The sequence below is a fragment of the Paraglaciecola mesophila KMM 241 genome, from assembly GCF_000315015.1.
In the GTDB taxonomy this organism is placed as follows: Bacteria; Pseudomonadota; Gammaproteobacteria; order Enterobacterales; family Alteromonadaceae; genus Paraglaciecola; species Paraglaciecola mesophila.
In genome coordinates, this window is record NZ_BAEP01000070.1 from 57672 (window position 1) to 155629 (window position 97958).

Here is a 97958-nt window from a genome sequence, read left to right on the forward strand (position 1 = left end):
TTATCATCGAAGACGAGAATTGTACATTAGGTGACGCTATGCAACGCTTGAAAATCACCCAGGACATTGATGCGAGTTCAGATGAGGTGCTTCATGCTGACGTGATCGTTGTGTGGTCTACCACCTCACCACGCTTAATAACCGGTGCCGATATATTAGGCCGCCTTTTAAAAGGAATCGGGCGACGTTCAACCACTACCGACCATGAACAGGCAGTCAGTGTAGCGCCGGCTATACACGTTTAAATCAGGTTTATGTTGGCCTATATGGAAGCATTTTAATCGTAAGCCAGTCATGTATGCCCATTGCGATTAATCAAAGTGCTGTGACATCGGTTAAAATGCTCACAGTCTGCAGCTAAAATGCACAGCGCAGATCAACAGCACAAAATCCTCATTCAACGCCACCATTATGTTATCTGCTTTTCAACGATACCACGCGGTGTGTCGACTGTATCATTTTAGCCACGTTTTCTGTGTGGTTAAGAATCAAGATACAATCATCAATTATTCTCATTTCCATTATCTATCTATATGAAATAAAAAGGTTTTTTGATTTACTTACAATTGTATTCTATACTCCGCGCATTCGGTTACAGATAGGGCGGCTTTGCACCTTATCGCACTATTCAATAGGTGAAATTATGTTGCGCAGCAAAAAAGTTGTTTCTGCATTAAACGATGTGTTAACTGGCGAGCTAACGTCAATTAACCAGTATTTTCTGCATGCTCGAATGTATAAAAACTGGGGCTTAAGTGCGCTAGATAAAAAATGTTATAAAAAGTCCATTAAGGATATGAAACAAGCGGATGCGATCATCGAGCGCGTATTATTCTTACAAGGCTTACCCAACTTGCAAATGTTAGGCAAGTTATTGATCGGTGAAGATACCGAAGAAATGTTGCAATGCGATGCAACGTTTCAAAAACACCAGATCCCTGTGCTCAAAGACGCCATTAGTTTATGTGAGCAGGAGCAGGATTATGTGTCGCGCGAACTATTAGAAGATATTCTAGAGTACGAAGAAGATCATCTAGATTGGATTGAGACGCAAGAATATCAAATACAACACATGGGTTTGCAAAACTATCTTCAAGCTCAAGTGACTGAAGGGGAAGACTAATGAAAGGTAAAATTAACGTTATTTCAGGCCTTAACGCCCTACTCGCTTACGAATTAGCCGCGATGGATCAGTACTTTGTACATTCTCAAATGTACTTAGACTGGGGCTTAAACAAATTGTATGAACGCATCAATCATGAGTTTGATGATGAAAAAGGCCATGCAACTAAATTGATAGAGCGTATTTTGTTTCTTGAAGGCACGCCGAACATGGTTGATCGCGACGGTTTAGTGATTGGTACAGATGTTCCTTCGATGCTAGAAAGTGACTTGCGTGTCGAATATGCCGTAGGTGACAAACTAAAAGAAGTCATCGCTCTGGCAGAAACAGAACAAGATTATGTCACTCGGGACATGTTGATGGTTTTACTCGATGATACTGAAATGGATCATGCCCATTGGCTAGAGCAACAACTTGGTTTAATTAAGCGTATTGGTCTGTCTAATTACTTACAGTCTCAAATGTAAGCTACAGCAGCAAAATAATTATGTCATCAATGCCTGGTCAGTCACTGTCTAGGCATTTTTTTATTCTGAAATGTTCAACCAATACTCGGTTCATTACCCTAAGTCTAACCCTTCAATCTTGCATAAACCGTCTAAGGAATGGCCTTCGACATTATCAATTGTCCGCTCAATAATGTGTTTCAAAGTTAAAGAACACTCGTTTCTCATCCCCCGTGGCTGAATTGACAAAAAGTAATACTAGTTGCCAGCGCATGTCCCGTTCACTGCATGCCCCTAGAAACAATAGATTTTCTGAGATGGTTTTATTGTCTATGGTCGCTACACGGGTATTCATTAAAGCAGTCTGGCCCATATACATATTCACACCTTGCACGTAACTCTGCTGCAAATCGTATTGGCTTGGGTAGACCAATTCGATACTCAGTTCCTCTTCTACTTCAGCATTCTGTAAAAAACGCCCAGAAAATTGCACGCCATTTAATTCCACTTGGCACTTGTTTGTGTCGATTAACTGACACTGAGCCCCCTTTTGCGCACTCACATTAAAGATTGAATTAACGTATACAATACAAATAATGAGTAAAATTAATGCAAAAGGCCAAAAACGAGTAATAATTATACGATTCACGAGCAACTATTTTAATAACTTGATTTGTATCAAGTTTGCAATATAGAAACACGGCTTACAAGTACGTTTGAGCCTATCTTTTTGGGCTCATTTTGATTATTATACGCGGGTTTTTAGTATGCTAATTTTGTGTATGGGTATTGCTTACCCTAAATAATGTACTTATACACAAAACGAACATGCGCTAGAACACACACGAGACACACATACATCCTTATTGAAGTGGAAGATTCATTAAAATGAGTGAAGCGATTCAAGTACACCCTGACTACAATTATAAAGTTGTTCGTCAGTTTGCAGTTATGACGGTCGTCTGGGGCATTATTGGCATGTCGTTAGGCGTGTTTATTGCGGCCCAGTTATATTGGCCAGCCCTTAATTTCGACACACCTTGGTTGACGTTTTCACGTTTAAGGCCTTTACATACCAACGCCGTTATTTTCGCGTTTGGTGGGTGTGCATTGATGGCAACCTCATTTTATGTGGTTCAGCGTACCTCTCAGGTACGTATATTCAGTGACAAGCTCGCAGCATTCACCTTTTGGGGATGGCAAGCGGTTATTCTTTCGGCGGTAATCACCCTACCTATGGGTTTGACCTCAACTAAAGAATACGCTGAATTAGAATGGCCTATCGATATCCTCATCGCCTTAGTGTGGTCTGCATACATGATTAACTTTTTCGGAACGATGATTATCCGAAAAGTTTCTCATATATATGTAGCCAACTGGTTCTTCGGTGCATTTATCCTTACCGTGCTTGTACTTCACGTAGGTAACAGCATGGCTGTGCCCGTTTCGTTGTTTAAATCTTATTCAATGTATGCTGGTGCAGTAGATGCCATCATGCAGTGGTGGTACGGACACAACGCTGTTGGTTTCTTCTTAACAGCCGGTTTCTTAGGGATGATGTACTACTTCGTACCTAAGCAAGCTGGGCGTCCGGTGTACTCTTATCGTTTATCAGTAGTTCACTTCTGGGCTTTGATTTCACTGTACATTTGGGCAGGTCCTCATCACCTTCATTATACTGCCTTGCCAGATTGGACCCAATCTGTAGGTATGGTGATGTCAATTATCCTGTTCGTTCCTTCATGGGGCGGCATGATAAACGGTATTATGACTCTATCAGGTGCTTGGCATAAACTACGCACCGATCCGATCTTACGCTTCTTAGTGGTTTCATTGTCATTCTACGGGATGTCTACGTTTGAAGGCCCAATGATGGCAATCAAAACCGTGAATGCGCTGTCTCACTACACTGACTGGACCATAGGCCATGTTCACTCAGGTGCATTAGGTTGGGTAGCTATGGTGTCTATCGGCTCTATTTACCACCTTATTCCTGTGCTATTTAATAAACCTAAAATGCACAGCATCTATCTTATCAACGTTCACTTCTGGTTAGCGACAATCGGAGTGGTGTTGTACATAGTTGCTATGTGGATGTCAGGTGTATTGCAAGGCTTAATGTGGCGCGCGGTGAATGCTGATGGCACGCTTACCTATAGTTTCGTTGAAGCGCTTGAAGCGTCTAAACCTTTCTACTTTGTACGCTTCCTAGGCGGTGTGTTTGTTGTCGTTGGTATGCTGATTATGGCTTACAACTGCTACATGACCATCCGTTCTAAGTCTGAAAACGAGACTGCTCGTTCAGACGCCGAAGTTCAACCAGCGTAGGAGTCGCATAGATGAAGAATGCACACGAGATAGTAGAAAAGAACGTTGGTTTATTAACAATCTTAATTTTGGTCGCCATCAGCTTCGGCGCCATGGTTGAAATTACCCCGTTGATGTTTCAACAACAAACAATGAAACCAGTGGATGGCCTTGAGCCATACACTGCCCTAGAAATGGAAGGTCGTGACATTTACATTCGTGAAGGATGTGTTGGTTGTCATAGCCAGATGATCCGTCCATTTCGTGCTGAAACTGAACGCTACGGCCACTACTCAGTTGCCGGTGAGTCAGTTTGGGAACACCCATTCCTATGGGGCTCAAAACGCACAGGACCTGACTTGGCCCGTGTGGGTGGTCGCTACAGTGATGAATGGCACCGTGTTCATTTAAGAAACCCACGTGACGTAGTACCTGAATCGAATATGCCTGGTTTTCCTTGGTTATTTGAAAATCAACTAACTGGCGATTTAACCGCGAAAAAACTAGCCGTATTTCGTGACTTTGGTGTGCCTTACACCGACGAAGACATTGCAGGAGCGAAAGCTGCGGTTGAAGGTAAATATGAGATTGATGCGTTGGTTGCATATCTACAGTCTCTTGGAACTGCGTTGAAGTAATATGGATTACGCAATTACAGGAACCATATTTACCCTAATCGTATTCGTTGTATTTATAGGTATTGTTATTTGGGCCTACAGCAAACGTTCTAAGGCCGGCTTCGACGAAGCCGCCAATTTGATTTTTGCTGATGAGGACAAAAAAGAAAAGCGGGAGTCAGGCACACATGAGTAGCTTTTGGAGCATTTGGATCACAGTTATTACACTGGGAACAATTATTGGATGTTTTTTATTATTGCGTTGGTGTTTAAGCAATAAAACTGGCGTTGCTGAAGGCGAAGATATGCATCATGAATTTGATGGCATCATCGAAATCAACAACCAATTGCCTCGCTGGTGGACAATTATGTTTTACGCCACCATCGTTTGGGGTTTCTTGTACTTCATACTTTACCCTGGGCTAGGTAGCTTTGAAGGTGTGCTAGGTTGGAAGAGTTCTAACCAAGATATACGCTCATTGGCGGAATCTGAGCAAGCTCGCATTGATGCAAAAGAGAATGGCGACATCGTTCAATACGACCGCGAATTAGATTTTGCCGAAGAGCGTTTTGCGCCTATTTTTGATGCGTATGCAAAGCAACCTATCGAAACGTTAGCGAAAGATCCTGAAGCGTTAAAAGTGGGTCAGCGCTTATTTAGCCAAAACTGTTCACAGTGCCACGGTTCTGATGCTCGCGGTCAGCGCGGATTCCCTAACCTAACGGATCACGATTGGTTATATGGCGGCACGCCAGCCAAAATTATTGAAACTTTAACCTTGGGCCGCCAAGCAGCCATGCCAGCACAACTAGCGTCTATGGGTGAAAAAGGCATTGAAGAAGTTGCTGCTTATGCATTAAGCCTAAGCGGTCGTCAGGTCGACCCAGACTTAGCTGAAAAAGGTAAAGTTCGTTTTGCTATTTGTTCAGCCTGTCATGGTCCTGACGGTAAAGGTAATCAAGCACTTGGCGCGCCGAACTTAACCGATAATATTTGGTTATATGGCGGCAGCCACAAAGCGGTAACGGAAACCTTAACCTATGGTCGTAACGGTGTAATGCCATCATTCAAGAAAACCTTGGGCGATGAGAAAATTCACTTGGTTGCAGCATATGTTTACAGTTTATCGCAAGATAAATAGCACCGTTTTCGGTTAGAATAAGCCTCGCCTGTGCGAGGCTTTTTTATATACATTATTTATTTAAGGTTGTTATGTCCCCTACTTCTGAGCCGTCCATTACAGATAAGAAAAAATGGTATAAACAGTTCTGGCCATGGTTTCTTATTACTATTCCAGTGTGCTCCATGATTTTAAGTTTCAATATGCTGCGCTTCGCGTTTGACGGACAAGACGCCATGGTAGTCGATGATTATTATAAGCAAGGCAAAGCAATCAATATTAGCCTTGAGAAAATTCAAGCCGCAAGAGCACTTAACATTCAAACCGAGCTTAACGTCACTGAAAAAGATGTCAGTTTACGTTTCATCAGCGGTGCTCCCCAAACCGGTGCAGCTTTGCGTTTAGCCTTTTATCACGTTACGCAGGCTCCTAAAGATCAAACTATTGATTTGTTTCGCGATGCTCAAGGCATTTATCGTGGTAGTGCTGAAAACGACTTGACCGGTAAATGGCAAGTAGCATTGCTGCCACACGACCAGGTGTGGAAGGTTCAACAAACACTTTCTTTTCCAAGTAACGACAGCATAGCTTTTAATCCCTAATGACTGACAGCGTATCTTGTTACCACTGCGGGCTACCTGCGGTGGATGGCGATAAATATAACGCCTCCATTTTAGGCCAAGAGCGACAAATGTGTTGCCCTGGATGCCAAGCCGTCGCTCAAGCCATCGTAGAGAATGGCTTGGACGATTATTACCGATTTCGTACCGAGCCTGGGGTAAAAGCCAGTGATAATATTCAAGACACGCTCGACCAATTATCCATATTCGACGAACAGAGTATTCAACAAGATTTTGTTGTTCATCAAGGTGATATCAGCGAAATTCAACTTAGCTTGAGTGGGATCAGCTGTGCGGCATGTGGTTGGTTAATTGAAAAGCAGTTATCAAAAGTCAGCGGCATTAAACAAGTCTCTGTTAACGTCACAGCGAACCGTGCATTAATCAGTTGGTATTCTGACGCATTAAGCTTAAGCCAGATCATGGCATCCATAGAACGCATTGGTTATCACCCTAGTCCCTTTCAACAAGAGCAGCATGAAGCCCTATTTCAACAGTCTCATAAAGCCCAATTGAAGCGTATCGGACTTGCGGGACTCATGACAATGCAAGTCATGATGCTTGCAATAGGCGTGTACTTTGATTTATTTGGCGATCTAGAGAGAGAGACAAGCTCATTTTTCAATTGGGTCAGCTTGGTGTTGAGCACGCCAGTGGTGTTTTACTCGGGCGCAGGGTTTTATCAAAGCGCCTTTAAAGCCCTTAGGGCCAAAAGTGTAAACATGGATGTACCCGTATCAATAGCGCTTCTCGCCACCTATTTTTCTGGCGTGTGGGCGACGGTATTCGAACAGGGCCAGGTGTATTTTGAGTCTGTTTGTATGTTTATCTTCCTGTTACTCGTGAGTCGTTTTATTGAGCATCAGGCGCGGCATAAAGCAGCACAAATTTCGGCGAATATGCTGCAATACATACCTCTCACTGCAAATTTGATGGTAGAAAATGAAATGCAGCCAACGCTTGCAAAATCACTACAGCTCGACGATATTATTTTAGTTAAGGCTGGCGAAACCGTGCCTATCGATGGCACTGTGCTAAGCGGGCATGCGCAAGTTGATGAATCACTGCTGACGGGGGAATTCTACCCGGTCAATAAAACTGTTGGCGATGCAGCTTACGGCGGCACCATCAACAAAAGCGGCACCTTGACCTTAAAAGTCACCTCACAATTTAAATATGCGCTGGTCAATCAGATTGCTCGTTTGCAAGAGCAAGCCATGGCCAATAAACCAAGAATTGCCACAATGGCAGACCAATTTTCCCAGTATTTTGTCGTCGCAGTGCTGTTTTTTGCATTTGGCAGTTTTATTTATTGGTGGTTACAAGGTAATCCAAATGCATTTTGGATTGCTATTTCTGTACTTATTGCTACCTGCCCCTGTGCACTTGGCCTAGCAACGCCCTCGGCATTGTCATTTGCGATGGCAAATTTGAACAAACAAGGGGTGCTGCTGAAGCGCTCCGATGTATTGGAACAACTGACGCAGGTTGATCACATTGTATTAGATAAAACCGGCACCTTAACCGAAGGCGAAGTGTCACTAGCGGCCATACATAATATCTCTTCATTCGATGACGAAACACTTCTTACGTACGCTCACAGTGTAGAGCAATATTCTGAGCATCCTATTGCTAAAGCGTTTGAAGCATATCCGGTTTTTTCTGGTGTGGAGGCGTTCTGCTTTACGTTGGGTGAAGGTGTGAGTGCTAAAGTTAATCACAAACACGTAGAAATAAGTGCAGCGCATAGCCGTGACCTGCCTAATGAGCCGGCATTAAAAAGCAGCAGTGTGCTCATGCATATCGACGGTGAGCTAGTATGCGGATTTGCGTTAAGCGACACATTAAGGCCAGATGTTCCAGATATGCTGTTGCGAATGAGCCGCAAGGACATCACGTTATTAAGCGGCGACAATCAAAAAAATGTAAGTCAAATCGCATCAGATATCGGCATTTCTAATTGGCTGGCTCAACAAACACCACAAGATAAACTAGCTTACGTTCAAAAATTACAAGCAAACGAGCATAGCGTGTTGATGATTGGGGACGGTATAAACGATGCTCCAGTATTGGCCCAAGCTGATGTGGCTGTCACCTTAGGTGCCGGAGCTGATTTAGCAAAATCATCGGCAGATATTATTTTGCTTAAAAATGCGTTAGGTAAGCTGCCCGATGTATTCATTGTGGCCCAGCGCTGCAAACAAAAAATCAGACAAAATATGGCATGGGCCTTAGGGTACAATATGCTGGTACTGCCCTTAGCAATGAGCGGAGTTCTAACGCCTTGGATGGCAGTCATTGGTATGTCCCTTAGTTCCATTATTGTTGTGGTTAATTCCGTGCGGTTACTTAAATAAACACCTAAGGCTTCATCATGAGTATCATTTATATCCTAATCCCGCTTGCTATTATCATTGTCGCTCTGGCCATCGGGATTTTTTTCTGGGCAGTCAAAAGTAACCAGTTTGAAGATTTAGAGCGCCATGGCTACAGCATACTTTTTGACGATGATATAAAACCTGAGTCAACGAAAAATCCCCAGACGAGCCAACCACAGGACGCCACTGAGCAAAAGAGCCACTCCCAAGGCAAAGAAAACCAGAGTGGCAATGAACAGCCTTAGTATTGCTTCAGCCTTTTTAATCGGATTAGCTGGCAGTGTGCATTGCTTTGGTATGTGCGGTGGCGTTGTCAGCGCGTTCAGCTTTGCTGTGCCAAAAGGCGCAAAACAGTGGCCTTATGTTCTAACTTACAATATTGGGCGTATCGCTAGTTATACCGCTTTAGGGGCTCTGACAGGTTATTTAGGCAGTATTGTTGAGCGAGCTGAAATATTAAAAGCCATACCACTGCTACACACTATAAGTGCCTTATTTCTTATTGCCATGGCCTGTTATGTGGGAAACTGGTGGCGCGGTTTGCATTATGTAGAAAGGGTTGGTGCAAAACTTTGGGTTCATATTCGTCCACTTTCCAAATCATTATTGCCCTTTAAAAACCCGCTCTATGCTTTGCCCTATGGCATTATTTGGGGTTGGCTTCCCTGCGGTTTAGTCTACTCGACACTGACTTGGAGTCTAGCCAGTGGTAACTCTATCAATGGCGCCTTAGTCATGCTGTTCTTCGGTTTGGGTACCTTACCGGCTTTGGTGATTATGGCGGCGGGCGTAGAATCCATTAAACAGGTTTTAGCTGCCCCTAAAACCCGTCAAGTGGTGGCAATGTGCTTGCTGGTATTCGGGCTATATATGCTTTGGCAAGCTTATGCCTAAACCGTTAACGCCGATAGCCGTTCACGTTTTCCATTGTTGTTTCTAACCAACACTTCACCTTTAATTAAAATAACTTGCGTTAAATCAGTAAAATAGTAACTTAAATGGCAATTATAACGTTACTCTCATACACTCAAAGTGTCACATCAGCGACGGAGAATAATGATGAAATATCAAAAAATACTCGCAGTTATCGATCCTGAAGACGAAGAGCAAAAATCGCTTTTGCGTGCCATCGAAATCGCACAAATAACCCACGCCAAAATCACTGCGTTTTTACCCATTTATGACTTGTCATACGAAATGACCACCATGTTGTCCACTGACGAGCGTGAAAATATGCGTTTCGCTGTGATTGAAGACAAGAGCGCTTGGCTCGCTGAAATGGTAGCGCCGATTGAGAAACAACACGGCGTTAAAATTGATTTAAACGTAGAGTGGCATAATCGTGCGTGGGAAAGCATCATTTGCCGTGTTATCAAGCATGACTACGACCTGATTGTGAAAGGCACGCAACTCAATGACACCCTTAAAGCAGTTATTTTCACCCCCACAGATTGGCACATTATGCGAAAAAGCCCTGTGCCGGTTTTATTGGTTAAAGATCATGATTGGCCCACGGGGGGCAAAGTACTAGCGGCTGTTAGCGTAGGTGTTGAAGATGACGACCACACTGCCCTCAACGACTGCGTAACCCGAACCGCCAAAGCGTTTGCAGGATTACTCTCAGCAGAAGTACATTTAGTTAATGCCTATCCCGGCACGCCAGTTAATATTGCCATCGAAATTCCTGAGTTTGACCCACAAGTCTACAGTGACTCAGTAAAAGACCACCATCAAGGTGCCATGACGCGACACGCGCAAAAGCACGATATCCCTGAAGCATGCAGTCATATCGAAGAAGGTTTACCAGAGGACGTTATCCCTGCCCTTGCTGAAAAAATTGATGCTGAGCTTGTGATCCTTGGCACTGTTGGCCGTCAAGGTATTTCAGGGGTATTGATCGGTAATACCGCGGAGCATGTCATTGATAAACTAAATTGTGACGTACTGGCCATCAAGCCTGACGGCTACGAGTCCCCAGTGGACTGCTCTTGAAAAGAGTAATGAGCAATAGTCCACTTTCATAGACCGCCGCGAGGGTGGCTTAGCATTACAATGTAATAAGTAGACTGTTTGTGCTTAAGGTAAAGCGTGCTTTGCCCAGACAACTAGCAATTACTGCCTGGTGCCCCTCCGGCTAAAATGGTCAATCTACGTTTCGCTCAGATAAAATGAAACTAAGATTTTCGATATCTACCAAAGCGATGTAACCTCTTCAGAAAAAGTGCTCATCTGGCATAGCACTCTTAATACAGTGACTCGAGGATACAGTAAGTACCTTTGTACTGTGGCAAGCGAATGTCGCTTAAATTAAATCAATAACTTCGCTATAATCCTCTGGTATTTTCTTTTTATTATCCAACAGTTGCCTAATTCATGAACCATGTTTCTAGTACCAAACCTGACACCGCACCAAGTGAGCGCCTCAACCCATCACATAATGATGCGACAGACCAAAACAACAAGCGCCTAAAAAAACTCACAACAAAACTTCGTCGTAAAACCGGTCAAGCCATCGCTGACTTTAATATGATTGAAGAAGGCGACAAAGTCATGGTGTGTTTATCGGGGGGGAAAGACAGTTACACCATGCTCGACATGTTGTTACATATGCAAAAGGCTGCACCGATTAGCTTTTCGATTATTGCTGTAAACCTAGATCAGAAACAACCTGGCTTTCCCGAGCACATTTTACCCAATTACCTTAAGAATTTAGGCGTAGATTTCGCCATTATTGAAGAAGATACATACTCAATCGTTGTAGATAAGGTGCCTGAAGGAAAAACGACATGCTCGCTTTGCTCGCGTTTACGTCGCGGAATTTTGTATTCCAACGCGATTAAAATGGGCGTCACAAAAATCGCTTTGGGTCACCACCGGGATGATATGCTCGAAACATTATTCTTAAACATGTTTCATAATGGACGTTTAAAGTCTATGCCACCCAAGTTAACCAGTGATGATGGCCGTAATGTGGTGATCCGCCCTCTTGCCTACTGCGCTGAACAAGATATTGCGGATTATTCAAATTTGACAGGCTTTCCTATCATCCCCTGTAACCTATGTGGCTCTCAGGAAAACTTGCAACGTAAGCAGGTCAAATTAATGTTAGAGCAATGGAATACTCAATTTCCTGGTCGTATCGAGACCATGTTCAAAGCACTGCAGAATGTCGTGCCGTCACATTTAGCAGACCCTAGTGCGTTTAATTTCAATGATCTTAATCACAACAACAGCGCAAGCATTGAAGGCGATACCGCGTTTGATCCCCTTGAACTAACGCCCGTCACAAAAGTGGATACCTTAGCAGTCCCCATTACACGAATAGATTAGGAGCCATACATTGAAGATAGGAATTGCCCTTGGTAGTGGAGCCGCTCGTGGTTGGGCACACATAGGTGTAATCCAAGCACTTGAAGAGCTAGGAATAAAAATTGATGTGGTTGCCGGTTGCTCAATTGGTGCTTACGTTGGTGCAGCCTATTCATCGAATAAATTAGACCCACTGGAAGAGTGGGTTCGCAGTTTAACCGAATGGCAAGTGTTTGCTTTAATGGGTGTCGGCTTGTACCGCGGAGGTTTAGTTAGCGGCTTGAAAGTTTTCAAAGCATTGCAAGATAACTTCAGTGAAGAAACGTTTGAAGAGCTATGTAAACCGTTTGCTTGCGTGGCAACAGATTTATACAGCGGCCGAGAAATCAATTTTTTAACTGGCTCAGTGGTTGATGCTGTGCGCGCATCTTGTGCTATTCCAGGCTTATTCCCCCCTACTACCTTTAACGACCGCTGGCTAGTCGACGGTGGTGTAGTTAACCCCGTCCCCGTAAACTTATGTCGTCATTTAGGTGCAGATATTGTTTTTGCCGTTAACCTCAGTGCTGATTTTCGACCGCAAACCATGGATAACAACGAAAAAGAACGTGAGCGCAACCAACAAAAAATCTCAGACATGTTCAGTAAAAGTCAAAACCCACTGTCAAAATGGTTCAAAAGCGATAAGAAAGGCAAAGACAGCAAAGAAATTGATGAAGATGGCAAACCTGATGATCAAGATGATGTGGAGCTGCACAGTGAAACAGCTCGACCCCGTGCGGCTAAAAATCATCCCCCCAGCATGATAGGTGTGATGGCAGGCTCTTTAGACATATTACAAGCACGTGTCACTCGTTCACGTTTAGCCGGTAATCCCCCTGACATTCTGATAGAGCCCCAACTACGTGATTTTGGCATGATGGAGTTTTACCGGGCCGGAGAACTGATTGAAGAAGGTCGAAACAGTGTAAAGCGTATTGCTGACCAAATTCGCTATCAATTACGTTTAGACTAGTTCAGCAACCACACCACTAATGAGCCGTTTTCAGTAGTCTCGACTGAATACTTTGGTATACTGTTTTGCTCCACGACATCAGAGATAATCCGCTTATAAGGCTGGCATCTTCACTAGCCTTAATAAAACAGATGTTTAATATAGAATCCAGCTTACTTAACGGTCTTGGCGGTTATGCGTAACGGTAACACCGGTAATTCCAAGCCATGTTTTTCACTCAGCCAGTCCTTAGAAAGGTGCAAGCTGCCATTATGGATTACAGCACCGCCCGCAAGCGTTTTGTTGAGTGAAAGGTCAGAGAAGTGCACGACTAGCCCATCGACAGAGGGCATCAGAAACGACAGAAAACTGCCCATGTCATCAAAGAAAGTTTGGTATTGAGTGAACAAGATTGCTAATTCATCTGCAGTATATTGTTTTTTTAACCACTCTGGCTTGGTTTCAAGCTGCACTGACATATCACATTGATTCGCAGGCTCAGACAACGTTAACGCCACTTGGGCTTTAGCCATATTCAAGGCTTTCTCGCTGGGTACAGTAAAGCGTTGTTCGTTTGTAACCGTTAGTGGAATATCCTGCTTTTGAGTGTGAATATACGCCTGAGTAATATGACAAAGCGCCTTACTTTGCACGTGCTTAAAGCCAAACGCAAATTGTAAAGCACTGGTATCATTGTCATCCAACTTACGCACATGACTATAAAAACTGCTGTACTCAACATTTAACGTAGGCGTTTTGGCGGTTGATGATTGCTCGGGACTATGTTGCGCTACTGCGAAGCAGCTTGGTATTACCCAAGCGGCTAATAACCACTTTTTCATAAATTCATGTGCTCTTTATTGACTCTCATCATGCTTAATAATTCATCGATATAATCTTGCCCGCGCTCTGAATAGCTTTGCAAGCCATGCACTAAAGCGTTAGCGGTAATTGGCTTATCTTGGGCGCGAAGGTCAGCGCGAATATCCCGTAGTTCCTTATAAGCATAATGGCGATTTAAGTTTCTGATATAGGTTTTAACTGCGTGGGAAAGATCCTTAAATTTAGCCACTTCGTGCACAGTACCTTCGTTTCTGCGCCTAGGAACAAAACCACAACCTTCTTTAAAACACCACAAACCAAAGAAGTTATAACCCTTTCTGGCAAAGCGAGACGTGCCCCACCCTGATTCGTTAGCCGCTTGAATGAGCACCAACTCAGGCGGGATCATATCCACCCGGTGCAGCAGCACTGCCGTCGCTTGAAGATCTGTTAAGCCCTTGTCAATCTTGTACTCGCGGCGCATATTTTTCAGCAATTTAACGGTAAAGGGGCTTAAGTTATGATGCGCTTCAAGTTGTTGGGCGATGCTTTTAACCGCCCGGCGCTTGATCAATGTTACCGTATTTTGATGTTGTATTTCAGGTAATAAATAGGCGAAAAATGCACGCTTCTTCTCAATGACATCATCATAATTTTTGAAGTTCGGGATCTTTTTGGCCTCAAGTGAATGAGGAGACGCCTTAGACTGCCGGCCAATATCATCAATTAAAATACGCATCTCATCGTCACTGAGTTGCAGTGCGGTATCAGGTAATTGGCTTTTAAAGTAATCGTCGGCAATATACATAATGGCGAACAAGCCACATGCGACTGCAAAATATCGAAGCTTTTGATACGTTTTATTGATGTTATGCATAAAAAATTGAGTCTTTATTGTCTGTTTGATTAGAAGGTTGACCACTGACTTCAACACCAAACAAAGTACGGTACAACACACCTTTAGTATGAAGGTACCAAGGTACAATCCAAATAAGTGCAATACCAAATGTAAACAGGCCTGCAATAAAGAGGACAAAAGAAACGATATAAAACTGGCTTAAAGGCAACCAATAGCGATTAAACACGCGCATTGATGCCAATATGGCTTGGCTAGGTCGGTATTTCTTCTCAACTAAAAGAACTAAGGTAAATCCAGTAGACATAGCTAGATATATCCCAGGCAAAATATATAAACCCAATCCTAAATTAACTAATGCACCTAGCATCAAAGCACAGAAAATCAACATAGCCGATCCAGCCATTCGCTTTACCAAGCTCATAAAGGCCACTTGTAGACCAACGCTATGGCCAATCCCCATCATCATTAGCGCAGTGATAAGCGGCGTGGTAATGAGTGTAAAAAGCAAGTTTAGGCCGAAACTCAGTGACACTGATGGGGACTGTAATTCTTCAATGCTAACGAATCGACCTATCAGCATCAGCAGTAATAGAATCATGCCAAAGGTGAACAGCGCCCCTTGCAAAATACGATAAAAGTGCCGTTTTGACAGTAACCAGCCTTCTTTGACGCACGCATTGAGGTCAAGCTGCGTATCGCCAGACAACGATTGATTGATGTCACCGCCCAGTGTGTTTTTATTGTTTTGTTCCACCAAATTACCTTTTGCTCTTACGACCTAATGATTTTATCTGAAATGCAGAAATGTTGCGAAAATAAACGCGTTAACGACGAACGCTAACGCGCTCATCAAGCTCACGTCATGACTAATTTTGCTGCCAGCAGCAAAAGTACTCCCCCCATGACGCGGTCAAACCAATGGCTATATTGGCGAATAAAGGCTCGGACCTTTCGCGTGCTAAGTAAATATGACAAGAAGCAAAACCATACGCCTGTTGCTACAGCAAGATATAATCCATAAACCAGTTTGATACTGCTTGGAGTTTCGGCTGATACGGCAACGGCAAATACCGATAAAAAGAACAAGGTTGCCTTAGGATTCAATCCGTTCGTTAAAAAGCCCACAGCAAATGCTTTTTTGTCACTAATGCTGATTTGTATCCCGTTTGTTGACACCGGGGCTGTGGTATCTGGCGCCTTACTTTTAAGTGCGCCTATCGCGATATACACTAGATAAGCCGCCGCCAAATAACTAAATATGGTGTATACCAAGGGGTTCGTTTTAAGCAGCAGGCCAATACCCAGTAAAGAATAAGTCACATGCAAGAGTATCGCGGCGCCGACACCCACACTGGTGATCATCGCGATGCGCCGACCATAAGTGATGCTATGCTTGAGCACAATTGCGAAGTCTGGGCCTGGGCTTGCCACTGCCAACAAGTGTACCCCGGCGATGGTTAAGAACTCGCCCCAATAAAGACTCAACTCCATTTAATTACCCTTAATATAATGTTTTATGTAGTTAGGTACCACATCACTGGCTAAACCGTAGTAAGTCTCTAAGAAATCATTATTCCCCTGACTTGGCTCTAAGTTAAGCTCAACAGTATGTGCTCCATACTCATTCGCTATTTGTACTAAACCTGCTGCAGGATACACATTGCCTGACGTACCGATGGATATAAACACGTCAGCTTCTTGCACTGAACGCTCTATCTCCTGCATATAAAAGGGCATTTCACCAAACCAGACAATATCCGGCCTAATTTTTTGGCTTGGTGTGCAGCATTCACATCGGCTGTCGCCATCAAACTGGTTTTTCATCGAAAAGCGGCGTTGACTATGGCAGCAGCGAGCAGATAGTAACTCACCGTGCATGTGCAATACATTTTTACTCCCTGCCCGCTCATGCAAGTCATCAACGTTCTGGGTTATCACCAATACTTGACCATGTAACACAGATTCTAATTGAGCAAGTGCAATATGTGCTGCATTGGGCTTTACAGCGTCACTTTGCAATTGCGCTCTGCGCTGGTTGTAAAATCGATAGACCAACTCAGGGTTTCGAGCAAAGGCTTCCGGCGTTGCAACATCATGTACTGAATGCTCTTCCCACAATCCATTATTATCGCGAAACGTCTTTAAACCTGATTCCGCTGAAATGCCTGCACCTGTTAAAATAACGATTTTTGGCCAACCCTCAGCTGTCACCGTAGGACTATATTGAGATCCTCTTTCAAACACTAGGAACGCTCTCTGTTAAGTGTATCTGGATTAATGCAATGGTCTATTTTAACCTTAAGGCTTTCCAAGCGCTATGTTCGCGTAATTAGCGTAGCTGCGTATTATCGACTTGACGATCGACTTGCAGTCAAATACACCCAAATATGCGCAACCAACTGGAGCAGTGGTTCCTTTATAACAACAAATTGGTATAAGCTATACAGCCACTTATCATGATGAACACGACATTTTGGCAAAAATACCCTTCATTGAGCGCATCGAGCAGCAGTATCAAAGCCTCTCTCCAAATGCCCGATTAATTGCTGATCATTTACAGCATACTCCGTTAGATGTTGTTAGTTGTTCTGTGGCGCAAATCGCCGAAAAGACACAAACGTCTAAAGCCACGGTAAGCCGTTTTTTTCGCCAATTAGGCTATGACTCACATCATGACGCCAAACAAGAGCTGAACACGTTTCGCGCCAATGGTTACCCCATGTACATGGAGTCTGATCAAGGGGGAGCCCTTAATCGTGAGATCCAGCGCATAGAGCAGACGTGGAGCAATCTAGATCAGGCTCAATTAAATGACCTTATTCAATCTATCTGCCAAGCGTCACGAATTACCCTCATTGGGTTTCGCAATAGCTACCCAGTCGCACTGCATTTTAGGCAGCAATTGCTGCAAATCCGTAGCAAAGTACGCTTATTACCCCAACCAGGGCAAACTCTAAGCGAAGAATTACGAGATATTAGCGAAGACGAACTGGTTATTCTGGTTGGGTTTCGCCGCCGACCTAAAATATTTAAACCGTTACTGGATAAAATTCAACATCACAACGTAGCCTTATTAGCCGACCCATCGGGGCAAATTTATGCCGATCAAGTGAAGCAGTTGATTATCTGTCAACTAGGGCAAGAGCAAGCCTTAGATAGCTATGCAGCGCCCATGAGTGTGATATCAATTATCTGCAATCAAGTTTTCACCCTGCTTGATAAAACCGCTGATCGCCGCATCAGTGAAATATCTACTTTGTATGAAGAATTAGACGAACTAGAAAAGCGCTAAAGACTGTGTGATTGGCTGCTTGTGAGCGTAGCATCTAGTCTCACAATGGAGTAAATAAGCAGTTGGTCCCTTGAAAACCATCTATTCACACCAAGCTCTATTGTAGTTAATATTTATTCCCCTACAGTACTGTAAGGAACACCTATGCAAAGCCCACTTGACAAGAACGCCAATTCATCTCCAGATCATCTATCTTCGCAGAGTCCATTATCGAAGGCCACGCCTTGCGACTCTGCAGCACCCGAAACGCTATACAAAGAGCAAACGGCCCTCGCGTTAGATAATTTCAAAATTAGCGGCACGCCTATGCCAAGTGAGTTTATCCATGCCTTAGCCTTACTAAAAGCAAGCGCAGCAAATGCCAATGCTGAAGTAGCTGGTTTAGACAGTGAAATAGCCATCGACATACAGCGCGCTGCTATGGAAGTCGCACAAGGCGATCACGATAACGCGTTTATGGTGGATGTGTATCAAACAGGATCTGGCACCAGCACCAATATGAATGCCAACGAAGTTATTGCGACCTTAGCCGAACGAAAACTTGGTAGGCAAGTACACCCTAACGATCACGTTAATATGGGGCAAAGTTCAAACGATGTTATTCCTAGCGCTATTCATTTAAGTGCAACATTAGCCCTAAGCCAGCACTTAATACCGGCGTTGCAAAGTTTAAAGTCAGCCATTGATGCCAAAAGTATTTTGTATCGAGATACGGTGAAAACCGGGCGCACCCATTTAATGGATGCTATGCCGATTACGCTGGGCCAGGAATTGAGTGGTTGGAGCAAGCAAATTCAACAATCGATTAGCCGTTTAATTGAAGTATTACCGCGCATTTCCACTCTGGCATTAGGAGGCACTGCAGTCGGCACGGGGATCAATACCCACCCAGATTTTGCCGCTACTGCGTGTCGCCATTTAAATCAATTAACCGGACTGCGTTTTATGCCAGCGGATAATTATTTTGCTGCCATTAGCAGTCAAGACACAGCGGTTGAAGTAAGTGGACATCTCAATACGCTGGCAGTAAGTCTGATGAAAATATGCAACGACCTTAGGTGGATGAACAGTGGTCCACTGACTGGGCTCGGGGAAATAGCGCTAGATAAACTGCAAGCCGGAAGTAGCATTATGCCTGGGAAAGTGAACCCCGTGATCCCTGAAGCTTTAGCTATGGTGTGCGCACAAGTCATGGGGTATCACCAAAGCATTACGATTGCTGGCCAGTCGGGTAATTTCCAACTAAATACCATGCTACCTCTTGTTGGGTACAACTTGTTAACCAGCATTTCTATATTAAGTAACGGCATTAACGCCCTCACCCATAAAGCGATTGTCACTATGAGGGCTAACAGTGATCGTATGGCCGAATCAATTAGCATGAACCCTATATTAGTTACAGCATTAAACAGTAGAGTCGGTTATGAAAAAGGCGCATTGATTGCCAAAGCGGCATATGAGGAAAAGCGCCGAGTCATTGATATTGCCACACAGATGACAGACATTCCTCGTGAGGAACTAGAAAAATTACTCGACCCTAAATCGATGACTTAATCAACGTACTGACGCAACAGCTCAGATTTAACGAGGCCTTTTTCGTGTGGCGCGATGCACTGCACGGCAGCGGTTGCGCCGTGTTTTCATCGCTGTGAGTAGATCGCTTTCATTACGAGCAGCCCAAACGCACTATGATCCCTATACATAACATAACAAACGATGATTCACGCCTATTTGGTTTCAAGGCTTGTGGCTCACATATGAAGCACTTCATTACTCTTTAGCCGCTGATTTGTCGCGGTTATTTTCTATGCAACAGGTAATGATTCCGATATAGTAAATATTAGACATGTTTCTCTTGACTATTTGATGAAACATTTGTTTCATATAGGACCATTTGGTCAACTTTCTAAGTTTATATGAGTAACGCTGCAACGCATTTTATCAGTAAGACACCATACGTATTACGACTAAACCAAGAACTAGACCAAGACAAGCAAAGCAGCGACTCATCCCTTAACGGTGTGTCATTAGCGGTTAAAGACTTATTTCATATTAAGGGAATACCCACCACCGCGGGGAATCCTGATTGGTTAGCGAGTCACCCAACACCGGAGCAAACGTCACCTGCAGTTGACGCACTTTTACACGCCGGTGCATCTTTAGTCGGTAAAACCATCACCGACGAATTGGCGTATAGCTTAAATGGCCAGAATATTCATTACGGAACACCATTTAATATATCCGCACCAGAACGACTGCCCGGTGGCTCATCAAGTGGATCGGCAGTCGCAGTGCGCGAAGGCAGCGCACAAGTAGGTCTGGGCACGGATACCGGTGGCTCTATACGGGTACCGGCTAGCTATAACGGTTTGTTTGGTTTGCGCCCAACGCACGGGCGCATCAGTTGTGAGCATATGGTCAGCCTTGCACCGAGTTTTGATACTGTGGGTTGGATAACCCGGGATTTATCGACCTTAGACAAGGTCGCGCAGGTATTGCTTAACAAGGACGACGAACAAACACCTTACCCAGTGAAAGACGCAAAAATCGGCTTCGCTGAAGAGTTAGCCGCCCAATGTGAGTACTCTGACGCACTGAGTAGTGCGTACAACAAAATGGTTAAGCGCCAATGCATTCTATCCTCCGGTTTATCTTCGGATTTATTGATACAAGCCAGCGGAACCTTTCGTATCTTGCAAGGCTATGAAATCTGGCAAACTCATGGACAGTGGATAACAAAGCAAAAACCTACCTTTGCTCCTGATATACAAGAGCGATTCGAATGGTGTGCCACTATCACCGAAAAGCAGCAGCAAAATGCAAAGAAAAAACAAAAAGAATTTATTTCCCACATCCATTATCTGTTTAGCCAATGCGATGTGATATTTTTACCAACAACGCCCGGCGCCGCACCACTGATAAATACGCCGAGTGAACAATTAGCAACCTATCGGAATAAGCTGATGAACCTTACCTGTATTGCAGGTCTATGTGGTTTACCTCAGTTACATATTCCGCTAGCCATTAACCCCCATGCGCCTATGGGATTTTCATTAATTGGCCAAAAAAATCATGACAAACAATTAATCGAAATCGCACGCATGCTTTTAGAGAATGAATAATAATGAGTAACACATCAAAACCTGTCGCATTTACAGCGCCACATTACGCAGCGAGTCAAGTAGGGCAAAACGTCTTGCAACATGGTGGTACCGCCATAGAAGCCATGGTCGCTGCTGCCGCGTCTATTTCAGTGGTCTATCCACACATGAACAGCATGGGCGGTGACGGTTTTTGGTTAATCAGTGAGCCTGGAAAAGCCCCTATAGCGATAGATGCCAGCGGTACGGCGTGTAAGAACGCTACCCTTAGTTATTACGCCGGACAAACTGCTATCCCTTCAAGAGGTCCTAAAGCCGCATTGTCCATGGCAGGTGCTGTTGCAGGTTGGCATAAAGCATTGGAGATCAGTAAAACATGGCAAACACCTCTCCCCTTAAGTGAACTACTCGCCCCTGCGATAGGCCAAGCTGAATGGGGTATCGAAGTAACACAAAGTTTGCAAGATGCCAGTGAAAAAACCTTCGAGGACTTATCAATCATTCCTCACTTTGAACAATTTTTGATCAAAGGTAAGAGTTTGAAAAAAGGTAAGATCCTAAAACTGCCAACCATAGCAAAAACCTTAAATAAATTAGCAGAAAATGGATTGCAGGATTTTTACCAAGGCGAGATAGCTCAGGCGTTAGCAGCCGATTTGCACGCAGCCGGCTCCCCTATCACCCTTGAAGATATTAACGCTTATGAAGCAAAAATCGTTGAGCCGCTCTCGGTAACCACGTCCGTAGGCACCTTATACAACTTACCGGCCCCCACTCAAGGCGTTGCTTCGTTATTAATATTGGCCTTATTCGATAAAGTACAACACATGGCCACCACAGAAGCTGAATTTGTGCATTTGTTAGTGGAGTGCACAAAGCAAGCCTTTATCAAGCGCAATCAATTCGTCGGTGATGTCAGTCGCTTGAGCGTCGATTTGCAAAGCCTGCTATCGCCAGAATCACTAGATAGTATGCGGGCTGACATCAGCCTTGAACATGCCTTACCTTGGCCACATCAAGCGAAACCCGGAGACACAATATGGATGGGCGCGTGTGATGGTGAAGGCCGAATGGTCAGTTACATCCAAAGTATTTATTGGGAATTCGGTAGCGGTGTTGTCTCGCCGCAAACGGGCATTGTGTGGAATAACCGCGGCACATCATTCTCGTTAACCCCTGATAGCTTGCAAGAACTGGCCCCAGGCATGAAACCATTTCATACCTTAAACCCTGCCTTTGCTGAGCTAAAAGACGGCCGACGTTTAAGCTATGGCACCATGGGCGGCGAAGGCCAACCACAAACACAAGCCGCCTTGTTCGCGCGCTATATTTATCAGCAAAAGTCATTGCCTGACTCTATCCGCTTAGGCCGCTGGTTACTAGGTAGAACCTGGGGGGATGAGAGTCACAATTTGAAAATTGAGCAAGACTTAGCCGAGATCGTTCAAAGCGAACTGACAGCAAAAGGTCATGATATTGCGCTGGTTGATTCATGTAATGAGTTAATGGGTCACGCTGGCGCGGTTGTTAAACGACCTGACAATACCGTAACAGCCGCCACCGACCCACGCAGTGACGGAAATGCATTTGCAGCACACACCTTAGATTAATAGCGCTTTGCGCATAACTGAAAACATACTTTACAACTTTATAGAGACGAATAATAAAATGATGGAATTAGTGTTGAACAACCTGCCGACAATTGCCGCATTGATCGGCACAGGTATTTTTGCAGGTTTACTGGCAGGATTGCTTGGCGTGGGCGGCGGAATAGTGATCGTACCCGTGTTGTTTTTCTTGTTCCAGTCCTTCGGTGTCAGCCCAGAAAGTGCTATGTATATTGCAACAGGCACCTCCTTAGCAACCATTATTCCGACCTCTATCAGTTCGATTCGCTCACATCGCAAAAAAGGCAATGTAGATGCAGACTTGCTTAAGCAATGGGGGCTATTGATTTTGGTTGGAGTACTGATCGGCAGTTGGCTTGTGACCAAAGTAGATGGCCGATACCTAACAACGTTATTCGGGATCGTAGCGACCCTATCAGCACTTAACATGTTGTTCAGAACAGGAAAATCAGCTCTGGCGGAGAGTTTGCCTGGCCGAATGGGACAATCTGTTATTGCCGGTTGTATTGGTTTTTTCAGCTCCATGGTGGGCATCGGCGGCGGCACGTTGTCCGTGCCGATTTTAACCGCCTTTAACTACCCTGCTCACAAGGCTGTAGGCACAGCTGCGGCGATTGGCCTGATAATCTCGTTTCCTGCTGCGCTTTACTTACTGATTTTCGGGCAAACGCCGCAAGATGCACCACTTGGCACTTTTGGTTACATCAACCTTGTTGGCTTTGCTTGCATTGTGCCATTAACCGTTATTTGTGCCCCTATCGGTGCAGGTATCGCGTCTAAACTCGATGCCAATATGTTGAAAAAAATATTCGCCGTGGTGTTGCTCATCACTGGCACACGTATGCTTGCACAGTTATTTATATAACGATGTGAGCGTACCCCGTTTTTAGTTTTATCTTTTAATGTTTACCTTGGAGCGCAACGCATAGTGAAACACCTTACTCCCCCTCCTCGCCTGCTAATGGGCCCTGGACCAATAAACTGTTATCCCCGGGTGTTGAGCGCCATGTCTACGCAACTGATAGGTCAGTACGACCCAGTTATGACCGGTTATATGAACGAAGTCATGAGTTTATATCGAGACGTGTTTATGACTAAAAATCAGGCAACGCTATTGATTGACGGTACCTCCAGAGCTGGAATTGAAGCGGTTTTGGTGTCGTGTATCGAACCAGGAGATAAAGTACTGGTACCCATCTTTGGCCGTTTCGGGCATTTGCTAAAAGAAATTGCCGAAAGAGCAGGCGCAGATGTGCACTGCATTGAAGCCACATGGGGCGAAATATTCGAGCCTGAGCAAATTGAAGAAGCGATCAAGCGCGTTCAGCCTAAAGTCCTTGCTTTAGTGCAAGGTGACACCTCTACTACCATGTTGCAGCCGCTAGAGCACATAGGTGAAATTTGCCGTCGTCATGATGTTATTTTCTATTCGGACGCCACGGCGTCCATTGGTGGAAACTCCTTCGAAACCGATAAATGGCAATTAGATGCAGTGTCCGTTGGTTTACAAAAATGTTTAGGGGGCCCTAGCGGAAGTGCGCCTATTACACTAAGCGAACGCTACGTTGACTTAGTCCGCGGGCGACAACACGTTGAGGCAGGCATAAAAGCCGATCATCACAATGCGGGCAATGGCAGCCGCATTCGTTCGAATTACTTTGATATTCCCATGATACTTGATTACTGGGGAGAAGAGCGCTTGAACCATCACACCGAAGCAACATCTATGCTTTATTGTGCCCGCGAATGCGCGATTAATTTGTTAGAAGAAGGCGTTGAAGCCTCCATCGCCCGTCATGAATTACATGGCAAAGCCATGCTGGCCGGTATTCAAGGAATGAACCTAGCACCTTTTGGTGACTTACGTCACAAAATGAACAACGTGGTCGGGGTATATATTCCACAGGGTGTTGATGGTGAACAAATTCGTCATCAATTACTCCACGATTTTAACATTGAAATCGGCACCAGCTTTGGACCGCTACACGGTAAAATTTGGCGTATTGGCACTATGGGTTATAACGCACGTCAGGATACGGTATTGCATACATTGCAATCCCTTGAAACCTTGCTTCGCAGAGCGGGCCATAAACTGCAGGCCGGGCAAGCCATTGATAGCGCGTTTTCTGTGTACAGCGGGAAAGGTTAATGACCACATTAGCCCCCTACGCTATTCAAACATACGAGCGCTGTGATGTGCTCGCCCATATTAGTCAAGATCCCGATTGTATTGACCGGCAGTACCTAACGCCCGAGCATTTACAGGCTAACCGCCAAGTGGCTTTATGGATGGAACAAGCAGGCATGGAAACCTGGCAAGATGCAGCCGCTAATCAATGGGGTCGTTATCCAAGTAATCATCCTGACGCCAAAACGTTAGTCATTGGTAGCCATTTAGATACCGTGCCCAATAGCGGAAAATACGATGGGATCTTAGGTGTATTGGCGCCATTAAGCTTAATTCATTACCTACACGATCATCATATCAAATTGCCTTTTCATCTAGAGTTAGTGGGGTTTGGTGACGAAGAGGGCACACGATTTGGAGCAACCTTGTTAGGTAGCTGTGCGGTGGCCGGTACTTGGCAAGAAAAATGGAACGATTTGACTGATGAAAATGGAGTGTCTTTGACCCAAGCATTTCTCGATGCTGGGCTTGACATTGCCGAAGTGCACAACGCTTCCCGCAGCCACTCCAATGTCAGCGACTTTTTCGAATTCCATATCGAACAGGGACCAGTGCTAGAAGACAACGATTTAGCCGTTGGAGTGGTCAATGGTATTGCCGGAGCAAAACGTTTTTCTGTTACACTAAAAGGCTTAGCAGGACACGCGGGAACAGTCCCCATGCCCATGCGCCAAGATGCACTTGCTGCAGCCAGTGAAATGATTTTAGCCATTGAGCGTTTGGCCACAGAAAAAGGCATAGTAGCCACTGTGGGGCATTTAAAGTGTTTATCGGGTGCGGTTAACGTGATATCCGGTGCGACCACTTTTAGTTTAGACATACGTAGTATTGATGACGCACTAAGGGATGAAACCTTAAAACTCATCATTGATGAATTAAACCTAATCGCACAGAAAAGACGTGTAAAAATGGATATCGCGCCAACGCACCAAGCGCCGGCGGTAAAATGCGACGAGCATTTGCAGCAACAGTTGTTGAATGCGTGTAAATCCAGTGAAGTTCTGCCTTTTACGCTCGCATCAGGTGCGGGGCATGACACCATGGCCATGGCTGATATATGCCCCGTTGCTATGCTGTTTATGCGCTGCGAAAAAGGATTAAGTCATCATCCTGGCGAAGCGATAGAGGTTCCAGATATAGAAGTTGCATTGAAAGTCATGTTTGCATTCTTACAAAATTATGCATAACTAAGTTGCCCGAGTCATCACCTTGACTTGGGCTTAGCTTTGCATTTTATTCCAGTAATCTTAAATACTACCTTCCGTTTCCACCACTAAAATACGTGCTTCTCCCACAGGGCTGGCGACGTGCTCGGTTCCTTCATTGGCATAAAAAATATCACCTTGATTGAGCAAACTGGTGTGCACCACGCCGTCCTTCATATATTGCATTTCAACCATGCCATCGAGTACGGCAAATACTTCCTCACCTTCATTAACATGCCAGCGATAGGGTTCGTTTGCCCAGTGCAGCTTAGTGGTTATCCCATTCATGTTAGCTATTTTCATTGATCCCCAAGGAAGTGATGCGGTAAATTTTTTACTTCTGATAATTTCCATATATTCCTCTATATCAATTATTTCATTAGCTTCTTTATTATGGCCTAGATAAGGTAAATTTCTGTGCGGGATCGATTTTAAAATAATCCCCGGCTCCACCGCCTCGTAATACAGGCTTCGCTAATGCTGTGTTATAAACCCCATCAACAATGAATGCTGTATCAATATGTACGCCTACTACTTCACCCATTACCATCCATGTATCGACCAATTTCCCATCGGCACCAGTCAACTGAATAATTTGGCTTTTTCGGCACTCTAAAACAGACGGACTCGCTGCGACGTGAGGTACATCAATCACATTTGATTCACCTAATTCCAAACCAGCGAAGTCAAATTCACTTTCATGGCTTGGCAAGGTTGCACTGGTCTGATTCATCGCTTGAGCAAGCGATTCCGTCACTAAGCTCCAGCAGAACTCGCCAGTTTGCTCGATATTTTTAACGGTGTCTTTATAACCGATACTGGCAAAACCAATGATAGGTGGATGATAGTTGAACGCATTAAAAAAGCTGTAAGGAGCGAGGTTCAATTCCCCCGAAGATGCTTTAGTAGAAATCCACCCAATAGGACGCGGCGCAACAATCGCATTAAACGGATCATGTTTTAATGCGTGCCCTTGATGAGGCTGATAAAAATGACGATGAATTGACATGCAGGTTTCCTAACTAAGCACAATAAAAAAGCAGGTTATAGCTAGAGTGCTACCTAAAGCCGTATCTCCTTATTTTATATACTATTTTTAGAAAAGGTAGTGTCTTAGTGTCCGAAAATGGACCAACCAGTTTCTTGTACCAGCATTTCCAGCGCTTCAGTGCCTAATTTACTGTTACCAATCTTGTCTAACCCAGGGGACCACACAGCAATAGATGCTTTGCCAGGGGCAATGGCCAAAATACCACCACCTACTCCACTTTTACCTGGTAAACCTACTCGATAAGCAAACTCCCCTGACCCATCGTAATGACCACACATCAACATTAATGAATTAATCCGCCTGGCACGATGTTCAGGCACAACACGCATGCCCGTGCAATGATTAGTGCCGTTTGACACTAAAAACATGCCAGCTCTGGCTAATTGTTCTGTGGTCATGGATATCGAACAGTGATGAAAATAGGTGCCAAGAACCTTATCTACTGGGTTTTCTAAGCGCTCAAAAGACGCCATAAAATGCGCTAGAGAGGCATTTCTGCTGCCCGTCATCATTTCTGATTGAGCGACCTTCTCATCAATTGAGATACTGTCATCATTTGCCACAAAACGCACAAAATTCAGGATCTCAGCGAGGGTCTCTTTAGGTTCGTTGTGGCCCATAATAGCATCAGCGACCGCTATGGCCCCGGCGTTAATAAACGGGTTTCGCGGGATCCCGCCTTCGTGCTCAAGCTGAACAATTGAGTTGAATGGGTCACCAGAAGGCTCTCTTCCTACACGTGCCCATAAAGCGTCACCTAACTTGCCTAATGCCATCGTCAAGGTAAACACTTTGGATATACTTTGAATAGAAAATAAAGTCTGTGCACAACCAGCACTGAACACCTCACCTTCTTGCGTGACTACAGTCAGTGCGAATTGGTTGGGATCAACACAGGCTAGTTGCGGTATATAATTAGCGACTTTTCCGCGATCGGTGCGAGTACGCATCTCATGGTAAATGCTATCAACAATGTTTTGCATTTATTGCCCTTTTTATTTTGCTTTTTGTCGCGCCATTATGGGTTTTTTACATACCAATAAGCAGTAGTTTTCAAATGCGCTTTAGAATAGTTTATGTTTCACTAGGTAAAGTAACCCCATAACGATGGGCAGTACCTCAACGGTGAGACAAGTCACAGCATTGCATCGAGACTTTTTTATGTGTTTTGACATTAATCTCTTCATCAGCCGTTAATATCGCCGTGCAATTCTTATTTAGAGGTAACCATTGAAAACCCACTTCGTTGAAACCTAAACGTTGATGAAATTTGGCTGATGGCAGATTTGGTGGTATCACATTATATTCGCACACGACATGGTTAACGTTTTGCTCTTGAGCCCATGAAAATAGATCTCGATATAATAGCTGCCCTAGTTGCTTCCCTTGATATTCTGCATCAAGCACAATGCGATCGATGTACATATAGCTAGGATAATGCACTTTGAACCATGCATAATTCTCATTTATGTAACGGCTCTTAGGCCCCATGGCGAGTAAAAACCCAGCAATGATATCGCCAACCATAATGACTCGGTGGTAGGCAGATATGGCATCTAGGCGCGCTAAGTCCATAATGCTCATAGTGCTGGTGTGAGCTACTTCAGCAAGGTTAAGTTCGACAATTCGCTCAAAATCTTGTTCGCCGACATCTCTGATCTCAATATTGCTCATTTTACTTTATCTCTTTTATTCATTAGCGCTTTATCCAGCGATTTGGTTGAGCCTTGCGTTCAGGCATTTTCCAAGCTATTAGGTTCAGATATTGAGTTACACATCACTGTCGGCATAACGAACTTCACAGTCAGGAGAATCGCCATCCAGTAAAATGTGGTTGGTAATACCACCAATCACATCATCACTGTGATGATTGACGTAAATAACCGAAGTACTTGTAGTCTTAGCGATAGTTTCAATGACCGAGAGAATACGTTGACGATTAATTTCGTCAAGGCCATTACACGGCTCATCTAAAATCAACAAAGGTGGGTGTTTGACCATAGCCCGTATAATGAGGGCTAACCGTTGATCGCCAAATGATAATTGCTGAAAAGGCGTGGCTTCGTGATCAGCTAAGCCAATTACATCTAACCATTGTTGCGCTAACTGTATTTGTTTTTTCGTCGGCTGTTGATACAAACCGATACTGTCATAAAACCCAGAAAGCACCACATGCAGTAAGCTGCAATTTACCCGATATGAAAGGTGAAACGCATTGGAAAGAAACCCTATATGTTTCTTAATATCCCAGATACTTTCACCGCTTCCTCGTTTAAAACCGAACACTAAAATATCGTTTACATAGCATTGGGGATGGTCCCCCGAAATAAGCTGCAAAAGGCAGGTTTTACCCGAGCCATTAGGGCCACTTAATTGCCAATGTTGCCCCAATTTTATCTGCCAAGACAAATCTTCGATTATAGCTCCTTGTGGATAATTGATGGCCACTTTATTAAGAGAGATTATTGTATCTCCTGGCATGAAATAGTTACGCGTAACACTACTATCCGCTTCAGGCAGCATAAAACAAGACTGCTGAAGGGTCAGTAAGCGCGATAAATCCCCAACGGCGGATGTATCTTTTGCTGTAATAGTCGATTGTAGTTTACCCTGGGAAACCAGTCCATAATGAGAGACAAATTGAGGAATTTCCGACCAACGGTTGAGAACAAAGACCATGGTAATATCTACGGCAAGCTCATCCAGTAACTGACGTAACCTGAGCTGCATATCAGCGTCTAAACCATCAAAGGGTTCATCCAAAATAAGCAAATCTGGTTTGGCCATTAGTGCTTTAATCAGCAATAGCTTTCGCGTTTCTCCGGTCGACAGCGCCACGAAATCTCTTGATAACAGCGCGCTAAAATTAAACAGTTCAATCAGCCTAAGGCACAAAGGTGACTGCAAGCCATTACATTCACTGTCATCACCGGCACACAATAGTTCATGTACCTTGGTAGGAATCGCTATGACATCTAAAATATCAGCAGAGTCTTTTTCACGTTCTTGTTCAATCAACGCTTGTTGGCTTTCATAGGAAACAAGCTCGATACGTTTGAAATCTGAGGTTAGTGTTCCGTCATGCAGCTCCCCGTAGCCTGCAAGCAGTGCTGCTAAGGCGGACTTTCCCGCACCGTTATGGCCTACGAGCACCCAATGTTGACCTTTTTCAATGGACCAATTGATTTCGTGCAACCTAAACGTCGATGGAAACTCGGCGCTAACGTTCAATAAACTGATACTCATGTACGTCCTTTCTCTAATCCCATTTTCATTCAGTGTATCTTTGCAAAAACTGTCGAACAGATGCGCTTTTGCTTAAGAGAGTTTTTTCAACACGTCTAATACGGTTGATAGCTGCTTAGGGCTTATATCCTTTACCACTTCATCAAATGTATTTTTACAACTGAGAAATGCGTACTTGTATATGTCGCGCCCTGTGAACGTTAGTTTAACCAAGCTGACCCGTGCATCTCGATTGTTTTTTTCTTTTTCAACGAGATGGATCTTCTCCATGGGTATCAATAGGCGTGTCACCCCAGAGGCGGTGAGGTTGACAGCATCAGCAAGCTCGGTGCGACTCATCACTTGATTCTGAGCATAATGTAAATGATGCAGCACCATAAACTCACTCAAACTAATGCCGTGTACACCAAGTGCACGGTCTGCTTTTTTAGATAATTTCCCAACCGTTGCCGACAATGAGAAGAGTAACGCTAAAGACGAAGGAAGTTGTTCCATGTCGTTTTCTCCGATTAAAAAGTACTCGTCGCGTACCATTAGATGAGCATTTTATATCAAAGATAGATGCATGACAACTGCTTGACCAATCAAGCATATATCAACCGATAATCAACAATAAAAGAAGCATCCATTTAGAGGCTTATTCTAGAGATGCTCTCTTACTTCAATAGGAATAGGAGATTTAGAGACAGTAAGTGCTTGCTATTAAAATAATATAGAAAATTTTTGTAAGGAGATGAATTTGAACAACAGTAAATGATTAAGTAAATATTGCTTTCTATTAAGTAGAAACGATTTGCAATAGGTGAAAGGTCTTTTGAAACGCGGCAGATTTTGCCATGCCCTATTAATCGATGTTGCTAGAGCTGTGTTGCTGTATTGTCTTAAATATTAGTTAGATTTTTAAACTTTAGAAAATTGTATTTGTTGAATGTATATTGCATTTGAATCTTAGCTATTAAATATCCATGGTAACCGTCCAAGAATCCTAACTGAATTATATAATGACGTATGAAAGCAAAAAGTGAGTGAGAAATAATAGAAAACACACTCACCTTCTTACCCTGCTCATACTTACCTTTTGCCCATGCTTTAGCATATCTATTCCGTTTATCTATATATTCTTCTAGCGAGTCAAAAGTGTAATGATAAAGTTTACCCTCGATATTCACTTTCTCTGCGGATTTGCAACACACAGTTTCATGAACAAGCTTGTCATTGAAATCATAATGTTTTTTGTTGAATAAGCGTACAATACGGCTTGGATACCACCCACTGTGATAGATGAATTTTCCACAAAAATGCGTCAAACGATTGATGCGATAAACTTTTTTATTATCTAGTGAATCTAAGTGCGATAACAACTCAGCTTTTAATTCTTCGCTCACTACCTCATCTGAATCGAGGGACAAAATCCAATCATTAGTGGCTTTTCTCACTGCTAATTTTTTTTGGTATCCAAATCCTTGCCAATCAGTGTTAACAAATATCTTATCAGTATACTCTGACACAATATCGATTGTTTTATCTGTACTACCAGAATCAACGATTACAATTTCATCTGCCCACTTTACTGACTCAAGACAGCGCTTTATAATTCGCTCTTCGTTTTTGCAAATAATAACCACAGATAATTTATTTTTCATTTATACGTACACTTGATAGATAGGAATAACACGAAAATCGATTGTATAACAGTCGCTTAACTGTTGTATAGAATGGAATTTGAAATTTATAGTGATGTAAGCAGACCCATTTATCTAGGTCTGCAATTTTTATTAATTATCATCTAAGCACGCGTGTTAATGAACTCACGCAGTAATCAACGTTTTTCTTGTTGCTGCCGTAACCCATCAGGCCGATACGCCATACTTTTCCAGCTAACTCTCCTAGCCCTGCACCAATCTCTAAGCCAAATTCATTTAACAACTGGCTGCGAACTTGTGCATCGTCCACGCCGTTTGGAATGCTTACCATGTTGAGCTGGGGTAAACGATAAGCCTCATCCACAACAAACTCTAGGCCAATGCTTTCAAGGCCTGTCTTTAATGCTTGATGCATGTCTGCATGACGTTTCCAGGCCTGCTCAAGTCCTTCGTTATGTAAAATGCGTAACGATTCATGCAATGCATATAAGCTATTTACTGGTGCAGTGTGATGATATGCGCGTTTACCGCCCTTACCCCAATAACCCATCACCAAATCCATATCCAAGAACCAGCTTTGCACGGGGGTCTTGCGATTTTTGATCACTTCTACAGCCGCTGGGCTGAATGAAACAGGTGATAGGCCCGGTACACACGACAGACACTTTTGAGTTCCGGAATAAATAGCATCAATATTCCAACCATCAACGTCTAGTTCAATGCCGCCCAATGAAGTGACTGCATCGACTATGGTTAAGCAATCGTATCGCTTAGCAAGCTCACAAATTGCCTTGGCATCGTTGCGCACACCGGTGGATGTTTCTGCGTGAACGAATGCCACCGCTTTTGCATCAGGGTTTGCCTTAAGGGCATCTTCTACCTTGTGTAAATCGGTTTGCTTACCCCATGTATCTTGCACCATTACAGCTGTCGCGCCACAGCGCAGAACATTTTGCTGCATACGACCACCGAATACGCCATTTTGGCACACAATCACTTTATCCCCTGGCTCAAGTAAGTTTACAAACACGGACTCCATCCCGGCTGATCCGGGTGCAGACACGGGCATTGTCAATTGATTGTCGGTTTTAAATGCAAATTGCAGTAATGATTTAACTTCGTCCATCAACTGAATAAACGCTGGGTCTAAGTGCCCAAGCGTCGGGCGAGAAAGTGCGTTTAGAATACGAGGATCAACATCTGATGGCCCTGGGCCCATTAATGTTCTAACAGGTGGAATAAAAGTATTGAATTGCGCTGTCATGATTATCCTTAGCCTTATGTAAGTTGGTGTAAGGCCATGTTACCTATAAATGAGTTCGCAACAAGAGGTGGATAATCGACATAAACAGCATGAATAGATTATTAAATAGAATTTCGTTCAGTGAATATGCTTTTGGAAAAATATGAGAACGACTATATCGCTTTGGGTGCGTCGAACCTTACTATCAGTGAATTAGCACTTCGTTGGGAGATTTCTTTGGCAATACATAATTAAAATGGTAATAAAATAGTAAATTTCCGTAACTCTTCTACACTTCGTATGTACATTGGATATAGTTAGCGCAAGGCTCTATATGAGCCATACCCCTCTGCTCGGATCTGTCACTATGATCCGAGCATTTTTTTGTCTGCTAGTCCTGCACTTGTACTTTTAGCTCTGCTAAAAAACGCCTAGCATTTTCAACATAATGTTGACCTGACGCTTCGAGCATCTTTTTTTGAGGCTCAGGTATACTCTTTACTACTTTTGCTGGCGAGCCCATCACTAATGAACCATCCGGTATCACCATATTCTCTGTAACTAAACTATTGGCACCAATAACACAGTGCTTGCCAATCTTCGCGCCGTTTAAAATCACGCTATTGATACCTACTAACGTGTAGTCACCAATTTCACAGCCGTGCAACATGACTTTGTGACCAATGGTAACGCCTTTACCAACGGTCAGAGGCACACCAAAATCGGTATGCAGCACACTGCCGTCTTGCACATTACTGCCCTCGCCGATCGAAATAATGTCACAATCGCCGCGAAGAACAGCATTAAACCAAACACTGGCATTGTCTGCTAAAAGCACTTTGCCCATAACATGACTACCAGGCGCGATGAAAACGTCTTTACCAACGCTAACGGTGTCCTTTCCTAATGAATACAACATGTTTTCTCCTTAGATTAAATTTTGCGCATTAAGCCTTCTTGCATACTTGACGCAACAAGCTTGCCTTGACGATTAAAGAATTGACCACGCACTAAACCACGCGCACCGCCGCTAAACGGGCTTTCAGCACAATATAAAACCCAATCATCAAAATCGAATGGATGGTGAAACCACACCGCATGGTCGATTGTTGCCATAATTAAATTCTTATCTCGAACGGACACACCGTGGGGTTGAATAGCCGTTGACAGAAAATGATAATCTGACGCGTACGACAGCATCGCTTGATTCAAATGGACATTGCCGAGTAATGCCTCTTCTGCTTTCATCCAAATATAGCGTTTTGGCTCATGCACACCTGGATTTACCGGGTCAATTTGCTGAACAGAGCGCGTATCTAATGGTTTATGGTAAGCAATGGCTTCGCGCATGCGCGTTGATAACTTTCCCAATTCCTTATCATCAAATGTGGTGTCTCTGGGCAAATCTTCTGGCATGGGTACATCTGGCATCTGGGCAAACTGGTGCTCTAATCCTTGCTCCGGTTGCTGAAAAGACGCTGTCATATAAAATATACTGCGACCATTTTGAATGGCTTTTACCCGACGAGTCGAAAAGCTGCGCCCGTCACGTACGGTTTGCACATCAAACACCACTGGTTTTTTAGCATCCCCGGGTAACAAAAAATAGGCATGAAATGAATGTGCGACTCGCCCATCTGGCAAGGTTAATTGCGCAGCTGCTATAGCTTGCCCCATGACTTGTCCGCCAAATAAGGCGCGAAAGCCGAGATCCCAGCTTTGTCCGCGAAATAACCCATCTTCTATTTTTTCTAGGGTAAGTAAATCTACTAATTTAATATCGCTCATAATCTCTCAAAGGTGTGCATAATGTGTATTGACAAACTCACGATCCTGCTGCTCGTTCAATGTAAGGGTTTCGTGGATAAAATTTATCAGGTAAATGGGCTTGATGCTCGAAAAAACGCGTATCTTTGTAGGGCAGCTTCATAAAACCTGACATGCCGACGCCTTGAATGCTCGGTACTAACGCTATAATTTCACTCAGCAAATGCGCAAACTCAACTTCTGATGTGTGATCGAGCAAGGTATAATAACTGTGAATTTTAAGGTGGGTTGGCAAGGCTTCGAAAATGATACAACCCGTGTGATGAATTGCGTTTAACTGGTGAATAATACTCATCAACTCATCTGGCAAAGTTAGCAGCTCATCAGGATCGGCTCCATCCTCGAAATAGGAATGCATGCGACTTTCATCTTCTTGCACTGATATGTTGTTAAGCTCATAAGGTATACGCATGTTAGGCTCAGGCACAAAGGGCGTGTTCTCATCATCCCGTTCAATATGTAAGGTATCACGTGCGTTGAACATGCAGCTTTTAAACACCCCTACCCGATGAATAGAGCGTGCTAATGTCACAATGTTATTCACCGTGGCATCAAATGCACTTTTTAGCTGTGGATCATAAATATTTAAGCTGGAGTCGATAAATATCCCTTGCGGAGTCCAGCGCACTGCTAAACCGCCTACTACAGGATATTTACCTAAGCGACTGACCTCTGAAATAAAGGCTTTTTCAGTTTCCCCCATGCCTTGTAAGTAATTCTTATAATAGCGTTCAAATTGTTCGTCGTTGAGATAACGTAGTTCTTCAGTGCTTTGGTATGCTTCTGCGCGCAAAAATGACTTTCTGGAGCTGTACACGACCGTATCTATCTCTCGTGATTTTTGATGGCTCCAACCTGGGATCATGGCTGTGGGTTGTGGCGGATCCTGCGGACTAAACACCAGATTTTTTAAGTGCTGAATGTTGTTGAGTAAATAATCACCGCCCTGAGCGCGCTTTTGCTCATCATCACTGAGCATGGCGGTTAATATCTCAGCCAGCATTTTGGGTAATCCTAACGCATTCGGCCTGATAACTTGTGCCCCAAAACGGCTAGATTGACCAGACGCCAACGCGTATAAGGTACTTGCCAGACCTTGTTCATCAAATCGCGGGGATGATAAGCTACCACTCAGTTGTTCTGGCCCAATGAAATACACATCCCCTAACCTAGCATTGGTTTGCTGCATATCACTGGACATAAGGTCCATCACATTATTTGCCAAATAATTGCCTTGGGCATCTAGTTGAGCAAAAACAGATGAGCCCCAATCGATTAAACCAACTTCTTCGGTCATAGGGTCAAACACAATGTTAGATGGCTTTATGTCACCATGTACTATGGGCTTGGGGTGTCCATTTTGGTTAAACGTGCGCAACGTCTGCAGAATGTCAGCTAACTGTACTGCAATTTTCACCACCAGCCTTGGGGATAACGGCCCGTGTTCCAGTGACACTTTTTCCAGATCTTTACCTTCTGCTCGTTGCATCACCAAGATAGATTGCTTTTTGATACGCTGGAAAGTGATTAGGCTCGGAACGTGAGCATGGGCAACGTGACCCAACATATACGCTTCTTCCTCAAGGCGATCTTGTACGTGCTGGGGTAAGTTGGCCCGTGAGAACTTAAACACATAATGCTTTGACGGGTCATACGTTGGCTTACCCGCAAAGGCAAAACCAAACGCGCCCTTACCGATAAGCTCTATGTCTTTATATCCCAATCGGGTTAGCTGTTCAGTACACAGCTTGAACCAATCTTTTAGCTTTTGCGCATCCTTGTGGGATAACAAATAGATAGACTGTTCATCAGGAATATAAAAGTGTTTAAGATCTGTTTGGGCAACCATAGATTCCTTGAGCCTGCGAGCGCCTTAAGCCTCTTCCACCAGCCAGTTAACCACAAATGAAGCGTGTTTGTGTTGAGCCATAACAGGTGTTAGCTCACCTAAGCAATCGCGTATTTGCACGTCTAACTGCCACGGCGCATTGATGATCGCCATACCTGAGCCATACATTCCGGCAAATGTATCAGGGTTTTGAACCGCTAGTTCTACTTGCAGTACATTCTTAAAGCCTTGCTGAGTAAGAGCCTCGAGCATTTTTTGACTTTTCTTATGCTTAGTTGTGGCGCGTTCAAAACCATCAGCCTGGTCTTCATCGCGTTTCGATAACAAAGGATACCAAATAGCATAAATACCTGTCGGCCAACGCTTATACGCCTTACTGATAGCGTCAACCACTAATTGATAGTCTTCTGGTGTTTCGTATGACGGATCTGTCAGCACTAGACCCCGCTTTAGCGCTGGGGGCACCAGCGCAATCAATCCTTCGTAGCCATCTCTGTGATGGACTGAAACATGGGAGCCTGTTATTTGGCGCTTCAGATTAATCACCTCTTGATTATTCCATTCCATCAGGTGCAACTGGTCTTGATCCCGCATTAACACACGGGCTATTTCAGGTGATCCAGGATATTGCTGAAGCTTTAAATAACTACTGGTAAGTTCTTGATATGCCAAAACTGTTGGCTCAGCGCCCGAATAATCAGCTAACCGTGCAATGCCTTGCTGGAACTCTTTGGTCTTTAAAGATTGTTCAGAGGACAAGTCGTACAAGCCCGCGCCACTGTGGGTATCAATATAGGTGAACCCTTTGTCTTTTTGTTTTAACTTGTCGATGATCAACATCTGGCAAATGTGTTTCAACACATCTGCGTGATTACCTGCATGATAGCCGTGGCGATAACTAAACAACTGATTGACTCCTTGATAACTCGATACTGTCTTTGGCGTGATAGCCCATAGCGCTAGTTTACCTTGTCATTGGCGTTAAGCAAAAACAAACCCGCATGTAGCGGGCTTGTGTTTGGTTATGTTCTCGGAATTTTACTTCGCTGATGAGCGCACTAGCGCAATGTGCCTAGCATTTTCATTGGTTGTTCAATATACGACTTCCATAAGTTATTAAACCTGACCATAGTCGCTCCATCGATAATGCGGTGATCACCTGACCAGCTCACATGCATGATATTCACAGCTCGCACCTGATCATTTTCATCAAAACGCGGCAAACGCTGAATTTTCCCTAAGGCCACAATCGCGGCTTCAGGATGATTAATCACTGGCGTTGCGACCGTACCACCAAGCACACCAATATTTGATATGCTGATAGTACCACCAGAAATATCAGCCGTTTTTAAACGCCCTTCTCTTGCCTGCTCAATCAACTCAGAAGCACGCTTGGCAATATCGAATATTGACATATCTTGCACGCCTTTAATGTTAGGTACCATCAAACCGAGTTTTCCGTCCACCGCAAACCCAATATTGTGCTCATCGAAATAGGTTAGCTGTGTACAGTCATCGTTAACTTGACTGTTGATCACAGGATAGGCTTTCAATGCCAATGATAAGGCTTTGATGAAAAACGGCATAAAGCTTAATTTTACACCTTGCTCACTAAAGTCATCTTTTAATTGACTGCGAAGGGCAATCAAAGCATCCATTTGGATCTCTTCACTAACCGTGAAATGAGGAATAGTCGACACACTGTGCTTCATCTGCCTTGCCATTGCGGCCTTTATACCGCTAATTCGCTCAACTCGCGTTTCACCTTGTACTTTACTATGGGTGATGCTTAATGAATCACTTTGCGTTTGAGCGCTAACAATACCCGACTTCGCTGGCTGCTGCGTTAAATCACATTTCAAAATACGCCCTTTATCCCCTGACCCTTGCACGTTCGATAAATCAATGTCTTGCTCTCGGGCCACACGACGAACTGCTGGGCTAGCCAAAACTTTGTGATTGACCTTTGAGACCTTAGACAAGGTATCTTGCTGCGCTTGGCTGCCAGCCAGTGCGGATGAAGTCTGTGTTTTCGTATCTGTTGATGTCATTGGAGTAGAGCTTGCTAATGGCAGCAGCGGTTTGTTGTCAGCGCCCGCCACCCGCATAGTAAAAAGTGCTGAATGAACGTTAGCGATATCACCTTGCTGGTAACACAGGCTAACAATCGTACCACTGTGCTTTGCCGGAATTTCGACCAATGCCTTGTCCGTCATGACTTCCACAACGGGCTGATCTTCAATGACATCCTCACCTTCACTCACCAGCCACTTGACGAGTTCGCACTCTACAATTCCCTCCCCAATATCTGGCAAGATGAAGGTTTCTAAGGCACCGTCTGGAGCTGCTTCAAAATCTGTCGCCTGCCCATTTTCGGCTCTTTGTTGATTAACGTTACTGGTTTTTTTACTGGGGTCATTGCCGTTAGCATGATCAGTAGCGATTTTACCTGTAGCGTCGTGTGAATCGCTAGATGAGCTACTTTCGTACCCTTCAATCTCCATAGCAAATAAAGGTTTATGCACTTGGGCTATTTCGCCGGCATGATAATAAAGTTTTTTTACTGTGCCACTGAACATAGCAGGAATTTGCACTGTGGCTTTGTCTGTCATGACCTCAGCTACGGGCTGGTCTTCTATTATGCTATCGCCCTCACAGACGAGCCATTCTAGCAACTCACACTCTACAATCCCTTCACCAATATCTGGCAAAATAAAGTCTTTCATTTCATTTTCCTCGATATGGTTGATTAAAAATTCACGCAGCGCTTAATGGCTTCGTAAGTTTTAAGATGATCCGGCATATATTCTTTTTCATGTGCTAGCGGATACGGCGTGTCTAATCCACACACTCGGGTTATCGGTGACTCTAAGTACAAAAAGCAGCGCTCTTGTACAGTAGCCGATATTTCACTGGCAAACCCGCCCGTTTGCGGTGCTTCATGGTTTATAAGTAATCGCCCAGTCTTTTTCACCGACTCGCTCACCGTCTGGGCATCCCATGGCAAAATACTGCGTAAATCGATAATTTCACAAGAAATGCCATCGTTTTCAGCCATTTCAGCTGCTTTTTCGATTACCTCTACCTGAGCCCCCCAGGCCAGTAAGCTAATATGCTCACCTTTTTTAACCACCTCAGCTTTACCTAATGGCAGCTCATAATCTTCTTCAGGCACGTCACCCACAGACGCGCGGTATAAACGTTTAGGCTCCATGAACAAAACAGGGTTATCGTCACGAATGGACGCTAAGAGTAAGCCTTTAGCTTGATAAGGATTACGCGGGATAACGATTTTCATACCAGGTATGTGAGCAAAAAAAGCTTCTGGGGATTGTGAATGATATAAGCCACCAGCAATACCACCGCCATATGGAGTACGAATGGTCAGGGTGCCACAGGTGAACTGCCCACCAGAGCGATAACGAAACTTGGCCGTTTCATTCACTATTTGGTCGAACGCAGGAAAGATATAATCACCAAATTGAATTTCAGCTACTGGCACTGAGCCTTGCGATGCCAAACCATTAGCGAAGCCAATAATCCCCTGCTCAGTAAGTGGTGTATTAAAACAGCGGCCTTTACCAAATTGGTGCTGTAAATTACTGGTCGCTCTAAATACCCCCCCGAAGTGACCTACGTCCTCGCCAAATACCATGACCTTCTCATCTTCGGTCATGGCCGTAATCAAAGCATTATTGATTGCCTGTAGCATGTTCATTTTAGTCATGGCGGATCCTCCCAGACGTTTTCGGGTATGCTTCTGGGTACAAACTGATGTGTTTTTTTAACTCGCTCAATTGCTCTTTTAAATGCCAAGGGGGGGCGTCATACACATCGTTAATCAAATCATCAATTTCACAGATATCGACTTGCTCTGCTTTTTTCATTGCAGCGAGCACCTCTTGACGGGTTTGTTCAACAAATTGTTTGTGTTGCTCTTCGTCAAGCCAATCTTTGCTTTTCATCCAGTTTTCGAAGCGTTGAACAGGGTCTTTTACGCGCCATTTTTGTTCTTCTTCTTTTGAGCGATAACCCGTTGGATCGTCTGACGTAGAGTGCGCCGCCAAACGGTACGTCATGGCTTCAATTAATACTGGGCAGTGTTCTTTAAGGGCTATTTCCCTGGCTTTCTGTGTCGCTAGGTATACGGCAAGCACATCATTGCCATCGACTCGAATCGTTTTGATGCCATAACCCAAGCCGCGAGATGCAATACCGTCACCGCTGAATTGCTCATTGGCCGGTGTAGAAATAGCGTAGCCATTATTTCGACAAAAGAAGATTACGGGGCAATTTAACACCGAAGCCATGTTAAGGCCGGCGTGAAAATCCCCTTCAGAAGCGGCACCTTCGCCAAAATAACAAATGGTTAAGGCTTCATTACCTGCCATTTTTTGCCCATAGGCATAGCCTGCCGCTTGGGGAATTTGCGTACCTAATGGTGATGATATAGTCATAAAGTTAAGGGCCTTATCACCATAGTGAATCGGCATCTGGCGACCCTTGTTAGGGTCAAGTTTATTACTAAACATCTGATTCATGAATTGTTCAGTGCGATAACCTCGATAGGCTAATGCGCCTTGCTCTCGATATTGCGACATGATCATATCGTTATCACTCAGGGCGGCAGCACTACCTATGATAGATGCTTCTTCGCCACTGCACGCTAGATAAAAACTGATACGACCTTGGCGCTGAGCGCCGACCATTCGCTCGTCCAGAACACGTATATAATGCATGGTCCTGAAAATCTTTAACGCTGCCTCTTTATCGATTTCAGGCATGTCTGCGTCACTGTGCACACTGCCATCTGGCTGCAATATTTGCAGCATAGGAATATCAACCGTGCCCTTATCAATAACGTTGACCTTGTGACTGATCCCCACATCCGAGAGATGATTTCTTTCGTCCACCATAAACCCTCTTATATAACCAACACCGCCAAAATTGACCATGTTTATAAATTGTTACTTGAGTGTTAATGCTAGTGCAATTGCTAGGATGAGTCGTTTCCAAATTCCAACTGAAATTAACAAAAGAAGGGATAAGCATTCTAATTAATACGTCAAAATATGATGTTTATCCGCTTTTTTAAATAGCGACTCTGCTATGACTTTCAAAGTTAATTTTTCGTTGAAAAATGAGACGCTGATATTTAAAAAAGGTTTGGAACACAAAGACGTTAAATAAGAAGAGAAATATTGTACGCAAAAAAATGATGCCTTTATCTATACACTTTGCATAGATAAAGGCGACATATTCCGCTTAATCTGGGTTGGTTACCCTTTTCAACCCTTTGTGTATCTGGCTCTGGGCCATTTAGGCATAAAGGCGTTTGCGTTTGACTTCAATGCAGTCGATATAGCCGTGCCAGGTGGCAAAGCCAATTAGTGGCATAAGAATGATAAAACCGAAGAACTGTGTGGCGAACCCAATCAAAACGCTCACAAAAATAATGCTGGCCCAAAAAAGCATTGGGATTTTGTTGCTCCACACGGCGTTCATACTCGTTAGAACGGCAGTGGCTAAATCTACTTTGCGCTCCATTAAAATAGGCTGAGTAAAGGCACTTAAAAAGAACACCAGCAAGGTAAAGCCCGCTCCGATCACCCCGCCTAAGGCAAGAAATGGAAATAGATTCGCGTAGTTTTCATCTAAATAAGGCGGGTAAAGGGCATGAATTAAAGATGCAACACGCAACCAGAAAATCATTAATACCATTAATAGAATGCCCAATCCCCATTCATTCACGGCGTTGCGTTTTACTGCTTTAATACTGTGCCACAAAGAAGGCTTGTGACCTTTCTCAAGCTCCCAGCTAATGTCGTAAAGACCGGCGGCCAGAAAAGGACCAATCAACATAAAACATACAATCGCCGGCATGATTACTAAATGCCAACCCGTTAGTTTGACTAAATATGTAATGAACCAAGGAATTGCGGCAAAGAAAACACCAAAAATTAACGTTAATATGGGCGCTCGCATGGCATCTTGAAACCCAAGCTTAAGCCACGTGATGGGATCAGATATCGACAATTGGCGGCATGGTATAACGCGGGCAATACGACTATCTGTAATCGCATTTTGCGGGGCATCTTTAAAGGACTGTGACATAGAGAGGTACTCCAAACAAAATAAAGAAATTTATCGTCTGTTTTGTCTTACTGCTCTTTTAGACTAATCCTATATACGGGACTTGTCAGGTAAAAAGATCCAACTATTAACATTTGTCGATTAAGTACAACATTATAGTTGGGTATTATCGCCAATTGCAGGGACAGTCATGCGATTAGCTTCGTCTTCCTATAGTTTCAAGATCCCATATTCTCCCTATCATGAAATAAAAGACCAGAACTCACATTTATGCTTAACATCCCCTAGTGCACTGTATTACCCTTGGTGCCACCTACCGTTAGCTAACGTAAATCATGCGCACTTTTACTAAATCTAAGAAGCTCGATAATGTTTGTTATGACATTCGTGGTCCCATTCTAGAGCAAGCACAAAAAATGGAAGACGAAGGTCACCGTATTTTAAAGTTAAATATTGGCAATCCAGCGCCTTTTGGCTTTGAAGCTCCCGATGACATTTTAAAAGACGTTATCCATCATTTACCTAAATCCCAAGGATACTCTGATTCAAAGGGGATTTACCCAGCTAGAGTTGCCGTGATGCAGTACTACCAGCAACAACGCATTAAAAATGTTTCGGTAAATGATATCTATATTGGTAACGGCGTAAGCGAGCTTATTGTCATGGCGATGCAGGCTTTGTTAGATGATGGTGACGAAGTACTTCTCCCTAGTCCTGATTATCCGTTGTGGACGGCATCGGTCAGCCTGTCATCAGGTAAACCTGTGCATTACCGCTGTGACGATAATGCAGGTTGGCAGCCTGATATAGAGGATATAAGAAGTAAGATCACCGAGAACACCAAAGCGATTGTGTTGATTAACCCTAATAACCCGACAGGGGCGGTTTACAGTAAAGAGTTGCTTTTACAGGTGATAGAAGTGGCGCGTGAGCACGGCTTAATGGTCTTCAGTGACGAGATTTACGACAAAATTTTGTACGACCAAGCTAAGCACCAGTGTATAGCTGCGCTGGCAGACGATATTTTCTTTATTACCTTGGGTGGCTTGTCCAAAAATTACAGAGTAGCCGGTTTTCGCGTTGGTTGGTTAGTCGTGAGCGGGCATAAAGCGTTAGCCAGCAATTATATTGATGGCTTAAACATGTTGTCTTCAATGCGCATGTGCGCCAATGTTCCCAGTCAGCATGCGATACAAACTGCATTGGGTGGGTATCAGAGCATTAATGATTTAATTGTTGATGCCGGACGCTTAAAGCAGCAGCGAGATCTTGCTACTTCGATGCTTAACCAAGTGGACGGCCTAGAATGCGTGGCACCTATGGGGGCAATGTACTGCTTTGTTAAGGTGGATGCACAGAAATTTAATATCACCAGTGATGAACAAATGATCATGGACCTACTGCGCAGCGAAAAAGTGCTGCTTGTGCACGGCAGCGCCTTTAATTTAACTCGTGGCTGTTATTTCCGTTTAGTCTTCTTACCCCACGTTGATGTGCTGCGCCCAGCCATAGAACGTATCGCCAATTTCTTTAAACATTATCGCCAGGCAGATCCTTTATTATGAGTACCCCACAGAAAAGCCATTTTTTCGCCCATTTAGCCCGCATGAAACTCATTAACCGCTGGCCATTGATGCGCAACGTGCGTACTGAAAATGTGCAAGAGCACAGCTTACAAGTGGCCATGGTGGCGCATTCGTTAGCGTTAATCCGCAACAAATATTTTAATGGTAGTGTTAACCCATACAAAATTGCCACCCAAGCTATGTTTCACGATGTATCAGAAGTCCTTACAGGCGACTTACCTACCCCGGTGAAGTATTACAATCCAGCCATTCAAGCTGAATACAAGAAGATTGAAAAGATCGCTGAGCAAAAATTGATTGATATGGCGCCAGCAGACTTTAAAGAAGATTATGCATCTCTTATTCAGCACGAGGGCCAAGACGAGAGCGAAGCGTTTATCATTAAAGCCGCAGATGTAATCTGTGCGTATCTAAAAACACTCGAAGAACTCTCGGCCGGAAATCAAGAGTTTGTGTTGGCTAAAAAACGCTTAGATAAGATTCTTAAAGATTACCACTCAGAAGAGGTGGACTATTTTATGCGCGCTTATGTGCCCAGCTTTAGTTTAAGTTTGGATGAAATCACCCAAGAAGAGAATGAGTTATAAACCAAGGATGGCCATATAGACGATGCGCTATTTAAGGACCGCTAAATGGCTAAATTAATCCTGACAAAAACAAATAACAAAAGGCAAAAAACAATTATCTAAATATCATATCAGGCACTGGCAATTAATATGTTTGGTTACTTTAAAAATGGACAATACTTATGCGAAGTATCTGTAAAATATTAATTAAAAGCGTAACCAGCTTATTTGCCGCCAGTATAGTTATTACCTACTCCTCGCTCGCCTACTCAACGCAATTTAACGTACTGCTATTTACTAAAACAGCTGGCTGGCATCACAAATCGATTAATGGTGCGGTTCAAGCCATAGAGCAATTAGGAGATAAACATCATTTTGGGGTTGATTGGCAAGAAGATGCGAGCTTAATTCATGATGAAAATCTTCAGAAATACGACGCGATCGTTTTTCTTCTCACTTCCGGCGACATTTTAAATACCCAACAAGAAGCCGCGCTACAAAAGTTCATTGAATCAGGGAAAGGGTTTGTGGGGATCCACAGTGCTTCCGATACCGAAAAAGATTGGCCATGGTACACCAAACTTGTGGGCCACGTATTTAAGATCCATCCAGAGATTCAAAGTGCCCAACTTAACGTTGAAACAAGAGAATTTCCCGGGCTCGAATATTTTCCGAACTCAGTGTTATGGACTGATGAATGGTATGAGTTCGGCCCCGCAACCGTTAATGATTTAACTTACTTACTCACGGTCGATGAGAAAACATTTAATCCACAGGCTAGGTGGGGAGATAACATTGGCAAGGGCATGGGCACATTTCATCCTATTGCCTGGTATCACGAGTATGCTGGTGGACGTGCGTTTTATACCGCCTTGGGGCACAAACCCATTAACTATCTCGATAATGCTTTTTTACAGCACATATATGGTGGGTTATATTGGGCTGCGACCGGTAAAGGGATAAGTGTTACTCCATAATTGATAAGGTGATCAGCTAGATGCAGCGAAAGGCGCAACAAACAACGCGAGAAGTAACTAGGCAAAAGTCAATGTGGTCAGCGCGCCATTTTTCGCAGCACGTTCAACGCGATGGTGATCACCGTTCACCCTTTCAACGGGACAAAGCCCGTATTCTTCACTCGGCCGCATTTAGGCGTCTTCAAGCAAAAACACAGGTATTGGGTGTCGGCATGAGCGATTTTTATCGCACTCGCCTCACTCACTCGTTGGAAGCGTCACAAATTGGCCAGGGAATAGCAGCACAACTGCGCCAGAAACACCCTGAATTAACCGAAACCTTGGGCTTGAACGATACGTTGATTGAAGCGCTGTGCTTGGCTCATGACATTGGGCATCCTCCTTTTGGTCACGGTGGTGAGGTTGCTTTACATTACATGATGCGCGACCACGGCGGTTTTGAAGGCAATGGCCAAACATTTCGAATAGTGACACAACTTGAACCCTACACGCCTGCCAATGGTATGAACCTAAGTCGGCGCACATTGCTAGGGCTGGTGAAGTACCCTAATTTCATCCCCTCGTTAACTAATATTAAACCTTCAGAGATTGAGCGAGATCTGTCACATCGTAATGTAAAAGCGGCAGACTGGGTGCCACCCAAGGGATTGTACGAGTGTGATAAAAATATGTTCGATTGGTTGATGGCGCCGCTTTCACAAGAGGATCAGACTTTGTTCGGCCAGATACTAAACAGCCCATCTGAACAGAGACATCATAAAACCAAATATAAATCCTTCGATTGCTCAATTATGGAGCTCGCGGATGATATCGCTTATGGCATCCATGATTTAGAAGATGCCATAGTCATGGGTATTGTTAATTTACAGCAATTTGAAGCCCAGATAGTAGAGCCAATAGAGGCATTAAGTGACACTTGGTTGGCGGGACACATTTCAATGCTCGCCAAAAAACTGTTTAGCCAACACCACCATGAACGCAAGGACGCTATCGGCGCATTGGTCAATAGTTTTATCACGCACATTGATATCACCCTCACCGACCCTGCCTATCAAAACGAGTTATTAAAGTACAACGCGGTTTTTTTAACGGAATACGAGCAAGCCCTGTCTATTTTTAAACAATTCGTGTTCAGGCAAGTTATACGCAAGCCTGAGATACAGATGCTTGAATATAAAGGGCAACAAGTGGTAATGGGTTTATTTGAAGCTTTCGCCTCAGATCCCGAGCGATTGCTGCCGGAGAACACCCGTCAGCGCTGGCTGAAGGCACACAGTAATAATAATGGCATGCGCATTATCAGCGATTATATTGCCGGCATGACAGATGAATTTGCCTCTCGACTATACGCCAACTTGTTCATTCCCAAGAGCGGGGCGAGTCCAGATAGTCTTGGCATTTAACACCTATATAAAAACAATTGAAATTTTTGGTCTTAATTCATTGTCTTAAGTAGTAATCAGTATAGTTTATGTTGAATTAAGGCCTATATGTTAATTAAGACCCCTAAAGCAAGTGTTATCTGTGAAAGTCAGGTAACAGACGAAAGCGTATATAACCAAAGACGCGACATTATAAAATCCATGGGCTTTGTGGGCGCTTCAGCGCTGCTAAGCAGCACACCCGCCCGTGCGAGCTTTTTCGGTAATGACGATGCTGAAACGTTCAAAACTGAAAAACTAAACTTTTCGGCCTCCTCTAAAAAAGCTGCTACAAAGTTAACCCCAGAAGAAAAAATCATTTCTCACAATAATTTTTACGAATTTGGTACCGGTAAGTCTGACCCCGTGGAAAATGCACAGCAGTTTAAAGTTAATCCCTGGCGCCTAAGCATAGAAGGGTTGGCCGAAAAGCCCTTTACGCTAGACTACGATGATTTATTTAAGCAATTTCCGTTAGAAGAACGGATATACCGTTTACGCTGCGTAGAAGCATGGTCAATGGTTGTGCCGTGGATCGGTTTTTCACTTGCTTCTTTAATAAAAAAAGCAAAACCCTTGAGCTCAGCAAAATATGTTGCATTTGAAACCCTGTACGATCCTGAACAAATGCCCGGCCAAAGAAGTCGTTTTGCTGGAGGGGGAATTAACTACCCCTATATTGAAGGCTTACGGATAGACGAAGCGATGCACCCCCTCACTTTGCTCTCGGTAGGTCTATATGGCAAAACACTGCCAGCCCAAAATGGCGCACCAATAAGACTAGTAGTGCCATGGAAATACGGCTTCAAAAGTATCAAATCTATTACCCGGATCCGTCTAACGGATAAGCGCCCGCCCACAAGCTGGAATCAGTTAGCCGCTAACGAGTACGGTTTTTACGCAAATGTTAACCCCAATGTGGATCATCCCCGTTGGAGCCAAGCTAGCGAGAGACGCATTAGCGGTGCAGGTCTGTTCTCCAGAAATAGAATCGATACTAAGATGTTTAATGGTTACGAAGAAGTCGCTGCTTTATATCAAGGCATGGATCTAAGAAAGCATTTTTAATGGCGCAACTACATTTTTTCAAACTTAAACCAGCACACCTGCCCTGGCTAAAGTGCATTATCCATTTGAGCGCGCTCGTTCCGTTATTATTGATTTTCTTTCAAGCCTTCAATGATGAGTTAGGAGGAGATCCTGTCAGCGCCCTACTGCATTTTACTGGCTTAGGTGCATTCAAATTACTGCTGCTTTCATTGTTAGTGACCCCTTTAGCGCGCTTGTTAAAACAAGGACTATTAATTAATGTTCGAAGACTCCTAGGGCTATACAGCTTCACTTACGCTCTTGCCCACATCGCCAGTTACGTGTTGTTCGACTTACAACTTGACTGGCCATTACTGTTAAGTGAAATAGTGAAGCGGCCTTACATCACGGTAGGTTTTGTTGGTTGGCTGATTCTGTTGGCGCTAGCACTCACATCCACTAAACAAGCACAGCGCAAATTAGGTAAACGCTGGCAAAGTTTACATAACTCGGTGTACTTAGCCGCCATTATGGTATCGATACATTTTTTATGGTCAGTTAAATCAGCCATCTTAGAGCCTACGATTTATATAGTAATGACCGCTTTATTACTGGCCTACAGACGAGATAAGTTCAAACGTTGGTTTAACAAGCGAATAAAAAACAGACAAAAAGTTTAAAAATAACTTGCATGTGTTTTTATACAGTACTATTGTTACATCAACCACTGTATAAACGAACAGGTAAAACACATGGCGAGCGTACACGCAATACCAGTCTCTAAAACCAGTCACTTCGATAGCGTTTCGGTTTTCAATCAGCAACGGTTACAGGCCATTTACAATAGTGCAGATAAGGCGAAGTGGTCTTATCTTATTGCAGATAAAATTGTGTTCAAGCAAGCGGACGAACATTGTATTAAGCTCAATATGCCTAGCCCTGAGCAATTAATCATGTGGCTAGAAAAGTTAATTACTTGCGGCCAATGTGCCAACATATTTGTTGAGCATGTAATGCTAGATGAGATGAGTCGGGCTCGCCTTAGCCAGCTTTGTGTTATACACAACGTTAATCTAGTAAACGTAATGACCCATCCCCACGGCGAAGTTGTAACAGGACCTTGGCTTAATAGCTGAGCTTCTTTGCTGTTTCGTGCCACAACGAGTGGAGTAAGACAATCAAGCAAGTCATTGCCCCTACAGTGATTCACTTTAGGGGGTAGAATTGATAAGTTAAGGTCATGCGCTGTATTTAGTCTCTAACCGTGTATGATCAGCCCATATTGAAAATAACGTGTTAGAGGAACCAGCTCACCAGAAGCTGTTAATTAAGATTAATGAATTTACACCTGTGTTTTTGTCATAGTGGTCTTCGCTTTGAGCAATGTTGTGAACCTTACTTACAGGGTCTGAGCTCTCCTGATACCCCTGAACAACTCATGCGCTCACGTTACAGTGCATACGTAACCAGCAATTACCAATATGTATTAGATACTTACACTGTCAATCAACGTGAATCCTTGACACTTGAGGACCTGCAGCAAGGCGGAAATGAAACGCAGTGGTTGCGACTTGACGTGCTCAGCACGCAAACCCGTAAAGATGACCTCAGCGGACAAGTTGAATTTGTCGCTTACTATCAAGTAAACGATGCAAAGTATAAATTACACGAACGCTCAACTTTCTATCGGGAAAACAACCTGTGGCGCTACGACAGTGGTACCTTGTTCGAAGATGGTGGTTTATATAAGCCACAACGCAACGATCTTTGTTTGTGTGGCAGTGGCAAAAAATATAAAAAGTGTTGTCTTTAACACGCCTAATACCAACTCCAAAAATAATTGCTCAGTGGTTAATTATTTACAGGGGTTAGTATAAGCGCTGCGTACAAAAGCGTGCAGCAAAATCAGAGCGCTCTTGGCAGTGGGATCTAGTCATTATAGGCTAACCATTAAAACGCTTATCTATTTGATTTCTTACACCACCATTCTTTGGTTACTTAATTACTTGGCCGGCGAGTCTCACTCCGGTAATAAAAATAAGTTAAAGACGCTCAAAGCAGACTCGGGCAACAAAACGAGGAATATCAAAGAGGTTCTTCACACGGTGTAGCGGGATTACTTATCGTTATCTTTAAGCCATTCATTTAAGAGCTTTATTTGCCCACACTTATAGGCCGCATAGGTTATGCGTAACGCATTAGATAGCAGCTCACTATCAGACCATCCAGTCTTAGCAGATAATTCTTTATAGCTTTCCATGCCTTGGGGGGAAACATAGCCACGAACTTGCTGTTTTCCCTGTTCTTTCTGTCTTTCTCTGAATCTGCGTTGCTTTTCTGCGTTGGCAACCATTTTAGGGTTTTTCATTTGGGTGTCATTTTTCTCTATTAAACGGAGGATAATTTCGTGGTTATCATCCTTTACTATGACAAAGATGTAAAATAATTCACTGTTCAGAGTTGTTTAGCGTACAACTGTTCGCTAAATTACGTCCTTTCAAATATTAAACTCGGAATACTATGACAATCAACCAAGACAGTTTTACAAAAGAAGAATTATTGGCCTGTAGTCGAGGTGAGTTATTTGGCCCAGGCAATAGCCAACTACCCGCCCCTAACATGTTAATGATGGACCGTATCGTCAAAATATCCGAAGAAGACGGAGAGCACGGAAAAGGGGTCATTATTGCTGAATTGGACATTACGCCAGACCTATGGTTCTTTGACTGTCACTTCCCTGGCGATCCAGTTATGCCTGGATGTTTAGGCTTAGACGCTATGTGGCAATTAGTCGGTTTCTTTTTAGGTTGGTGTGGCGGACCGGGTAAAGGCCGTGCGCTAGGTGTGGGCGAAGTAAAGTTCTCAGGTCAAATCCTGCCAACCGCTAAGAAAGTAACCTATAAGATCGATATGAAGCGTGTTATCAAACGTAAATTATTTATGGGTATCGGTGATGGTGAAGTATCTGTAGATGGTCGCGTTATCTATCAAGCAAAAGATCTCAAAGTAGGCTTGTTCCAAGACACTAGCAATTTCTAATTTTATTCTGGTGATCCAATGCCTATGAACAGCGCGTTTAAATGACGCGCTTTTTTATTCCATCGTTAAAATAACAAAGCCCCGTTAGGGGCTAAAATTAACTAGAGTTTAAGACCGAAGCTTCGGTCTCCCATGGCTTCTCGCCACCCTCCTAACCATTCTGAACGAGCTTCTGAAGCTTGGAATGGACATATTTCTTTAGACTTGCCGGATATGCCAGCGTGGTACCCTTTTGAATGCGCTCTGGAAAGTTTGTCTCTCTTTTGTCTCTTCATTTAATCGAGTTTCCTTTTTACGTAGCTATCTAAAATCGTGCTTTAAATCAGCACCTGTATAGAGATAGTTGATCTGCCTTTTTGGTTCAATTATGTTTATTTAACTTGATAGGTATCAGTAGGTAACAATTTGATTTATATGTATTATTTTTAATAAACCTATTTCGAATATTAAAACTCATGCTTATGAATTTTTGTAATAATAGTGTAACTTAAGTACAAAAAAGCCCGCTTAATGCGGGCTTCAGTGAGGTGAGTTTTTATCTACGCTTTAAAACGTCTGCGGATTGCCACAACTACTAGACCAAGAAGTGACAGGATACCAAAACCTGCACCTTTACGATCCAAATCATTACCCTCATTGATGTCTTCGCCAGGCTCAGCCACATCACAATCTTCAACGGTACCACCTACGATTGGCTCAAGGCGAACACTGATGACTTTATCAATGAGTACTTCGTCACCATTGCTGTCGAGTATTGTCTCCCCCAAAATATTCTTTGAAGGTACACGTGTTAATGCTGATGCAGTTACCTCACCATTATCATTTATGCCTGTTGCATTCACCAGAGTGTACTGTGAGTTACATTCAATTAAATCGTTCATGTTAACGAACTCTGACGTATTCGTATCGTAACGAAATGCATTGCTTCTTCGTGCTGACACACCGGTTTCTACCTCACCTCGACCAACAACGATACCTGCGTTGTTAATTGCGGTAGCAAAGCTTGAGGAGCCCAAGAAGAAGTCTTCCGGAAAAATAGTTTCATCAGTGTTGATATCGTGCACAAAAAATTTACTGCGTGATATACCGTTGACTTGCTTAACACCAGAGCCAACCACTAAACCATTATTATTGATGTCTGTGGCTGTGCTTGAGGTGAAATCCTCATCATCGGTGATGCCTGTAACGGTATCGCCTTCAAAAACCGCGGCAAAAGTACGTATGAAATTACTATCCCGATACTCATCCTGCGATTCACCTACCGCAACTCCATTGTCATTAATAGCTAAAGCCTTACTTTCATAGCTATTAGTGTCGTCTTCCTCTGGGGTATACAACAAACCTAATTCTTTGGTGCTGATGATTTGGCCTTGATTATCCAACTGCCAAATAGTACCCCGGCGCTGAAAGCTGAACTCTAAAGCTTTTTCACCATTTGTTGAGGTAGCAAGGTTGATACGCCGTAGACACACTTCAACGGGCTCATCAGCACGAATGTCATCATCGTTGCAGTTGTCTACAGACGTTTGCAAAGACGTTGAGTTTAACAACGTAGTACTATAACCAGCGACTTGGTTATTGTTATTAACGTCATAGGCAACACTCAACCCCCCGGCGGTATCGTCAATTGGCGGGAGTTCAACAGTTGTATTGTTTACTGTGGCAAACGCTCTGGTATAGAAATCATTAACCACATAAGTTAACTCGGTGCCGTCTTCCAGTGTGTATTCAAGGGGGTAAAAAACATCAAAACTACTGCCCACTGTGGTGCCAACATCATTTAGACCGCGCACCGCAGTATCATTGCTAAAAGTGTATTCGTTACTATCAGCATTTAATTCATCAAAGCCAGGAATAAACATGTCACTACCATCAGATTCGAGATAAGCATGTCGACTAGCAATTTGTTGGGTCGTCAATCCTTCACGGTTGTCGGTAATCAGGGCATATAAAAGTATATAGTCTGCATCGTTATAATTACCCACTTTCGCTGCTTCGATATCGGTTAAATTATCAATGAGTACTTGTGAATCAAAATCGATTAAGGTTTCATCGATAGGAGGATTGTAAGGCGTTGCGACATTGACAGCGATTTGACCGCTGGCGTTTATACCCGTTGGGAAGACGTTCACACCTTTATCGTTCGCTTCTAGTTCAACTACTGTATATTGAGCAGCATTCGCTATGGACATCGTCAATGCAGAAAGAGTGAATACTGTCAGTCTTGTTTTATTCATTTAAAATCCTGATTTCTTTTATATTTAGTTTTATTCAGTTAATGCTTCAAGTTCGTCCCATCTAGCGTATGCCTCACTGAGGCTACTCTCAGCATCAGCAAGTTGCGCCAATGTCTTAGATGTAGAGTCGTTATCTTGCTTGAAAAAATCCCCATCGCTAATGAGCGACTGTAACTGCGCTATTTCTCGCTCTAGTTTATCGATAGAAATCGGTAACTTTTCGAGTTCTAATTGCTGCTTATACGATAGCTTTTTACTAGGAACGGTTTTCGGCTTGGTTTTAGGACTCTCACTTTGCTTAGAAGTTTCAGCCTTATTCCCTTTTTTAGAGACCGCATTGGCGGCATACCATTGATAAATATCGGCATAACCACCAACAAACTCTTTGATCTTGCCCTCACCTTCGAAAAACAAACTAGAGGTCACGACATTATCAACGAACTCTCTATCGTGGCTCACCAAAATAAGCGTGCCTTTGTAGTTGCCCAAAATGTCTTCCAATAGCTCCAGTGTTTCCACGTCCAAGTCATTGGTGGGTTCATCGAGTATTAACAGGTTGTTCGGCTTTAACATGAGCTTAGCGAGTAACAAGCGGTTTTTTTCTCCCCCAGATAAAGAACTGACGGGCACATTAACTCTTTCAGGTGTAAACAAGTAATCTTGCAAATAACTAATAACGTGCTTGCTGTTACCATTTATATTAACTTCACGCTTACCATCAGCAATGGCATCTATCACTTTTAGCGATACGTCTAGCTGTGAACGATGCTGATCAAAATAAGCTAAATCTATTTTAGTACCACAGCGAACTGTGCCTGATGTAGGTTCAAGTTGCTCAAGCAGTAATTTTATAAGCGTACTTTTACCGCAACCATTGGGGCCAATAAGTGCAATTTTGTCACCACGAAAAACGGTGAAATCTAGATGATCGACAATATTCTTATCCTCAATTTTATAACTGAGGTTCTCAGCTTCGAATATAATTTTGCCTGAATTTTGCCCTTGTCCTAGAGTAACAACCGCTCTGCCTTGAACATCGCGCCTTTCGCTACGCTCATTACGCAATGCTTTTAGTGCACGAACGCGCCCTTCGTTGCGAGTACGGCGTGCTTTCACGCCTTGGCGGATCCATGCTTCTTCTTGGCTTAACTTTTTATCGAATAACGCATTCTGGGTTTCTTCGACTTCTAAATCATGGGCTTTTTTATCTAAGTACTCTTGATAATTACCTGGATAACTGACCAACTGGCCACGGTCTAAATCAACAATACGCGTAGCAACATTGCGAATAAACGCCCTATCATGGCTGACAAACACGACCGCACCTTGGTAATCCAGTACGGTGTTCTCTAACCACTTGATCATACTAATATCAAGGTGGTTGGTTGGCTCATCCAATAGTAAAATGTCAGGCTGATTCGCTAAGGCACGAGCAAGTGCAGCCTTACGACGCCAACCACCGGATAATGAAGATAATTGCTGATCTGGGTCTAGTTTTAACTGGGTTAACACCTGCATGATTTTTTGTTCAAACTGCCAGGCGTTATGATGGTCTAATTGCTGCTGAAGCTTTTCCAACTTGTCCATTTGCGCTTCACTGTAATCTGTTGCGATTACATGAGTCTGGTGGAAGTAGGCTTTAAGTAGCTCCCCTACCTCAGCCATGCCTTCAGCGACATAATCAAATAAGCTGCACTCTACACTTTGCGGTGGATCTTGCGGTAAACGCGAAATTTTAACTTGATTGCCAACTAAGCGCTGGCCATCATCAAGTTTTAACTCACCGGCTATAATTTTAAGCAAAGTAGACTTACCGCAACCATTACGGCCCACTAAACATACTCTTTCACCAGGTTGAATAACGAGTTCAACACCACTTAATAATGGCGGGTGACCGAAGATAATACTGGCATTTTTAAGTTGTAATAAACTCAAGACAAAAACTCTCTTAATTGTTGTTCGTCGAAAGGCCAACCGAGCTCTTGCTCTGAATCTTGGCGTTTCAGTACTGGGATCCGCGCGCCATATAAATGGTAGAGCTCGGTAGATTGCCTGACATCAAGTTTGACGCAATCTACATCTGGCGCGACACGATTTAATATCAATTGTGCATCATCACACAGGCAACAATTCTTGCCTGAGTAAAAATATATATCTGGCCTACGCATTAAGGGTTAACACCCAGCAGCCGTGAATTTTAGGGTTACGCTTAAAATCTTCCGGCAGTGTTTTTTGGGTTATATCTTGAATCGTTAAGCCTAATTTACTTACGCCCTCTTCATCTAACTTGAACTGGCGAAGGTTATTTGAAAACATGATTTCACCGCCCAGGCGCAAACATTTTACAGCGTTACGTAAAAGCGCTACGTGGTCACGTTGTACATCCCACGTCGTGTCCATGCGCTTAGAGTTAGAAAACGATGGTGGATCAATAAAGATAAAATCATATTGGTTGTTGTGGCGCTCAAGCCAGGTTAAACAGTCAGCTTGAATAAATTCATAAGGGCCTTTTAGCTTATTTAGTGCAAAGTTTTCTTTCGCCCAATCCACATAGGTATTTGACATATCTACCGTGGTAACTGACCTTGCTTTACCCAACGCAGCATGTACTGAAACGCTGCCTGTATAGGCAAATAAATTTAGAACGTCTTTATCTTTAACCCGTCGCTGCACAAGTTGACGTGTTACTCGGTGATCTAAAAATAAACCGGTATCAAGATAATCTGTCAGGTTAAGTTTGAATTTGGCACCATTTTCAAACACTTCCAGCATCTTTTGTTTTTGCGATACCTTTTCGTACTGACTTTTACCTTTTTGCTGCGCTCTTACCTTCATCACGATTTGTTCGGCTGGTACATCAACAACTTGAGGCAATGCCACAATCACTTCATGTAACCGACGTTTCGCTTTGGCTTCAGGTACATTCTTTGGCGCCGCATACTCTTGTACAACTAACCAATCACCATAGCGGTCAATAGCGACGTTGTATTCTGGCAAATCAGCATCATAAATACGGTAACAATTTGTATCCTCGCTTTTGAGCCATTTACTTAAACGTTTGATGTTCTTGCTTAAACGATTCGCGAAGTCATTATTGTTGAGGCTCGTTTCACGGGTAATACAGTTTTTCTCATCTAAGGCGAAGTTGACCAACTGACACTCAAGTTTGCCATTCATTAACTTGTATTCTTTGTGAGCAAACATCTTCATGCTGCGTAGCAAATCTCGATTGGACGTTAAAAGAGATAAGTTCCAACCTTTAAAATGCTCTTTAAGGCTTGCTCCCCACGCCTGAAATAAGGGTAACAGCGCTGTTATTTCGCTCAAGCGATCGCCGTAAGGCGGATTACTCACAATGTAACCCGTGGTGTGTCCTTTAGGTGGAATCACTTTGCACGCATCTATGGTGTTAAAGTTTATCCCAGAGAAAACCCCTGCTGCATCCGCATTTTCTTTCGCTATCGATACAACACCGTGATCGATGTCACTGGCGTTAATCACACAATTAGGGGTAATAATTTGAGCTTTTGCATCGTCTAATAAGGATTGCCACAACGTCGCATCGTGCTGTAACCAGCGGGTAAAGCCCCACCGTTCTCGCTTGAGTGCAGGAGCGATATTGGCTGCCATTAACGCTGCCTCAATAGCTATAGTGCCCGCACCGCACATAGGGTCAACCAATGGCGCTTGCTGATCATTGGCCCATCCACTGCGAACCAACATAGCGCAAGCGATATGCTCTTTAACAGGGGCCAACCCAGTTTTAGTACGGTAATGGCGTTGGTGTAAGCTTGAGCCTGACAAGTCTAAATAAACAGTCAACTTGTCGCTCCACATGCGCCCTTGGATACGAATATCAGGCTCTATTTTGCTCACTGAGGGCCGCGACTCAAATAATTCATTAAATTGATCTACCACCGCGTCTTTAATTTTCAAGGCGCCGAACTGGCTGTTGTTAATGCAATGACTAGCGCCAACGAAATCAACAACAAAGGTGCTATTCACGCTGAAGTGCGATGTCCAATTTACGCTGCTAGTAATTTGATATACGTCCTCCGCGCTATCTACATGGCCATCGGCTAATTTCAACATCACCCTATTCGCAAGGCGTGACCACAAGCAAATTTTATATGCTTGCTCGATCTCACCGGTGAACAGCACTTGGCCAGGTTTGGTTTTTACAGACAGTTGTGGACACAACTTCGTTATTTCTTGGGCAAGCAGCTCATCGAGCCCTTTGGACGTGGTGACTAAAAATTCAAACATATACCAACTCAGTTAATTCTTCGGGCGCGATTATACGGCAAATAAATGCATGTCGCATGGCTAAATGCGCAAAAATCAATTTGTTATTGAAGGATAAAAACAGAAGTGTTGTGGTGGTTTTACAGTGATATGAGGCTAAGCGCGCTTGTATACAGGAATATCGACTAAGCACGGGATAAGGCGGTCATTCATTACCTTGATTATTTCAAACTTAGAGAACTTCTTGCTGCTATTTACTGCAAACTCGTTTGATATCAACATACATGTGGCGCAGGTATCATCTTGCTCAATCACAATCACTTGACCTAACTCAGGGAACGTAGCATCAGTAGGCTCAAGCAAGGCCAATTGATAATGTACACCATTGGTGCTTTGCGATTTATACAACCAGCTTTTCATCCCAACTGGTTTATGAAACTTAAGGGCTGCAGTCGCATTTAATAGAATTTGAACCAACTCGCCGTCTGATAACTCGAGCCCGCTATTGTCTAGGCTCTCGGCTAGCGCCACATAATGCTCAGTATCTTCTAAACTGAACAATTGTTTTTCGCTGGGAAGATTGACTAAGTTTTTTAATGCAAAAGGCGCTACAAAGGTCAGTGTGTCACCTAAGTCAAGACGCAATTCATTTTCATGTGTGTACCAAAACCAATTTGTGTTCGGAAGTAACATGATTCCTTAGCCTGTTATTATTTAATCCCAATAAGAAACTAGCATAAATGGCTTAGAAATCATGCACTTTCATCATATCTATTTGCGATAAAGAAAGGCGATCACACCTTGATCCTTATAACGAGTCTACGATCTCTTTTATTAATTTTGGTCCCTGATAGATCAGCGCAGAATAGACTTGGATTAACGGCGATCCAGCTTCGATCCGGGCCTTTGCTGCACGCGGTGAGTCAATCCCACCAACCCCTATCACAGGCACGTTATTAGCGAGCTTAGAGCACAATGAGTTAACGATCCGTTGGCTTTTGTCAGTAAGTACTGACCCACTTAGACCGCCAGCTTCCTCGGCGTGTTCTTGACCTTTCACTCTATCTCGATCGAGGGTGGTGTTCGTTGCGATCACGCCATCGATCCCAACGGTTAAAAATGAATCAACCATTGAAGCCAATTCAGAATCCTCTAGATCGGGAGCGATCTTAATAAGAATAGGCACACGCTTATTGTGTTTTAGCGCTAACTTGCCCTGCTCTTCTTTCAAACCTTCCAATAATTGGGTTAAGGCCTCCCCATATTGCAAGTTTCGTAAACCAGGTGTATTCGGAGATGAGATATTAACGGTGACGTAACTCGCATGGGCATACACTTTGCGTAAGCAGATTAAATAATCATTCAGCGCTTCATCTTCAGGGGTGGTTTTGTTTTTCCCTATATTGATTCCAAGAACACCGTTGTATTTAGCTTGCTTAACTTGCTCAACTAAATAATCAACCCCTTTGTTGTTAAAGCCCATGCGATTTATGATCGCCTGCCCTGCTGGCAATCTAAACATTCTTGGCTTGTCATTACCTGCTTGCGCCTTTGGCGTGACCGTTCCTACTTCTATAAAACCAAATCCCATCGCGGCAAATGCGTCAATGCACTCTGCGTTTTTATCTAGCCCTGCGGCTAAACCAACCGGATTCTTGAACGTTATGCCAAGAAATTCCACAGGCTTGTCATCAATATGTTGTTTGTAAGCCACATTCAAAAAATTATGTTGTGTCCGCTTAAGCCAGTTGATCGTAAAATCATGACTCCACTCAGCGTCTTGGGTGAAAAGAAATTTCTGTAAAATGGCATACATGGTGTGTGTTTTCCTTAGACAAAAAAAAGCCCCGGTTATCACCAGGGCATTATAGACCGTACGTTTAATATTAAGCGTTAGCGTTAATGCTAAGCAACATTAATTCACGTAATGCGACTGAAAACTTCGCAAATTCATGAGTACTACTGGTTTTGAATTCCGACATCATACTATACCAGCGCTCTAATAGAGCCTGATTATGTTCCATCCATGTACCTAAAATAATTTCTGCATCATCACATTCAAGTGCACCATTGAGCAATACCGTTGCCAACGCACGTTGTTGCCAATCAAGTTCTTCACGATATGATGCTCTAGCCAATGCTTGCCAATGATTCGAAACCGTTTGATGGTTTATCTGTTCCAAGAACCAATGCAATTCTAAACGCGAACCCAATTTGAAATATAAATTGGCAACCAATTTAATGCTGCGACCTTCCGCTTTAGCAATTTGTGCTAAATCTAAACATGGGAACAAGTTACTTAAGCTTGACACTTTATAAGCGATATCCTTAGGTACCCCCTCTTTTGTCAATCTTGTGCAGTTTTGCTCAAGTTCACTGAATTCGTCTTCAACCAAATAGTCTTTTAGATTTTTAAACAAGTCAGCAAAAGTCGATTTGTAACTATCGATGGCATCTTGAATATCCATGGATTTAACGCCGTGGCGTAAATACCAACGAGATGCTCTGCGCAATGTACGACGCATACTTTCAAGCATGGAAAGCTGAGTATTGGCGCTAATTTTATTATCTAACGCTTCCACATCATCCCATAAAGATTCCATGCCAAAAATGCCTTTAACAACACAATAAGCATTGGCAATTTCATCTATCGTGGCGCCAGTTTCTTCTTGCATACGAAAAACGAAATTCATCCCCATGTCATTGATCAAGTTATTGGTCAACTTAGTGGCGATAATTTCTCTGCGCAGTGGATGTTGCTCCATTTGCTCTGCATAGCGTTTTTGCAGGACTTCAGGAAAGGCGCCTATCAATAATTTTTGATGATAAGGATTCTCAGTGATCTCAGGTATGTTGAACCGTTCTTTCAACATCATTTTTCCATAGGCAATCAATACTGAAAGCTCAGGACGAGTCAAACCCTGTGATGCCGCCAATCGATCGGATATTTCATCATCCGTGGGGATGAACTCAATTTCCCGATTAAGATTGCCTTCTTTTTCTAAATTATGGATAAAGCGAAGCTGCTCTTTTAACTGGCTACCGCCGCTTAATTGAGTAATGGAAATAGACTCAGTTTGACGATAGCAATCTTGGATCACCAGCTCGCCCACATCATCGGTCATTTCAAACAACAAGTTATTGCGTTGTTTTAGGGTTAGGTCCCCTGCACTAACCAATGCATTGAGTAAGATCTTGATATTAACTTCGTTATCAGAACAATCCACACCACCTACGTTATCAATGAAGTCAGTATTAACGCGACCACCGTTACGGGCAAACTCGATTCGCCCTAGTTGAGTCAAACCAAGATTACCGCCTTCACCTATGATTTTCGCTTTCACTTGGGAGCCGTTGACACGGGTATCATCATTGGCTCTATCGCCAACTTGCGAATGACTTTCTTTAGTACTTTTCACGTACGTGCCGATGCCGCCGTTCCACAACAAGTCAACTTCCATCTGCAATACATTATGAATAAGCTCATTAGGGGTCATAGTTTGTTGCTTAGTCCCTAACCATTTTTTCATTTCAGCTGTTAACTTAATAGACTTGGACGCACGACTAAATACATCGCCACCTTTTGAGATCAGCGATTTATCATAATCATCCCATCCCAGCGATGGGTTTTCGAACAAACGCTTACGCTCTGCATAACTGGTTTTAATATCAGGAGTGGGGTCAAAGAAAATATGTAAATGGTTGAAAGCACAGATTAATTTAGTATGCTCTGACAACAACATACCGTTACCAAATACATCACCCGCCATATCGCCAACGGCGACACAGGTAAAATCTGTGGTTTGACAATCAATGTCCATTTCTCTGAAATGACGTTTAACAGATTCCCACCCACCACGCGCGGTGATACCCATTTTCTTATGGTCGTAGCCGATACTGCCACCAGATGCAAACGCATCACCTAACCAAAAATTAAATTCTTCTGAGATCCCGTTGGCGATATCTGAGAACGTCGCGGTGCCTTTGTCTGCTGCAACAACCAAATAGGCATCGTCTTCATCTAAGCGCACAACTTCTTTAGGATGAACAATATTACCATCGACTATGTTGTCGGTTATATCTAACAAGCTACGGATGAAAATTTTATAGCAGGCTTGGCCTTCTTTTTGAAACGCTTCGCGACCTTGATTTAACGGCAGATTTTTACATACAAAACCCCCTTTAGCGCCCACAGGAACAATCACCGTATTTTTAACTTGCTGCGCTTTAACTAAACCTAATATTTCGGTGCGGAAGTCCTCTTGTCTATCAGACCAACGCAACCCACCACGGGCGACTTTTCCGCCGCGAAGATGCACACCTTCTATACGCGGTGAATATACAAATATTTCAAATTTGGGACGAGGCAGCGGCATATCGGGGATAAGCTCAGGCAACATTTTGAATGAGGCATAAGACTTTTCATTGCCTTGCTCATCACTTTGATAAAAGTTGGTACGCGTCGTGGCCAAAATCAAATCCAAATAACGACGAATAATACGATCATCATCCAGATTCGAAACATTGTCTAAGTGCTTTTTAACCTCGTTTAATAAGGTTTCTTCGCGTTTATTAGAACGACGCACTCTAGGGTTGTAACGTTGATTAAACAAAGACACCAAAATTTTGGCAATATCTGGGTAATGAGCCAGCGTGTTGGCGATATAGTCTTTACTAAATGAACTGCCTATTTGACGCATGTATTTGGCATACGCGCGCAAAATAGTGACGTTTCTGCCAGGCAAACCAGCCCCCAACACTAAACGGTTAAACGCGTCATCTTCTAATTCATTCGACCAAACCTTGGCAAAGGCATTTTGGAAAAGTGTTTGTGCCCGCTCTAAATCCATGCGATTACTGGTGCTGTGCAACATGGAAAATTCCATGATCCAATTTACTTCTCCATCACTGGATTTAACCCGATAAGGACTTTCATCAATCACCCGCAGGCCAAAGTTCTCCAGCATGGGTAACACAGCGGATAAGTGTATTGGCTCATTCTTATGAAAAAGCTTTAACTTAACGACTTCACTGTCGTTTGTCTCTTCTTGCGGACGATAGAACAACATGTCCAAGGTGTGTTCAGCACTGAGTAATTCAATTTTCTCTAGGTCAACCAAGGCGGCACTGGGAACATTGTGCTCTTTGTAACTTGGGGGAAACGCATCGTCGTACTTTTGTTCAAGTACTTTGCCTGCCGCTTCACCGTAAGTAGAACGAATGGTGGCGGTTAACTTATCGTTCCAACTTTTTGTGAGCTCAATGATGTTCTTTTCAATTTCCTTCACATTATATTCCGAATTGTTGTCTTTCACTCTGACGATATATTGCGTTCTGGCATACACAGATTCTGAGAAGTAAGTGGTAAATTCCACTTCTTCTTGGCTGTTAAATGATTTTTGCAGCAACACTTGGGTGTCTTTTCGCAATTGGGTGTTGTAACGCTCTCTTGGCACATAAACCATACAAGAAATAAAACGCCCGAACACGTCTTTGCGCACAAACAAACGTGAAATGCCCCTTTCCTGCATTTGGAAAATACCCAAGGCAATTTGTGCTAACTCATCTTCGCTGCCCTGCAATAGTTCATCTCGAGGATAGGTCTCAATAATGTTTAAGAATGCTTTATGACCATGAGAGTCTTTTTCAAAACCGGACTTTTGACAGATGTTATCGATTTTATGCTGTAGTACAGGAACTTGCGTAGCGCTACTGTTATAGAATGAAGCGGAATAAAGGCCAATGAAGCGGTCTTCCCCGACCACATTTCCTTGGGTATCGAAGCGTTTTATACCGATGTAATCCATATACGCTGGGCGATGCACACGAGAGCGAGTGTTCGTTTTAGTCAATAATAAAGGATGATTGCTTAACGCTTCTTCTCGAGCTGAGCCGGGTATATTAGATAACACTCGCTCGCGATCACTGACTGAATTTTTCATCAAGCCTAAACTTGATTCGTTATCGGCTAACCAGCGGTAGTCACCTTTAACTGCTTTGGCACTGTATGAACGATATCCCATGATGGTGAAATTATGGTCATTTAACCATTTTAGAAATTTTATGGTTTGCTCTTTCTGTTCTTCTGATGCAGGCGATGGACTATTCGGAAACGCTTCAATAATCGAATTGAGCTTGTCACTCATTGCACTCCAATCTTGCACTGCTAAAGAGACTTCATTCACCACAGACATTAACTCTGTAGCGAGCGCGTCTAGTGACTTCTTGGTTGTTTGCCGGTCTACCTCAATTAGGAAAATTGTTTCCTTTTTTGCATCTTTTATTGTCTTTTTGCCATCAACGAAACCACCAAACTTATGCTCTTCATCACGTTGTAATGTGATTGGGCTGTGCAATAACAAATGAGCAGTAACGCCCATTCTGTTAAGCGCCATACGCACTGAGTCGACTAAAAACGGCATGTCCTGAACCAGAATTTCAACGATAGTATGGGTGGACTGCCATCCATGTTTACCGACTTCAGGATTGAAGACACGAATAATTTGCTTACTGGCATCAAAGTTTAAAAACTTATTCCACAGACTTAACGTCGCACCGTAAAGATCGCTGTCGTTGCGATTATCAAGATCTTCTGGGGAAATATTGTTGAACAAAATACGCGAGAAGTTTTTAACAAGGTCCACTTGGGACTTATCGACTTTCTTCTCAATGAGTTTGACTACGTTTTCTAACAAAACTGAATGCTGGTGTGTTGCAACCGTCATGTATTTACCTATTCCTTACTTTTATGGAAGTAACAGTGGTATTTAATCGATGCATTAACAAATTGTTACAGTGTTAGTTCTATCGACGACAATTAATGAGACTAGACAATAGACTGAGATATATACAGTTTTTAGCCTTTATAACGCTATTCTCGCTAAAATTCTCGGCCTTGAAAAGCCCTAAATTTACGCCGTATTTACAACTAAAATAGTTATTTGAATTTCGCACATAAAAAAAGGCCTTACGGCCTTTTTTATGCAAATTTTTAAATAATTATGCGGAATTATTTTTGCCTTCGCCAAAACACACTGGCTAACGCGGGTAGTACTATAATCGCCCCCATCATATTTACGATAAACATGAACGTGAGCAATATACCCATGTCCATTTGGAATTTAAGCGATGAGAATACCCAAGTACTTACGCCAACGGCTAGGGTTGCACCTGTAAACAATACGGCACTGCCGCGCTCTTTAAGTGCTTCAAAGTACGCTTGACGCACAGCCATACCCGCTTTTAATTTAGCATTCATAGTCGATAAGATATAAATACCGTAATCAACACCGATACCCACGCCTAGCGCAATAACCGGCAATGTCGAGACCGTTAAACCAATTTGCAGATACGTCATCAGCGCCTGGGCTAATACCGATACCACATACAAAGGAATAACTACCGCAAGTGTTGCGCGTAATGACTTAAAGCTCAACAAGCATAATAGGATAACGGCCCCGAACACGTATAACATCATAGGATCTTGAGACGCTTCAACCGCTTCATTTTGAGCGGCCATGACCCCAATAGGCCCTGATGCTAATTTGAACTGCAATTCAGGTGTCTCGAAATCAACGCGATAGGCTTTCACTGCATCAACCACACGATTAATTGTTTCTGCTTTGTGATCTTCCATAAACAGAATAATCGGCATCACAGAACAATCACCATTTAACAAACCCGATGAGGTATCAACCCGCGCGATATCTTGAACTAAAGTCTGTTGATTGCGCGGAAGTACGCGCCATTTAGCATTTCCTTCGTTGTAGCCCGCATTAATAATTTTAGCTACCGAGGCTAAGCTAACTGCAGATTGCACACCTTCGATATTGCTCATGCGCCATTGTAATTCGTCAATTGAATTCATCACATCATAGGATGTACAGGCATCTTTGGTCGCTTCGACCAGAATCGACATGTAATCAGTGCTGATTTCATATTTGTCAGTAATCAAAAACGTGTCTTGATTGTAACGAGACGATGCATGAAGCGCAGGCGCGCCAGCGTGCAAATCACCAATCTTCATTTTTTGGGCTTGCATCCAACCGAAACCAAACAAGCCCGCGGTGACAACAAGTATAACAATCGCCACTTTTGGGCTAGAACATGCCGCGATCCAATCCCAAAATTTATCTGCCCGATTTTCCTTACCCGCAAACTTTTGCTTATATTTATCGCTAAATTTAACGAAAGACATCAGCACAGGTAGTAATAATAGATTGGTTAAAATGATAACCGCCACACCCATACTTGCCGTAATAGCAAGCTCGCGAATGATACCAATATCGATAACCAATAATGTCATAAAGCCAATCGTGTCAGACAATAGCGCGACGCCGCCAGGTATTAATAAGGTGGTAAAGGCGAGCTTAGCGGCGTTTAGTGACGTACTGCCTTTAGTGACTTCTTTGCCCACAGAATTGATCATTTGTACGCCGTGGCTAATCCCAATGGCAAAGACTAAGAAAGGCACCAATATCGACATGGGGTCTAAACCGAAACCCAGTAACGTGAGCAACCCCATCTGCCAAATTACCGCAATGATTGAACACAACAGCGGTAAGACGGTCAACATCAGCGATTTACAGAAGAAGTAAACGAGCACGGCGGTGATAGCTATAGCGATGGCAAAAAACACCAATACGTCTTTAGCACCATTGGCCACGTCGCCAATCATCTTTGCAAAGCCGATAATATGAATTGAGATATCGTCGGTCTCAAACTGACCACGAAGCTGAGTTTCGAGTTCGTCCGCTAAGGCCAAGGTATCGAGCTTCTCACCTGTTTCAGGATCCAAATCTAATAGTTTTGCATTGACCATCGCACACTGATAATCATCAGACACCAAACTGCCGACAATACCGGCCTTTTCAATGTTGGATGACACTTTATCTAAGCCACGTTGCTCAGAAGAATTGAAATCAGCAGGGATAACCGGACCACCTGCGAAACCGCCCTCTACAATTTCAGTAAATCGCGTTGAGGATGAAAATAGTGATTTCACCAAAGAGCGGTCTACACCATTAATGAAAAATAACTGGTCGTGGACGTCTTTCAATGTATCAAAAAAGTTTTGATTGAAAATGTCACCGTTTGTGTCACAAACAGAGACTAAAATACTATTCGCACCACCAAAATCATTTACATGCTTCATGTAGTTCTGCATGTACTCGTGATTAAGGGGGATATTTTTGGTAAAGCCCGCGTCTAAACGAAGTTGTGACGATTGATAGCCGAGAAAAATAGTCGCTACCAAAAATAGCAACAGAACAGCGATACGGTTCTTGAAAACCAAGGATTCTAAAAATTTTATAATATTACTCATGAACGGCTACCGTGCTTGCTGCAAATGTTTAATGCCGTCAACCGACACTGCGATAATTTGATTGTTGAACAACACACCATTTATAAGTGCTTGGCCGTCGCTTTGTTGCTTATAGTTAACATCGTCACCCTGCATTGTCACCACGGCACCATTGTTACCAAGCAATACGGTACGAGACTCGTTAACGGAAACAATACCGTTCATGGATGCACTACTTCCAGCATCAACAGCTTGCCAGTTTTGTAATTCATTGTTGTAAGTAAACACGTTTCCACGCAGACCTGTGGCAATCAGATCCCCAGACTCGGTTTTGGCGATGTTGAAAAAGGAGCCATGATAGTCAATATCCATCCGTTTCCACGTGTGGCCTTTGTCTGAACTCATCGCTAACAGCCCTGCTTCTCCAGCTAGATAGACTTCATTGCCAGAAACAGAAACACTGTTTAAGTGAGGTAAAATGGCAGCGAGTTCTTCTTTGTAAAACGCTTCATCTTCAAGTCGTAATTCATTTAGATAATCTTGGTCAGCTTGATTCACAAATTCGGCGTGTAATTCGTTGCTCCATGATTTACCACCATCTTCAGTACGTAAAAACGCGCCATAGGCACCAATCGCGATACCTTCATTTTGATTAAAGAAGACGACGTCTAACAGTGGGCGTTCTTGTTCTGGGGCGAAATGTTGTATTTCCCAATCAAGGCCATTGTTTTGAGTATGTAAAATGACGAAGTCATGACCTACTGCCCAGCCTTGTTGGCCGATGAAGTAAACGCCAGTCAAGGTCGACGTTGAAGGTACGTCCATCTGTTGCCATGCCTGGCCATCAGTCGAACGAATAATGTGCCCACGCTCACCAACTGCTATAAGTTGCTCACCGCTCTGAGCAATATCAAGTAATAAAGACTGGTCAACGAGAGGGGCTTGAAAACTGCTCTGGGCGGCTTGAACAGACGATATGGGCGCAAGTAAAACGGCAATCACTGCACTTGCAAGGGATAATTTCATAGTAATTGGGTTCCATAAAAATGAAAACGGTTGGCAATGGCCAACCGTTTTTTTACTCGATTAGCGTCTACCGGCTCGGCGCATGGCCTCTGGGGTAAATTCGCGATCTTTTAAATCTACATTAAATTCATACATTTTCTCTTCATTATCCAAGCCTAAAGCAAGATAACGGCGAGAGTTTAAGTCATGGTAAACATCTAATGTTGACCATTGAGTCGGTACCTCATAATAGTTAATACCATGAGATATGCCTACGCGATATAGCTCGTTGCGATTATCGTACATATCCGCAACCTGGATTTGCCAGCTGTCTTCATCAATAAAGAACACGCGTTTTTGATAAATATGGCGGAACTCAGGCTTAAGTGTCGCTTCAACAACCCATACACGATGTTTCTCAAAACGTGTTAAATCTGGGTTGATGTGACCTGGTTTAAGAATGTCTTCATACTTCACTTTATCGCTATGTAAGTGGTAGTTATTGTAAGCAACGTACAATTCTTGCTTGCCTTTTAACTCCCAGTTGTAACGATCTGGAGCACCATTAAACATATCAAAATCATCAGATGTTCTTAAACCATCCGACGCTGTACCTGGGGCATCATATGCAACATTCGGCGCACGACGAACACGGCGTTGACCTGTATTGTAGGTCCACGCTTGACGCGGTTCGCGAATTTGGTCCATGGTTTCATGTACTAACAAAGCTGTACCGGCTAAACGCGCAGGAGACGTAACACTTTGCTTAAATTTCGAAATGACGTTTTCTTCAAGCAATTTTTCACGCGTCGCATCTTTTGCTGAGTATTTTTGAATCAACTCTTCGTCAAAACCGATGACATTATAATCGCCAGATGCAGTCACAGGTGCTTGACCACCAAAGCGTTTTACTGTTTCACCGCGATAGCGCAAGATATGGTTCCATATTGCCTCTACCCCATTTTGTGGAATAGGAAATGGAATACCGATAGCAGCGTTCTTCACTCCATTGCCACCTTGTATCAGTTCAGCCATGACCGCATTTTTAGCGGTTTCATCATATACAAACTGAGGTAGTGACGCTGAACGACGGCTCTCATAAATGGGCATCTCGTATGTATCAGGATACGCCTTGAACAGTTCTTTTTGACCGTCACTTAAAAACTCAGCGTATTCTTGATAATTTTTAGCGGTAATAGTAAACAGCACTTTATCATCAGCATATGGGTCAGGGTGAAAATCACCTTCTTTATAACCCGCTGGAGCTTCAGTTATACCGCCAGCCCATGCTGGAATACTGCCGTCAGCGTTACCCGCCACTACTGCGCCAACTGGCGTCAATTCAGCGCCTAGTTTAGCCGCTTCAGTTTCAGATACCTTGGCTTGAATTAGGCCAGAATTGAATGTTAACGCCATTGCAGACGCTACGAGAGCAAATTTTCTAATCATAATACAGCTCCTAGATAGAATACTTGATGTTAAAAGAGACATAATCACGATCCGACAGCTGGTTGGTGGTGCCTTGACCGCCCCAGAACGTGTTATAAGAAGCCGTCGCTGACCATCTGCTTAAATAATCAAACGTTAGCGATGCGCTGGCTGATTTTCTATCTTCTACAAATAAAAACAGTGGATCCGGTGTAATACCATTTACGTCATGTGCAAACGTGCCACGTGCTTGTAAATTGATACCGGCGAATACATTGTTAAATGTCGCATTAGCCAGCAGGCGGTAACCCCAAGCGCTTGAAGTTGGGAATGGATTGGTTTCTGGGCCGTCAGACAAACCAATATGCAAACCTTCACGAGTGTTGCCATCCGCAGTTGGTTCAATAGAAGGTGTGCGCACAGAACCAGGACCATTTAAACGAATAACACTTGGATCCGGGAAGTCTTGAATACTTACGTACCCTACTTCACCTAGTACCACTAGATTATCCGTACCCAAGGCAGGGCCAAAGATATGCGTTGCCGTGACTTGCATTTGCAACGTATCAGACTCAATGTAACCCGTCGCCGTTTCACCTGGTCCAGTTGTGAATCCTTGATAACCGTCTAGCTGAGAAATACCCGCCAAGTCAGGACGTAAACCCGCAATTGCTAATTGCTGTGGCATAGCAGCATACAATAATTCAACGTCATCGATTTGCAGAGGCTCATCTACACGATAAGCAATTTCACCCGCAAGGGCTGTCGTACCTACATTGGTATTAAAACTGAAACCGTATAACTTAAGGTCTTCTGGGTAAACAAAGCCTGTTTTCGTAAACGCTTTAAGGTCTGTTACATTATCTTTGGTGATTTCAGTCGTTGCCAGCATGCCAAGATCAGCCGCAATACTCGCAGAAGTAAAGTCAGACGTTAACCCGGATATGAGTGGGCGTTGGCTGTGGTAGTTAAGCATGTAGAAATTGAACTCAGTTTCGTTCAAATCTTCTGCGTAGTAACCGATTTTTATCCCGTACTGACCTTGATCGTCCGCATCTTCATGCGCAGAATCGCTGTATCCACGCACAGCCACCTTGGTTGGATAAGCTAAATAGGCCTGGCCTATTTGAGCTGCATCGGCACCACTTCGTAACAAATCACCCAGTCCGTTTAAACTTGATAACAAGAAATCTAAATCAATATCAGGGTTACCACTGAAACCCAATTGGATATTCTGCGCTTGACCACCTTCCCCAGCAAAGTCATTAGTAGAGAAATAGCTACCCGCTTGAGGTAGACGGCTACGCTCCCACTGATACTGGTAGTACATGGACAAGCTTAAGTTTTCAGTCAAACCAAACTGAGCGAATACCATACCCACTGGAATAAAGACTTCTTTAAGCTCAGCACCTGGTGCTTGAGCACGAGATACATCCACGGGATTAGTTGAGTTGATGCCATGCTGAATGAATGTACTTTCACCCCAGCTCACCACTTGATCACCCACACGGAATGTCACCGGCATATCGCCGATGTAGAAGTCAGAGTAAAAGTAGGCATCTAACAAACGTACATCTGAACACAGTTCATCGTTTGCCGTTGAGGTCGCACAAGGGTCTTGCGTTTTACCTGTGATTGGATTTTGCCAATCACGCGAGCTATCTTTCATTTCAAAATCGTAGAAATACATTCCACGCATGAAAACGCCCATGTTCTTGTATTGAATATCGAGTTCATGCACGCCTTTGAACAAAGTCGAGAAAGGATTTCCTTTTTCGTAGTTCAAAGTACTTAAGTCGCCATTTGTCGAATAACCACCTGTACCTGAAGCCCACACATCAGCTGAACTGTAAATAGGATTGGTGGCAGGGTTATAACCTGTCCAATCAAACTGTACACCGTTACTATTACCCACTCGCGAGAAATCACGCTCTTCAACGCGTATGCTGGTACCCAAAGAAAAGTTCGAGTCAAAGGTTACTGACCAATCGCCATCACTCCAACTGGCGGCTTGCGCTGGCATCATTGCTGCGCCCATAAGCCCCATCACACCTAACGCTATAGGCGACTTTTTAAACCCGAAGAATTCACGACTCATCCATACCTCCCTAATAGTTAGCACTAGGTACTAACATGACATTCAATTAAACCACTCAAATTTAACAAAATGATTACACCAAACAGTCTCGATAGCAAGTACTAATCGTACCAGTATTTAGTCGTATATCCTGTTTATTTTCAATATGTTGCAGTATTTACTGTATAAAAAACAAACCGATTAGACTATTTTTTCTAAGCTACTTATCTTATTAGTGTCAGTGATAATTAAGCGAAATCGCCCGTGAATGCCATTATGCTGTATGAAAGGACGTAAATTTTTAGCCGGTAATTGTACCCTTTTACCATTATCGGCAAGCACAATGACGTTTTGTGTACTGGTTAAATACAGAGGTTCACAGCGCTCATAACTGAGCGCTAGTCGAAAGTATAGAGTTTGCATTAGTCTGCTGTGTAGTTAAGGCTCTTGCTGACTTTTTCGATTAAATCTTTACTCAGCTCTTTGCAATCTGCGATACGCACTAATTGATAACGCATTAACTCTTGTCGTTTGGGATCAAATTTCTGCCACTGGGTTAATGGCGTAATAACGCGTGCAGCAACCTGCGGATTTACGCTGTTAAGCTTCAAAAGGTAATCCGCTAGAAACTTATAGCCGCTACCATCGATCGCATGGAAACCCAACACGTTATAAAATGCAAAGCTACCCAATACCGAACGCACTCTGTTTGGATTGTCTAGGCTGAACTTCTCATGGCTGAGCAATAAGGGTAAACGCGCTAGTATATCACTGCGCTCCATATTAGCGTGCAACGCAAACCACTTATCTAGCACAAGTGGATCATGACGCCAACGCTCTTCAAACTGAACCATTAACTGATCAAACTGTTCCAACTTGCCATATTGAGCCGCTTTGAGTGCCCCGAGGCTATCCGTCATGTTATCCGCCTGACTAAATTGCGCGTGTAACAACTCGCTCGCTTGAGTGGCATCACCCTGCACCAAGTAACTTAAACTCAAGTTACGAAGACGGCGCTTATCGACATCGTCTGCTTTATACTGGTATGCGCCAACAACTTGGTTATTGTATAAAGTAAGCCACTTGTCTGATAACGCGGTGGCAATCAAATGACGAACGCTGCGCTGAGCGTGATATAGAGCTTCAACTTGAATTTCGTCGACTTGCTGGCTCAAGGTTTCAAAACTGGGGATACTCAGCATCGCTGCAGCCAAAGCAGGATTAGTATCAGCTAATGCAAATACACCACCAATGGAATCAAGCATACTATCGAATAAGGCATTGTCAGGGCTGTCGGGTGCAGTGGCCAAATTGTGGATACAGCGGCTGTACAAGCTTTGACTAGCATCCCATCGGGCAAATTCATCACCCGAGCACAAAATAATACTGCTTAGTTGCTGATGGGTGTATGCGTAATCAACTTTCACTGGGGCACTAAAATTATGCAATAGAGACGGTGTTGGCTTGGCATTCAATCCGCTCACAGAGACTGAATGCACATCTTGTGTCAATTCAATCATCTTGGCTTTTAGCTCTGGTACGGAGTCATCGCTGATGGCAATACCTTGTTCGTCCAATAACTCAAACCGAAACGGAATGTGCAGCGCCTGTTTTGTCTTTTGATCCGCTGTGGGCGGCGTCATTTGACCAAAGGTTAATGTATAACGGCCTGTGCTCAAATCGAACTCGTCACTGACCGTCACTTTAGGGGTGCCGGATTGACTATACCACAGCCTAAATTGGCTTAAATCAATGCCCGTTGCATCCTGCATAGCTTGAACGAAATCATCGCAAGTGACCGCTTGACCATCAAAACGAGCAAAGTAAAGATCCATACCTTTTCTAAAACCATCCGCCCCAAGAAGTGTGTGCATCATGCGGATCACTTCGGCGCCCTTATCGTACACCGTTACCGTATAGAAGTTGTTCATCTCGATAACTTCTTCTGGGCGTATAGGATGAGCCATGGCACTGGCATCTTCTGCAAACTGATGTTCACGAATTATCTGTACATTCTTAATGCGGTTGAACACAGGCGATGACATATCAGCACTGAACTGCTGATCGCGAAATACCGTTAAGCCTTCTTTTAGACTTAACTGGAACCAATCTCGACAAGTAACGCGGTTGCCTGTCCAGTTATGAAAATACTCATGCCCAATAACGGCTTCAATATTGAAAAAATCATCATCTGTCGCGGACTCTGCGTCAGCCAACACAAATTTACTGTTGAACACGTTCAGGCCTTTGTTTTCCATAGCCCCCATGTTGAAGAAATCCACAGCAACCACCATGTAAATGTCCAGATCGTATTCTAAGCCAAACACCTGCTCGTCCCACGCCATGGCTTTTTTTAGAGACGCTATTGCGTGATGACCTTTATCCAGTGCGCCTTTATCCACGTACAACTCCAACGCAACATTACGCCCACTTTGAGTCATAAAATTGTCGGTGAGCAAGTCGAAATCCCCCGCGACCAAGGCAAATAAATAACTGGGTTTATTGAAAGGGTCTTGCCATTTCACCCAATGACGACCGTCTTCAAGTTGGCCTTTGTCAATCTGATTACCGTTGGAAAGCAAATGTGGGTAACGCGCCTTATCGGCATAAATCGTCACATCATATTTTGCCAATACATCTGGGCGGTCTAGAAAATAGGTGATTTTTCGAAAGCCTTCGGCCTCGCACTGAGTGCAATATGCTCCGGCAGAAAAGTACAGCCCTTCCAAGGTTTTATTGGCCTCGGGGTTAATGACTGTTTCCACACACAAGGTAAATTCGTCTTCCGTGGTTGGGATTGTCAGCTGTTCACTGTTCACGTCGTAATCGCTGATTAGGTTGTCGTTAAGCACGACTTTAATCAGAGTAATGCTTTCACCGTCTAACACTAACGGGCGATTGTGCTCGCCATTTCGGCTGAATTGGCAGGTGGTAATTACCCGTGTTTTTTGAATGTCGAGGTGAAAAACCATATCGACGTGGCTAATCAAAAAATCGGGCTGTTGATAATCACTGCGTTTTTTAGCAATAGGAGATGAAACCGACATAGTATCCTCTTAATATGAGCTATAAGGCTAATATACCGTTTGGTGCATGAGCACAAAGCTTTTGCCTCACCCCATCAAACGGCATCACTTAGTCTGCTATTAGATTTTTGTCTGGGTAGCTTGATGCACTGGCACTTGTTCGTCGCCGACTTCAACCGCTACTTCAGGAATAGGAATACGCAATATTTTCACCCCAAGATAAGCGTAAATAACCGCCAATACTGGGTTAATCAAATTGAAAAACGTATACATAAAATAATCGAAAGGATGCACAAGCAGTACGCCTTGCATATACGCACCACAGGTATTCCAGGGTATGAGTGGTGAGGTAATTGTACCGCCATCCTCTAAACTGCGAGATAAATTTAACTGATGTAAACCACGTTTAGCATATTCTTCTTTATACATACGACCTGGCATCACAATAGAAATATACTGATCAGCAGTGATTATATTGGTGCCGATACAGGTCAGAATAGTACGACTAATCATACTGCCAGCAGATTTCGCACCACGCAAAAACAACGCAACTACCGCTTTTAATAAACCAGTACGCTCGAGTACCGCACCAAAACTCATAGCGCAGATAATCAGCCAAATGGTATTTAGCATGCTAGACATACCACCGCGACTAAGTAGCGCATTTAGATTTTCATCGGCAGTGTTAAATGCAACACCATCAAATAATGAGGCCCACACTACAGACGCGACACCCAATACGCCCTGTTGGCTTTCATCTAACATGCTCTGTATGACATCAGGTTGAAACATCACTGCCCACAAACCACCTAGCAAAGCACCAATGGCCACCGCTGGAAAAGCAGGCATTTTTTTAATGGCTAAGGTCAATAGAGCGACCAAAGGCACCAGCATCATCCAGCTGATATTAAACTCTTGAGCAAGTAAGGTTTGCATTTGTTCGATGTTGCTCGATGTGCCCGACTCAGCGCCAGAAAAACCAATAATTGTGAACAGTATCAAGGCGATGACAAAACTAGGGACGGTCGTCCACAGCATGTAGCGGATATGCTCGAATAGTTCGGTTCCAGCTACAGCTGGCGCAAGGTTGGTAGTTTCCGACAAAGGCGATATTTTATCCCCGAAATAAGCGCCCGATATAACGGCACCTGCGGTTACCGCATCAGACATGCCCATTCCTGACGCCACGCCCATTAGTGCTACACCCACAGTTGCAGCTGTAGTCCAAGAACTGCCGATACTCATGGCCACAATGGCACATATCAAACAAGTAGCGGCGTAAAAGAATGAGGGGTTTAAAAGTTCTAAACCGAAATAGATAAGCGTTGGTACTGTGCCAGATAACATCCACGTCCCGATGAGTGCACCTACGGCTAATAGGATCAGTATCGCCCCAAGGGACAATGAAATCCCTTTTACGATTCCTTGCTCAATTTCCGTCCAGGTGTAGCCGTTTTTCAAACCAATAACAGCTGCAACGCCCATAGAAAACAGTAAGGCAATTTGATTCGGGCCAAACGATGAGTTATCAGAAAACAAAAATACCGACGTACTCAATAATATCACTAGAACCACTAATGGAATAAGGGCATCTAATAAACTTGGCTCTTTCTTTTGTTTTATTGTTGTATTTTCCATCTTTAGAAATCCAAAATATTAAGTGAACGGATGAACATGAAAAGGATGATAACCGGACACACGAACTTTAGATACCAAGGCCAAATTTTCCAGAAAAAGCTGTGCTCAGCTTGATCATTACCGTGCTTTATTTCGGCCAGGATCTGATCTCGCTTCCATACCCAGCCAACAAAAATACTCAGCGCTAAGCCAAGCAAAGGCTGGCTATACTCAGTGGTAACAGATATCACCAGCCCAAACAGCGCACCAAAATTGAAAATAATTGTACTGCTCATAATGAAGATAATGATCCCCAGCAGCCAAACGGCTTTTTTACGGGCTAGTCCTTTACTTTCAACGACGTAAGCAACGGGCACTTCGAGCATTGAAATAGAAGAGGTTAATGCAGCTATGACCATTAACGCAAAAAAAGCGAAAGCGACAAAGTAACCTACCACACCCATCGTATTAAAGAGTGCTGGCAACACGGTAAAAATAAGACTGTCACCGGCGATAAGCTCGCCATTTTCAGAAAATATTTGTACGCCATTATTTAGGGCTACGTACATTGCCGGAATGATCAACATGCCAGCCAAAATCGCAACACCAATATCAACTAGTGCGACGGATGCGCCAAGCACAGGTAAGTTCTCATTTTTACTCACATAAGAGCCGTAAACCAGCATGGTGCCCACGCCTAGAGACATAGAAAAGAATGCTTGTCCCATGGCACTAATAAGCAATTCAGCATTTAAAATGGCACTAAAATCTGGCACTAAATAGGCTTTCCAGCCATCCATCGCCCCGTCCAAAGTGGCTACATAGCCAATTAACAGTAAGATAATCAAAATTAAGGTGGGCATTAATCTTACTGACCAGCGCTCAATACCATCGCTAACACCACCGACGACAATGGAAGCGGTTAACGCAATAAAGAGACCACAAAAGATTAAGCTGCGGCCAGTAGATGAGCCAGTAAGCCATTGAGATGCCTCGTCCAGGCCAATAATTTGCGTGAAGGATTCGAAGAAATAACTGATCATCCAACCGGCAACAATGGCATAAAAGGCGAGGATCATAGAAACCGTAACAAAGCCCCAAACACCCGTTGCTCGGCCAATATTGCTGTTCGATATTTTGCCTAGAGCGTCCACCATATTTGCGCGCGTTGCACGGCCAATAATCAGCTCGGCCATCAAGACCGGATAAGCCAACACAAACGCCAGTAAAATGTATACGAGTACAAACGCTGCACCGCCATTACTGGCTACTTGAGTCGGAAACCCCCAAATATTACCTAAACCAACAGCTGACCCTGCGGCTGCTAGCACAAAACCTATACGAGATGAAAATTCTCCGCGTGCACTCATCAATCACCTTTATCATTATTGTAGTTTTTATGAGGTTTATTATTTTTATCAGCACTGGCGAATTAGAACGCCTACATATCAAGCTGATATTTATATTTTATTTGCCGTTAGTTTATCGGTTTGGTTGGTACCATGCTATTAGAAAAGCAACACAAACAAAAAAGGGGCTAGATTTACTAGCCCCTCAAGATCGTTTTACGCTTATTGTGCGCGAATGGCGTACTTACCTGTGCCCAGCAAATCATAAGTAATGTTTGCTGCTTCATCTAAGAAAGGGTCAATCTCAGGTTGGTCTTCAGGTAAATCATCTAACGTTTTTACAGGCTCTAAACCTTGACGAGCAAGACGCTCATTGGCGCGTTTTAGGCGTTTTGCGTCACGCTCTTCGCGCTCTTTGATCCGCTCTGACTCTACCAAAGAAAGGGTTTTATCATCTTCTTTGCTTTTGTACTGAGCGATATCTTCAAAAATATAAGCAAATTCAGGATCCGCTTTCACGCGTTTTTCATGCATTTCACTCAATTGTTTAGCTGCTTGTGATGTATCACCAAACGTAGAGTAAGTTGCGCGTTTAATGCTATCCCAAGGTAATGCGTTTTCTTCTTGGCTTTCACCCCAGTCTTTAGGATCAATCGCCGAAGGAAACAACACGTCAGGCACCACGCCCTGATGCTGCGTACTACCGCCATCAATGCGGTAAAACTTTGCAATGGTAAATTGCACACTGCCTAACGGATTTTCATATAAATCGTAAATGCGCCCTAAACCACGATGCTGCTGTACTGTGCCTTTGCCGAACGTTTGTTCACCCAAAATCAAAGCGCGGCTGTAGTCTTGCATCGCCGCTGCGAAAATTTCAGAGGCGGACGCGCTGTATCTATCAACCAGTACCGTAAGCGGGCCATCATAATAGGTTTTACCATCAACATCTTGTTCAACACGTACGCGCCCTGCACCGTCACGAATTTGTACTACTGGGCCTTTATCGATAAACAACCCGGTTAACAGGGTTGCTTCTGTTAAGGAGCCTCCGCCATTACCGCGCAAATCAACTATTACGCCTTCTACTTTCTGCTCTTTTAAGCTTTCGAGTTCTTTACGAACATCAACACTCAATTTGTTGTAGAAAGAAGGAATAGTGATAACACCGAGTTTTTCACCTTTATGCGAGCCAGTTTCAGGAACATACACTTCAGACTTAGCGGCTCTGTCTTCTAATTTAATTTTATCTCTGGTCAAACTTACCACTTCAGGAACCGTGCTTTCTGAATCGCCTTTCTCTATTTGAAGGCGAACCACACTCCCCTTTGGCCCTTTGATCAGTTCAACGACTTCATCTAAGCGCCAACCAATAACATCGACAAAGTCTTCGTCATCTTGAGCGACGCCGACAATTTTATCTTCTGGCTTTATTTTTTTCGATAAATCAGCCGGACCACCAGGCACAACACTGCGGATCACGGTGAAATCATCTTCACTTAGCAATACCGCACCAATGCCCTCGAATGACAAATTCATTTCCATTTGGAAGCGCTCTGCATTACGTGGTGACAAATAACTGGTATGCGCTTCAATACTGCGCGCAAACGAATTCATCAACGTTTGAAACACATCTTCGCTGGTAGTTTGCTTTAAGCGTTTAATGGCGCGTTCATAGCGCTTAGTTAACAACTCTTGTATCTTCGGCCATTCTTTATCCGCTAACTTCAAATTTAAGGCGTCATACTTTACGCGCTCGCGCCATAGTTCATCTAATTCAGCGGTGTTTTTTGGCCAAGCAGCTTCTTCACGATCAAAAGTGAAGGTGTCACCCTTCTTTTCAAAATCGAATTCTTTATCCAACAACGTCAATGCATACTCATAACGTTCAATACGGCGCTGCATATTCAATTGATAAATCTGATAGGCGACATCTAAGTCCCCCATCTCGATGGCTTCATCAAAATGATCTTGCTCTGCTTTGAATTTTTCAACATCAGCATTCAAAAACACGTTTCGGTTGATATCAAGAGAACGCATGTAGCGATCGAATACTTTCTCTGACAGCGCATCATCTAATGTGATCGGCTTATAGTGCGAGCGCAAGAAATTAGATGAAATGCGTTTAACCGACACTGCATGTTGCGATTCCTGTTTGAGAACAGGAATTTCGTCGACACTTTCTGCGTGCGTGACCGCAAGGGCCACCGAGCTAAATGCAAAAAGTGCTGATACAGCGGTAACGCGAATTGAATTGATCATTAAACTACCTCTTAGAACGGGCCAACCTCAAGTTATCTACTTGAACCTTTACCACCATACCTGTATCAAGCTGAACTTGAACACCATCTTTACTCACATCAGTGATTGTAGCAGGCATAGGCGATTTACCTATTTTTACGGTAACGGAAGTTCCCGCGACTAATTGCTCAGCTGATAGTTTCTCTGGGGGTGGTAACTTAGCTTTTGGCTTCACATTATCCTGATTAGTTCCCTTGGGCGAGGATTTAAATGCAGGAACTGTCTTGGATTTGTAACTTTTCTTTGCACCAGGCTTGGCAGCATTCTGCGCTTTGCGCTTTTCCGCAACCTTCGCTTTGCTTTCTTCAAGCTGCGCTTGGGCGTGGTCTGCATGCTCTTTCTCAATAGGAGCAGCCTGCTGACCGTCAAGATCGACACGAAAGGCACCTTCTTTCACGCTATGCAAATAACGCCAGCTATTTGTATAGTGTCTAAGAGAAGAACGAAGCAATGTCTTGCTTACACGCTCTTCTTCTTCAAGGCGCTGAGCTAAATCTTGGAAAATGCCAATTTTTAGCGGCTTCGCATCCCCTGTCACGCTAAAGCATGCAGGAAACGACTCACTTAAAAAATTGATGACTTCTTTACTGTTTGAAAACTTTTGAGGATTATCCATTAAATATTCTAGTTGTGTGTAGTTAGCGGGGTTCTTGATGCTCATCATCCCAAGTTGACAATAGTTGGTCAACCCAATCAAATAAATCATCATCGTCTATGTCAAGTAAATGACTGTCGTTACGCCAGTTTTCCCAAATATATTGGATCATATTTTCCAAACTGACGGTCTCAATATCTTCATCTGCGTTGTCGTAAAGCATATGCAACAACGAGTTAAAGCGATCCATCGCTTCTTCGGCATTATCCTCCCAAAACTCCATATCGTCTAGGGTGGCGAGTGCCACATGAATGTCGATAGAATTTTTCATGCAATTGCATCCTGCAATATATTGACCAAGTTTTGTAAACCGGTCATGTCGTCTTGGTCGAATCGCCCCGTGTGAGGGCTATCAAGATCCATTACCCCGAGCAATTGTCCGCTTTGATAAACAGGCAACACTGCTTCTGCGTTAGAGTCAGCGTCACATGCTATATGCCCGTCAAACGCATGCACATCATGAATGCACTGGGACAACCCTGTTTCTGCGGCTTTACCACACACACCGCGTCCCATTGGAATGCGGATGCAGGCAGGCTTACCTTGAAACGGTCCTAACACCAATTCATTGTCTTTAAGTAAATAAAAACCAGCCCAATTAAGCTCTGGTAAACGCATATACATCAGCGCACTCAAATTGGCTAAATTCGCAATTAAATCTTTTTCACCGGCCATCAAAGCCTGCGCTTGCTGTGCGACCTCTTGGTAAAGGTCTGTTTTACTTAATGTCACGTGTTATGCACCAATAAATAATGAAAATAATACCTAAGGGCTCGATATGGCGCTCAAGTTAACTGGATCAAGTTCAAATATAAAGAAAATTAGGGATATTTTTAGGATTAACGGTATATTTATTAAAATCGTTCAATTAACTACCTGTTGTAAAGGGGGACCTTAAGGCGAAAGACCCACAACTGTTGCTATATCGCTACTTTTCGCGCTCTTAAAAATTCACTCATATAAAACACAAAAGGCGCCGCAGCGCCTTCTAATCAGAATACATGTTGATTTTATTCAGCTTTGTAGCTGTCGTGGCATCCTTTGCAACTCTTCAACACACTACCGATAGCCGCTTTATATGCACTTTCATCGCCCTTCATGGCAGCCGATTTTAGGCCCTGCGAGGCTTCAGTTAACGCGTCTACATTGGTAGCAAAATCTGCACGATTTTGCCAAATTTTAGGCAATGCTTCTGTTTCAATGTCAAAACTAGATGTATCTAAGGCAAAGTAGTCGTCCATCATTAGAGACAATTGCTCTAAACGAGTGGCGTTCGTTTCTATGGTTTGCGTATCCATTGGGATAGCGCCTTTGGCCATAGCGCCTAAAGCACCTACATTACTGCGCACGAGTTGCAACAATGCTTGGCGAAATTGGGCCGCACTTTTGGCTTGTTTCTCTGAGCTGGCTTCTTGAGCAGACACACCCGCAGTTAACAACATTGTACTGGCTACTGCACTTATTAGTAATTTTTTCATAGTCCCTCGCGTGTTCGATGTTTTGGTTTATTAATGCTCTTCGACATAACAACTTTGTCATTACATAAAATCATTAGCAATAAACCTGCCTGATTGATACAAGATGGTTTGATATAAATATTATGTTGCGCCATGAACCGTACCCTAGGTCCTTGAAATACGGAATGTTAAAGCAATACGCAACTTTTGTAGGCTACCAAAAACACGCGCTGAATACATGCAAATTTACCCTAATATCCCTTTATAACGATCAACACCGACTCAATAGACAACAAAAAAGCCGCTTTGCAGCGGCTTTCAACATTTCAATAGCGGTGTAAAAGGCCTTGGTGCTAGTTAGTTAAGTCATCAAAGAACTTTTTAACACCGTCAAAGAAGCCGCTCTCTTTCGGACGATTCTTAGCGGTTTCTTTACCTTTACCCATTGATTCTTCGAGTTCTTCCAGCAATTCTTTCTGACGGCTATTCAAGTTTACCGGGGTTTCAATAACCACTTTGCAGATCAAGTCACCGACGCTACCACTGCGTACAGATTTCACACCCTTGTTACGCAGACGGAACATTTTACCGGTTTGCGTTTCTGGTGTGACCTTTAATTTAACTTTGCCTTCAAGAGTTGGAACTTCAATTTCCCCACCGATAGCGGCACGAGTGAAACTAAGTGGCACTTCGCAGTACAGGTTATTACCGTCGCGTTCAAAGATCTTATGCTGCTTAACATGGACTTGAACGTATAAATCGCCTGCTGGTGCACCGTTCTCACCTGCCTCACCTTCGTTTGAAAGACGAATACGGTCACCGGTATCTACCCCCGCTGGCACTTTTACAGACAAGGTTTTGGTTTTCTCAACACGTCCTTGACCGTGACATTTATTACACGGATCAGTGATAATTTTACCTTTACCACCACAGGTTGGACACGCTTGCTGAACGGCAAAGAAACCTTGACGCATTTGTACTTGGCCTTGGCCATGACAAGTTGTACACGTTTTCGCGCTTGAACCTTTTTTAGCGCCTGAACCATCACAGGTATCGCATTCAGCCAAGGTAGGTACACGGATTTCAACGCTTTTCCCGCGAACAGCTTCTTCTAGGCTCAGCTCAAGGTTGTATCGCAAATCGGAACCACGAGCAGCACGCGACTGACGACCGCCACCACGACCACCGCCGAATATATCGCCAAATACATCGCCAAAAATGTCGCCAAAATCACCCGCACCATGACCGCCACCATGTCCGCGATTCGGATCGACGCCCGCATGGCCATACTGGTCGTACGCCGCACGTTTTTGCGAGTCGGTGAGAATTTCATAAGCTTCTTGCACTTCTTTGAATTTCTCTTCCATGGCTTTGTCACCCTGAGTTCTATCCGGGTGATATTTCATAGCAAGGCGCTTGTAAGCCTTTTTTATATCGCGCTCGGCAGCCGACTTCTCGACACCCAACACTTCATAATAATCTCGCTTCGACATATAGCTTGTTTATCCTGATATTTGTAGTCAATAACGCTGACTACCTATTCTTCTATTACAATTTCATACCTTGTCTGGTGTTTGGTGATAACCAAAACACATAAGGTTATGAAACAAACGCGGGCGCTATGAATTAACTCCATGCGCCCGAGCTTGCCCTTACGTCATCACGACGCTCGGGCTGATGTAGTCAACAAAATTACTTTTTGTCGTCTTTTACTTCTTCGAACTCGGCATCAACAACGTCATCGTCTTGCTTAGCAGAAGCGTCTTCTGGTTGGCCTTCCGCACCGGCAGCTGCCTGCTGTGCTTGCGCCACTTCCATCAACTTCGCAGAAGCTTGAATCAACTCTTGAGTTTTTGACTCAATAGCTTCTTTCTCGCCTGCTTTTACGGCTTCTTCAAGAGCAACAACAGCAGCTTCGATTTCTGCTTTATCTTCATCAGACAACGCATCACCAGCTTCTTCCACTTGCTTACGCGTGCCGTGAATTAGGCCGTCAGCTTGGTTACGTGCTTGAACCATTTCTTCGAACTGCTTATCCGCTTCTTTGTTCGCTTCAGCGTCCTGTACCATTTTTTCAACTTCGTCATCACTCAAGCCAGAAGAAGCCTTGATAGTGATTTTCTGCTCTTTGTTGGTGTCTTTATCTTTAGCAGATACGTGCAAGATACCATCAGCATCGATGTCGAAGGTTACTTCAATTTGTGGCGCGCCGCGCTGTGCTGGGCGAATGCCTTCCAGGTTGAATTGACCAAGAGACTTGTTGCCAGCAGCTTGCTTACGTTCACCTTGAAGTACATGTACCGTTACCGCTGACTGGTTATCTTCAGCTGTAGAGAAGGTTTGAGACTTCTTAGTCGGTACGGTTGTGTTCTTCTCGATCAAGGCCGTCATTACGCCGCCCATTGTTTCGATACCTAGCGATAAAGGTGTTACGTCAAGTAGCAATACGTCTTTAACATCGCCAGACAATACGCCACCTTGAATCGCTGCACCTACCGCGACTGCTTCGTCAGGGTTAACATCTTTTCTTGGCTCTTTACCGAAGAATTCAGTTACGTATTTCTGCACTAGAGGCATACGCGTTTGACCACCAACCAAAATAATATCGTTGATATCACCTACTGATAAGTCAGCATCCGCAAGCGCTTGTTTTAGTGGCTCAAGGGTCGCTTTAACCATTTTCTCAACAAGTGACTCAAGTTTTGCACGAGTAAGCTTAATGGTTAAGTGCTTAGGACCAGACGCATCAGCAGTAATGTATGGCAAGTTCACTTCAGTTTGCTGCGCAGAAGACAATTCAATCTTCGCTTTCTCGCCAGCTTCTTTAAGACGCTGCATCGCTAATGGATCTTTACGCAAATCCATGCCTGAGTCTTTCTTGAACTCTTCTACCAAGTAGTTGATAACTTGGTTATCAAAATCTTCGCCACCTAGGTGCGTGTCGCCATTAGTCGCAAGTACTTCAAATGTATGCTCGCCGTCAGCTTCGTCGATTTCAATGATAGAGATATCGAATGTACCACCACCTAAATCGTATACTGCAACAACACTGTCGCCTTTTTTCTTGTCCATACCGTATGCAAGTGCAGCGGCTGTTGGCTCGTTAATGATACGTTTCACTTCAAGACCAGCGATACGGCCTGCATCTTTGGTTGCCTGACGCTGTGAATCGTTGAAGTATGCAGGAACGGTGATAACCGCTGCTGTTACTTCTTCACCAAGGTAATCTTCAGCTGTCTTTTTCATTTTTTTCAAAACTTCAGCAGAGATTTGTGGTGGAGCTAATTTTTCGTCTTTCGCTTGAACCCAAGCATCACCATTGTCTGCTTTGATGATATCAAAAGGCATGATGTCGATATCACGCTGTACTTCTTTATCTTCAAAACGACGACCGATAAGACGCTTAATTGCGAACAAGGTATTTTTAGGGTTAGTGATCGCCTGACGTTTTGCAGGTTGTCCCACTAATGTTTCACCATCTTGTGTATAAGCGATGATCGAGGGAGTTGTGCGATCGCCTTCGGCGTTTTCGATTACTTTTGCTTTTTCACCATCAAGTACAGCAACACAAGAGTTAGTTGTACCTAAATCGATTCCAATGATTCTACCCATTAGTTTTTCTCCAAATTTGTTTAATAATGCCTGTACACTTTGTGGGGTTATTTCGTCAGTTTTCAATTAGCTAATTGAAAAAACTCCCCATTTTTGTGAATATTTTTCGTATTTTTAATTAAAGCCTACGAATTATGCTTGGGTATCCACGCCGCCTTCAGGAGCACGGGATACCATCACCATTGCTGGACGTAAAAGACGACCATTTAATTCGTAACCTTTTTGCATTACTGCCATTACTGTATTAGCAGGCAATTCTGCGTTTTCTTGCATCGACATAGCCTGATGCTGTTCTGGATTAAAAGTTTCTCCCTGTGGATCGATAACTTTCATTCCGAATTTTTCAATGCTGCTCACAAATGATTTGAGGGTAATGTCCACGCCTTCAATCACAGGTTTAATAGCTTCGTTTTCTTTGTCCGCCACTTGTAATGCACGCTCTAAGTTGTCTGCTACTGGTAACAGCTCTGATGCGAACTTCTCAAGGGCAAACTTACGCGCTTTATCAACTTCACCTTCAGCACGTTTACGTACGTTGTCGGCATCGGCGATGGCGCGCATAACTGAGTCTTTTTGTGCAGCTAACGTGGCTTCCGATGCGGCTAATGCTGCTTCAAGCTCAAGAATACGTGCTTGCTCAGCGCTTAACTCTTCAACCTCTGCATCTGCTTGTTCCGCAGTGGCGTCGATCGCGGCTTCATTGACCGGCTGGGCTTCATCTTTTTGAGCTTGCTCTTCGTTACTCATTTTTCACTCCGTTCTTAGATATCACATTAAAGCTAAATTCGATTGCAGCTATTAATGGGGTTGCTTTAAAGCTCTTCAAGGGTCTTTTTTCGATGTTTTAAAAAAATTGTGTCTAAAGATTGCGCCTGATCAATAAAAATACGCTCTTTTACCTGAACGGTGTTCGAGATAGAGTATTGATATAATAATAAATGCGAATACCTATGTTTAGTGTCTTGTCCTTAATGGCCATCGTGGTTGGCTACTTACTGATTTTGTTTTTGTTGGCCTTTTGGGGCGATAAGCGCGCAAAAGCCAATCAGCAACACCCATATATATATAGCTTGGCGCTGGGTGTTCATTGCACGTCCTGGGCATTTTTCGGTACCACCACACAAGCCGCCCATTATGGCTGGGCATTTATTCCTACTTATATGGGTGTGATTTGTGTTTTCTTATTTGCTCACCCTATCCTTCGCCGCGTTGCCAACGTATGTCACCAGCACAATATAAGCTCCCTCGCTGATTTTATTAGTTTGCGTTACGACAAATCTCACTTCTTGGCGGCCCTTGTCACGCTGCTGTGTTTTATTGGCGTTGTGCCTTATATCGCGTTGCAATTAGATGCCGTGACCGGCGGTATTCGCGTGGTAACCGGGGCTGATAATCTATGGCCTGACGGCGTAGGGTTTTATGTGGCGTTATTAATGGCGATTTTCGCTGTGTTGTTCGGTACTCGCTCCCTCAACCTCACCGATAAACATCCTGGTTTAATGCTCACGGTGGCGTTTGAATCTGTGGTGAAATTAGCAGGTTTAGTGATTGTAGGTTTGTTCGTTTGTTACAGTTTATTTGACGGTGTATTTGACTTGTTAGGAAAAGCACAGTTACACGAACGCGCGAGCGAAACAATCAACGCAGATTCAGGGGTATGGGTTTACGTCAGCCAAATGCTGCTTGGGGTTTGTTCGATGTTCTGCTTACCCCGGCAATTTCATATCAATTTTATCGAAAACAATGGTGACAAAGAAATCACCACTGCCCGCTGGCTGTTCCCTTTATATTTATTGGGCATGACCTTATTCGTACTTCCGATTGCACTAGCCGGGCACATGCTCTTCCCTGATGGCCATGTCAGCACAGATACTTACGCCCTTGCCTTACCGGTGGCATCAGGAAATGCTTGGATCACTATTATCGCCTTCATTGGCGGGCTCGCAGCAGCGACCAGCATGATCATAGTCGCCACCCTTGCTATGGGCGTGATGATATCTAATAACATCGCCACCCCATTGTGGTTAACCCTGCAACTGCGTACCCAGCAACGACATCGCTTAAAACCCAGTAGCATATTGCTTATTCGGCGCGCCACTGTGCTGGTCGTATTAGGGGTGGCGTATTTTTATCACGTTAACATCAGTCAATCAGCATCTTTGGTGCAAAGTGGAGTTATTGCGATAGCGCTGCTGTCGCAAACATTTCCTATCCTCTTACTCGGTTTATATTGGAAACGCGGCACTAGGTTGGCCGCGCAGCTGGCCCTCGCCAGTGGTGCCTTATGCTGGGCGTATTGGTTATTGTGGCCCAGTATTACCGCAAGCTATTATTTCAACGATGCCCCCTCAGACATTCAACTTGCCCAAGGGTTTGTGTTCAGTTTAGGGGTGAATATTGTGTGTTTTTTCTTGGTGTCTTTTATCCAAGGTATACGCACCCAGAACACAGCACACGATGCCATTACTCACAATACCCAACCTTTTGGTCACGCGGTAAAAGTATCAAATCTTCTGACCATTACAGAAAAAGTATGGGGGGCTGAGCGCCACCAAGCATTACTGGATAAACTCACTCCTGTTCAACTTGCTGGCTACGCTAGCCCGAAGCTTTTGTCTACAATTGAGAGCGAACTTGCAGGGCAAGTAGGCAGTGCCAGTGCGCGTATTTTACTTTCTGCCATTGGCGAGAAGCGCGATGTTGAGCTGTCAGAGCTTGTAGAATTAGTTGAAGAGGCCAGCCAAACCTTTCAGTTTAATCATGAATTACTGCAATCGTCAGTGGAGAATATTCAACAAGGCATAGTCGTGCTTGACCGGGAGCTGAATTTGCTTGCTTGGAATCAGCGTTATGTTGAGCTTTTCAATTACCCCAGAGGCTTTGTGCAAGTGGGTATGTCCATTCACCAGTTGCTTGAATTCAACGCCAAACGAGGTCTATTTGGGCATAACACCGACACGGGGCAAAGCAATATAGAAATGGAAATTGAAAAACGTGTTGCCTTTATGCAATCAGGCAGCGCGTATAAGTATGTTCGTCATCAACAAAATGGCCAGGTTATTGAGCTTAATGGTCGCCCGTTACCGGGCGGCGGCTTTGTTACCACCTACAGTGACATTACAGAATACATTAATATTCAGCAGCAACTCGAGCAGGCTAAAACGAGCTTGGAATCACGTGTTCAAGAACGCACTGAGCAGTTACAAATTGTCAACATTGACCTTGAGAAAGCGCGCCGTGAAGCGGAAAGTGCTAACGAGAGTAAAACAAAATTTTTGGCTGCTGCCGGTCATGATCTTATGCAACCCTTTAATGCTGCATCCTTATTTGCCGCCATGCTTAAACAGAAATCCCCCCCAGGGGAAATGGCAGAGATGAGCTCGAATCTCGTCGATTCACTGAGTAATGCCGAGTCCCTTTTGTCGATGTTACTTGATATGACGCGCCTTGAATCAGGGGCGTTGACGCCGCATGTACAAATCTTTTCTTTAGACAGTATTTTGCGTCCCATGCTTAACGAATTTTCTGTACTTGCTGAGCAAAAAAAATTACGCGTAACCTATGCAAGTACCAGTTTATGGGTAATATCAGATCCCAAATTGCTAAGAAGAATAATACAAAACCTATTATCAAATGCGATACGATATACCGATTCTGGGCGTATATTAGTGGGTGCAAAACGGCAAAATGGCTTCGCACGAATATGTGTTATGGACACCGGCGCTGGGATTGCCAAAGACAAACAACAAGAGATATTTCTGGAGTTTCATCAGTTAGACAGCAACCCTAGTGCACAGGGTTTAGGGCTGGGTTTAACCATTGTCGAGCGTATCAGTGCACTACTCAATCACCCTGTGACCTTACACTCTACATTAGGCAAAGGTACGTCATTTGATATTGCCGTGCCAATCGGGGTTAAACAAAATAACTCCCCTCAAACAGCAACCCGTGGAAACAATGATATTAACCTACCGCTACATAACAAACGTGTATTGATTGTTGATAATGAGCCTCAGATCTTAGACGCGCTTCAACGGTTATTAGTTGATTGGGGCGCAACCGTGATTGCAGCAAAAGATACCAAGAGTGCACTGCAAATACTCAATCAGCCCATTGATTTGATGATACTTGATTACCAACTTGACCATGGTGAAACCGGTATTGATGTGGCCCGCGCTATTAGGCAAGCATTTAATCAGGAAGATGGCTCACTGCTCCCCATTATTCTTAACTCTGCGCGCCAAGATGAGCAAATTAGGCAACAAGCGATTGATGAGCAAATGCATTATTTACCGAAACCGCTTAAACCGCTCGCTTTGAAAAGACTGATTAAACAGCTTCTCACTAAAAAATAATTGTTTATGCTTTAGCGACGCACGAGCAGAGTAGCTAACGTTAGCCAGCGATTATGAAAAACATTTTTGCTATGCAGCAGGTGCTGAGCAAATGATGAATGCGTTCAAGCGCCACACCCATCATCAACGACTGCGAGGAATGACCAAAGCCAAAGCTTTGTTGAAACGCGCCTAAAACATTACATCTAATGCATCTCGTGTAGCGTTGACGCTTGCCTAAAAGTTGACCTTACGCGCCGTTTTCTCCCTCAACGCTTAATATTCCAGAAATAATTCTCAATCACTCAGATCAAAAGTACTTTAACGCTTGTTTAGGGTAATTCCCCCCTCTAAGCAAACGAGCTTTTTATACGATTTTAAAGATGGCTGTCTATGTTAGTAATACGATTTCAAAGATGGCTGTCTCTGTTAGTAATATCAAAGATGGCTGTCTCTGTTAGTAGGCACGCCTGTGCTCATAACTTTGGCCTGAATAGATATCCACAGCGCGGCTGCCGCACCACATAAAAAAGAACGACGTACACAGCGTGAGACACAATGATAATAAGGGGTATCCGATAAACTAATCAAACTGGCTCGTTTCTGAGTCATAAAGCCTCCCAAATAGATTAAACTCATCGCTAACTCTTATCTAAAGCCTAGTACAGTTCTTTTAGTAACCTGTTTCTGATCATCAACACATTTAATTCGGCCCACCACTCTGGGTTTAGGAGCAGCAACATTCACGTAAGTGCCACTTATTGGCACTCGTATAGTGTCGTTGCTTTTCTCTCTTTTTCGTTCGAGTGATTCATATCCCAAAGGGCAAAGTTCAGATGCTCTTCGCTCCCAAAATACTTCAATATCTTCATAACTATGGCGAGTAGTACCTGCATACCGAAGAAAGTACTCTTTATTTGCTATTAACTGTTCCCTGTAACCATTGTGTCCTCGGTTGACCTCTAAGGAGCCATAAGGTTCGCCAGCGCAGCCCCAGAGTAATGCACACACGATTAAAACCACCCATGATTTAAAAAGTCTCGCTTACCCACTCTAATCCAACTGAAATCAATCAACTCTTATCCTAACCAATCTGGTTTTTCATAAGAGTAATTGATATTGAACTTTCGGTTAGAGAGTAGTTCAAAATTTATTGTCCATACTCTCTCCCCTGTCGTTTCTTTAATATTATCGCGCAAAAAGAAAAGGGCTTTTTTCATATCGGCAGCAGCACTCGGATTGAGTCTGTTTAAGTTATTGAAACGCTCATCACTTTTCAAACCGTAACAAACACTTTTTACCATTGAGTCTGCTATATCGGCTTCCAAAACTAACTTATCCCAGTGATTTAAATTCACGATATTTGAAAGATAATTCGCCAGAGTTTGATACGCAGTTTCTGCAATCATAATTATTACTCCTACTGGTTAAAATCAAAAAACTCAGACACACCGTCAATAACGGCCTCAACCCTTAGGTTACTGGGTCGAGTAGAGGCTGGATTATCTGGATAAAAAACCTCTATGGCTATAGTAACACCTTTGCCTTCGTCAAGTTGTTTTCCAAGGTAAATTTCCATAGCGCGGAACTCTGAGCGGTTGAGCTTAGTAGTCATGGGGACTAAGTTTATTTTGTCTCCAGCTCCACCTAAATGTCTAGCAATGAGGTGTCCCCCATCATAACCAGTACCACATGCTTTAACTCCTGCGCATCTTTGCGCTTGGGTATTGCGGTCTAATTTGACGCCGCTATCTGAATCCCCCCCCACAGAAACAACTCGACCATTGGTAAAAGAAACAGGGAAAAGAAAGACACCCATGATAAATATGGTCAATTTTCAGGGCTGAACTACACTTGATTTGTGTTTCATTCTGTCAGGTAGATGGATTATGCCTCAACCTCGAAAAAGCCAAATTAGTTTAATCGATACGCCTTATTTTATTCACAACATCCATGTCGTTCACTTCTTCGAAGCCAGCTAAAGCTGTTCAAATTTTATTCCCGATAAATTTGTCATTGTGTGTCCCGGTGTGTGCGGCGTTCTTTCTTATGTGGTACGGCAGCCGCGCTGTAGATAAGTACTCTAAACAAAGTTACGAGCATCGCCGAGGCTGGGTAGAAGAGCGTTTATTGTTTCTATCGACAGTATTCGCAATAGACATTTGTGCGTATGCGGTCATGAATAATCAGTAAAAATGTTGGGAGCATTTTACAACAGCTTTAGCTGGCCCGAAGGGCGTAAGGCAGGATGCCTGAAGTAGACTCATGTGGTGCTTTGTGTGGATAAAGCCTTGGCTGATAATTGGGATAGCGATGAAGTGTTGAGGCGCTATCACAAGCTGCATAGAGGCACATTGCTGACTCAGAAATTCATGAATGGCGATACGCTGAGCCAAGGAGAGCTAATCACCTTTGATGAAACCGTTGAAACCTATCGGCAACGTTTGTATGACATAAGCTGGTTTATGCGTGACTTAAATGAGCATATTGCTCGCGAAGCCAATAAAGAAGACGGCTGCACTGGTCGTTTTTATTCGCAGCCATCCTTGGCGCTCTCCCTGCGGGCCAGCTAAAGCTGTTCTAATTTATTCCAGATAAATTAGTGGGAAGGAAGGTTCAAGTCCCAAGCTTTGCTGGATGAAAGTGCCGTACTAGCGTGTATAGCCTATGTGGACTTGAATCCCATTCGTGCAAAAATGGAAAAAACACCAGAAACATCAAAGCACACCAGTATCAAAAAACGTATTCACGCCGCTAAAAACAAACAACCTCAACCGAGCGTTTTAATACCCTTTGTGAGAAACCCTCGTGAAAATATGCCCAAAGGAATCCCCTACTCACTCAAAGACTATTGTGAGCTGGTAGATACAACAGGCCGCTGTATTCGTGATGATAAGGCAGGTCATATCGACAATACTCAAAGCCCAATTTTAGAACGACTCGGCTTAGATTCTGCTCAATGGTTAACCTTGACTACTGAGTTCGAAAAACACTTTTGCTACGCAGCAGGTGCTGAGCAAATGATGAATGCGTTCAAGCGCCATACCCATCATCAACGTCTGCGAGGAATGACCAAAGCGAAAGTTCTGTTAAATCGCGCATAAGACATTGCAACTAACACATCAAATGCAACGCTTGTAACGTAGGCGTTTGCCTAAAAATTGACCTTGCGCGCCGTTTTCCCCCTCAACGCTTAATATTCCAGTAAAAATCCCCAATCATTCAGAGCAAAAGTACTTTAACGCCTGTTGAGCGGGTATTTTCCCCTAAGCAGCAGAGTTTTTTATACGATTCTAAAGATGGATGTCTTTGTTAGTATTCTTTGTTAGTATTACAATAAAATCGGCTTTTTGATAAAAAACATCATTACCTTCTTCAAAATGCTGACCATCTATATCAAGTTCAAAACTTGTTTTCTCTTCCTTTTGCTCTTGAACCATTAGCGTTACTCTGTAATTTTCAATTTGAAAGAAAAAGTCTGAGTCAGTTAAAACTAGATTATTTATCCCCTCACTTTCATCAATTGTTGCCTTCATGCAATCCAAAGAGACAAGGAAGTCGACACTCATGCCGAAACCTATGCGATTATCATTTTCAATTTCACATCCTGAAATCAGAATGGTGAAAAGTAACACCAATATTCGATTAATATACCTTGGCTTATAACGCTCGGCTCTGGGGCGTGGTGACGTTTGGCTGCTTTTCAAGCCAAACTTTACCACGTCCCTAGCAGCCGCTTGTTAGATTTTGGTGATAAAGTCTGCCAATCTTTGCCCAATGCCTTTATCACTTTCATTTAGCTCGGCTGTAGATGAGCTATTTGGTTCGTTTACAACAACTTCAATGTTACCTATTTCATCTCGAACTTCTCGAAGTTTTACTTGTATTTCGCTTTGGTGAGTCTCCAGCGTGGCCATCAAAGCACTCTCTGAAGCTCTTCTGTAAATCCATACGACGGCCAACAAAGAAATTATGATTACAAGTATAAGGATCATATCCAGCATGTCTCTCTGAGCTGTTTCTCTGTACATCGTAATCTTATGGTTACCACTATCGTCGATGTAATTTATGTCGTATGAAATTGGTGAATCCGAAAACATTGTTATTTTCAGATTCGAATTGCTCGACAGCCTTTCAAGAGGAATTTTTAGTCTGCGCCCTTTAATTTCTGGCTTGCCTATGTCTTCATCACTGGTCAATTCGAATTTCGGGATTTCTACAAAGAACTCGACTATAAGCTTAACGTTCTTAGATGCAGACCTCCCTCTATTTTTGAGATTAAGCGTCTCAATATATCCATTCTGGTTAATGAGTGAATTCAGCTTGATCGTGTCATTAGTTGCAACTATATCTGCCTTACTACTTATTTTTGATACGCTATCACTAAGAGTTAGACCAATGAACGCAACTAGAAAACTCAATATCGATACACCTAAAGATATTTTTTCACCCCAACCCATTTGATTAACTGCCGAAGACATGCAGGCCTCCTTGCGCATTTAGATTCAGTACTACATGCTCACTTGGAACCTCATCTTTGTAGGTAAACTCGATATATTGAAGGCCTTTGTTCATAAACATCAGATCATCAAGAATATTGAGAGATCTTCGATACGACCTATTATCAAGATCAAACGATAGGTAGCTGTCATTGATAATTAGCTGTGGGAAATTGTAACGGCCTTCTTGGGCGACTTTTGCAACTGCCAGAACTAGTATAAACCTTGAAAAGGTCTCCTCTCCATAGGACATGGTTTTACTTCGGCTTTTAATAAACAACTCCAAACCATCAAAAAAGCTCCTTTCAAATCCCGCAGAATGATTGAGACTAAAAAACACATCCTCTATTTCAGCGATCTTAGATCTCAGTACTAAATCCGATCGTTCCTTTATTTCCTCAAATTTTGACATGGCATTAATCAGTAAACCTTCTTTTTCTCTGAACTCATCAAAAAATCGCTCTTTTGTTGATTCGATTGTGCTATCCAAATCTGCGATCTTTACGCTCTCTTTCAGCCTAACTGTAATTGACCTAGAAAATTCATCGACAATTTTTTCAAGTTCTTTATTTTTTGAAACTTCTTTTTTTAATGCGTATATATCCTTTTCAACGGAACTCAGCAAAGATACATTTACACCACACATTGAATTTATAGATTCCCATTGCTGGCGTCTGTTAGCTGATCTTTCTTCGGATAAAAAACAAAAATTCAGTAACGCGAAAATAGATTCAGCATCACTCTCATATATATAGGTAGGTGAAAGCGCTTCTGTTAGAAATCTATCTAGTTCTTTTGATAATGCACGATACTTATGAGTTACCCCTTTCTGCCAAACGGAAAGATACGTACTGCCAACCTCTCTTCTAAATCCAATACCCAATCCATTAATGCAAACCTCAAGCTCAATTAGGCTTATGTGTTTATGCACAACAGACTTAGTCAAACCCAGCGCATATCTAATACAATTAAATACGGTAGTCTTTCCTGAATTATTATTACCGACGATATAATTCGGGCCATCTTTAAAATGGATGTGAGTATCATCAATTTGAAGTGATACTAGCTTTAAACTATTCACTCATACCTCTCGAACCCTCTACCTTGTGGAAATCTAACGCCGCGTTCACCGGCTTGTCCTGTGCAACGCTTTGTTAGCTGCGCTGCACATGTTTCGAAAGGTTTGAAACGATTACTTTTAGGTTACCTATCAATGACATGACATCATTTTCAGTAATCGAAACTTTCTTTCCCAACTGTTCTGGGTTACTGCCAGTTTTCTTTATATATTCTTCATCAACTACCCCCATTCTATGCGCTAGAAGATGGCGTTTTTGAAACTGTTCTATAACGAACTCCCACTCGGAGCTATCGAGACCTTCAGCAATATCAATTCCGGAATCGTCGAGTTTTTGCTTGGCTACGTATATATTCTGAAATGACAGCTTAGGATATCGGTCAAGACAACGCTCTCGTGCAAACCCATCAAATGCCGAAATGCAGTCCTCCAGTCCATTTTCAATTAGCTTATTTTTTATATCTAATGGTGATTCTTTAGCTAGATCAAGTATTTTTATGACCAGATCAAAATTTGCCTCAGCTATCTGTTCGGAGTTGTGCTCTGAACAATCAGGGCAGTAACCGAATGCGCCATAGATAGCATACTGCAGGGTGCAGTTTTTACACTCAACTCTTTCTTCAAGTTCTTTTTCAGAGTAGTAGGTAATGGGAGTTGGCCTTCCCTTTACAGTTATCCCAATAGAAATAAACTGATTCCTTTTTGGTTTCCTCTCCATCTTCTTCATCGTTTTGAGAAGATCACCAGAAACCTTATTTAGAACAACTGACTGCGCGTACTCAATCTGCTGTTTTGTCCAAAAATGGTCTTGCGGACCAAAATGCTGGCAATAGGGGCAATAACAATCGGAGAAATCAGGGATACCAGTACCCGGCTTTATCTTGAAGTACTTTTCGCACTCGGGGCACTCTCTACCCAAGTAGCCTTCTTCGTCTTTCTTAATATCCACTGAGTAGGTTTCCACTACTGATTCCTTTTTTCAGCTAACGCCGCGCTCTGCGGAAATTTAGAAGCGCCAGCGAGTAAATTTTCCGTAGCAGCGCCTTGTTATGCATTTTGCGTCACTTTGGTTATATTGAAACCTTCCTCGGATGTTGGAGCCATAAAATACTTTGTAATCTGATTAAACATCTCTACCGTATCCGTTGCTGCTCTCTCCGGTATCTCTGTGCGTCTTTTCTCGATTTGCTTGAGACAGGCTTCATTTGGTAAGTCGATGTATATCAAATTATGTGGAGCTTCGATCTCGGAGAAAATACTCCGAAACCAATCTCTTTGTGAAAGAGTATTGGCCGGGAAGTCCATCACCACATTTGTTCCCGCAGACAAAATGGACTGAACAAGCTTTTTAATCTGTGGTTTAAGTATATTAGAATATTCAATATAGTCATTTAGTGATGAAATCTTATTTGGGTAAAGTGACGCAAGCCATTCATCTTCTGAAAGCAATACTGAGTTGCCTTCCTGTGTGATTTCACCAGCTTTGGTAGACTTTCCTGCACCCATTTTGCCACAGAAAAAGGTCAACACTCCTTTGTTCATAGTTGCTCTCTATTTTGATGCATAACAATTTTAATATCTTGCAAAATGAGGTGTTTAAACACGGCATTTTGTCGCATATATACATTCATCATTTTTAACATGCTTCCTATGTCTTTGTATAGGTTAGTTATCTTTCTGGTTTCTTAAAACACGTTTGTTGATATGCGGTACTTTGCCAAAAACTTGCTGTTATAGGAGACAGCAACTATAACTGTATAAATACACATGTAAATTAAAGTGCAATTTATGCCAAATTCACCCTCGCCTTTTTTGACTATGGTCGCCGAAGAAATGTATAAAAAGCGTTACGCCAAACGCACGATAGAATCCTATATAAAGTGGATCCGTAATTTTATTCTTTTCCACAATAAACAACATCCGACCTATTTACATGATAACGAGGTAGAAGCATTTTTATCCCATTTAGTGCTCAAGCAGGATTGCGCAGCTAACACCCAATCTTCAGCATTAAACGCATTGGTGTTCTTATACCGAGATATTATTAATAGACCACTCACCCTAAAATTAAATTTTGTTAAAAGTAACAGGCAGCAGAAACTGCCTGTGGTATTAACCATTGATGAAATACGTCGTTTTTTTGCGGTGGTTAAC

87 protein-coding genes and 2 pseudogenes (1 of these 89 only partly in view) are annotated in these 97958 nt (G+C 43.3%); 33 read left to right on the top strand and 56 right to left on the bottom strand.

Annotated features, from left to right (window positions below; all coding sequences use genetic code 11):
• From GMES_RS16650 to bfr (GMES_RS16660), 3 genes are all read left to right on the top strand, one after another.
• Window positions 1-245, top strand: the final stretch of a protein-coding gene (locus GMES_RS16650) for a DUF21 domain-containing protein (protein ID WP_006993922.1). 832 nt of this gene lie to the left of the window's left edge; 245 of the gene's 1077 nt are visible here — the last part of the coding sequence; its start codon lies off the left edge, out of view; it ends in the stop codon at window positions 243-245.
• Window positions 246-643: 398 nt separating this feature from the next.
• The gene (gene bfr, locus GMES_RS16655) at window positions 644-1123 is read left to right on the top strand and encodes a bacterioferritin (RefSeq protein WP_006993923.1); all 480 of its coding nucleotides are present in this window, start codon (window positions 644-646) and stop codon (window positions 1121-1123) included.
• Entirely contained in the window at window positions 1123-1590 is a 468-nt protein-coding gene (gene bfr / locus GMES_RS16660; protein WP_006993924.1) for a bacterioferritin, read from the top strand. Before bfr (GMES_RS16655) ends, bfr (GMES_RS16660) begins: the two co-directional genes overlap by 1 nt.
• Window positions 1591-1756: 166 nt before the next feature.
• Here bfr (GMES_RS16660) and GMES_RS16665 read toward each other — a convergent pair whose 3' ends face one another.
• A complete protein-coding gene (locus GMES_RS16665) occupies window positions 1757-2218 on the bottom strand; it encodes a hypothetical protein (RefSeq protein ID WP_226990322.1) in 462 nt (153 codons plus the stop codon).
• 239 nt (window positions 2219-2457) lie between these two features.
• Here GMES_RS16665 and ccoN point away from each other — a divergent pair, with 239 nt between their 5' ends.
• The 11 genes from ccoN (at window position 2458) to GMES_RS16720 (ending at window position 12936) form a co-directional block, all read left to right on the top strand.
• Window positions 2458-3897, top strand: coding sequence for a cytochrome-c oxidase, cbb3-type subunit I (gene ccoN, locus GMES_RS16670; RefSeq protein ID WP_006993926.1), 1440 nt, complete (start codon window positions 2458-2460; stop codon window positions 3895-3897).
• A gap of 11 nt (window positions 3898-3908) precedes the next feature.
• The gene (gene ccoO, locus GMES_RS16675; protein WP_006993927.1) at window positions 3909-4514 is read left to right on the top strand and encodes a cytochrome-c oxidase, cbb3-type subunit II; all 606 of its coding nucleotides are present in this window, start codon (window positions 3909-3911) and stop codon (window positions 4512-4514) included.
• 1 nt (window position 4515) lies between these two features.
• Window positions 4516-4689 carry a CcoQ/FixQ family Cbb3-type cytochrome c oxidase assembly chaperone gene (locus tag GMES_RS16680; protein WP_006993928.1) on the top strand — a complete coding sequence of 58 codons (174 nt, stop codon included), beginning with the start codon at window positions 4516-4518 and terminating at the stop codon, window positions 4687-4689.
• Complete coding sequence (gene ccoP / locus GMES_RS16685) at window positions 4682-5635, top strand: cytochrome-c oxidase, cbb3-type subunit III (protein ID WP_006993929.1); 954 nt, start codon at window positions 4682-4684, stop codon at window positions 5633-5635. Before GMES_RS16680 ends, ccoP begins: the two co-directional genes overlap by 8 nt.
• A gap of 71 nt (window positions 5636-5706) precedes the next feature.
• Entirely contained in the window at window positions 5707-6216 is a 510-nt protein-coding gene (locus tag GMES_RS16690) for a FixH family protein (RefSeq protein ID WP_006993930.1), read from the top strand.
• Window positions 6216-8591 carry a heavy metal translocating P-type ATPase gene (locus GMES_RS16695; protein ID WP_006993931.1) on the top strand — a complete coding sequence of 792 codons (2376 nt, stop codon included), beginning with the start codon at window positions 6216-6218 and terminating at the stop codon, window positions 8589-8591. Before GMES_RS16690 ends, GMES_RS16695 begins: the two co-directional genes overlap by 1 nt.
• Before the next feature lie 17 nt (window positions 8592-8608).
• On the top strand, window positions 8609-8857 hold the full coding sequence (gene ccoS / locus GMES_RS16700; RefSeq protein WP_006993932.1) for a cbb3-type cytochrome oxidase assembly protein CcoS: 249 nt from the start codon (window positions 8609-8611) through the stop codon (window positions 8855-8857).
• Window positions 8844-9506, top strand: coding sequence for a sulfite exporter TauE/SafE family protein (locus GMES_RS16705; RefSeq protein ID WP_006993933.1), 663 nt, complete (start codon window positions 8844-8846; stop codon window positions 9504-9506). Before ccoS ends, GMES_RS16705 begins: the two co-directional genes overlap by 14 nt.
• A 162-nt stretch (window positions 9507-9668) precedes the next feature.
• The gene (gene uspE / locus GMES_RS16710; RefSeq protein ID WP_006993934.1) at window positions 9669-10604 is read left to right on the top strand and encodes a universal stress protein UspE; all 936 of its coding nucleotides are present in this window, start codon (window positions 9669-9671) and stop codon (window positions 10602-10604) included.
• A gap of 381 nt (window positions 10605-10985) precedes the next feature.
• The gene (ttcA, locus tag GMES_RS16715) at window positions 10986-11942 is read left to right on the top strand and encodes a tRNA 2-thiocytidine(32) synthetase TtcA (protein WP_006993935.1); all 957 of its coding nucleotides are present in this window, start codon (window positions 10986-10988) and stop codon (window positions 11940-11942) included.
• Between the two features lie 10 nt (window positions 11943-11952).
• Window positions 11953-12936, top strand: a complete 984-nt coding sequence (locus GMES_RS16720) for a patatin-like phospholipase family protein (RefSeq protein ID WP_006993936.1) — start codon at window positions 11953-11955, stop codon at window positions 12934-12936.
• A gap of 152 nt (window positions 12937-13088) precedes the next feature.
• Here the strand turns inward: GMES_RS16720 and GMES_RS16725 are convergent, their stop codons facing one another.
• The 5 genes from GMES_RS16725 to cobB all read right to left on the bottom strand — a co-directional run bounded on the left by GMES_RS16725 (window position 13089) and on the right by cobB (window position 16840).
• Complete coding sequence (locus GMES_RS16725) at window positions 13089-13757, bottom strand: DUF2987 domain-containing protein (RefSeq protein WP_006993937.1); 669 nt, start codon at window positions 13755-13757, stop codon at window positions 13089-13091.
• Window positions 13754-14614, bottom strand: coding sequence for a glucosaminidase domain-containing protein (locus GMES_RS16730; protein ID WP_006993938.1), 861 nt, complete (start codon window positions 14612-14614; stop codon window positions 13754-13756). The genes GMES_RS16725 and GMES_RS16730 overlap by 4 nt, the downstream gene beginning before the upstream one ends.
• Window positions 14607-15350, bottom strand: coding sequence for a hypothetical protein (locus GMES_RS16735; protein ID WP_006993939.1), 744 nt, complete (start codon window positions 15348-15350; stop codon window positions 14607-14609). Before GMES_RS16735 ends, GMES_RS16730 begins: the two co-directional genes overlap by 8 nt.
• Window positions 15351-15451: 101 nt before the next feature.
• The gene (locus GMES_RS16740) at window positions 15452-16087 is read right to left on the bottom strand and encodes a LysE family translocator (protein ID WP_006993940.1); all 636 of its coding nucleotides are present in this window, start codon (window positions 16085-16087) and stop codon (window positions 15452-15454) included.
• Window positions 16088-16840, bottom strand: a complete 753-nt coding sequence (gene cobB, locus GMES_RS16745) for a Sir2 family NAD+-dependent deacetylase (RefSeq protein ID WP_153811085.1) — start codon at window positions 16838-16840, stop codon at window positions 16088-16090.
• Window positions 16841-17069: 229 nt separating this feature from the next.
• On the opposite strand from cobB, the gene GMES_RS16750 reads away from it, so the two are divergent.
• The 7 genes from GMES_RS16750 (at window position 17070) to GMES_RS16780 (ending at window position 25992) form a co-directional block, all read left to right on the top strand.
• Window positions 17070-17888, top strand: a complete 819-nt coding sequence (locus tag GMES_RS16750; RefSeq protein ID WP_006993942.1) for a MurR/RpiR family transcriptional regulator — start codon at window positions 17070-17072, stop codon at window positions 17886-17888.
• A gap of 144 nt (window positions 17889-18032) precedes the next feature.
• A complete protein-coding gene (locus GMES_RS16755; protein ID WP_006993943.1) occupies window positions 18033-19442 on the top strand; it encodes a class II fumarate hydratase in 1410 nt (469 codons plus the stop codon).
• A gap of 362 nt (window positions 19443-19804) precedes the next feature.
• A complete protein-coding gene (locus GMES_RS16760; protein ID WP_006993944.1) occupies window positions 19805-21010 on the top strand; it encodes an amidase in 1206 nt (401 codons plus the stop codon).
• Between the two features lie 2 nt (window positions 21011-21012).
• Complete coding sequence (locus GMES_RS16765; RefSeq protein WP_006993945.1) at window positions 21013-22599, top strand: gamma-glutamyltransferase family protein; 1587 nt, start codon at window positions 21013-21015, stop codon at window positions 22597-22599.
• 61 nt (window positions 22600-22660) lie between these two features.
• Window positions 22661-23482 carry a sulfite exporter TauE/SafE family protein gene (locus tag GMES_RS16770; RefSeq protein ID WP_006993946.1) on the top strand — a complete coding sequence of 274 codons (822 nt, stop codon included), beginning with the start codon at window positions 22661-22663 and terminating at the stop codon, window positions 23480-23482.
• A gap of 96 nt (window positions 23483-23578) precedes the next feature.
• A complete protein-coding gene (locus GMES_RS16775) occupies window positions 23579-24766 on the top strand; it encodes a (S)-ureidoglycine--glyoxylate transaminase (RefSeq protein ID WP_193362998.1) in 1188 nt (395 codons plus the stop codon).
• Window positions 24766-25992, top strand: a complete 1227-nt coding sequence (locus GMES_RS16780) for an allantoate amidohydrolase (RefSeq protein WP_006993948.1) — start codon at window positions 24766-24768, stop codon at window positions 25990-25992. Before GMES_RS16775 ends, GMES_RS16780 begins: the two co-directional genes overlap by 1 nt.
• Before the next feature lie 60 nt (window positions 25993-26052).
• Here GMES_RS16780 and GMES_RS16785 read toward each other — a convergent pair whose 3' ends face one another.
• From GMES_RS16785 to GMES_RS16860, 16 genes are all read right to left on the bottom strand, one after another.
• On the bottom strand, window positions 26053-26364 hold the full coding sequence (locus GMES_RS16785) for a cupin domain-containing protein (RefSeq protein WP_006993949.1): 312 nt from the start codon (window positions 26362-26364) through the stop codon (window positions 26053-26055).
• 37 nt (window positions 26365-26401) lie between these two features.
• Window positions 26402-27019: a flavin reductase family protein gene (locus GMES_RS16790; protein WP_006993950.1), complete on the bottom strand. Its 618-nt coding sequence runs from the start codon at window positions 27017-27019 to the stop codon at window positions 26402-26404.
• A 104-nt stretch (window positions 27020-27123) separates the two neighbouring features.
• Window positions 27124-28044 carry a glutaminase gene (locus tag GMES_RS16795; RefSeq protein ID WP_006993951.1) on the bottom strand — a complete coding sequence of 307 codons (921 nt, stop codon included), beginning with the start codon at window positions 28042-28044 and terminating at the stop codon, window positions 27124-27126.
• A gap of 136 nt (window positions 28045-28180) precedes the next feature.
• Window positions 28181-28735, bottom strand: coding sequence for a GNAT family N-acetyltransferase (locus tag GMES_RS16800; RefSeq protein WP_006993952.1), 555 nt, complete (start codon window positions 28733-28735; stop codon window positions 28181-28183).
• 96 nt (window positions 28736-28831) lie between these two features.
• Entirely contained in the window at window positions 28832-30307 is a 1476-nt protein-coding gene (gene modF / locus GMES_RS16805; protein ID WP_006993953.1) for a molybdate ABC transporter ATP-binding protein ModF, read from the bottom strand.
• Between the two features lie 72 nt (window positions 30308-30379).
• Window positions 30380-30802, bottom strand: coding sequence for a MarR family winged helix-turn-helix transcriptional regulator (locus GMES_RS16810; RefSeq protein ID WP_006993954.1), 423 nt, complete (start codon window positions 30800-30802; stop codon window positions 30380-30382).
• Window positions 30803-31188: 386 nt separating this feature from the next.
• The gene (locus GMES_RS16815) at window positions 31189-31950 is read right to left on the bottom strand and encodes a glycosyltransferase family 2 protein (RefSeq protein ID WP_006993955.1); all 762 of its coding nucleotides are present in this window, start codon (window positions 31948-31950) and stop codon (window positions 31189-31191) included.
• Window positions 31951-32089: 139 nt separating this feature from the next.
• Entirely contained in the window at window positions 32090-33214 is a 1125-nt protein-coding gene (locus GMES_RS16820) for a pyridoxal-phosphate-dependent aminotransferase family protein (RefSeq protein WP_006993956.1), read from the bottom strand.
• 370 nt (window positions 33215-33584) lie between these two features.
• Window positions 33585-34112: a gamma carbonic anhydrase family protein gene (locus tag GMES_RS16825; RefSeq protein WP_006993958.1), complete on the bottom strand. Its 528-nt coding sequence runs from the start codon at window positions 34110-34112 to the stop codon at window positions 33585-33587.
• 14 nt (window positions 34113-34126) lie between these two features.
• Window positions 34127-34981, bottom strand: coding sequence for an acyl-CoA thioesterase domain-containing protein (locus GMES_RS16830; protein WP_006993959.1), 855 nt, complete (start codon window positions 34979-34981; stop codon window positions 34127-34129).
• Window positions 34982-35018: 37 nt separating this feature from the next.
• Entirely contained in the window at window positions 35019-36869 is a 1851-nt protein-coding gene (locus GMES_RS16835; protein WP_006993960.1) for a protein kinase domain-containing protein, read from the bottom strand.
• A gap of 24 nt (window positions 36870-36893) precedes the next feature.
• Window positions 36894-37775 carry a 23S rRNA (adenine(2030)-N(6))-methyltransferase RlmJ gene (locus tag GMES_RS16840; RefSeq protein ID WP_006993961.1) on the bottom strand — a complete coding sequence of 294 codons (882 nt, stop codon included), beginning with the start codon at window positions 37773-37775 and terminating at the stop codon, window positions 36894-36896.
• A gap of 152 nt (window positions 37776-37927) precedes the next feature.
• Window positions 37928-39595: a dihydrolipoyllysine-residue acetyltransferase gene (locus GMES_RS16845; protein WP_006993962.1), complete on the bottom strand. Its 1668-nt coding sequence runs from the start codon at window positions 39593-39595 to the stop codon at window positions 37928-37930.
• A gap of 23 nt (window positions 39596-39618) precedes the next feature.
• Window positions 39619-40596 (bottom strand): alpha-ketoacid dehydrogenase subunit beta, encoded by a 978-nt coding sequence (locus GMES_RS16850; protein ID WP_006993963.1) that lies wholly within the window; start codon window positions 40594-40596, stop codon window positions 39619-39621.
• Window positions 40589-41785 carry a thiamine pyrophosphate-dependent dehydrogenase E1 component subunit alpha gene (locus GMES_RS16855; RefSeq protein ID WP_039987689.1) on the bottom strand — a complete coding sequence of 399 codons (1197 nt, stop codon included), beginning with the start codon at window positions 41783-41785 and terminating at the stop codon, window positions 40589-40591. The genes GMES_RS16850 and GMES_RS16855 overlap by 8 nt, the downstream gene beginning before the upstream one ends.
• Window positions 41786-42188: 403 nt before the next feature.
• The gene (locus tag GMES_RS16860; RefSeq protein WP_006993965.1) at window positions 42189-42983 is read right to left on the bottom strand and encodes a DUF2189 domain-containing protein; all 795 of its coding nucleotides are present in this window, start codon (window positions 42981-42983) and stop codon (window positions 42189-42191) included.
• A 314-nt stretch (window positions 42984-43297) separates the two neighbouring features.
• Between GMES_RS16860 and GMES_RS16865 the strand changes: the two genes are divergently transcribed.
• The 8 genes from GMES_RS16865 (at window position 43298) to GMES_RS16900 (ending at window position 50354) form a co-directional block, all read left to right on the top strand.
• Window positions 43298-44527 (top strand): pyridoxal phosphate-dependent aminotransferase, encoded by a 1230-nt coding sequence (locus tag GMES_RS16865; protein WP_006993966.1) that lies wholly within the window; start codon window positions 43298-43300, stop codon window positions 44525-44527.
• Window positions 44524-45135: a 5'-deoxynucleotidase gene (gene yfbR / locus GMES_RS16870; protein WP_006993967.1), complete on the top strand. Its 612-nt coding sequence runs from the start codon at window positions 44524-44526 to the stop codon at window positions 45133-45135. The genes GMES_RS16865 and yfbR overlap by 4 nt, the downstream gene beginning before the upstream one ends.
• Before the next feature lie 161 nt (window positions 45136-45296).
• Window positions 45297-46091: a ThuA domain-containing protein gene (locus GMES_RS16875; RefSeq protein ID WP_006993968.1), complete on the top strand. Its 795-nt coding sequence runs from the start codon at window positions 45297-45299 to the stop codon at window positions 46089-46091.
• Window positions 46092-46111: 20 nt separating this feature from the next.
• Entirely contained in the window at window positions 46112-47494 is a 1383-nt protein-coding gene (locus GMES_RS16880; RefSeq protein ID WP_006993969.1) for an anti-phage deoxyguanosine triphosphatase, read from the top strand.
• 87 nt (window positions 47495-47581) lie between these two features.
• On the top strand, window positions 47582-48580 hold the full coding sequence (gene msrP / locus GMES_RS16885; protein ID WP_006993970.1) for a protein-methionine-sulfoxide reductase catalytic subunit MsrP: 999 nt from the start codon (window positions 47582-47584) through the stop codon (window positions 48578-48580).
• On the top strand, window positions 48580-49221 hold the full coding sequence (gene msrQ / locus GMES_RS16890) for a protein-methionine-sulfoxide reductase heme-binding subunit MsrQ (protein ID WP_039987690.1): 642 nt from the start codon (window positions 48580-48582) through the stop codon (window positions 49219-49221). The genes msrP and msrQ overlap by 1 nt, the downstream gene beginning before the upstream one ends.
• A 72-nt stretch (window positions 49222-49293) precedes the next feature.
• Window positions 49294-49677 (top strand): hypothetical protein, encoded by a 384-nt coding sequence (locus GMES_RS16895; RefSeq protein ID WP_006993972.1) that lies wholly within the window; start codon window positions 49294-49296, stop codon window positions 49675-49677.
• Between the two features lie 200 nt (window positions 49678-49877).
• The gene (locus tag GMES_RS16900) at window positions 49878-50354 is read left to right on the top strand and encodes a YchJ family protein (RefSeq protein WP_006993973.1); all 477 of its coding nucleotides are present in this window, start codon (window positions 49878-49880) and stop codon (window positions 50352-50354) included.
• A gap of 303 nt (window positions 50355-50657) precedes the next feature.
• Here the strand turns inward: GMES_RS16900 and GMES_RS16905 are convergent, their stop codons facing one another.
• The gene (locus GMES_RS16905) at window positions 50658-50909 is read right to left on the bottom strand and encodes a RepB family protein (RefSeq protein WP_033187345.1); all 252 of its coding nucleotides are present in this window, start codon (window positions 50907-50909) and stop codon (window positions 50658-50660) included.
• A gap of 152 nt (window positions 50910-51061) precedes the next feature.
• On the opposite strand from GMES_RS16905, the gene fabA reads away from it, so the two are divergent.
• Window positions 51062-51580, top strand: a complete 519-nt coding sequence (gene fabA / locus GMES_RS16910) for a 3-hydroxyacyl-[acyl-carrier-protein] dehydratase FabA (RefSeq protein ID WP_006993975.1) — start codon at window positions 51062-51064, stop codon at window positions 51578-51580.
• Between the two features lie 101 nt (window positions 51581-51681).
• Here fabA and rmf read toward each other — a convergent pair whose 3' ends face one another.
• The 24 genes from rmf to grpE all read right to left on the bottom strand — a co-directional run bounded on the left by rmf (window position 51682) and on the right by grpE (window position 86640).
• Window positions 51682-51855: a ribosome modulation factor gene (rmf, locus tag GMES_RS16915; RefSeq protein ID WP_011574819.1), complete on the bottom strand. Its 174-nt coding sequence runs from the start codon at window positions 51853-51855 to the stop codon at window positions 51682-51684.
• A 264-nt stretch (window positions 51856-52119) separates the two neighbouring features.
• Window positions 52120-53817, bottom strand: a complete 1698-nt coding sequence (locus GMES_RS16920) for a DUF3466 family protein (RefSeq protein ID WP_006993976.1) — start codon at window positions 53815-53817, stop codon at window positions 52120-52122.
• A gap of 30 nt (window positions 53818-53847) precedes the next feature.
• The gene (uup, locus tag GMES_RS16925) at window positions 53848-55752 is read right to left on the bottom strand and encodes an ATP-binding cassette ATPase Uup (protein ID WP_006993977.1); all 1905 of its coding nucleotides are present in this window, start codon (window positions 55750-55752) and stop codon (window positions 53848-53850) included.
• Entirely contained in the window at window positions 55749-55985 is a 237-nt protein-coding gene (locus tag GMES_RS16930) for a glutaredoxin family protein (RefSeq protein ID WP_006993978.1), read from the bottom strand. The genes uup and GMES_RS16930 overlap by 4 nt, the downstream gene beginning before the upstream one ends.
• Window positions 55978-58083, bottom strand: a complete 2106-nt coding sequence (gene rlmKL, locus GMES_RS16935; protein WP_006993979.1) for a bifunctional 23S rRNA (guanine(2069)-N(7))-methyltransferase RlmK/23S rRNA (guanine(2445)-N(2))-methyltransferase RlmL — start codon at window positions 58081-58083, stop codon at window positions 55978-55980. The genes GMES_RS16930 and rlmKL overlap by 8 nt, the downstream gene beginning before the upstream one ends.
• Before the next feature lie 135 nt (window positions 58084-58218).
• Window positions 58219-58755: a cell division protein ZapC domain-containing protein gene (locus GMES_RS16940; protein ID WP_006993980.1), complete on the bottom strand. Its 537-nt coding sequence runs from the start codon at window positions 58753-58755 to the stop codon at window positions 58219-58221.
• Between the two features lie 115 nt (window positions 58756-58870).
• The gene (gene pyrD, locus GMES_RS16945; protein ID WP_006993981.1) at window positions 58871-59878 is read right to left on the bottom strand and encodes a quinone-dependent dihydroorotate dehydrogenase; all 1008 of its coding nucleotides are present in this window, start codon (window positions 59876-59878) and stop codon (window positions 58871-58873) included.
• Window positions 59879-59948: 70 nt separating this feature from the next.
• On the bottom strand, window positions 59949-64787 hold the full coding sequence (locus tag GMES_RS16950) for an NAD-glutamate dehydrogenase (RefSeq protein ID WP_006993982.1): 4839 nt from the start codon (window positions 64785-64787) through the stop codon (window positions 59949-59951).
• Window positions 64788-65071: 284 nt separating this feature from the next.
• Window positions 65072-67387 (bottom strand): efflux RND transporter permease subunit, encoded by a 2316-nt coding sequence (locus GMES_RS16955; protein ID WP_006993983.1) that lies wholly within the window; start codon window positions 67385-67387, stop codon window positions 65072-65074.
• A gap of 6 nt (window positions 67388-67393) precedes the next feature.
• On the bottom strand, window positions 67394-68392 hold the full coding sequence (locus GMES_RS16960; protein ID WP_006993984.1) for a YCF48-related protein: 999 nt from the start codon (window positions 68390-68392) through the stop codon (window positions 67394-67396).
• Between the two features lie 60 nt (window positions 68393-68452).
• Complete coding sequence (locus GMES_RS16965; RefSeq protein WP_006993985.1) at window positions 68453-69820, bottom strand: DUF1329 domain-containing protein; 1368 nt, start codon at window positions 69818-69820, stop codon at window positions 68453-68455.
• Window positions 69821-69830: 10 nt separating this feature from the next.
• Window positions 69831-71897: a DUF1302 domain-containing protein gene (locus GMES_RS16970; protein ID WP_006993986.1), complete on the bottom strand. Its 2067-nt coding sequence runs from the start codon at window positions 71895-71897 to the stop codon at window positions 69831-69833.
• Between the two features lie 180 nt (window positions 71898-72077).
• Window positions 72078-72299: a DUF2835 family protein gene (locus tag GMES_RS16975; RefSeq protein ID WP_006993987.1), complete on the bottom strand. Its 222-nt coding sequence runs from the start codon at window positions 72297-72299 to the stop codon at window positions 72078-72080.
• Window positions 72299-74923 carry an aminopeptidase N gene (gene pepN / locus GMES_RS16980; RefSeq protein WP_006993988.1) on the bottom strand — a complete coding sequence of 875 codons (2625 nt, stop codon included), beginning with the start codon at window positions 74921-74923 and terminating at the stop codon, window positions 72299-72301. Before pepN ends, GMES_RS16975 begins: the two co-directional genes overlap by 1 nt.
• A 99-nt stretch (window positions 74924-75022) precedes the next feature.
• Window positions 75023-76540 (bottom strand): Na+/H+ antiporter NhaC, encoded by a 1518-nt coding sequence (nhaC, locus tag GMES_RS16985; protein ID WP_006993989.1) that lies wholly within the window; start codon window positions 76538-76540, stop codon window positions 75023-75025.
• Window positions 76541-76542: 2 nt separating this feature from the next.
• The gene (locus GMES_RS16990) at window positions 76543-77889 is read right to left on the bottom strand and encodes a sodium-dependent transporter (protein ID WP_006993990.1); all 1347 of its coding nucleotides are present in this window, start codon (window positions 77887-77889) and stop codon (window positions 76543-76545) included.
• 201 nt (window positions 77890-78090) lie between these two features.
• The gene (gene prc, locus GMES_RS16995) at window positions 78091-80130 is read right to left on the bottom strand and encodes a carboxy terminal-processing peptidase (RefSeq protein ID WP_006993991.1); all 2040 of its coding nucleotides are present in this window, start codon (window positions 80128-80130) and stop codon (window positions 78091-78093) included.
• Between the two features lie 4 nt (window positions 80131-80134).
• Window positions 80135-80785 carry an RNA chaperone ProQ gene (gene proQ / locus GMES_RS17000; protein ID WP_011574804.1) on the bottom strand — a complete coding sequence of 217 codons (651 nt, stop codon included), beginning with the start codon at window positions 80783-80785 and terminating at the stop codon, window positions 80135-80137.
• Window positions 80786-80807: 22 nt separating this feature from the next.
• The gene (locus GMES_RS17005) at window positions 80808-81095 is read right to left on the bottom strand and encodes a hypothetical protein (protein ID WP_006993993.1); all 288 of its coding nucleotides are present in this window, start codon (window positions 81093-81095) and stop codon (window positions 80808-80810) included.
• Complete coding sequence (locus GMES_RS17010) at window positions 81092-81556, bottom strand: free L-methionine (R)-S-oxide reductase MsrC (RefSeq protein ID WP_006993994.1); 465 nt, start codon at window positions 81554-81556, stop codon at window positions 81092-81094. Before GMES_RS17010 ends, GMES_RS17005 begins: the two co-directional genes overlap by 4 nt.
• A 278-nt stretch (window positions 81557-81834) precedes the next feature.
• Window positions 81835-82302 carry a c-type cytochrome gene (locus tag GMES_RS17015; protein WP_006993995.1) on the bottom strand — a complete coding sequence of 156 codons (468 nt, stop codon included), beginning with the start codon at window positions 82300-82302 and terminating at the stop codon, window positions 81835-81837.
• A 332-nt stretch (window positions 82303-82634) separates the two neighbouring features.
• Complete coding sequence (dnaJ, locus tag GMES_RS17020; protein WP_006993997.1) at window positions 82635-83774, bottom strand: molecular chaperone DnaJ; 1140 nt, start codon at window positions 83772-83774, stop codon at window positions 82635-82637.
• 199 nt (window positions 83775-83973) lie between these two features.
• Entirely contained in the window at window positions 83974-85893 is a 1920-nt protein-coding gene (gene dnaK / locus GMES_RS17025) for a molecular chaperone DnaK (RefSeq protein ID WP_006993998.1), read from the bottom strand.
• 132 nt (window positions 85894-86025) lie between these two features.
• Window positions 86026-86640, bottom strand: a complete 615-nt coding sequence (grpE, locus tag GMES_RS17030; protein WP_006993999.1) for a nucleotide exchange factor GrpE — start codon at window positions 86638-86640, stop codon at window positions 86026-86028.
• A 203-nt stretch (window positions 86641-86843) separates the two neighbouring features.
• Between grpE and GMES_RS17035 the strand changes: the two genes are divergently transcribed.
• The gene (locus GMES_RS17035) at window positions 86844-90248 is read left to right on the top strand and encodes a PAS domain-containing hybrid sensor histidine kinase/response regulator (RefSeq protein WP_006994000.1); all 3405 of its coding nucleotides are present in this window, start codon (window positions 86844-86846) and stop codon (window positions 90246-90248) included.
• Window positions 90249-90687: 439 nt separating this feature from the next.
• Here GMES_RS17035 and GMES_RS22510 read toward each other — a convergent pair.
• The 4 genes and pseudogenes from GMES_RS22510 to GMES_RS17045 form a co-directional block, all read right to left on the bottom strand.
• Window positions 90688-90839, bottom strand: a pseudogene (locus GMES_RS22510) (transposase); the annotation flags it as partial.
• Window positions 90840-90875: 36 nt separating this feature from the next.
• Complete coding sequence (locus GMES_RS22515; RefSeq protein WP_153811086.1) at window positions 90876-91238, bottom strand: hypothetical protein; 363 nt, start codon at window positions 91236-91238, stop codon at window positions 90876-90878.
• Window positions 91239-91306: 68 nt separating this feature from the next.
• Window positions 91307-91636 carry a hypothetical protein gene (locus GMES_RS17040; RefSeq protein WP_006994002.1) on the bottom strand — a complete coding sequence of 110 codons (330 nt, stop codon included), beginning with the start codon at window positions 91634-91636 and terminating at the stop codon, window positions 91307-91309.
• A gap of 11 nt (window positions 91637-91647) precedes the next feature.
• Window positions 91648-92046, bottom strand: a complete 399-nt coding sequence (locus tag GMES_RS17045; RefSeq protein WP_006994003.1) for a DNA/RNA non-specific endonuclease — start codon at window positions 92044-92046, stop codon at window positions 91648-91650.
• Window positions 92047-92116: 70 nt separating this feature from the next.
• Here GMES_RS17045 and GMES_RS17050 point away from each other — a divergent pair.
• Window positions 92117-93331, top strand: a pseudogene (locus tag GMES_RS17050) (transposase).
• A gap of 189 nt (window positions 93332-93520) precedes the next feature.
• Here GMES_RS17050 and GMES_RS17055 read toward each other — a convergent pair.
• The 5 genes from GMES_RS17055 to GMES_RS17075 form a co-directional block, all read right to left on the bottom strand.
• Window positions 93521-93934, bottom strand: a complete 414-nt coding sequence (locus tag GMES_RS17055; RefSeq protein ID WP_006994004.1) for a hypothetical protein — start codon at window positions 93932-93934, stop codon at window positions 93521-93523.
• 33 nt (window positions 93935-93967) lie between these two features.
• On the bottom strand, window positions 93968-94708 hold the full coding sequence (locus GMES_RS17060) for a hypothetical protein (RefSeq protein ID WP_006994005.1): 741 nt from the start codon (window positions 94706-94708) through the stop codon (window positions 93968-93970).
• Window positions 94692-95807: an ATP-binding protein gene (locus GMES_RS17065; protein ID WP_006994006.1), complete on the bottom strand. Its 1116-nt coding sequence runs from the start codon at window positions 95805-95807 to the stop codon at window positions 94692-94694. The genes GMES_RS17060 and GMES_RS17065 overlap by 17 nt, the downstream gene beginning before the upstream one ends.
• A 73-nt stretch (window positions 95808-95880) precedes the next feature.
• The gene (locus GMES_RS17070; protein ID WP_006994007.1) at window positions 95881-96768 is read right to left on the bottom strand and encodes a hypothetical protein; all 888 of its coding nucleotides are present in this window, start codon (window positions 96766-96768) and stop codon (window positions 95881-95883) included.
• An 83-nt stretch (window positions 96769-96851) separates the two neighbouring features.
• The gene (locus tag GMES_RS17075; protein WP_006994008.1) at window positions 96852-97346 is read right to left on the bottom strand and encodes a P-loop nucleotide/nucleoside kinase family protein; all 495 of its coding nucleotides are present in this window, start codon (window positions 97344-97346) and stop codon (window positions 96852-96854) included.
• Between the two features lie 246 nt (window positions 97347-97592).
• On the opposite strand from GMES_RS17075, the gene GMES_RS17080 reads away from it, so the two are divergent.
• Window positions 97593-97958: site-specific integrase (locus tag GMES_RS17080; RefSeq protein WP_039987694.1), on the top strand; the 366-nt coding region annotated here is incomplete at its 3' end.

Bases quoted from the DNA above. Each gene is read 5' to 3' on its own strand.
- GMES_RS16975 (WP_006993987.1), bottom strand. From the start codon at position 72,299: ATGCAAACTCTATACTTTCGACTAGCGCTCAGTTATGAGCGCTGTGAA.
- GMES_RS16960 (WP_006993984.1), bottom strand. From the start codon at position 68,392: ATGAAATTATCCCTTGCAAGTGCAGTGATTGCCGTTTTACTTGCGCCC.
- GMES_RS16725 (WP_006993937.1), bottom strand. From the start codon at position 13,757: ATGAAAAAGTGGTTATTAGCCGCTTGGGTAATACCAAGCTGCTTCGCA.
- GMES_RS16845 (WP_006993962.1), bottom strand. From the start codon at position 39,595: ATGAAAGACTTTATTTTGCCAGATATTGGTGAAGGGATTGTAGAGTGT.
- GMES_RS16775 (WP_193362998.1), top strand. From the start codon at position 23,579: ATGGGCCCTGGACCAATAAACTGTTATCCCCGGGTGTTGAGCGCCATG.
- bfr (WP_006993923.1), top strand. From the start codon at position 644: ATGTTGCGCAGCAAAAAAGTTGTTTCTGCATTAAACGATGTGTTAACT.
- bfr (WP_006993924.1), top strand. From the start codon at position 1,123: ATGAAAGGTAAAATTAACGTTATTTCAGGCCTTAACGCCCTACTCGCT.
- GMES_RS16950 (WP_006993982.1), bottom strand. From the start codon at position 64,787: ATGACGGTTGCAACACACCAGCATTCAGTTTTGTTAGAAAACGTAGTC.
- GMES_RS16765 (WP_006993945.1), top strand. From the start codon at position 21,013: ATGAGTAACACATCAAAACCTGTCGCATTTACAGCGCCACATTACGCA.
- pyrD (WP_006993981.1), bottom strand. From the start codon at position 59,878: ATGTATGCCATTTTACAGAAATTTCTTTTCACCCAAGACGCTGAGTGG.
- GMES_RS16705 (WP_006993933.1), top strand. From the start codon at position 8,844: ATGAACAGCCTTAGTATTGCTTCAGCCTTTTTAATCGGATTAGCTGGC.
- pepN (WP_006993988.1), bottom strand. From the start codon at position 74,923: ATGTCGGTTTCATCTCCTATTGCTAAAAAACGCAGTGATTATCAACAG.
- uspE (WP_006993934.1), top strand. From the start codon at position 9,669: ATGATGAAATATCAAAAAATACTCGCAGTTATCGATCCTGAAGACGAA.
- GMES_RS16940 (WP_006993980.1), bottom strand. From the start codon at position 58,755: ATGTTACTTCCGAACACAAATTGGTTTTGGTACACACATGAAAATGAA.
- GMES_RS16770 (WP_006993946.1), top strand. From the start codon at position 22,661: ATGGAATTAGTGTTGAACAACCTGCCGACAATTGCCGCATTGATCGGC.
- GMES_RS16855 (WP_039987689.1), bottom strand. From the start codon at position 41,785: ATGGTGGACGAAAGAAATCATCTCTCGGATGTGGGGATCAGTCACAAG.
- GMES_RS16860 (WP_006993965.1), bottom strand. From the start codon at position 42,983: ATGTCACAGTCCTTTAAAGATGCCCCGCAAAATGCGATTACAGATAGT.
- GMES_RS16965 (WP_006993985.1), bottom strand. From the start codon at position 69,820: ATGATTAGAAAATTTGCTCTCGTAGCGTCTGCAATGGCGTTAACATTC.
- GMES_RS16810 (WP_006993954.1), bottom strand. From the start codon at position 30,802: ATGGAACAACTTCCTTCGTCTTTAGCGTTACTCTTCTCATTGTCGGCA.
- yfbR (WP_006993967.1), top strand. From the start codon at position 44,524: ATGAGTACCCCACAGAAAAGCCATTTTTTCGCCCATTTAGCCCGCATG.
- GMES_RS16690 (WP_006993930.1), top strand. From the start codon at position 5,707: ATGTCCCCTACTTCTGAGCCGTCCATTACAGATAAGAAAAAATGGTAT.
- GMES_RS16755 (WP_006993943.1), top strand. From the start codon at position 18,033: ATGCAAAGCCCACTTGACAAGAACGCCAATTCATCTCCAGATCATCTA.
- GMES_RS16990 (WP_006993990.1), bottom strand. From the start codon at position 77,889: ATGAGTGCACGCGGAGAATTTTCATCTCGTATAGGTTTTGTGCTAGCA.
- GMES_RS16905 (WP_033187345.1), bottom strand. From the start codon at position 50,909: ATGAAAAACCCTAAAATGGTTGCCAACGCAGAAAAGCAACGCAGATTC.
- GMES_RS16895 (WP_006993972.1), top strand. From the start codon at position 49,294: ATGGCGAGCGTACACGCAATACCAGTCTCTAAAACCAGTCACTTCGAT.
- ccoO (WP_006993927.1), top strand. From the start codon at position 3,909: ATGAAGAATGCACACGAGATAGTAGAAAAGAACGTTGGTTTATTAACA.
- nhaC (WP_006993989.1), bottom strand. From the start codon at position 76,540: ATGGAAAATACAACAATAAAACAAAAGAAAGAGCCAAGTTTATTAGAT.
- GMES_RS16880 (WP_006993969.1), top strand. From the start codon at position 46,112: ATGCAGCGAAAGGCGCAACAAACAACGCGAGAAGTAACTAGGCAAAAG.
- ttcA (WP_006993935.1), top strand. From the start codon at position 10,986: ATGAACCATGTTTCTAGTACCAAACCTGACACCGCACCAAGTGAGCGC.
- GMES_RS16740 (WP_006993940.1), bottom strand. From the start codon at position 16,087: ATGGAGTTGAGTCTTTATTGGGGCGAGTTCTTAACCATCGCCGGGGTA.
- GMES_RS16815 (WP_006993955.1), bottom strand. From the start codon at position 31,950: ATGAAAAATAAATTATCTGTGGTTATTATTTGCAAAAACGAAGAGCGA.
- GMES_RS17045 (WP_006994003.1), bottom strand. From the start codon at position 92,046: ATGGGTGTCTTTCTTTTCCCTGTTTCTTTTACCAATGGTCGAGTTGTT.
- dnaJ (WP_006993997.1), bottom strand. From the start codon at position 83,774: ATGTCGAAGCGAGATTATTATGAAGTGTTGGGTGTCGAGAAGTCGGCT.
- GMES_RS16800 (WP_006993952.1), bottom strand. From the start codon at position 28,735: ATGAGCAATATTGAGATCAGAGATGTCGGCGAACAAGATTTTGAGCGA.
- GMES_RS17015 (WP_006993995.1), bottom strand. From the start codon at position 82,302: ATGAAAAAATTACTAATAAGTGCAGTAGCCAGTACAATGTTGTTAACT.
- ccoN (WP_006993926.1), top strand. From the start codon at position 2,458: ATGAGTGAAGCGATTCAAGTACACCCTGACTACAATTATAAAGTTGTT.
- proQ (WP_011574804.1), bottom strand. From the start codon at position 80,785: ATGGATAATCCTCAAAAGTTTTCAAACAGTAAAGAAGTCATCAATTTT.
- GMES_RS17075 (WP_006994008.1), bottom strand. From the start codon at position 97,346: ATGAACAAAGGAGTGTTGACCTTTTTCTGTGGCAAAATGGGTGCAGGA.
- GMES_RS16695 (WP_006993931.1), top strand. From the start codon at position 6,216: ATGACTGACAGCGTATCTTGTTACCACTGCGGGCTACCTGCGGTGGAT.
- GMES_RS16900 (WP_006993973.1), top strand. From the start codon at position 49,878: ATGAATTTACACCTGTGTTTTTGTCATAGTGGTCTTCGCTTTGAGCAA.
- GMES_RS16780 (WP_006993948.1), top strand. From the start codon at position 24,766: ATGACCACATTAGCCCCCTACGCTATTCAAACATACGAGCGCTGTGAT.
- GMES_RS16760 (WP_006993944.1), top strand. From the start codon at position 19,805: ATGAGTAACGCTGCAACGCATTTTATCAGTAAGACACCATACGTATTA.
- GMES_RS16920 (WP_006993976.1), bottom strand. From the start codon at position 53,817: ATGAATAAAACAAGACTGACAGTATTCACTCTTTCTGCATTGACGATG.
- fabA (WP_006993975.1), top strand. From the start codon at position 51,062: ATGACAATCAACCAAGACAGTTTTACAAAAGAAGAATTATTGGCCTGT.
- GMES_RS16825 (WP_006993958.1), bottom strand. From the start codon at position 34,112: ATGTTGTATTCATTAGGAAAGGACACCGTTAGCGTTGGTAAAGACGTT.
- GMES_RS16955 (WP_006993983.1), bottom strand. From the start codon at position 67,387: ATGAGTAATATTATAAAATTTTTAGAATCCTTGGTTTTCAAGAACCGT.
- GMES_RS16680 (WP_006993928.1), top strand. From the start codon at position 4,516: ATGGATTACGCAATTACAGGAACCATATTTACCCTAATCGTATTCGTT.
- GMES_RS17040 (WP_006994002.1), bottom strand. From the start codon at position 91,636: ATGATTGCAGAAACTGCGTATCAAACTCTGGCGAATTATCTTTCAAAT.
- dnaK (WP_006993998.1), bottom strand. From the start codon at position 85,893: ATGGGTAGAATCATTGGAATCGATTTAGGTACAACTAACTCTTGTGTT.
- modF (WP_006993953.1), bottom strand. From the start codon at position 30,307: ATGAGTATCAGTTTATTGAACGTTAGCGCCGAGTTTCCATCGACGTTT.
- GMES_RS17005 (WP_006993993.1), bottom strand. From the start codon at position 81,095: ATGAAAAATTCTATCGACATTCATGTGGCACTCGCCACCCTAGACGAT.
- prc (WP_006993991.1), bottom strand. From the start codon at position 80,130: ATGATCAATTCAATTCGCGTTACCGCTGTATCAGCACTTTTTGCATTT.
- GMES_RS16790 (WP_006993950.1), bottom strand. From the start codon at position 27,019: ATGTCAATTCATCGTCATTTTTATCAGCCTCATCAAGGGCACGCATTA.
- ccoS (WP_006993932.1), top strand. From the start codon at position 8,609: ATGAGTATCATTTATATCCTAATCCCGCTTGCTATTATCATTGTCGCT.
- rmf (WP_011574819.1), bottom strand. From the start codon at position 51,855: ATGAAGAGACAAAAGAGAGACAAACTTTCCAGAGCGCATTCAAAAGGG.
- GMES_RS16820 (WP_006993956.1), bottom strand. From the start codon at position 33,214: ATGACAGCGCAATTCAATACTTTTATTCCACCTGTTAGAACATTAATG.
- GMES_RS17035 (WP_006994000.1), top strand. From the start codon at position 86,844: ATGTTTAGTGTCTTGTCCTTAATGGCCATCGTGGTTGGCTACTTACTG.
- GMES_RS16865 (WP_006993966.1), top strand. From the start codon at position 43,298: ATGCGCACTTTTACTAAATCTAAGAAGCTCGATAATGTTTGTTATGAC.
- GMES_RS16835 (WP_006993960.1), bottom strand. From the start codon at position 36,869: ATGGTTGCCCAAACAGATCTTAAACACTTTTATATTCCTGATGAACAG.
- GMES_RS16830 (WP_006993959.1), bottom strand. From the start codon at position 34,981: ATGAGCGATATTAAATTAGTAGATTTACTTACCCTAGAAAAAATAGAA.
- GMES_RS17060 (WP_006994005.1), bottom strand. From the start codon at position 94,708: ATGTCTTCGGCAGTTAATCAAATGGGTTGGGGTGAAAAAATATCTTTA.
- GMES_RS16730 (WP_006993938.1), bottom strand. From the start codon at position 14,614: ATGCATAACATCAATAAAACGTATCAAAAGCTTCGATATTTTGCAGTC.
- rlmKL (WP_006993979.1), bottom strand. From the start codon at position 58,083: ATGTTTGAATTTTTAGTCACCACGTCCAAAGGGCTCGATGAGCTGCTT.
- GMES_RS16875 (WP_006993968.1), top strand. From the start codon at position 45,297: ATGCGAAGTATCTGTAAAATATTAATTAAAAGCGTAACCAGCTTATTT.
- msrP (WP_006993970.1), top strand. From the start codon at position 47,582: ATGTTAATTAAGACCCCTAAAGCAAGTGTTATCTGTGAAAGTCAGGTA.
- GMES_RS16850 (WP_006993963.1), bottom strand. From the start codon at position 40,596: ATGACTAAAATGAACATGCTACAGGCAATCAATAATGCTTTGATTACG.
- msrQ (WP_039987690.1), top strand. From the start codon at position 48,580: ATGGCGCAACTACATTTTTTCAAACTTAAACCAGCACACCTGCCCTGG.
- ccoP (WP_006993929.1), top strand. From the start codon at position 4,682: ATGAGTAGCTTTTGGAGCATTTGGATCACAGTTATTACACTGGGAACA.
- GMES_RS16930 (WP_006993978.1), bottom strand. From the start codon at position 55,985: ATGCGTAGGCCAGATATATATTTTTACTCAGGCAAGAATTGTTGCCTG.
- GMES_RS16970 (WP_006993986.1), bottom strand. From the start codon at position 71,897: ATGAGTCGTGAATTCTTCGGGTTTAAAAAGTCGCCTATAGCGTTAGGT.
- GMES_RS16785 (WP_006993949.1), bottom strand. From the start codon at position 26,364: ATGGAAATTATCAGAAGTAAAAAATTTACCGCATCACTTCCTTGGGGA.
- grpE (WP_006993999.1), bottom strand. From the start codon at position 86,640: ATGAGTAACGAAGAGCAAGCTCAAAAAGATGAAGCCCAGCCGGTCAAT.
- GMES_RS16795 (WP_006993951.1), bottom strand. From the start codon at position 28,044: ATGCAAAACATTGTTGATAGCATTTACCATGAGATGCGTACTCGCACC.